Here is a 115,343-nt window from a genome sequence, read left to right as displayed (position 1 = left end):
ACAAAGGTGCCCAAGTCTTTTATTATGCAGATTCAAATAATGGTAACCTTTTAGCTCAGAACATACAGACAGCCATCAAAACATTTGTTGATCCGACCAATAATCGTCTTATAAAAGATAGCAATTCCTACTTTATATTAAAGCAAACCAATATACCAAGTGTCATTGTTGAATGTGGTTTCTTATCCAATTATGAAGAAGCAAAATTGCTATCCTCCGATGATTATCAGGATAAAATAGCATGGGCTGTATACATAGGTATTATGAAGTTTTATAAAGATCAAGAACAAGGCATATAATCACATATTATGAGACAACTAAGGAATGAAGGGACTGTTATGTAGAAGCCAAGGACGCGACAGCCCCTTTTTTATCTTATAAGGCAAGTTCCAGCATATGGATAATGATAATGGATAAGTTACTTAGCACCTGTTAGAACGGTATCTACAAAGGAGAAAAAGAAATGAAAAGAAAAATCTTGGGGGAAAGTATATTATATGTCATAATTCATGTGATGATACAAATGCTGATTCTTTTTTTAGGACCTGCTATTTATACCTATAGTAAAAGTCCTTTGGATTGGGACACCTGGATTAAGGGACATCAATTAATCTTAACCGTCATTGGATGGTTTGTCTTATGCTTTATTTTATGGTTAATCTATCGTCTTAATCGCCAAAAGTTTTGGTTAGAGACAAAGCTGAGTGAAACGGTGTCAGTTATAACCATTGGCATATGTATTATATGCGGCGTAGGCATGAATCTCTTCGTCAATGGTTTTCTATGGTTATTACCTCTAGGAGAGATGTTTCCAGAGTATGGACAAGTCATTGAGCGCATCATCAATCAGCCTTTTTTCATCACACTGTTGCTGGCAGGGATTATTACACCCATTATGGAGGAAATTTTCTATCGTGGTATCTTGTTAGGTAAGCTTCGACAAGGATTTGGCGTCGTTGTGGCCATTGGCATACAAGCACTTTTTTTTGGTATTGGTCATATGAATCTTGTACAGGGTATCTATGCATGTGTCATGGGTATACTATTTGGTTATGTGGTCATATGGACAGGGAGTTTATACGGTGCCATTATTTTGCATGTGGTCATTAATACCACCAGTATTTTATGGCGGCATGTGATACCTTTTCAACCGGAAGGTGGAGAATTGGAAATACTCATTCTCATTGGTGCAGCTTTGACCATTATAGGATTGTGGTTTATTAGCCAAACCGATAAGCGAGAAGAACAGAACATGTATACATTTAAGTCTTAAAAAGACGTACTTTAGAACAATTATTTGGATGGATGACCAAGGCGAAAAGTAGGTTATCCTTTTATTTTTATCAAAATATGGTATAATAACGTTGTGAATTTTTTCATGATGCATGATATACTATTGATTTTTTTTTGGTATGTTGTAAATTTTGTATGGGTGGAATTGGAGATATTGTATGGAAACCATAATTCGTAGAGTAGACAATAAGGATATCGAACATAATATAATTGAAGAGGCAGCTCATATTTTACAGCAAGGTGGCTTAGTGGCTTTTCCTACAGAGACGGTCTATGGTATAGGTGCTCACGCACTTGACGCACAAGCTGTTTCAGATATTTACAAAGCGAAAGGCAGGCCATCGGATAATCCACTTATTGTTCATGTTGCCCACATGGAAGATGTGGAGAAATATGCCATGCATATTCAGGATAAGGCTCGATTACTTATGGAGCATTTTTGGCCAGGACCATTAACCCTTGTGTTTAATAAGAAAGAGATTATACCCGCGTATATTACAGGTGGATTAAGTACAGTGGCCATTCGTATCCCATCGCATCCTATTGCAAGAAGCATCATTGAAGCATCAGGTCTACCAATAGCAGCCCCTAGCGCTAATATTTCTGGTCGACCTAGTCCAACAATGGGACAGCATGTGATTCATGATTTACAAGGGAAAGTGTCCATGATTATTGACGGCGGTTCCAGTGAAATTGGACTGGAGTCAACGGTAGTGGATGTAACAGAAAGCACCCCCACCATTCTTCGACCAGGCGGTATTACGAAGAAAATGCTTGAAAAAGTTGTTGGTGCTGTTGTAGAAGACCCAGCCATTAAATCCATGAATGAAAACATGGTTCCCAAAGCTCCCGGTATGAAATACCGCCATTATGCACCGAACGCAGAGCTTATTGTTTTTAAGGGAAATAAAGATCGTGTCATTGATCATATTAATAAATTAGTAGAACAAAAGGAAATGGAAGGTTCCCGTATTGGCATTATCGCAACCAAACAGACGAAAGACCGTTATCGAGGTGATCATGTTCTGGTTATTGGTGACAGACACAAACCGGATGATATTGCAGCCAATCTTTTTAAAGTCCTTCGTGAGTTTGATGAGCGGCAAGTGTCATGTATTTATAGTGAAGCTTTTTCAAATCAAGATATTGGTTATGCAACCATGAATCGCTTATTAAAAGCAGCAGGTAACAAAGTCATTCGCATATAAGATAGGTGATGAAATGAAACGTATTATATTTGTATGTACAGGCAATACATGTAGAAGCCCATTAGCTGAGGCCATGGCGTATCGGTATTTTCAAGATGGGGATATATCTGTTGAAGTATTATCCCGAGGTATAAGCGTTATGTCACCTTCTCCTGCCAATGGGCATACAAGGGATATTGTTGAACAAGATTATCCCGCTATTGCAAATCATGTAGCCACAGCATTTTGTGAACATGAAGTGGAAGAGGAAACCATGGTACTCACCATGACAGATAACCATAAACAATATCTTCATAAGCTATACCCTCATCTTGTTAGTCAGATAAAAACATATAGGGAGTATGTGGGAGAAGCAGGCGATATACATGATCCTTATGGAGGCAGTAAGACCATATATGATCGTTGCGCCAAGGAGATAAGGGGTCTAACCCTATTACTTATTGAAAAGATAAATAAAAATTCTTATAATATGGAGGAACTGTAATGATAGCAATCGGAAGTGATCATGGAGGATATGCTTTAAAACAAGAAGTCATAAAGTACTTAGAGACGAAAGGACTGCCTTACAAGGATTATGGATGTTATGATACATCATCCTGTGATTATCCAGATTATGCAAAAGCTGTCTGTGAAGCCGTTGTCAATGAAACGTGTGAAAAAGGTATCTTAATTTGTGGTACAGGAATTGGTATCTCTATGGCAGCCAATAAAGTACAGGGTATTCGCTGTGCCCTATGTCACGATTGTTTTTCTGCAAAAGCCACAAGAGAACATAACGATGCAAATGTTTTAGCCTTAGGCGGAAGAATCGTTGGTGGGGAATTGGCATTAATGATTGTTGATCTATTCCTTCATACACCGTTTTCCGATGAAGACAGACACAAAAGACGTATAGAAAAGATTGAATTATAATACGGAGGTTATGTCTATGCGACCATCATGGGACCAATATTTTATGGATATTGTTGAAATAATTAAAGGACGCTCTACTTGTTTAAGAAGGAAAGTTGGAGCCGTCATTGTTAAAGATAGAAGAATTCTAACATCCGGGTACAATGGTGCCCCATCCGGTTGTAAACACTGTGAAGAAGTAGGCTGCCTAAGGGAAGAACTCGGTATTCCATCTGGTCAGAGGCATGAGTTATGCCGTGCCTCACATGCCGAACAAAATGCCATTGTTCAAGCAGCCATGCACGGTGTGTCCATTGAGGGAGGGACCATCTATGTAACAGCTCAACCATGTGTTATCTGTTCTAAATTAATTATTAATGCAGGGATTAAAAGAGTTGTATTCAAAGGGGATTATCCAGATGAATTATCCATGCAGCTTCTTAAGGAAGCTCAGATAAACGTTGAGAAATTCAAATAATTCATGTACATAACGACCTATTTAGGGGAGATGAAAAAAAGATGTCTGATTTTTTAAATGATATTAACAGCAATTTATTATACATCGTTGCTTTTGTCATGGCCTTTGTAACAGCATGTATCATTACACCCTTAAGCAAAAAATTTGCTTTCAAAGTTGGGGCAGTTGACATGCCAAAGGCGAGAGGAATACATACGAAACCCATGCCTCTTGCTGGGGGAACGGCCATTGTAGCGGGTTTTGTTATCACCGTTGCTTTATTAGCACCTACCATCAAGAATCTTCAATTGCCCAACCTGGTGGGATTATTAGGGGGAGGTTTGGTTATTACCGTCGTGGGTCTATTAGACGATATCTATGACCTGCCTGCTAAAATAAAATTGTTTTTCCAGATATTATCGGCTTTGATTGTGGTAGCAACAGGAACCAGTATTCAGGCTTTTAGCTGGCCATGGGCACCAGGCGGTGTCATTCTACTGGGTTCTTTTAGTAATATTGTCACCATTGTATGGATTATTGGGGTAACCAATGCGGTTAACCTAATGGATGGACTGGATGGTTTGGCAACGGGTATTTCGTCTATTGCCGCCTTATGTCTTATGTTTATATCCATTTTAAATGGTGAACCTACTGCTGTTTTATTGACAGCTGCTCTTGCGGGTTCTTGCCTTGGTTTCCTACCACATAATTTTAATCCAGCCACTATTTTTATGGGGGATACAGGGTCTACATTTTTAGGTTTTACCTTATCGGTTATATCCATTCAGGGTCTTATTAAGAGCTATACAGCCATCACCATTATTGTGGCTGTTTTAATCCTTGGGTTACCTATCTTTGATACGTTCTTTGCTATTTTAAGACGAGTAGCCAATGGAAAGCCAGTTATGCAAGCGGATAGAGGCCATCTGCACCATCGGTTAATGGATAGAGGGTATAGCCATCGACGTGCTGTCCTTACCTTATACGGTGTCAGCGGCGGTTTTGGTATTGCAGGTATATTGATTGCCATGGATGATATCAAATTAGCACTGATCATCATTGCCATCATTGTGACCGTATGGTTTGCTGATTTTATTTCTAAGCATATTAAAGTGAACAATAAGCGACAATGAGTATCATAGACACATATCAATAAAGCTATTCTACAACATGAACGTTGCGGAATAGCTTTTTTATCTAATAAAATGTTTTTAATTGACCTTCAAGATAGGTTTGAGTGCTTCCACTGCATGAGGCTGGTCAGATGCATAGATAAGATAAGAGATATCGATCTCTGATGTTGTAATCATCTTAATATCAATATGGGCATTTGACAACAGGGTCATGGTTTTAGCTGCCACACCTGGTTGGAACTGCATGGCTTCATCATATAAGGAAATCTTAGTATTATTGGAATTCACATCAATACGAAGATTAGGAATGTGTGCTTTGTAAGATTTTAAAGTTTGTATGGCGTGAAAAAGGTCATCATCTTGCAAGGTAAATGAAATATTGATGTTACCTTTTAAGGGCGATGTCTGACTTATCATATCCACGTTAATATCTGCCTCAGCAAGAGACGTAAAGATAGCAGCAATATCTTTATCATTGATAGGTATATTGGCCAAAGTGATTAATGTTACATTTTCAGTAATGTGTAATTGACTAATAATTGGTTCCATAGCATCACTCCTCATTTTTATAGGTCTAATGAGACCTTCGACTGCTGTAGTAGGGCTAATTTCATTTCTTTGGTGAAAAACATGCTAAGTCAGTTTTCTAAGCAGTTTAATTTCAATATAGGTTATTATACCATAATCTTAGGTGAGGAACAAATTAAGTAAAAATGGTTTCTTAACGGTATTTTAGATAAAATAATAACCATTAATCTGAGCAAAGATAATGATATTGTAGACGAATAGAATTAGCTGGGTATATGTTTTGGTCAGATAAGCAAAGAGTTCTTTTTTCTTCTATTTAGATATCGTATAAGTTGCTATTTTTGTAAATAGGTCTTAAAAGTATTTTGCATACAGGCATAAATGTTGTATAATATAAAATGGATTAAAATAGTATGGAAAGAATATTATAACAGTATTATTGGGAAATTAAGTGTGACATAAATTTTCCCACCCGTGTTGTGGCTTCGTGTTTATCTGTAAGAAAAGTCATGATACTTAATACAGGAGCTGATATCATTGTACATGTTTAATGGACAGCTTGAAGAGGGAGGATGAAATGCGTGAAGATAAAAGTCATGAGCATATTTGGCACCAGACCTGAGGCCATTAAGATGGCGCCTGTAGTTAAGGCACTAGAAGCCTCTGATCAGATAGATAGCCTTGTTTGTGTAACAGCCCAACATCGTGAAATGTTAGATCAAGTATTGGAAGTGTTTGATTTAACACCGGATTATGACTTGAATATTATGAAGGAACGGCAGACACTGGCTCAGATTACCACAAGGGCATTAGAGGGTCTTAGTGATATTATTGGTAAGGAAAAACCGCATATTGTACTGGTACATGGGGATACCACCACCACATTTGTTGGTTCACTGGCGGCATTTTATCATCGTGTAAGTGTGGGACATGTGGAAGCAGGTTTACGTACTTATGATAAGTATCAACCGTATCCAGAAGAAATGAACCGTAAATTAACAGGGTGTATAACAGACTTGCATTTTGCACCAACAGACACATCAAGAGCACATTTGTTAAAGGAAGCTGTACCAGATGACGCTATTTTTGTCACAGGTAATACAGTAATTGATGCCCTAAAGACAACCATCCGTGATGATTATTGCTTCAAAGTAGATAAGCTTAATCATCTTGACTATACAGGTAAAAAAATTATTGCTATGACGGCTCACCGACGTGAGAACCTGGGGGAACCTTTGGAAAATATTTGTAAAGCTGTTTTAAGGATTGCCCAAGATCATCGTGACGTAGAAGTAGTGTATGCTGTTCATCTGAATCCAGCAGTAAAAGAAGTAGCCGATCGTATTCTTGGTAATCATCCACGTATACACTTATTGGAACCTTTAGAAATGCAGGATATGCACAACTTGTTAAATCGATCCTATCTGGTATTAACAGATTCAGGAGGGCTTCAAGAAGAGGTGCCTTCTATGGGAAAACCTGTTTTGGTATTAAGGAATGTAACAGAAAGACCAGAAGGGGTAGAAGCAGGTACGTTGAAGCTTGCCGGTACAGACGAAGCAACCATTTATGACATGGCTAGTGAGTTGATTGAAGATAAAGCAGCTTATGAAAAGATGGCAAATGCAGTCAATCCCTATGGGGATGGCCATGCTTCCCAGCGTATAGTAGATAATATCACCAAGCACTTTCAATAGTACGTAACATTGAGAAAAACCAGATATGGAACCACATACTCTAATATGGAAGAAGTTGGAAACAATTTGTAATATTTTAAAGGGTTATGTAGACATATGGCTGAAAGATGCGTATAATACTTTATAAAGAGGGGGAAACTCATGAAATTTGATTCAAATATAATGAAAAGCCTGTCTTTATTAAGTCAAATTGGTTTTCTAATGGCGATACCGATTATTGGATGTGTATTATTTGGAAATTTCCTTGACGGTCGATGTGATACAAGTCCGTTATTCTTAATTATATTCACCATATTGGGTGTGCTATCTGCTTTTCGTAATCTCTATGTGATTGCAATGAAAGGTACAAAAAATAGAAAGAAGGACTCTTAATATGCATTCAGAAAAATCCATATTTATCCCATTAACGATTAAGATGATTGGTATAATTGTCCTTTCATTTGGTATAGGTTTATTTTTTGTTCCAGATATAGCAGCATATGGTAAAGGATTAGCTCTTGGAGGAATATTTTCTATATTAAAGTTAAAACTAATGGAAGTTACTTTTACAAAAGCCCTTAACAAACCTCCAAAGGCAGCTCAGACCTATGCAAGTTTTCATTATTTTTTAAGGTATTTATTATCAATTTTAGTCTTAATGATCGGCGCATTAGAGCCGACGATTAACTTAGTAGGTGTTATTATTTCACTTGTGTCTATGAAAGTAGCAGCATACCTGCAAGGATACATAGAAAAACCTACACCAAAAGATGGTTCTGTGACCTTTGTCGAATGGGAAGATGATGAAGAAGCAGAATCGGATTTTTAACATACCTATGAGGAAAGGAGAGTTTACTCATGGACATTGGTATTCATCACGTCGCGACCATTAAGTTATTTGGTCTCGAAATATGGATTACTGAATCGATGGTGAATGTGTGGTTAATTGGAATTGTCCTTATTGCCGTAGCACTTGGCATAAGAAGAGTCCTAAAAAAGGCACAAAGCATACCATCAGGGGTGCAAAATGTCATTGAATGGATTGTGGAGATGCTGGATAATTTCACAGTCTCTACGATGGGTGAAAAGGGAAGAAAATTTTCTTCATTTTACGGATGCATGTTCGTCTTCATCTTATTTTCCAACCTGTTAGGCTTACTCATTGGTCCACAGTTTAACAATGGGACATTCAGTGTTGGCTTCTTAAGACCACCTACAGCAGATGCAGCTGTGACATTTGCATTAGCACTCATTACATTTTTTATGGTTCAAGGCTTTGGTATTAAAGCAAAAGGTGTTGGAAAGTGGGCAAAAGGATTTACAGAGCCTCTATGGCCTATGACACCACTTAATATTATTGGTGAACTAGCTAACCCCGTTTCACTGAGTTTCCGTTTATTCGGTAATATCTTAGGTGGAACCATTATTATGACATTGTATTATAATTTACCATGGTTTGCTCTACTCGGAGTACCAGCCGCTTTACATGGTTACTTTGATGTTTTTGCTGGTGTGCTTCAAGCCTTTATTTTTGTTATGCTGAGCATGACATTTGTATCAAGTGCTATTGAGTAGAAAAGATCACAAACGAATAAGCGAGGTGAGGTCATGAATGGCATACTTGACTTGCTCCTTGGCTGGATGGAACATGTAGATAAGCGAGCATTAATCTTAGGATTTTCAGCCGTTGGTGCTGGATTTGCTATGATAGCAGGTATCGGTCCTGGGATTGGACAAGGTTTTGCTGCTGGTAAGGCGGCAGAAGCTGTTGGTAACAATCCAGAAGGTGGACGACCTGCAACAATCGTCATGCTTCTTGGTTCAGCCGTGGCAGAAACATCGGGGATTTTTTCTCTTGTTATTGCCATCATCATGCTATTTGCTAATCCTTTGGTAACACGTGAAGGTGTTGGTATTGTATTAGCAGCTAGTGCTCTTGGAGCAGGATTATCAATGATAGCAGGTATAGGTCCTGGTATAGGACAAGGCTTTGCAGCAGGTAAAAGTGCAGAAGCAGTTGGTAAAAGACCGAAATTGCAAAGTCCAATCGTAAGAACCATGTTGCTTGGTCAAGCAGTGGCCCAGACAACAGGCATATATGCCCTTATTGTGGCGTTGATACTACTTTTTGTAGATGTATTTTCAAAATTCTTTTAACAACAAATAATTGATTTAGAGGAGGATATCATCATGGAACAAATCGATGGAAAAGCGTTAATCTTAGCATGTTCAGCAATTGGAGCAGGTTTAGCAATGATAGCTGGTATTGGACCTGGAATCGGTCAGGGATTCGCAGCAGGTAAAGGTGCAGAAGCAGTTGGTCGTCAACCAGGTGCTCAATCAGATATTTTAAGAACCATGTTACTTGGTGCAGCAGTAGCTGAGACAACAGGTATTTATGGCCTAATCGTAGCGATTATCTTATTATTTGCTAATCCACTTATCTCAAAATACATGAGTTTAATTGGCTAATATGTGAGAGGGCAACCAGTCCTTTCACTCCTTAGGAAACGTGATAAATAGCATGAACTATTTAGCCGTTCCTTTTATGAAAGGAGGAAAAGAGAACTTGAATATTATTGAGAGCTGGATTATTGGATTCGACTTACAAATGGCAATTCAGATTGTACTGCATATTGCAAGTATACTTATTTTGTTTTACTTTATAGCAAAATTACTGTTTAATCCAGTAAGAGACATATTACAAAAACGAAAAGATTCCATTGCTAAGGAATATCAATTTATAAAAACTGAAAAGCAAAAAGCCTTGGCTCTTGAAAAAGAATACAAAGATAAGTTAGCAAACATTGACAAAGAAGCAACAGCCATTCTTGAGGATGCTCGCCGAAGAGCTTTAGAGAAAGAACGTCAAATTATCAAAGAAGCTGATGATGAAGCTGCTAGACTTATGCAAAGAGCCAATACTGAAATAGAACGAGAAAAAGAAAAAGTAAAAGATGACATTAAAACTGAAATCATAGACGTTGCGAAGATTTTGGCAAGCAAATTTGTCGCTTCATCTATTGATCAGCAAACAAGTGATCGTTTATTAGATGAAACCATAGAGTCCATAGGTGAAGAAACATGGTTGAGTTAGTAGCCAAGCGTTATGGAACGGCTATATTTGAGCTTGCCATAGAATCAAACCAAGTAGATGCCATCTATGAACAGCTGCTATGGGTGAAGGAAGTGCTTACATCACAAGACGAATTTGTCAAACTTCTTAATCACCCAAAGGTGGGCATGGGTCATAAAATCAACATGATGGAAGATACTTTTGGGGAACATGTGTCCAAGGACATACTCGGTTTATTCGTTATTGCTATTCGTAAAGGTCGAGAACAGCATCTGTTAGACATTATCGACTACTGTCTTGAAGAGATTGACGATTACAAGGGTATAGCAAAGGCGTATGTCGAATCTGCATCCACATTATCGGAGGAACAGGTGGCAGCCATTAAGAATAAGCTGGAAGCATCCACAAAGAAACAAGTGATAATCCATGTAAGTGTTAATGAAGACCTCATTGGAGGTTTAGTAATACGTATTGGCGATAGAATTGTTGATAATAGCATTAAGGGAAAGATTACAGCTATTACAAAAGATCTATATGCTGTGCATTAAATGAGTTAAAACAGATGAAATACAGAAAGGCGGTGGAACCTAACCATGAATTTAAGACCTGAAGAAATAAGCTCGGTTATTAAAGAACAGATTAAGCGCTACAAAACAGATTTAGAGGTAAATGACGTTGGAACAGTTATCCAAGTTGCCGATGGTATCGCTCGTATTCATGGATTAGAAAGAGCTATGGCCGGCGAGCTTCTTGAATTCCCTGGCGACGTCTATGGTATGGTCCTTAACTTGGAACAAGACAACGTTGGTGCTGTTCTTATGGGTTCAGATAAAAATATCAGTGAAGGCGATATTGTAAAAGCAACAGGTCGTGTAGCAGAAGTACCTGTTGGAGACGCCATGATTGGGCGTGTTGTTAACGCATTAGGTCAGCCAATTGATGGAAAAGGCCCCATCAATACAGATACATACCGTAAGGTAGAAAGGGTTGCTCCTGGTGTTATCACAAGAAAAACAGTAGATACACCATTACAAACCGGTATAAAAGCCATTGACTCCATGGTACCCATCGGAAGAGGGCAGCGTGAGTTAATCATTGGTGATAGACAGACAGGTAAAACAGCCATTGCCATTGATACCATAATCAATCAAAAAGGTCAAGATGTGTTATGTATCTATGTGGCTATTGGACAAAAAGCATCCACAGTAGCAGGTATTGTTAAGACTTTAGAAGAAAATGGGGCACTGGATTATTCAACTGTTGTTGCCGCGACAGCTTCTGAGTTAGCGCCACTTCAATATATAGCGCCTTATGCAGGTGTGACCATTGGTGAAGAGTGGATGGAAAATGGTAAAGATGTTCTCATTATCTATGATGATCTATCCAAACACGCGGTAGCTTACCGTGCCATGTCATTACTACTTCGTCGACCACCAGGACGTGAAGCATATCCTGGAGACGTTTTCTATCTTCATTCAAGATTACTAGAACGTGCAGCTAAGTTAAACGAAGAATACGGTGGAGGCTCCATTACAGCTTTACCTATTATAGAAACCCAAGCAGGTGACATCTCTGCTTATGTACCAACAAATGTTATATCCATTACAGACGGTCAGATTTTCCTAGAAACGGAGTTATTTAACGCTGGTGTACGTCCAGCCATTAACCCAGGACTTTCTGTATCAAGGGTTGGTGGTGCTGCACAGATTAAAGCCATGAAAAAAATCGCTGGGCCAATTCGTGTTGAGCTTGCCCAATACCGTGAACTAGCTGCTTTTGCACAGTTTGGTTCGGATTTAGATAAAGATACAAAAGAAAGACTTGACCAAGGTGAGCGTATCATCGAAGTCTTGAAGCAACCTCAGTTCAAACCCATGAAAGTAGCCCATCAGGTAATTATCCTGTTTGCAGCTACCAAGAAATATCTCATGGACATTGCGCTATCGGATATTCAAGATTTTGAAGCAGCACTCATTGAATTCATTGATACCAAGTATCCAGAACTGGAGAAAGAAATCATTGGCAAAGACGGTTTAACAGATGCACTAAATGATAAACTGGCTAAAGCTATTGAGTCCTTCAAAAGTGGTTATAAAAGCCTAAGCGAGGTGTAGCGCTATGGCATCTATGAGAGATATCAAAATACGAAGAAACAGTATACAAAGTACGCAAAAGATTACCAAAGCCATGAAGCTTGTAGCAACAGCTAAGCTTCAAAAGGCCAAGGAAAAAGCTGCTGAAACAAGACCATTTTTTCATAAGATGCATGAAACCATTGGGTCTATCCTAGCACAGAGTCAGAATATCAGCCACCCTTTCTTAACAGAGCGTGACGTGAAGAATCGTGGTTATATTGTAATAACCTCTAACCGAGGTTTTGCAGGTGGTTTAAACTCCAATCTGGTAAAACTGGTTTCTAGAGAGGCGGACCCACAGCACGCCAAAGTGGTAGCCATCGGTAAACGAGGGGTAGACCAACTTAGAAGAAATGGTTTTGAAGTCATCAAAGACTACAATGAAGTGATCCAGCAGCCCATGTACCGGGATGCTGTGAATATTGGTGAACGTTTATTGGACATGTATAGAGAAGGGCTTATTGATGAGGTATATGTAGCTTATACAGCTTTCAAATCTGCCCTTACCCAAGAAGCCATGTTGTTAAAAGTGCTTCCAGTGGACATATCCACTTTTGAAGCAAACGAAGTGGTCACGTCAGATATCATGACCTATGAGCCTTCAGCAGAAGAAGTGCTTGAACAAGTTATTCCAAAATATATAAACAGTATGATTTTCGGGGCACTAAGAGAATCCGTAGCCAGTGAACATGGTGCAAGAATGACAGCAATGGATTCAGCAACCGAAAATGCATCCGAGATGATTGATAAATTATCCCTTGAATATAATAGGGCAAGACAGGCTTCTATTACCCAAGAGTTATCCGAAATCGTTGGTGGTGCAGAAGCGCTTAAGTAAAGGAGTGTAATACAATGGCAGATAGAGTCGGCAAAATCACTCAAATTATTGGTGCCGTTTTGGACGTTAAGTTCAGTGCAGATAATCTTCCAGCCCTTTATAACGCTATCGTTATTAAGAAAGCAGATGGGTCAGACCTTGTGGTAGAGGTTGCTCAGCATCTAGGCGACGACGTGGTAAAATGTATAGCCATGGGTGCAACAGATGGTCTATCGCGGGGTATGGAGGCTATCGATACAGGTAAACCCATTACGGTACCTGTTGGTGAGAAAACATTAGGACGGATCTTCAATGTAACAGGTGATCCTATTGATAGTAAAGAAGCTCCTGTAACGGAGGATTCTTGGCCTATTCACCGTGAAGCGCCAAAATTTGAGGAACAAGTAACAGAAACAGAAATCTTAGAAACAGGTATCAAAGTTATTGACTTACTATGCCCCTACCAAAAAGGTGGAAAAATTGGTCTCTTTGGTGGAGCAGGTGTAGGTAAGACGGTACTTATCCAAGAGCTGATACGTAACATCGCTAAGGAACATGGTGGCTACTCGGTATTCACAGGTGTTGGTGAACGTACAAGAGAAGGTAATGACCTCTATCATGAGATGGCAGATTCAGGTGTACTTGAAAAAACAACCATGGTATTTGGACAGATGAATGAACCACCAGGAGCAAGAATGCGTGTAGGTCTTACAGGGCTTACCATGGCAGAATATTTCCGTGATGAAGGTGGACGTGACGTCCTTCTATTCATTGATAACATCTTCCGTTTCACACAAGCAGGTTCAGAGGTATCCGCTTTACTTGGTCGTGTACCAAGTGCCGTTGGTTACCAGCCAACCCTTGCAACAGAGATGGGCTTACTTCAAGAGCGTATCACATCCACGAAGAATGGTTCTATTACATCCGTTCAAGCCGTGTATGTACCAGCCGATGACTTAACAGACCCGGCACCAGCGACAACCTTCGCTCACCTTGATGCGAAAACAGTATTATCCCGTGACATTGTTGAAAAAGGAATCTATCCAGCAGTGGACCCACTGGATTCCACATCAAGAATCTTATCGCCCATGATCGTAGGCGAAGAGCATTATGATGTTGCCAGACGTGTACAAGAGATTCTTCAACGTTACAAGGAATTACAAGATATCATAGCCATCCTTGGTATGGATGAGTTATCTGAGAATGATAAGGTTATTGTTGCACGAGCAAGAAAGATACAATACTTCTTATCACAGCCATTCTTCGTGGCAGAGAACTTCACAGGTAAAGTTGGTAAATATGTGCCACTGAAAGATACCATTCAAGGCTTTAAAGAGATTCTTGATGGTAAGCATGATGATATACCTGAGAATGTATTCCTCATGGTTGGAAGCATTGAAGATGTATTAAGTCAAGTATAGTAGGTGATGATGTGGCTAAGAAATTTATATTACAAGTTGTAACACCTGGACGTCAATTTTTCAATGAAGAGGTTGATCGGGTAGAATTCAAGACCAGCGAAGGCGACATTGGCATCTACCAAGACCATACACCTCTTACCACACCTCTTGCTGAAGGTGGTATGCTCACCATACGACAAGATGGTAAAGAGAAAAAAGCAGCTATCCACGGTGGATTCGTTGAAATTACACCAGATAAGGTAACTCTTCTAACAGATGCTGCTGAGTGGCCAGATGAAATTGACAAAAAAAGAGCAGAAGAAGCAAAAATAAGAGCTGAACGACGATTGAAGGTTGAGGAAGAGGATATTAATGAAATCCGAGCAAAATCGGCGTTGGCAAGATCACTGGTTCGTATTGATGTATCCGGTGCGAAGAGTGAAGAAGATGAACTATAATATAAGAGAGTAGGCGTTGTCCTACTCTTTTATTTTGCACTTTTTTATCTCTTTTTGAATGAACCTTATTAATGTATCATTTTCTTCTTTTGGCAAATCTTCCGATAACCTTGCCGCTGCAACGGGTAGTTTCCATTGATGAATATCTTCTATTTTTACACCTGATCGTTGGATGTAGGTTTTTATGTAATGGTTAAGAAGTATTTTTCCAAATACATGAACCATGTAGTTGGATATACGTGACATGTGTGGGAAAACAACATATTCCAGTAGAATGATTGTTCTAGCCACATCCCCTAATGGGTTGCCTTTTGTTGCAGTCATCCAGTCAATAACAACATGCTTATCGTTGTTACATAGGATATTGTCAGGGTGAAAGTCACCGTGGCATATTTTATTGCCTTCAGGTAATGCTTGGGTATAGGCTATTATCTTATCTATAGTATAGGTATCTAGTAAATCTATCTTTTGCATATCTGTGATGAGTTTGTTCTTATAGCTATCTATCTCCGAGTCCATAATGGTTTCTTGATGTATATGATGGTGTAATTCAGCTAGTTTTTTTGCATATTGGCGGTATCGCCATGGTTTGGAGTAGATATTTTTTAGCATGGTGACACCTTGTATTCTATCGTAGACAATACCAAGTCTAGCTTGATAAGTGATGAGATTATGGGCATTAGCTACAGGAAGGCCACTGTTGTAGAGCATTTTGGATATGTGGTATTCATTTTCTATGGCATGTTGGGGGTAGCCATGGTAAAACAGTTTTATTATTTTATGGGCGTCTAGTTCATACACTTGGGCGGTTCTGCCTTGGCCGATTAGGTTGGTTAGTGTCATGGGTGACCTCCTGATTAAGTTATCTGCTATCATTTTGTACAACGTTACATATTAAGTTAATATTAGCAGAAGGGTTATTGTAATGCAAATAATAATCTCAATAGGTATTTGTAAGAAATGCTAGTACACATAGTTTATGAAGTGGTTAGAAGGATTTCTAATGATTTTATATATATTATAAAATGCAAAAAAACACGTATAGTTATCTGAAAAAATTATAGAATATTGATTTGTGAAATAATAATATAAAAAAATATATAATTAGTAAGGCCTATTTTATTTTAATAGTAATAACGACTGATAAACATATAGTATATATTTAGGAAATAAATACTAATAAAATTAGAGTATAATATAATTGGAATAATAATACAAAATACTACAAAAAAGAGGAATATTATGTTTTAGACGACATATAGTATTTCTTAAGAACTAAGTTAAGTTAGTGATGTAATCCTTGTTACTGACTATATACAAAACTAGTTAGGGTATTTTGTAAAGCATCTTGTATTAAAGAATAGGAGGAATTTGATTTTGAAAGTAAAAAAAGCGATAATTTATACATTTTTTATGATTTTTGTATTGAAGATCAATACAGTAATTATATTAGGAGATACTATTGAAGCATATAAACCATTAAGCAATATAGTAGATATTTCATGTGGTTTTCATGGTATGGCATTAAAAGATAATGGAACGATATGGTCATGGGGAAAAAATACTTATGGACAGCTAGGTGATGAAACAACGATTGATAAAAATTCACCCATACAAGTAGAAAATGTGTCAGATATACAAGCAATGGTAGGTGGTCAATCGTATAGTATTATTTTAAAAAACGATGGTACTTTATGGTCATGGGGAGCAAATGGAGCAGAAGGGAATTTAGGGAATAATAGTTTAAATAGTAGTTTGATACCAGTACAAGTTAGTGGTTTAACAAGTGTGCAAGCTATTGATTCATATGAATTATATAGCTTAGCATTAAAAAATGATGGAACAGTATGGGCATGGGGGCATAATTATAGCTATGTTTTAGGTATTATAGAACCAAACAGTAAAGTGCCAGTACAAGTAAGTAATTTATCTGATGTAAAAGCAATTGCAGCTGGAAGTATAAGTGCTGTTTTAAAAAACGATGGAACAGTATGGACTTGGGGAGGTGGTTTATCTGATAGTAGATTCCCAACCAAAGTTAATGGTCTATCTGATGTAATAGCAATCGATAGTGGAGGAGTTGTAGTAGCCCTAAAAAGTGATGGAACAGTATGGGCATGGGGAAAAAACTATTATGGACAATTAGGAAATGGAACAAAATTTGATAGTAGTTCTCCTGTACAGGTAATGAATTTAACCGATATAGTAGCTATTTCTGCTGGGAATTCACATGTTATGGCATTAAAAGATGATGGAACAGTATGGACATGGGGGTATAATGATCATGGGCAATTAGGAGATGGTTCATTAGAAGAAAGACTAACTCCTGTGCAAATAAGTAATCTATCAGGTGTGAAAGCTATCGATGCTGGGCGTTCGGTAAGTATGGTATTGAAGGAAGATGGGACAGTTTGGGCATGGGGATGGAATATCTCTGGTCAAATTGGAGATGGGACAACAAAAGATAAATCAATACCTATTCAGGTAAAAGCGTTAACGTCTATTACATCACCATCGTACCCTATTAATGTACAAGTTACGGCGGGTGTTTCTAAAGTTAATCTTAGTTGGGATTCAGTGCCAGAAGCAGACAGCTATAACATAAAAAGAAGTACAACATCAGGTAGTAATTACACAACTATTGCTACTGATATTACTACAACAACTTATACAGATATTGGTTTAACCAATGGGACAACCTATTATTATGTTGTCATAGCTAAGAATGCAGCAGGCGAAAGTGAAAACTCAGGTGAGGTCTCAGCTACACCATCACAAATATCACCATCAAGTCCAACAGAATTATTTGTAGAAAATAGACATCAATCGGTAAAGCTGACTTGGTCAGAGGTCGAAGGGGCAACAGCTTATAAGGTTAAAAGAGGAACGGTATCAGGAGGTCCATATACAGTAATGGGTGATAATATAACAGATATTGTGTATATGGATACAGGTCTTACTAATGAGGTCGATTATTATTATGTGGTATCTGCGGTTAATGCGGAAGGTGAGAGTGCTGATTCTAATGAAGTTGTGGGGAGACCTTTGGGGGATACTAATGGGTTATTTAGACCAGGTGCTAAAGGAGTAGCACCCGTTACAAATTTATTAGGTGCAAATGGTACTGCTGAAATAGAGGTTGCTAGTATTGGGGCAATCGCATATAAAAGCATTGACTCCACGCTCAATCTGACCAGCGATAAGTATATTTTGTTTTACAATGTAACTACGGCACCCGCGACTAGTGTGAGGAATACTCCTTTAGTTAAACTACAAGATGATTCTAGTTTGTTCCAGTCAACCACAGAAAACTATAATGCTTCAACTGGTAGGAAAGTTTGGAAGTTTGAAACTACGCAAAATATAAAAGAGTTACTTTGGTGGGGACATACAACTGATGTTAACCCTAAAATTAAAGAGTTTATGTTAATACAAGTGGATGACGTAACATACAACCTTTCCGATGCTGAATTACTTGCAAAGTATCACTACATTGAAAATACAGTAACATGCGCACTAAGTTACGATTATGTGAGCAGAGGCAAGAATAAGTTTGATAAGGATAAAGTAAAAATCTTTGATTTGTTTATTTCTAGTAGTGGGATTGAAACCCCTTCTACTGATAACTTTAAAACAACTGACTTTATTCCAATTGCGGGAGGGAAAACATATACACTTAATACAGCTAATACAGGGACAACAGCTCAGCATGGTGTTTATGATGCTCAACTTAATTTAATACAATTAATCTCACAGAACACTAAGACATTTACAATAGACGCTAGTGGTTGCTTTATTAGAATTGGATATAGAATAGCACATGATGACGTTAACATCATTCAGTTAGAGGAAGGTTCAAATGCTACAGCATACGAACCATACACCAGCGATAAAACAGAGTTTAGTATATCTAGACCTATGATAAGCATAGGTGGTGTAAGTGATGAAGTTAAGGATGGCAGGTTGCATTATAGAAGCAGCGATACATATACATTACAAGCGGGTGATTATAAAGGTGCTAGTATTGGACACCTTGAGATTGATTATATAACGTATATTTTACCAACCGATTGTGCAAATTTAGGCCCATCTGGTGCTATTACAAAACAAGTTTTTATACCGACTAAAAGCGAAGGTATATATCAGTCTGAAATTCCCGCTAGTGAAATAGGAAAATATTTTACTTATGACTCGAATGGCGAACAGAGGATTTGTTTTATAATTGCTAAGGGAACGGGAGCAACCGCCAGAGCAGAAATTGAGGGATTATTGTCACTAAATTACCAACTAGCCAAAGAAGAAGTAATCGAAGATGGACAACAAGGATTCAAAGCCCCATACTCAATCAAAGCCTACCAAAATGGAGATTTAGTCCAGTATGCTACATCAATAAAACAAGTAAAATTAACCAACACCAACACAATCCTAATGGATGATAAATGCATTGAAATTGTAGAACTTGAGTCAAACGGTACGAAGCTATCTGGACAACTAGGTTCAGATGGTAAAACCATAACACTAGACAATAACCACACAGGTACTGTATATGCGAAGTGTAAACGAGACCCAAGCACCTATCTTAATGTGCAATTAGTAGCTGTACACACACCAAGTAATGTAGAAGCTATTGCAAAAGACCAAGCAGTCACACTAAGCTGGAATTACATAGAAGGTGTAGATAACTACACCATAATAAGAAGTACATCCCCAGAAGATAACTATATAACCATAGCATCTAACATTACATCATCCGTCTATAACGATACAGGATTAACTAACGGTACAACCTATTATTATAAAATCTTAGCCAATAAAGATGGAGAAAGTGGCAGTTCATCCGTTATATCCGCCACTCCTCAAGGGATACCATCAATACCTACAGGTTTAGCAGTCGAAAATGGTTACAAATCCGTTAAACTAACATGGGAGAAATCCAATGCAGCTTCGACTTACCGTATTAAACGCTCAACAACATCTGGTGGACCCTATACACAAATAGCAGATCAAGTCACCAATACGACTTATACCGATACCAACTTAATCAACGGAACGAATTATTATTATGTAATTTCAGCAGTTAACACTACAGGAGAAAGTGCTGATTCAAATGAAATAACAGGGCAACCAACCATTGTTAAGCCCAATACACCTATTAATATCGATGTATTAGTAGGGGATAAAGTTGTTACATTAACATGGCATGATATGATTAATGCTGAGTCTTATATTATCAAAAGATCAACAACAAAAGGTGGACCCTATACACTAGTAGCTGACCAAATTACAACGAATACCTATACAGACGCTAATCTATCAAATGCTACACCCTATTACTACATCATCATTGCCAAAAATTCGGTAGGAGAAAGTCAGCCTTCTAATGAAATTGAAGCAATAGCAGGTGTACAGAGACCAACGAATGTTATTATACAAAAAGTAGATACAGGTATTCGTTTGTCATGGAATCTGGTTAATGATGCAAGTAGTTATAAAGTCAAGCGGTCAGAGACATTAGAAGGACCCTATACAGTTATTCAAGATAATATAACAGGAACAGACTATACTGATACGACCATTCAAAATAATAAAATATATTATTATGTCCTATCAGCAGTTAATTATCTAGGTGAAAGCCCAGACACAAAACCTATCTCCGTATATGTTCAAGATGATAGTAAAGAACGTTATGTTCTGCTTATTACGCTAATTAACGGTATGCAAAGAGAATATGATATAAGCGCAGATACAGCTGTCGAATTCATGCAGTGGTACACCAATAGAGCTAACGGTATTGGCACACCATTTTTTACACTGTTTAACGAAGAAAAAGAAGAGGTGTATGGGAATAGTAAGGACTATATAGGGTTTAATACCATACTATATTATCAATTAAATGAATATAAAATCATAATTAATGAATAGAAGGGTAAGGTGGTATGCAGTGAATATACACAAGATGATTAAAAGAATATTGCTTATGTTAACGCTAATTTGTGTCTTAAAAGTGAATGTACAAGCTTCAAATTTACCTTATGTTACTAATGCTTATATAGATTCTTTAGTTAATAGTGTCAAGATAAATATTAAATATACATACAATAATCCAACAAGCTTTTTAATCAAAAGAGCAGAAACTAAAGATGGTAATTATGTAACCATTGCAGATAATGTAACAGAAACTACTTATACTGATACAGGGCTTGAGAATGCAAAAACCTACTACTATAAAATATATGGTATAAATGATAGTGGTATGGGGACAGAAGCTTATTTCGTGGAGGGAATACCATCAGCATCCAATTACATTTGGTTTGATATCCATGGAATTAAAGCCAATTTATATGGTATCGATATATATGATGAAGACGATAATAAGCTTCATTATACAAAACATTTTATACGTGATGATACAGGAGCAGCTTGGAATGTTCAGAATATGGATTATGCAGATCGATTATTAAATCATGGAATCTATATATTTAACGTAAATACTCCATGGAACAAGAATTATATACCTAAAACAAGAATGGGTATAAAGGTGCAACCTCATAAAGGGATTAAAAAAATTACAATTATTACAGAGACTAATGTGCCTATTCAAGCAGATGTATATGAAACAATTGAAGAAAATCTAACGGATGAAAATCCTTTTGCTACATTAAAATTCAAAAAAAGTGGACAATTGAAAGAAAATGAAATACTAAAATCTGGGCTCAATGCAGAAGGACAAGATGAAAAGATTACTATCACCTGGAATATTTCTGATTCCATGGATAAATATACTATTATGAGAGCTGAAAGTAAGGAAGGACCATATACAATTGTTGCTACCGATATAGTATTAAATAAATATATAGATGGTAGCGTAAATAATAAAAAACTTTATTACTACAGAGTAGAAGGAATTAAACAGGATGGTACGATTGTCAACTTAGGAACAGTTTATGCCAAAACAACAAAGCATCGCTTCTTAATCATGGATTTATTTGGAAGTTATGACACATATAACACTCTCATTAATGAGTTACAAATTTTGGACAAAAACAGTCAACCTATTTCCTATGGTTCAATCGAAAAAGGAAGTATTTGGTTCTATGGAAATTATAGAACTGACCCTTATAGTAGTTATGCAACAAATTATTCCTTATTTGATAAAGCTCAAGATGGTGTGGCAGATGTTGACCACTATACCAATGCATCATATCTAGGTTATTCATTAGGAGAGGATAAATGGATGAGACATGTATTAGAATTAGAAGATAATATAGGTGTTAACCAGATAAATTTTTGGGCGGGTAAATTAAACCAACCAAGTATGATGACATTTTATATTGCAGAATCATATGATTATAACGATAATATGATACTAAGAAGAAATGATAACCTAGCATATTTTGGTCAACATGCTATAGCTGATGTAGACCAAGTAACAAAATACGAATTCACCCAATCACCCCCAGACACACCCCAAAACATCAACGCTATCCCCAAAGACACCCGAGCAAAAATCGTCTGGGACAAAGTAAATAACGCAGATACCTACAACATAAAACGCTCCACATCACCCAACGGACCCTATACAACCATAGCCCAGAATATCCTAGAAACAGAATACGAAGACACAGGCATGACCAATGGTATAGCATACTACTATGTAGTAACAGCTGTCAACGATGGCGGTGAAAGCCCCAATTCAGCAGAAGTGGCTATCACACCTAATCCACAATTACCACAAGCACCTATGAACCTAATTATAACACCAAGGGATAATGCCATTGAGCTAACATGGCAGCCCATATACAATGCTGACAACTATAAAGTGATGCGTTCTGAAACAGAAGGAGGACCCTATGTATCCGTTTTAGATAGCACAACCAATACAACATTCACAGACACCAACGTTGTGTTTGGTAAAACCTACTATTATGTTGTACAAGCTAAGAATACAACAGGAACCAGCAATAACTCAGCAGAAGCACAAGGCGTACCTGGACAAGTATTACCCAGTACACCAACGAACATCATCACAAAAGTAAAAGATAAGTCCGTACACCTCACATGGGATGCGGCTAACGATGCTACAGGTTATAACCTTATGCAAAGTAAATCTGAAAGCGGGCCTTATATCCTTATCCATGAGCAACTTAGAGGGATATCCTGTAACGACAGTGACGTAGTCTATGGTGAGACTTATTATTATAAAATACTTGCCGTGAATGAAAGAGGAGAAAGTGAGCCAACACAACCGATTAGAGTCCATGTCATGGATACGACAGAACAAAAAGTATTGCTTTCCTTAACCATGAAACATGGTACAACAAAAGATTATATACTGACTCAAAGCCAGTTGGCTGATTTTATGAAATGGTATCAAGATAAGACACAAAACATAGGTTTGCCTTACTTTACAGTAATGGGTAAAAACAACTATGGAGCCTATAAAGCACATAAAAGCTATATTTTATTCGACGCCATACTGTCCATGGACATTAAAGAAATTCAAGATAAATAGTATACAAGGACTAAGTATTAGCAAGCCATACCGTTAATACTTAGTTCTTATGTCAACATTTTAAGAATGATAAAAGATGGTCTTGAAAATGGACAATAAGGAGGTCAGGAATTTGAAAAAGTTAAAGTACTTCGTCATTCTACTGCTTACTATAAAATGTTTTACGTTAGCAGCCTATGCATCAACCATACCCCCTACGAACATCTTAACAACTGCAAATGATAATCGTATTGTCATTTCATGGGATGCTGTTCATGATGCAATCGCTTATGAAATAGAAGTAGATGGTGTCATCATTGATAATCATCATTATACAATATTTGAACATGATTACCTCTTACCGTTAACAACACATGAGTATAGAGTAAGAGTGACAACATCTTCAGGTACTAGCGATTGGAGCCCTATCATCACACAAAAAACATCCAATCCTAAGTTGACAACATTAAACACCCTGAAAGTTAGTCAAGAGCTCATACAACCTCGATATGGATTCAAAACCATTACCGTAGATGACAAAATTTTTATCATCGGTGGCTATGGTCAAGGTTATGTTGACACAATAGAGACCTTTGACCACGAGGCTAACCATTGGGATATTATAACATCACTCCCTACAACCCGCTTACAACCAGCTGTTGTAGCCCATGAAAACAAAATCTATGTTATAGGGGGCTATAACCAAACAGATCAAGAACTAGGTACCATTGATGTCTATGATCTTACCCACGATACTTGGAGCAATATAACACCCATGCCCACAAAACGTAGTGGCGCAGCATCTATTGTACAGCATAACAAAATCTACGTTCTTGGCGGCTATAATCAAGAAGCTAAATCGTTAGATACGGTTGAAGTTTATGATATAGCAACCCAATCATGGACAACCATTGAAGCTATGCCAACAAAAAGAAGTCAATTAGCAGCTGTCCTGTATGACAATAAAATATATGCCATGGGCGGCTACAACGGATTTGTTTTAGGTGATATTGAAACTTATGATATAGCAACACATACGTGGACAAAAAAAGGTCAGATGCCGATAGGGCGATATGCCTTTGATGCCATGGGTATGAACAATCGCATCATGATTATAGGTGGTTACAACACCACACCATTTAACACCATTGAACACTATAATCCCATGGATAATCGATTTATTACGCAAAACAATCTTATGGAAGAACGTTATGCATTAGGTGCTGCTCTTATAAAGGACCAGCTCTATGTTATAGGTGGCTCAAACGAAGCACTGGCACTTAGCAGTGTTGAAAAAGCCTATATTAAAAGAGATCCAGCACCAACGAATTTTATCCTACAAGAATCCAGTGATACCCTTAACCTATCATGGGACAAAATGGATGAAATGACTTTATATGATGTAGAGATAAACGGCGAATCCATTCAGACTGGTTTTAAGAACACTTATACCTTGGATAAAATCAAAGAGAATAAAGTGTATCATATACGTGTAAGAGGCATAACAAATAATGGTGTAACTCAGTGGACGACCTTTAAAACCTATATAAAATATGCCAACCAACCATCAGCATATGCCTATATAGGAGAGCGGATAAAAGATGAGGATAACTATGAGACCATTGATCTTTATATCATGACAAAACATATAGAGGATATCTATACCGTTGAGATAGAAGCCCTCTATAACGAAGAGCATATTCATATAGCCAGTGAAGATATTAACAGGGTAATTTTCTCATCTCATAATAATACTTACCAATACCTAAACTTAGATGATAACGGACGTATCTATATCCTTGCATCCTTAACTGGTAACAAACAGCAGATAACAAACTTAACCCAGTTATATAAAATCAAGCTTCAGTTAAACACGTTAGAAAGTACGCAGATTGATATTAAAAAAATCAACATCGTAGATGCAACAGGACATATACTAGACATAGCAGACATCTATGACCTAGATATGCCTTCACTCTACTAGAATGAGAGGTATGTTACGTATGATAAAACACATTAAATATGGTAGTTGTATAATCGCTATGATAGTAACGTTTTATATGATACATAGTTTCTCATATGCTGATGTTGCAGTGCCGCCAGGGGTATATGAGAGTCAAGAAGAAGTAAAAGAAGAAACAACAACAAGTAAGAATAAGATTTTAAAATATGTAAAAACCATCGATGGTGATACGATAACTATTAAAGAAATGACAGGCGATCCAGAAATTGATAAAGTGGAAATCATCACCCAAACTTTGAAGGATCAGAATGTAAAAGTTAATTTTGGTGTAGACGAACCATTACAGGAGTATCCCTATTATAGAATCCTACCTAATGAAGATGGAAGTAGTACATATTCTGGTAAATTACTACTGATAGACCAAGAAATTAAGGAACAGGTAGATGGATTGGTATTTAAACAGAATGAAATATTATCCGAATACATTGAGAATACAGTAACCCGTCATTTTGATGCAAATGGAGTACAGATTGGGCAACCCGAATATTCATGGGATGGGGTAGGCAATCATCCCAGCTTTTATGCTTTAACGGAAGACCATGGGAAGCTATTATTTATCAAAGATCATGTAAAAGAAGATGATGAGATACGTACAGATAATCCAGATGGCAGCTACAAAACCGAGAAAACTTACTATGCAAGATATAAGGCAATCTATGAGACAAAACAAGAAAAGCCAGGAAATCATACGATTCATATTGCAGAATATGAAGGTGATTTAGTAGCGGAGCAATATATCTACACCTATAAAGCTAAATATGTGGTTACAAAAATCACAAAAGACATGCACTTGAATAATTTGGGTATATTGAATAAAGACGCTTATGTAGCAGACCCTGTCAACATCATCACGGGTAATCTCTACGCACACTACACAGATTTATCCATCTTAAGTATGGGTTCAACCTTGCAAGCAAGTCGATACTATAATTCATTAGATGACAGAGAAACCAGCTTAGGCAAATCATGGCGATTTCATTACGACAGTTACATAGAACAATTACCCAATAGCCAAAACATCAGGGTTATCTATCCCAGCGGACGGGGAAATCTATTTTTATACGATGATACCCAAGATAACTATAAAAGTATGCCAGGTGTTTATGATGATTTAAAGAAAGAAAATGATGGGACCTATGTACTTACGCTACGAAATAAGCAACAATATCTATTTGGTACAGATTCTAAACTCCATAAAATTATTGACCCAAATGGCAATGTAACAGACCTCATCTATGATAACAATAAAAGATTAATTAAAGTAGATGGTGGAGCAAATACGTACCTAGATATTCACTATAACCAGAATAACATTCAATCTATAAATGATTCTACAGGTAGAAGTGTTACGTACGATTATAATGATATGGGTATGCTAGAAAAAGTAACAGATTCAACAGGTGAATCTACCCAATATGCATATGAAGATAACCGTATCATCACCATCATTGACAAAAAAGGGCATGTTGTATTACGAAATGATTATGATGATATTGGAAGAGTTATCAAACAAATAGATGGCAATGGCGGTATCATAAACTATCATTATGACATGGTCAATAAAACAAACAGTTACCATAATACAGAGACTGGCGAAAAAGTTACGTACGAGTACAATAATAAATACCTAATTACCAAAAAAATATATGAAGATGGAACTTATGAAGCATATACTTACGATGATAATGGTAATAAAACATCGGTTAGAAATAGAAACGGCCATGTCTCAATATTTGAATACGATGACCGCAACAATTTAATTAAAACCATTTCACCTCAACCTTTTAATTATGAAACAAATATGTTCTATAACGATAAGGATAAACTTATTAAAATCCAATTACCTAATCAAGTGGCACAAACATTTACATACGACGATAAGGGTAACCTTTTAACAGTTAATGAACCAATTGATGATCAGCAAATGGCAACAACCACTTACACCTATGACCAACAAGGGAGAAAATTATCCGAAACCAATCCCATGGGTCAGGTGATTAGGTATACCTATAGTGATAACAGCCCACTACCTATCACTATCACAGATGCAGAGGGTCATACATCAACATATACCTACGATACCGCTAACAGAGTAAAAACCATAACAAAAAGTGATACAACCCTTACTTATGCTTATGATGACATGAATAACATTACTAAAATTACAGATCCTTATGGCAACGTCACAAGAATCAAATACGACAGTATGGGCAATGTCATCAAAACCATACGTCCCAATGAATACGACAGCACACAGGATGATGGCATAGGTGAAATACATCATTATAATGCAATGAATAACCGCATTCATACAACAGATGCTATGGGTCATATTATTGGTATTAATCACTATAATGCGGCAGGTAAAGTGATAAAAGCCATTAACCCTAATACCTACAATGAAACGACCCAGGATGGAGAAGGTCAACGCTTCATCTATGATTATAATCAGCGGTTAATGAAAACCATTAACCCATCAGGACAACAATCTAGGATGAAATACGATGCCGTGGGCAATATGCTCCGTGTTATCACACCCAATAACTATCAAGAAGCCTCCGATAATGGAGAAAGTCTTAGTTATACATATGATGCATTAAATCGACTGGTATCGGTGCAAGATAAAGATGGGCAAACTTTAACCCAAAATATCTTTGATGAGATAGGACAACTCATTAAAAGTATCGATCATGAAGGGTATGAAACCTTATATACATACAATAAAGCAGGATGGCTTTTAGAAAAACGCCAACCATTAAAAAAGGAAAATGGTATTACATATTACCGTTTAACCAAGTATGAGTATGACCTTTTAGGACGAATTACAAAAGAGTTTAAATCCAATGATTATGTGACACAAACCGGTGATGCTGACGTTTATAATATTATCTATTACACGTACAATAATAATAATCAAATCATCAGTGTTATAGATTCTACAGGGGCTAGCACACAATATGACTACAATCAATTATCACAGCTCATTAAAGAAGAATCCATGATTAATGATGATACATCTCGTATCAAACGCTATGCCTATGATAAATTAGGTAGGCTAGTGAAAGAAATACAAGTCATACAAGGGAAAGATATAGATGGCAGTGCTCAAGAGGTTGAAGAAGCAATTACCACATATGCATATGATAAGAATGGCAATCTCATTCAAGTCGTAAGCCCCCTTGGGTACAAGACCAATTTTACCTACAATGCCAATAATCAATTAATAAAAACAAAAGAAGAAGTTGATAAAGATTGGTTAAACGCTACCCATGTAAAAGCCAGCATCTATTCACCAAAAAATAAAATTTATGAAAACAATATCTATACCTATGACTTAAAAGTTGATACAGATAAGTCATTATCAGCTGTACATTTTAATATTTTATATGACGCTAGGATTTTTGAATTGGTAGATGTAGATCAACAAAATGAAAATATTACCGTTGATACAAGTACAACAGGACGTATAAGTATTGATAGTAACAATGCTTATGCTACCGGTAAAACAAATATTCTATCGTTACGGCTTAAGACTAAAAGTCAGGTAATGGGTCTGGGATATATTACATTTGATGAGGGCAGCTATTATGTAGAAGACGGTAATCAGAAAAAGTTCACAGAACTATCAGGTCAACGATTAAACATGTTAGGTCCTGATTATAATGTCAATCATCAGGTAGAAATAAACGATTTATCACTAGCCGCAAAACAATTTCAACAAGACGGCACATTACCACAATTCAAATACACATACGATACCAATAATGATGGCAATGTGGACACGACAGATTTACAATATATAAGTGATTGGCTTGATAACGATAAGAGTGCAACATTTGACCGAGTAGGCATGAGCCAAGTTAAGAATAAAATCATTTATAATGACTATGTAAAAGGCACTGAAAAAGTCATAAGAGAAAAGATATATAACTATGACAAAGCAGGTAACTTAATTAAAGAAACCGATAGTGAAGGCTCAATCATCTATGCTTATGATGTCCAAAATAATTTAACCAAGCTTACAGACAAAGAAGGCAATACATACGGCTATCAGTATGATGAAGAAGGTAACCTGGTTAAAGAAATCAAGCCAGAAAACTATAATACAACCACTAATGATGGACCAGCAACAACCTACCAATACGATTATCTTGGACGCTTAATACGTATTCAGGATGAAGAAAATAAAGTTCTTCAGAAAAACATATACGATAGAAAAGGTCGCCTAATCAAGCAAATAGATCCAGGAGGCTATGCATCTGGAGCTACAGATGAAAGTCGATACAAAACAGAATATGTCTATGATATTGGTGGTAGATTAATTCATATTATATCACCAGAAGCTCAAGAGCAAGGCAAAGCGAATGTTCAATATACCTATGATGCACAAGATAATATCTTATCGATAATAGATGCAAAAGGAAACACCACAAAGTACATTAGAGACTTATGGGGTAGAGCTGAGAGTATAACCGATGCAGCTGGTAACATCTCAACATACACTTATGATTATGCAGGGAACGTGACATCTTCCACAGACCCTAAAGGTAATACAACAAGATACCACTATAATAGCATGAACAAATTAGCATCAATTATAGACCCTATGGGGCAAGAAATACACTTTCTATATGATAGAGAAGGAAGGGTTGTCAAAGAAGTCGATAGATTGGGTCAAGTTATTAACTATCAATATAATAGCGACCACAACCTAATCCATAAAAGTATTCAAGGACTAAGTGAAGACCAACATTATCTATACAATCATATGGGTAGGTTATTTGCTACCATTAGTAATCAGGGTATAGAAGGTTATGGGTATACATCTAATGGACTCCTAGCAAATCAAAGCTATAACAACGAAAACTTATTAAGTTATACGTACAATAATAACAACCAAGTTGAAACAATCACAGATAAAGATAATAACATCATGAGATATCATTATGATGTGCAATCAAGGCTAAAGTCGATACATGATAAGAACAGCACATTAGCCACTTATAACTATAACCATAATCAATTAGATAATATTGCTTATCATAATCAAGTAAACGTTAAGTATAACTATAATAAAGACAATCAAATATCCCAATTATCTCATACAAAAGATGGTAAAAACCTAAACACTTATTTATATCAGTATGATTTAAATGGCAATATAACAGAGAAACAAGAAAATGGACAAAGAACAACCTATACATATGATCAGTTAAACCAATTAACGAATGTTATCTATCCTAATAATATGGAGGAAACATATCGTTACGATATAGCAGGCAACAGAACTCAGAAAGTATTCACAGAAGCTACTAACTCTGGAATACCTAATCAAACAACAACACAATATAAGTATAATGCACTAAATCAATTAACAAAGTCTACTCAAAATGATATAATAACCACATACAATTATGACGATAATGGCAATCTACTCCAAGCCGTTAACGAGAAAACAGGCACAATTTTCTATGCCTATGATGGTTATAACCGTCTAACAAATGTAACGAACCCAGATGGCAGTTATCAAAATAACTATTACACGGTAAGTAGACTTAGAACAGCTATTGAGGAAAATGGTGTATATACAGGTTTTACCTATACAAATGGACAAGTCATTAGTGAATATACTTCACATGGTGAGGTTAAAAGCTCTAATTTTATAGGGGACAGATTAATTGCTTCGAAAGACGCCAGTGGAGAACCCTACTATTATCAACACAATAGCCATGGTGATGTTACAAGTATTACTAATCAGTTAGGGAAGATGCTTAATAACTACACCTATGATGCTTATGGTAATATTACATCTAGGGAGCAGCTTGTAACGAATAGGTATACTTATGCTGGTGAACAGTTGGATAGTATTACAGGGCAGTATTATTTGAGGGCTAGGTATTATGATCCTAGGATTGGGAGGTTTACGCAGGAGGATAGTTTTAGAGGGGATGGACTGAACCTTTATGCATACGTAAAGAACAACCCTGTAAACTATATAGACCCAAGTGGTAATTGTGGACAGTCATCCAATGGTAGTACAGAATCCGAGTACATAGAAAACCAATTCTCACAATATGATATAGGCGATAATGTTATTATATTTGCTAATAATGGACAGCCATTTATAGTAGAGATAAAAGAATTAACTTTTGGTGGCGAAAAATATAAGGGCTACTGGTTTGATACTATTGAAGAGTGGGAAACTTTTGGTAATGCTAATAAAACATATATTTCCTTTAAAGATTGGACTTCTATTCTTATTGGCTTCACACCAGCAGATATAGTAAAAGACCTTGTTGATTTTGTCAAAGGTGAAGATTCAATAACTGGTGATAAAATTAATAGATGGTTATTAGCTGCAATGGTCATAACTCCAGAAGCAGTTGATATAGCTATTAAAAAAGGTGCTAAGAATGGTAGTGACGTACTTAATGTTTTTAAGAAAAATAAAAATATCGTTGGGCTAAAAAAAGCTAACCCTGATGCAGTTATAAATGCTTTATCTGATTTTAAAGGTAAGAAAATGCTCTTTGGCGACAAAACATTTCTACTTGATAAAAGTGGAATGAAGCATATCTTGGAACGGCATCATCCAAGCTTTTGGGATGGTTCAATTAAGAAGGCTCAAAGTTTTTTTGATAAAAATATGAGTGTAGATGATGTTTCTGATGCAATTCATGATATTATGAAGCAAAATAGAGATACTTTGATTAATAAAGGAACAAAAGGCATGTATCAAATTAAAGGCACTTATAATGGTACGGATTATGTCATTGGATTTAAAAACGGTAGAGTGGGACAATTTTATCCTGAATAACTAAGGAGGTAAAATCTATGTTTAATATTAGCTCTTATATAAAATATCCAAATAAACTAATAGAAGACTTATCTATAATAAATAATAATTACAATCGTTTTTTTATAGAATTAGATGATGAAAACACAATAAAAACCATCGTTAAAGATATTGAGAGTGAATATATTGAAGGAGTTATCTACTTAGAATATAATGGTACTATATTGATGGATTTTACTTATTGGGACATAATAGATCAACTTTGGGCATACCTCGTTAATTTAGTAAATGATACCTTAAATAATCAAGAAGCAGAAGTTTATTTTCCAGACCAACCGATAAAATTAAAGCTTAAAAACCTTAGTAATAATTTAGTATTATTCACTATAGAATCAACTACCACAACACAATTAACTCTTCCAAAGAATGAATTTTTTGAAATGCTATTAGAATCAGCTAACGAATTTTTTCTCAAAGTTCAAGGATATTTTGGATGCAAGGTTGATTATAGTTACGAGCTAGAATTAATCAATAAGCTTAAAAATAAGCTTGCTCAATAAGAGCTAAATAGTATATTAAATGAACTAATCATATGTAAAACTTATAAAGCAGTGGATTTGACAGGTGCAGTCATATCACTGCTTTGATTTTATTTTTATCTAAGTAATAGGCACTCTATATACATATTATCCATTTGAAACCAGTAGCCATCCAGTGAAGACCACTAGGGTCGTAAGCATCAGAAGTGGTTCTAAGGTCTTTTGGTGGGAAAAGCTTTTCAGGGTCTTCCTTATGGGGCAAAAAACCAAGAACCATCTTATGAGGCAAAGGATAGAGAGTTATTATACTAGATACTATGTATACAATGTACGTATATTTCTGCTTTATTAAAATGCTTGAAGAAAATAACGACTTCAAAGAATCCTACAGAGAAACTTCAAAGAACAACCCACTTCTTTTTTCTTTACTGCCCTTTGGGTGACTAACTATTGATGATATATAATAAACTATTATTATTGATTTTTAGACTTATTATGTTAAAATTATAAATAGGTCCACAATATACAAACTATAAAGTTTAGATGTAGGTTATAAACAATCCAAATACCATATGATTATCTAATAATAGCAATACTTAATAAAATTAATAAAATGAGGGTGAGAAGATGTATTTATATAATTTGAAGTTGTGGAATTTTAGAAAATATGGATCAAATGGGGATTTAGACTTAGATAAGCCAGATTTAGATATATGCTTTAATAAAGGACTAAATTTAGTTATTGGTGAAAATGATTCTGGTAAGACTGGAATTATAGACGCAATAAAAATAGTGCTTAAAACATCAAGCTATGATTGGATACGTATCGTTGATAATGATTTTTACAAGTCATCTGATGAGTTAAGAATAGAACTTAAGTTTAGAGGTCTTAGTGAAGAAGAAGCTAAAAATTTTGTTGAATTTCTTAGTCGTGAGGAATTTAGTGATGAATTTGAACCTATATTAAATGTAATATATAGGGTGTATAAAAAAGATGGTAAGATTTTACCATCTGATGTAAGAGCAGGTAGTGATAAAATTGGTAAAGTTTTACCTGCTGAAGCTAGAGAGTTTTTAAAAGTGACATATTTAAAGCCACTTAGAGATGTACAATCAGAATTAATACCAAAAAGAAATTCTCGATTGTCTCAAATTTTTCAAGGTCATGAAGCTTTTAAGGGTGTTGATGAGCATCTTTTGTTGAAAATATATGAAAGTTTTAATAAATCTATTAGATTATACTTTGAGGGTAAAGACAATAATGGGAAAACTTTAATACCTGACCAAAATGGTAAGATTTTAAAAAACAACATTGATAAGACAATCAAGGGGTTTTTTAATAAAGATAGTGAGTCAATTATTGATACAACAAAAGCTGAAATCAAAAAAATATTAGAAAGTCTAGAGTTATCATTAAATGGAATAAATAATCCTGGATTAGGTTCACTAAATAGATTGTTTATGGCTTCAGAATTGATACATTTAAATAAACAGGATTGGACAGGTCTTAGGCTTGGACTTATAGAAGAAATTGAGGCACACCTTCATCCTCAAGTTCAACTAAAAGTAATAAAAAATTTAATCAAACAGAAAAATACTCAGTTAATACTAACATCTCATAGTCCTAATCTCGCTTCAAAAGTACCACTAGAAAACCAAATAATATGTAGAAATAATTTTGCATATGCACTTTCTAGTAAATTTACAAATTTAGATAAACGAAATTATGTCTTTTTAGAAAAATTTCTAGATGTGACAAAATCAAATCTTCTATTTGCAAAAGGATTAATTTTAGTTGAAGGTTGGTCCGAAGAATTAATTATTCCTGTTATAGCTGACAAAATTGGTTATAATTTGGTTGATAATGAGGTATCCATAATTAATGTTGGGAATTTAGGGTTTTCAAATTATTATAAAATTTTTTCAAGAAAAGACAATAGAAAGATGGGAATTCACATATCTGTAATTACTGATTGTGATATGCCAGCTTATCAAGAGGATATTAATAATTCTAAAAAAGTTTACACCAAAATCAATAATGATATATACAAACTTAATTGTCAGGAAGCTGTTATACAGAAGCAAAATAATTATGAAGAACCCGCAAAACTTTTTATTGCAAAAGAATGGACTTTAGAATGGTGTCTGATGAAATCAATTGTTATTGGAGAAACTTTCAGAAGAATTACTAAAAACGTTCATAATAAAAGTAATTGGACAGACTTTGAAAATCAACTTGCAGAAAAGCTACTTAAAAAATCCCTCAAGAAATCAGAGATTGCATTTAGGTTGGCAACAGCAATAGAGAAAAATGATATAAGTATTAATTTAAATCAGCTTGAGAGTGACGATACAATGAAACACATAGTTGAGGCGATTATATATGCAAGCAAGTAATATAAAAGTAAATGAATCAGATATTAAATATTCAGAGCAAATACTTTTGGGGGAAGGTAAGTCATTTGATGAATCTAGATGTGCTTATATACGAGATTTTAATACTCTAGATTTAATGGCAGTACCAGGTAGTGGCAAAACAACATTACTATTAGCTAAATTATTAGTGTTAGAAAAACACTTACCTCTTAAAAATAATCAAGCTGTTTTAGTTATTTCTCATACGAATACAGCAGTTGAAGAGATAATAGATAAAATTAAATTGTATTGTCCTAAATTATTTTCTTATCCAAACTTTATAGGCACAATCCAAAGTTTTGTAAACAAATACTTAGCCCTACCATATTATGAAAGTATTTGTAAAAATAAAATTATAAGTATAGATGAGGAAAACTATTATCAGGCAATAAAAGATTATTACAAGCATCTATCAAATTATAGATTGAAAAAATGGTTAGAAAACCAACATGACCCAATAGATTTATTAAAAAAGATTAGACTAAATAATAATAGTAATTTGGTTTATTATATTAGTGGTACAGAAGATGGTTTTATACTAAAGAATAAGGAATCTTCAAGCTATAAAGGTCTTATAGACATGAAGATTTCATTACTTAAAAAGGGTATTTTACATTATGATGATGCATATTATTTAGCTTCTATGTATATTAGTAAATTCCCTATTATTACTAGTATTTTGCAAAGCAAATTTAAATACATTTTTGTAGATGAAATGCAGGATATGGATAATCATCAATATGAATTACTAGAAAATCTATTTATATGTAATCATAATGCTGATATTTGTTATCAGCGACTTGGAGACAATAATCAAGCTATATATAATAATATTGTTTATGGTAGAAGTGTTTGGCAAGAGAGAAAAAATATATACACGATTAATGGAAGTAATCGATTAAGTAGACTTAATGCAAAAATGGCTTCAAGATTTTCAATTGATAATATTCAAATAGTCGGACTTAATTCGAGATTTAAGGATTATAAACCTGTTTTGTTAGTATATGATAAGTCAAAACGGAAATGTTGTGTTATACAAGCTTTTTCAGAATACTTAAATAAAGTATTTGTAAATGAGTCAGTTATTAATAATATAAATTTTAAAGTTATATCTTGGAGGAAATTTCATAAGGATAAAGAGAAAACTACACTTAGTTCATATTGCCCAAATTTTGAACTCATGCAATATAATAAAGATGAATATATAGAAGGTAACTCTATTAGCTATTATGAAATTACACGAAATTTGATTGATTATTTAGTTACCATTTTAAATGAAGCTACAATCAAAATAAATGAACATATTATAAGTAGAACTAAATTATTAAACTATTTAAAAGAAGAAAATATTGCAGAGTACCAAAAATTAAGATTATATTTATTTAGGTGGTGTGAGTTATTATTCAATAACCAAAATAAAGAGTTTTGTAAAGCATTTAATCACTATTTGATAAGTTTTACAGCTTTGTTTCATATATCCATAACTAAATTAACATTAGAAGATAGTTACAAATTCAATTCGATGAACAATACAAATGCAGAGAATCCAGAGGAACGATGTGTAAATTGTGATGTTATGGGATATAGTCCAAAAATATGTAGTGCTCATTCTGTAAAGGGTGAAACACATGATGCAACACTTTTTCTAGAAACCTTTTACGACTCAAATTATGAATCAGATATACTTCATGAAGTATTGGCAGGTAAGAATGTCTCTGAGTTAATAGAAAAAAATATAGATGAAATCAAACAACTTGAAGACGAGATTTACTGTATTAAATCGAAAGGCAAAACACATGGTATAAAAAAAAGACAAAATAAAATTAAATCAACTCAGTTAAGAATAAATCGGATTAAGCAATATTCCAAATTGGTGTATGTGGCGGTGACACGTCCTAGAGGTGTTATTGGATATGGAATAAGTAAAGAAAAGTATGATGAATATTTAGATGGAAATTTAAATGATGATGAATGGACAGTTATTATGATTGAATAGAGTTATCTCAAAGTTAATGTTAGATAATATTTAACATATGCGTAAAGATTAAGCCCGTTCCCTCTAAAACTATTCATAATAGTAAACCTCTAATATAAACAAGACATAATACAAGATAGCCGTTATATATAAATAGGTGTAAATTACCATTGTATAGCATATCGGTAACTAAGCACAGTAAATTATACATACTGGTGATGGGACTATTTAGCTTTCTTGTGATTAAGGTAATAGTGCTCTCTATACTAAGGAATTCCCCTATATCCTATATAACTTTGGAGTTGAATTTTATCATATGGTTAATAAGGCGACAATAATTATTTCAAATATTTTTTTAGTATTTCATAAGTATTTAGAATTAATTATATCTACGAGATATTGCTAGTATTAATGCTATTAGATATACTTAGATAAAGGGTATTACTATGTTCCTTTATAATAGTTATAATGTACTGGGAATTGGAGGGAATTATGAAATTAGAAGAACAGTCAATAAGATGGGCTATAAAACATCTATATTAAAGAAAGTGATACTGATTTATTTCCTAGACCTAAAGAAATAGAAGTAATAAGCGATATGGAAGAAGATATCGTAAGTAAACTCATTAAAATTGACATTGGGAATTATAATTGGCAGTCTAACAGAAGATTCTTAATTCCAAAATCACAATATTCTTATAGAGTGTCAACTCAGTTAGATCCAATAGATAGTATAATGATATCTGCAATACTCTATCAATTCGGTAAAAAAATTGAAGAAAAAAGAGATGTAGAGAGTGAGAAAAGGGTTTTCAGTTATAGGTTTTCGCCAACTGTAGACGGAGGGCTATATAAAGACAATGATGCGTGGAAAAAATTTTGGAAGCATTCTTTATCTCAAGCTAAGAAACACAAATTTGTTATTTATATAGATATTGCAGATTTCTATAACCAGATATATCATCATATTGTTGAGAATCAACTTATTAGCTGTGGATTTCCTAATGAAGCTAAAAAATCAATTATTTCTTTACTCGAATCTTGTACACAAGGAGTATCAAGGGGTATTCCAATCGGTCCCCACTTTGCTCATATATTAGCGGAAATGACTTTAATTCCAATTGATAGCGGATTTAAAATGAGAAAATATGAATATTGCAGATATTCAGATGATATTTTAATTTTTTGTGACAGAGAAAATGATGCAACAAAAATAATATATGAAGTAGCAAATATGTTAGATAAACAACAACGTCTTATGATGCAAAAACAAAAGACTAGAGTTTTTACGCTAGATGAATTTGAAGATAAATATCTTCAAATGTTAAATGATAACCCAATTAGTAATGATGAAAGAGAGATTCTTGCAATCCTAAGCCAAAAAACAAGTGGTAATCCATATGCCAAAATTAATATTAAAGATCTCGATGAAGAGGAGCGTTCTAAATTTTCAGAAGAAGCTTTAAGAAATCTAGTTGAATTATATTTAGAAGAACAGCTTCCTAATTATTCTAGACTGAGATGGTTCTATAGAAGGCTTTCACAAGTTGGTACTGACAATGCAATTGAAGTAACAATAGAAAATTTTGAACGATTAATCCCAGCAATCAGTGATATATGTCATTATTTTATTTCAGCAGTTAGCTGTAGTGAAAAGACAATAATGCATAAAACAGGTAATCGTATTATAGAATTATTGAATAATGAAATCGTTAAAATAAATGAATTCTTTCAAATCTCATTATTAAGTTTATTTGTAACGAATAATAAATTAAACCATATCGATAAATTAATAGATATTTATAGAACTGTTCCTGAAAGCTTAAAAAGAAAAATAATTTTAGCAAGTTATATAGCTGGTGGAGAATCATGGATTAGAGACTTAAAAGAAGAAGAGAATAAAATGGAGTTATGGAATAAGAGAGCTTATTTTATTGCATGTAGCATATTGCCAAGAGATGAAAAGAAATATTATCTAAAAAGGATGAAATATAAGGTTCATACTGATGATATCATGACTCAATTAATTATAAGATGGTCACTACAACAATAGATAATTAATGATTAGTGTCCCAACTGGTATATCAATCAAATAAATTGTGTGGAAAAAAATAATTATGTGGTGTTAGTATATAAGTATGGACACGAAAAGTTTAACACGATAAAATGTTCATAAGAAAAGGAGTGTTAAACAATGTCCAAAACAGGTAACAGATATTCTGATGAATTCAAACAACAAATAGTCGATTTGTATAATGCTGGCAAATCAGTATCGGCATTAAGTAGTGAGTATGGCGTAGCAACAGTAACTATCTATAAGTGGATTAATAATCTTTCTCCAATTAAAGTTTCTGAGGATGAGACAATGTCCGCTAAAGATTATCAATCAATGAAAAAGCGTATTGCTGAACTTGAGATGGAGAATGAAATATTAAAAAAAGCTACCGCCATATTCGCAAAAAAACACTAAATGAACTTGTCAAATTCATTACTAAATATCGTAAAAAATATACTGTAAAGCTTATATGTAAAGTGTTGAATTTCCTAGAAGTACTTATTATAAAGCTCTACTTAGTGTACCTTCAAAAAGAATACTTGAGCGTCAACAACTTCAAGAAGATATTTTGAAAACATATTATAAAAGCAAAAAACGCTATGGTGCACCTAAAATTCACAAAATGCTTTTAAAGATGGAAAATCTGTTAGTTTAAAAAGAGTTCAAAGATATATGAGCTCTTTAGGAATACGTTCTATTGTTGTCAAGAAGTATAAACCACTGTCTTCAAAAGCACCTGTCATGGAACGTGAAAATCTTTTGAATCAAGTATTTGATGCGGATACAATTAATCAAAAATGGTGTACTGACATCACCTATATTCATACGATTAAAGATGGTTGGACTTATTTAGCTTCAGTAATGGATCTCTATAGCAAAAAAATAATGGGCTATGCGTATGGACAAAAAATGACCAGTGATTTAGCCATAAAGGCTGTAGAAAATGCTTGTTTAAATGTTGAGGATACATCGGGTATTATCATCCAAACAGACCTTGGCACTCAATATACAAGCCATCAGTTTATGGACTATATCGCCAGAAAAAATATGATACAATCATTTAGTGGCAAAGGCAATCCGTATGATAATGCTTGTATAGAATCTTTTCATTCCGTGATTAAAAAAGAAGAGGTACATCATCACCATTATTATGATTTCAATATTGCTAGTAAAGCAATATTTGAATATATTGAATCCTGGTACAACAGAGAAAGGATTCACAGTGCAGTTAATTATATGACACCTCAATCAGCTTACGATGCTGCTTAGGGTCAATTAGAAAAGTTAAACTTTTTGTGTCTACTGTATTGACTCAAGTCCAATACAATGGCTTTATTACCATTAAAGATGAACAAATTCCAATATAAATACTAGATTATACCGATGGTTCTAAAATAAACTTTAATAATAATGGGAGTGATTGATAGTACATCAAGAACTATTATAACTTAGATTTTGATTAAGCAAATATAATTGGTAGTTTTGGTACTACCATAGAGCGAAATAAAGGAATGGCAGTAGATATGTTAAAGTTTTATTTAACATCACTTGGATATAGCGAATATGTAGAAGGAGAAAATACTAAAGGTGGATAACAAGCATGCTAATGACCCATTGGTAGCCTATATTGAGTTCACCATTACAATTACACCTAAATTCTACAAAGATGATAGTGTACAAATCATTAGTGAAAATCAGTTGTTAATTTTTATACTGGGGTTTATGAGTTAAATATGATATGTATAATGACCTAAGGCAATCATAGGCAACGATTACTAAAAATAGTAGCATAATAAGAGATGCCATCAATAAATATGAGTTTAGTTATTAATAGGAGAGCATATTAAGTGGATAATGAAAATGATCATATAGAAGACGTAAAAGAATGGATGGAACATCAATATGACCTAGGGCATTATATGGGAGGGAATATACTTCCTGCATACAGAAAGCCTACAAAAAAGTTAGGAATATTTCTTCTTATATCAGGATTAAGTGTATCAACCATATACAGTATAATATTTATTAAAGCATTAAGTGAAATCAATGAAAGAGTAGGATTTATTGTATTTTCTATATTGGCTTATGGTGTATGTATCTTGCAAATCATAGGTGGGATACGAATACTATCCAAAGTGTATACCAAAGAACAAATAGGGAAAATTAAAAAGAGAACATATATCGGTACTATACTAACTGTTATTGCAGTTAGTATAGGTATATTGATTCTATCGCAGTTTAGAGTAACTGAAGGTATAGAAATTACTAGTGTTAATCAATTTAAAATTAGACAAGTTAACTTAAAGAATTATGTATATGTAAAAGATAAGGAACTCAAATGTAACCAAGATGATTACGGTATGTTATGGGAATATAAAGTAGTTCCAACTGACAGTATTAAGTATATAATAACATATCAATACTATACATTTAATCCCACAAAGGGGAAAATAATAAGTATCGAAGAAATCCAAAAAGAATAAATGTATACTTAATTCTTGTTAGTGTATATGCTACAGATATTTATTATAAATGGTCTAAAGCAATATAATTGGATAAAACTGTAAAAACCCCTTAGTTTATTAAAGCTAGGGGGATTTAATAGATATTTTCGGGAATTATAGTCATAGGTTATTCATCTATTACCTGTAACCATGACCAAGCTTAAAACCACTAGCATAAGCTATCTAAATGAATAGCTATAAAGTGAAAAGTACTAGGGTCAAAACTTACCAATAGCCATCAAGTGAATACCCCTAGGGTCATAAGCCTACGAAGCGGTTTTAAGGTCTTTCGGCTGGAAAAGCTTTTCAGGGTCTTTCTCTGAGGTAATAGAAACCAAGAGCCACCTATATGTCCACAACCCACTAAACCCTATTACCTATCTTTTCTAAATTCACGATATAAGGCAGTTCGTATCATATAATGACACGAACATGCTCCATTAAACAGGTTGCTAAGTAAATATACAATCTTAAGTAAATATCGCAAATCTGTCCACCCCCAATAGCTATAGAATTCAGATTTTCGTTGACTAAATAGCTTATATCATAGGGTTTATTAGAGGTCAATGGTTATTTTAAATATTTTTTTAGTGATTCTTATTCTTTTGTGTGTTGTATCATAGACATATTTCTGATAATATAACTGTATTGTCGGGAATTTGCTAGTTAGACAACAGAATCAATTAGTATCTACAGGAGGGAATATACGTGAAATATATTGAACTTGAATCTGAAAGACTAATTTTTAGGAAATTTAGACAAGAGGATTTTCCAATTATCTATGATTGGCTAGGTAATCTTGAAAATATGAAATATAGGTCTAGTGAGCCTAAGAACGAGAAAGAAGCATATGAATACTTAGATTGGGCAATTAAATGTGTAGAGCAGGAGGAATGTATAAATTTTAGATATGCAGTTGTATTAAAAGAAAATAATGCTCTCATTGGCTCGTGCGAGCTGGCGTTTACACATAAAGATCCTTCTGAGTTGGCGTGGGAATTACATCGGAATTATTGGAAAAAAGGATATGGAACAGAAATTGGAAAAACATTGTTACGACTTGGCTTTAAGACACTTAATTTACGCCGAATAATTGCAGATTGTAATACATTAAATAGAGGGTCATACAGAATTATGGAATTGATAGGTATGCGTAGAGAGGCGCACTATGTTAAATATTATCGTGGAAATAGTGCATTAAACCACGCGTGGTGCGACAAATATTTGTATGCAATCTTGCAAGAAGAATGGATCAAAATGAAAGAAAACTAATCCATAACTTCCAATTTATTAATTACAACTCACTATTTTGATGATATTGGCTAGTAAATTATCTGAAAAACAACATGTTATCTATATAATAAGAACTTAAGTGATTAAAGTGAACTATTTTTAGTTAATGGCTATTGGTAGGTTCCATTGATTCCATCACCTAAACCATTGGTTAACTAGTTATGTTAACTTTGTTCTGTAGTATAAAAGATATTATTCTATAGATATCTACTATATATAAAGGTTTACAGTTACGGATAGTTACAGGGGCGACGGGCTTAATCTTTATGCCTATGTAAAGAACAATCCAGTAAACCTAATTGATCCAACGGGTTATTGTAGTCAATCATCCAATGGTAGCACAGAAACAAAATATATAGAAAGCCAATTCTCTCAATATGATATAGGCGATAACGCTATTATATTTGCAAATAACGGACAACCCTTCTTAGTTGAAATAAAAGAATTGACGTTTAATGGTGAAAAATATAAAGGATTTTGGTTTGATACCATAGAAGAATGGAAAACTTTCGGTAATGCTAATAAAATATATGTATCACCTAAAGAATGGATTTCTACCATTATAAGGCTAAACCCAGTCGATGCATTAAAAGATACAATAGATTTAATTAAAGGTGAAGATAGCGTCACGGGAGAAAAAATTAACAGATGGCTATTAGCTGGAATGATAATTACTCCTGAAGCAATAGATATTGCTATAAATAAGGGTTCCAAGAATGCTGATGACATAGTAGATGCTATTAAAAAAGTTAATACACAAGGCGAACAAATGGTAACTGGAGTAAAATCCTACGAACAAGCAAGAAATCTAGCCTTGGATATAGCTGATTTAGGAGCAGACTCTAAGCCTTATTATGGAAGGCTCAAATCAAGTGTCGGAGATGGACAAATAGTTGGTAGACAATCTGCTGATGGTAAAATACGTTGGAGATTAGATTATGATCCTAATAAAGGCACTCATATAAATGTAGAAGATTTTAGTTCAGGAAAAGGAATCAATGCTAAGAAATATGTTATACCATTTGAAGGCGATGAATCTACTTATAAATCATTACTTAAACATTTGAATAGATAGGAGGAAACTTAATTGACTCTTTTAGATGAATGTCTTGAATCATTACAAGGTAATTACAAGGTATTATCTGATAATCAAGGAGAGCAACTTTTAGAAGAATTATTTGAAGTGTTTCCCCTGACAGACTGGGGACGGCTTGATTGGAATAGGCTAAAAATAGCGAGTAAATGTACCTATAATGAAAATTTCATTGATAGCATTAATAAATTCTTTGGGAATCACAAGTCAGATGTTACTATTGTATGGGATGAAGTAAACCATCCTGTAATCACATCCAAACTATCATCAATTTTAGATGTAATTGATGATGTGACTGCTGTAAGTTCTAATACTTGGATATTCTCCAAAGACAAAATGAAAGTAGTGGAATTTTACCATGATGGTGAGATTACTTTAGGAATAATCAATAATTAAATATGATTTTTCTAGTAGTGATGTTATTAACCAATAATAAACGTGTCATGACAGCGTTTGCTGTCAAAAGACACGTTTATTGTTTTATCAATTTTTTATTGATATTGAATAAACATAAGCAAAGAGCCTATGTTATAAGCTTCCACATCTTTAGCCAATAAGTAAAAACCACTAGGGTCAAGCCTGACGCAGCCTTCGTCTGCGGGGGAAATCGTCTAAAGTATTTCTAGAGGGGGAATCTATTTATTCTCAATTATATGTACATTTAGTAACATTAAAAAATTATTTATTTGTAAGAATTATTGAGTTAAGAATCTCTCTATATTCCAAATTTCTTGCTTCCAAATTCTTTTTTAAAGTACTTATTTTAATTGAAATGAAGCCATTATCACTTTCAAGAAATCTTATAAGGCTTTTGCATTTAACTTTGCGATTTAAGAAATCCATTTCATAAATATTATTCTCGCTTATTTGTACACTTTTCAATATTGTTATTGGCTCATCATAATTCTTCGGCTCCAAAAGATGTTCAATGTACTCAGTCAAATTGATTCCATCATATAAATAAGCCTTCTCTTCATAAGTTATCATTATATCATCCCTTGTTATTGGATTAACAAAATAACCTGAAACTTCATCCTCTTTAATTTTTTCTTTTAAGAAACGATTTGGTATTGCGATACTAAGTCGGGTAGATTTATCGATCTTTATAAGCTGATGAACTTCATCTTTATTCAATTTGATTAAGGCTGATACAAAAATAATAATTCCAGTAATTGATGTAATGGTTATAGCACTATCAAGTAACAATCTGTTGATATCTAGGCTATGACCAAAAGTATCCAAAGCAAACTGCAAAAAATCAACACCTATTAGTTTTAAAATAAATAAACAGGTTAAGCTTTTTACTACTTGCCAAAGTTTTTTTGTTCTTGGACCAGAATATTTTTTTAATGTTTTAATAAATAAGAAACTATTGTCGAATTCATTGGTTGCTATTCTTTCAAATAAATACGTTACTCCTCCACCTAAAACAAGTACTCCAATTATAGCTATAATATTACTTTGTATAATGGTTGATAAGATAAATAAACTAGTTAGCACACCAATAACTAATTGAATAATTATACCCCATTCTTTTTGTTGTTTCATACTAATCCCTCCAAAATTGTTTGTGTATATAATATCATTTATATAGTTATACAACAATATCATCAACTTATATAAGAACAATAAACTCTTATCATATATGATTGATATTAACATAGAACTAAAAATATATGTATTTGACAATTTTCTGTGTAGTATGCATATAAGTATATGATAATTGCTTGTATAGAAGGTAAGAGGACTTTTTGAACGACTCATTTGATATCATGAATAATCGTTTAGGGTGTAAGCAATCTTAGAATTTGAATTATAAAGCCCTAATGAATATTAATCATCAGACATAAGAAGATACCATTATGTTTTTACTTTATACATACATTTAAGATTCAAAAAGAAAAGGTTACTTTGCTCAATTGAAAAGCAAAATAACCTTTTCTATGCTATAAAATTTAGCTCGTCCCTTTCTTGCTGCCATTTACTCGCTCCTTGTATGCAGGTAAGTCATTCTAAACGTCCCCATGCCTGCAATAAGATGTGTCATCCTCTTTGTTTAGTTGGCTCTTGTTTATTGACCCCAAAGGAAGACCTAGAAATGCTTCTCCCCAGAAAAGACCTTAAAAAATTTCGTAAGCTTTGATCCTAATTTCTTACTTTCTGGTTATTGAAATTAAGAAGTAAATTAAAATAAAAAAACTGTTCCTTATATCAAATGTAGCTGACGGGACACGGTTTTATTATTTTTAAGTATTACTTAACCCATTCGGCTATTCGTTCACCTTCTTCTAAGTTTTCACGTTTATAGTGATATACTAAGCCAAATTTATATGTAAAATTCTCTGCTATAATATAATGTTTTTCAAAAGGTTGGTCAAATTCTTCTGCTAATTGTCTATCTAATTCAATGCAGATGACCGTGCCATCTAACCCCTTTGAAAATAGTCTTTCTTTTTCTAAATCCTTTTTTTCCTGTAAAGTAGCAAGTCTAAATGTTGGTGATTCAAAATACTTAGGTAAGGAGATATAACTTGGATTCTTTATATAAATTTCTAATTCATGATGATAACTAGAGTCAAAACTACCTATAATAGTTAGTTCCCCATACATTGATAAGCTAAGAATCTCAAATTCTTCTATATTTACTTGTTGCAATTCTTTATTTAAAGCATCGTAGATATTCATAATCTCCTCCTTTAAGGCGTTAGGGGTACAATAAAAGGGCTGGGATTAAGATTTAGGCTTGGTGCAGAATAAGTAGGATTAACTGGCATTGAAAGATATCTATTAGTATAGGTTATTGGTTTAATAACACCATCATTCTATCTTACCGTACTTGATGTTCAATCATCAAAAATTGATGTCATTAAATATTTACCATAATCTAATGATACCTAAACAACTTCTCCATTTAATGATTCTGTTTCCTTTAGAAATTCATTATGATTTTGAAAACGATTAATTTGGAATGAAATTAAATAACAATACAGCGAATTATACATACCGGTGATGGGATGACACTTGCACTTTATTCTCTTTTGTAATAGTAAATATGCGTCATTAACCTACTTTAAATATTCTATATTATGTATATTTGTATTCTTAACAGCTTTTATGACTGTTGCAATCTCCATATTATTATCTTCTAACTTAATTATTTCAGTAGTCACGCATCCTAACTCTTCTAGGTAACCAATAATCTGATTTATATCTGATGGAAAAACATGTATTTTTCTATTACCATAATCAATATAATCATCTTGATTGCTATCAACAGAAAGAACAATATTTCCTTCCATTTTTAATGAATTAATAATACTTTTTAATGCTTGCTTTTTGTCATCGATATGCATAAAGGTTAAAACACTATAAGCTGTATCATATCTTTCTGTACCGAGGTACTCTATAATATCACCTTCAACTAATTCTACATTCTTATAATCTACTAAATTTTCACTAGCCCTTTTGAGTGTTAAGGGTGATATATCCATACCTACTAGCTTTTTGCACCCTTGTGCTAATACTTTTCTTGCAATTCTACCTGTTCCAATTCCAACTTCTAGTATGACCTTATCCTTATCAATATCAAGTAGTTCAATAAACTTATCCCCTGTCCAACGTTCCATGTATTTTTGTAATTCTTTACTGTCATGACATGGATCATCGCCTTCAATAATGAGTGTATCATAATGCTCTTTTACACAAACATAATTATCTGACATAATTTTTTCTCCTTATTATTTAAGTCATGATGTAGAAGCCTTTTTGATCATCTTATCGACAGGTACCCCATTTTCCAATGCACTTTGTTCTTTAACAAATCCATATTCTTTAATTAATTCTCGCATATAGTTAATATGTTCAGCGTTACTTTTTATTAAATTGATGGCAATTTCTATTCTACTGTTTAATTGACCTAATGCATAAGACATTAACATATCACCAGCTAATTTATAGTATTTGGTATGAGAAATACCCAAAAAAGTTATTCGATTATAGGTATGAGATAGTGCTATTATTCCTAAACACCCTTTGGTTTCTTTATTGATAGCCATAAAAGCTTCTTGTTGCTTAATTTTAGCCTTCATATAATCACCAAATGCCATATCTTTCTCATTGCCTTCATACCACTGTACAAGGTCAGGAACGAGTTCTTTAACATAATTATGGTCTTCTGTCAAGATATCGGACAACTTAAATTTAATAAACTATGTTATACCTTATTATGCGAGATTTGACATCTCGTAATTATTGGGTGACTCTAAACCACATGCACTGTGGGTTCGTCTTGTATTGTAGAATCCATCAATGTATTCAAAGATTAAGTCATGTGCATGCTTAAGATTTTTAATCACAAATCTATTTAGCCATTCACGTTTAATCACTGAATGAAATGCTTCTATACATGCATTATCCCAAGGGTTTCCTTTACGAGAATAACTATGCATGAATTGGTCTGATGGTGTTGCCTCATAGAAAGCTTTTGAGACGAATTGGACACCACGATCACTATGAAAGACAACTGGATCAGTAAATCTCCTATTTCTCTTTGCTTTATTAGTAGCTGCTATTACTCCTTTAGTTGATAATGAATCTGATAAATGCCAGCCAATGATTTTACGTGAGTATAGGTCCATTACACTTGTTAGATAGCAAAATCCTGTAATGGTCCAAATATAAGTGATATCACTTACCCAGACAGCATTGGGACGTTCAGGATTGAAATTACGATCTAGAATATTATGAAGTTTACTACTAAAGTCTGGATTAATGGTAGTCCGTTTATACGGACTAATCCAAACAGCTTTAACACCTTCTTCTTTCATGTAATTACTAACGGTTCTTTCAGAAATCCTATGTCCTCGTTTTCTAAGTTGATCTGTGATTTTGGGTGCACCATATATTTGATTAGAATCGTTATGTATTTCAATAATTTCAGCTTTTATAGCTTCTTTTCGAAGTTCTTGATTAGAAGGTTTTCTATTTTTCCAATCATAGAAACCAGATTTAGAAACGCCCAAGAATTTGAGCACACCGCTAACAGAAAAGCTGCGTTTCTTTGTTGGCCGTTGTTTTTGATTTTCTACATCAACTGCTTGGAATATTGCTTTCGTTAGTCGTTCAGTATGCTCATGGCCTTTTTTAGAATATCAATTGCAGCTTGTGCATCACGTAGTTCTTTCTTTAGTTGGGCTATTTCTTTCGCTTCGTCAGAAGCATAGTTACCAGCTCCACGGTCGGAAACGGTACCTTCATTTTTCTTTGCATTTTGTATCCAATTGTTGATTGATGCCTGGCTTACTTGAAGTTCTTCGGCTACCTTTGCCATTGATTTGCCTGATGAATGATAATAATTAACTGCATCTTGTTTAAACTCGGTTGTATAGTGTCTACTATTTTTAGTTCCCATAAATATCTCTCCTTCTCAAAGTATTATAATATATTTTTGAGTTTAAGTATATTTATGTTGTCCTATATTTATTCTAACTCCATTATCATATTCATGTGAAAGCGTCATCCAAGTAGGAATATCTTTCATTGTCATTGGTCTTATCATAATTTTATTCATTCAAATACTCCTTATAAATGGTCTTATCAGATGGTAATAGTTTTCAAAATTTAACTTTGTAGATTTTCTACTAAAATTAATACTATCAAATTTTCTACCTTCATGCAATAAAAGAACAAGTTTCATAACAGTAACGATCAACTAGATGCAAGCACCTCAATATCATGATTAGATTATAGAAATGTGTTCTTTCTATATGATGATGAAATTATTATCCAACAATACTTACCTTATACAAAATGGTTATCAACATGTAGCACGTATCATATACACAATTAACCTATATATGGTAAAATAATATTTAGAATATATAGGTATAAAGGATAGACAAGTAAAGGTTAATAGATATGGTATAGACATGAATGAGATAGAACAAGAAATATTAGAGTATGAATACATTGATGAAGTTGTTGTGATGAAAGGCATGGTTGAAGAAGATCATGTTTTTCTACGTGCTTTTATGATTGCCACCATAGCTACTAAAATACAGTATGTCATGTTTGCTAGGAGGTTGTAGATGTTAAATAATAAGCAAAAGGTTAAAACCAATAAAGCTGTTGTGTGGATGATTAAGTTGATTAAGCCATACAAATATTGGCTATATATACATTTAGTCGCTTTAATCATACTCACAGTCATCAATCTGGTAAAAGTATATTTTATTAAAAATCTAGTGGATAATACATTAGATAGTCAATATGAAAATATGATAGACATTATTGTATACTTGGTTTTAGTATTAGTTATGGGTATTGTCATAAGCTATCTTTCTACCTATTCTTCTGGCCGTTTTAGCCATTTTGTAACATTAAACACAAAACAAAAGATTATTGAACATATAACCAATATGCATATGGAAGATTTTGATAAGCAATCAATAGGAGAATATGTTTCCGTATTAAGTAATGAAGTAGGTATAGTTTCAAGGTTTGTAGGACAAACATTACCGAGCATTCTATTTCAAGGTTGTATGTTGGTAACAGCTTCTATCTATATGATAGCAGTCAATTGGAAACTCTACCTTGCCAGTTCATTCCTGATTCCATTTACGCTAATTATTCTAAATAGACTAAGTCAAGAGGTTAAAAATTATTCTAAAAACCGCTTAGAATTTATCGGTCAAGGAAATACAGTCATACATGATACACTTAGGGGAATGGATACGGTAAAAGCATACAATCTACAGAATAAACGTCTTAGTACACTAAAATACCTACTGAATAATGCCTATAATATGGAGAAAAAACTTGAGAAAATTAGAGCAGTATCTTTACCGATACTCTTTTTACAAACGCGATTTACCCATATATTATGCCTTCTAGTTGGAGGTTACATGGTAGCTCAAAATACCATAAAGCCAGGTGATTTAATTGCGTTTATACAACTCATAGGATTTATTATTACACCAGTAGTATTCTTTCCACATTTATTAATCGATATAAAGCATGCAAGTGCTGCACTTAAGAAGATCGGAGATTTTTTAGATTATGATACAGAGCGAGTTGATGGGAATGACTATCCTTATATAAAGAATCCTGTTATTGCTTTTGATCATGTATGCTTTTCATATAATCAATCGACAGATGTGCTAGATAAAATAACCTTTCATATAAACAAAGGTGAGATAGTAGCTTTTGTGGGAGATAGTGGAAGTGGCAAGAGTACCATCATAAAACTTCTTTGTGGGTTTTATCATACATATAGAGGTACGATTAAGTTAAATGGTGAAGAAATGTCCAAATGGAATCTTAATAGTTGGCGTCATCAGATAGCACTTGTATCACAAGATATTTATCTCTTTCCTGGTACTATAGCAGAAAATATCGCTTATGGATGTGTTGGTGCAACCATGGAAGAAATCATGTTTGCGGCTAAACAGGCAAATGCACATGATTTTATTATTAAAAAACCTGAAGGATATGGAACTAAAGTTGGTGAAATGGGAATGAAAATATCTGGAGGGGAACGTCAACGTATTTCAATTGCTAGAGCAATATTGAAAAAGACACCTATATTGTTGCTAGACGAATCTACATCTGCACTGGATATGGAGTCAGAAGCTATGATTAATCGCAGCCTGTTTGAATCTAAACAATGTCCTACAATCATAACAGTAACGCATCGTTTAACAATGGTAAAACAAGCAAATCACATATATGTACTCAGTAAGGGTTGCATTGTAGATAAAGGCACACATGACACATTGATGGAAACCTGTGATAAGTATAAAAAACTTTATCTAAAGCAACAAGTAGATAAAAATATAAAGGGGGAATACGATGATTAAGAAGCTTCGCATAGATCAATTTATAAGAGTAATGAGATTAATAGAAGATAAGTTCTTTATATACGTATTATCTCTTTTTATCAGTACTTTCTCTTTGGCAATGTATGAAATTATAAATAGTCTAATCAATAAAGAACTTCTAAATGCAGCAGTTACTCAACACTATGATTTAGTGTATAAAATAATTATCTTTGCAGTCATAACATTTATTATATTAAACGTTGTATTTGACCCTGTTGCAAGATACATAAATCGCAAGATCATTAGAAAAACCATATTTCATATACGTGTCAACGTATTTAGGCATCTCATGGATTATCCCATGACCTATTTTAAGGCTAATCATAGTGGTGACCTATTATCTAAGGTTAATAATGATTTAAATCAATTAGAAGGTGCATATGGAGATAATATACATCGTGTTATATCAACCTTGATACAAGGAATTGGTGCTACCATTACCATGTTTTTACTTGATTGGAGGCTTGCGTGTATGACCATAGGTCTTGGGATTATATCAATGGTCGTCAATATGGCATACGCTAAACCTCTAGGAAGAATAAGCGATAAAATTCAGAAGTACACAGGTACTTCTACACAATATTTTACAGATATTCTATCAGGAATTAGTATTATTAAGATCTGTAATATACAGAAGATATTAACGAATAAGTACTATGAGGTTAATAAAGATATAACAGATGAGGAAATGAAAAAAACGGCTCTAAACGCTCAAAATAACAGTCTTAACTTCTTAATATCCTTTTTAAACATAATAGGCATATTATGTATTGGTGTTATCATGTTTAACTATGGTTTAACAGATATTGGAACAATAATGGCAATCATAACTTTACAAAATAGTTCTAATAATCTATTTCTACGACTTGGAGGATTTTTTTCCAGTTTACAGAGTTCTTTATCTGGAGCAGTACGCATTCTTGAATTATTGGATAATAAAAAAGAACCACAGATGAAATCAGGTATTGGAGAACCTTCCATATACCGTAATGACATCGTTGCCTTTAAAAATGTATCGTTTAGATATGGTGGTAAAAATGACACCATTAAAAATATCAATATACATGCTAGGAAGAATGAGACAGTAGCTCTTGTTGGACCAAGTGGAGGCGGGAAAAGTACTATTTTAGAACTTATGTTAGGTTTTTATACGGTAGAATATGGTGATATTATTATTAACGAAAAATCCATTAAATCCAAATCCATGACTGAACTGAGAAATGAAATAGCATATGTACCTCAGAATGTTCATTTATTTGGTACTACGGTTGAAGAAAATATTAGATACGGTAATCTTGCAGCCCATGACCAAGAAGTCATAAGAGCTGCTAAGGCGGCTAATGCCCATGATTTTATTATGGCATTACCAAAGGGGTATCAAACAATCATCGAACAAGGGGGAGAGGGGTTATCAGGAGGCCAAAAGCAACGTATAGCTATAGCTAGAGCATTCCTTAAGGATGCACCAATATTGCTCCTAGATGAACCCACATCATCATTAGATACGATGAGTGAGGGACTCATACAACAGGCATTAGAACGCCTTGCTACTGAACGTACAATAATAATGAATACCCATAGACTATCAACTATTCAAAAGGTGGACAGAATCTATGTCATAAACCAAGGAGAAGTAGTTGAGGCAGGTCATTACAATGAACTTATAAATCAATCGGGATTATTTAATAAACTAATATACACGATGTTATAAGATAGTGGTATAAATGAGCGGAATAAATTGTTTTAAATGTAGGTATAGTATGATTCATAAAAAATGATAAATGCAAACAGTATTGATATTGTGATTTGTTATTCGTCATAGACAAGAGATTTTATAGACTATTGTATATAATACATAGAGTTTAATTTGAGGTGATACATATTGAAGAAAATACTAATAACGGGGATTGTAGCAAGTGGCAAAACCACTTTTGCTAAGAAATTGTCTAAGATACTGGATATAAAGTACTATGAACTGGATAACATTACGTATAATAGTAAAGGTATCTCTAAAAGAAGCAAAAAAGAGCAAATGGATATGATAAGAGAAATTGACTTAAATGGACAGTGGATATTTGAAGGATTAGATAGAGAATCGTATAGAGAACTATATCATATGGCAGACAGTATCATTTTTTTAGATATGCCAATCAAATTAAGAAAAAGACGCATGATTACTCGTTTCATTAAACAACAACTAAAAATTGAGCCATGTCAGTACACATCAGATTTAAAATTGATAAAACGTATGTTTAAGGGCACTAGAGATTTTGAAAAGAAAAAACCTGAATATGAACGATTTCTAAGGCAATTTAATGATAAAGTAATCCATTTACAAAAATCAAAAGAGGTAAAGGCTTGGTTAAAAGAAAAGAAAATTTCACAAACAAATTCTATGTAATGCTATCCTAATGCTATAATTCTATGCTAATATATTATTACTATTAAAGAGGAGGGTACAATTATGCCAATTATCAAAGGACTTGAATGGACTTTCAACACCGTTTACAAAGAATATGACAAATGGCGTCCTACTTATGTGAAGGAGTTATATAAGGATATTTTTGCTTACAAAGACATAAACCCATCAAGCAAAGTCGTTGAAGTAGGGATTGGAACGGGACAAGCGACACTTCCTATACTTGAGACAGGCTGTTTCTTAACTGCCGTAGAATATGGTGATAAATTATCAATATACGCAAAGCAAAAGTTCGCCAGCCACAGGAAATTTGATGTTGTGAATGCTAAGTTCGAGGATTTTGAATGCGAAGATAATTCAGTTGATTTAATTTACTCTGCATCAGCTTTTCACTGGATTCCTGAGGAGATAGGTTATGCAAAGGCTTACAACCTACTAAAAAGTGGAGGCGTATTTGCACGATTTGCGAATCACCCTTATAAAGATAAAAGTAGACCAGGCATGCATGAAGCCTTACAAAAAGTATATGATGTTTATATGCCTAATTCATTAGATGGAGAGGAATACAGTGAAGATAACGCAAAAAATCGGGCTAATATTGCTAAGAAATATGGGTTTATCGATATCGATTATAAGATGTATTATAGGACAAGAACTTTTACTTCAGATGAATATATCCTACTTTTAGGAACCTACTCCGATCATATTTCAATCCAAGAAGACAAAAGAAAGAAATTTTTTGCTGAAATCAAAAATGCCATTGATGAATTGGGTGGCTTGATTACACTTTATGATAGCATTGATTTAGCGCTTGCAAGAAAACCTTAACATGCTATTTTACATAATTTTTTAATACAAAACTTAGTACCAATTGAGCTATTGGAGAAAATACAAATAAGATTTAATAAGATATAAGTGTAAGTGCAAACTAAAATTCTGGTTAGCATTTACACTTTTTTATATTGCTTTATAAATTTGCAATGATTGTTATCATGTCTAATATCGCTTTTGTTTTCTCAGGAGAACATTCTTTTAGTAACGCATTTATTTCAGGACTTAAATAATCATCAGATTGAGTATTTATACCTGTTAGCAAATAAGCAGGAGAAATACTTAGGATATTACTCATCTTTACAAGCATTTCAAGGTTAATTTTTGCTGAACCTGTCTCTATTCGACTGATATATTCTGGCGATACTTTGAGTATTTCTGAAACATTTTCTTGTGTTAAATCTGTTAATTTTCTACATTCTTTTATTCTCTTGCCAATTAATTTGTAATCAATCATTTTAATCACCCTATCTAATATATCAATAATAACCTATAAGTTTAATGAAGTTATAAGTTATCATTGAACTAATAGGTTATATTTGGTATAATAAATATTATTCACTCTATGTATTGATGTTATTCATCAGTAATATATCTTGAAAATGTATAAGGTTCATAACAACCCCTTTCTATTAATCCTGTCTTTTTTATTTTAAAGGTCAATGATAAGGAGAATGATTAAGATGGACTTTATATGTTAGCATGTAGCAAAGGTTACTTCGCTTTTAAGCAGGCAAGTAACCTTTCTACATGTAAAGATTTTGTTTAATTCTGTCAGCATATGTCGTATATTCCATTTATTAGTCCAAATTAATCAACCCAATTTACCAATCAAGTATTGAATACATAGTGCTAAAAGGTTATAATTACCTCATACCAATAACTGTCATTCAAACTTGAAATATTTTGAACATGAAACCTTTTCTAATAAGAATGTAGTGGTAAAACGCAGTAGTCAACATAAACGCACAAAACAAATTTCGGAGGGATGTATAATGACATTAAAAAGAATAGCATTCATACTTAGTCTTGTTCTAATCAGTACAACACTTATTGGATGTTCGAACACAGAATTAAAAGTAATGGAAGCCATGATGAAAACAAATGAAATAGTATCTTGTGAGAAAGATATTGAGCTATCAGCATTTTTAGATTATGATGGATTCTCAGAAGCGGATGCAGCTGAGCTAGAATCCGTAAAAGAAATCATTAACCAAGCAAAACTATCACTCAATTACAAGGCAGTGAAGAATGAAGAAAATACCATGAACAAAGTGGCTGTAGAAGGTAATGTGGAGCTGCAGGGTATGCCAATCGATTTTGGTCTATGGTTGGATATGGATATGACAGATGAAGAAGATCCTAAATTTGTGCAGATTATCAGGCAACCTGCTATGATGATGCAAGATTCTACAAAGCCTTATATGGCAATGGATTTATCCGATTCCTTAACGGGCATCAACACCCAAGAATATGGGAATATCATGAAGCAATCTGTTGAGCTTAATGAATTTGTTTTAACATTTATCAGAGAATATGTCAAAGATTTTGATTTAGGAGCGACACTCATATCTGAAAACGGTACGCAAGAAGTAGATGGGGAAACTCTTCCTAAATATCAATTAAAGATAGATGATAAAACAGCTAAAAAGTTGGTAAGACATCTGGTAGATGATATGCTTGTTAATGGTAAAGGCATTGATTTTATGGACCAATTAATGGCAACGCAACAAAAGAATATGGAAGCTATGTATGATAATGCTGACTTATCTTTAGAAGAAACGGAATTTCCAAAACCAACCCAAGAAGAAATAGATGAATTCAAAGAAATATTTAATGAGTTCATGGATAAACTTGAAGATGTAACGCTCTTTGGCAGCGATGGTATTCAAGTGGATTACGTCATCAATAATGATGGTTACATTGTCTATGAATCAGGCGTAGTGGATATCAAAATAAATATTGAAGATATGTTTACAGCTTTTGAAAACGAGATAGTAAATGAAGGTCTAGATCTTGGTGTCATTCAGTTAAAATTAAAGTATACCGTCAACACAAAAAATATAAACAAAGACATCACAATTGACATACCAAAGCTTTCACATGAAAATGCTTCTTCCCTTAACAGTGGTATGAATGCTTATCCATACTATGACTTTTTACCCGAAGACGTTATTGATGATTCAAAAGATATCACCATCTATGTGAATGACCAAAAAGTTGAATTTGATAACAAACCGTTACTTGTTAATGGCAGAACACTTGCACCTGTAAGAGAAGTCATTGAATCTATAGGCGGGAATGTTATATGGATAGCAGACAGCCAGACCATTATGATGTCAGTTAATGATTCCGTTGTTGAACTTAAAATAGATGAACAGATGACCTTTATTGATGGTGAGCTGGATACATTAGAAGAACCTGCTAAGTTAATTGATGGTCGAACATATATCCCAGTAAGATACATTGCAGAAACCATTGGTGGAGAAGTAACATGGGATAACGATACATCAACCATTCATATTAACTACTAATTTCTAATAATGACAGAGCATATGGCTCCAATACCAAAGAACGAATAAATCGTTAATGCTTAGTCGTATCGTCACATAAAATGTTTAATAACCATCCTAGCTTTATCATAGCTTGGGTGGTTGTTTTATGTTCACCCCATTGCCATCAATAAAGCTTCTAGAAGTTATATTTCAAAGGCATATTTAATACATTAAATAAACGTTAAATACGACAAAAAACTATAACATTTTCTACCCGAATAACCGATATAAATATGAAAGCCATTTTCATCTCAAATCATAAGAATAAACATAATTGATTCAATAATAAACACATCAGATGTGTTGATTGCATAGATGGGAAAATAATAATAGCAAATGCAATAGGGGGATAAAGGAATGAAGAATAAGAAGATTAAGTGTGGTTATAAAGCGTTAAGTCTTTGTTTGATAGGTATCATGTTATGCATGACATGTCACGTCACATCCTATCATGTTAAAGCAGCCACGGCGATCGGGTATGAGTGGAAGAGAAATGATACCATGGACGAGCTGCTTCAGACAATTTCCAATAAAGCTGGTGATGACGAAGCCTTGCTTACTTGGGATATGGACAAGTATGGTATCTATGAGTTGGAATATTTTCTAAAGGATGATACGAAAACAAGAGTTACATTTGAGCATGAAGTGGATAAGGTTACCGTAAGGTACAGCATCATTACTGAATCTACCAGTACCAATATCACAAGTACAGAAGCGGCTAAGTCCTATGCAGAGATGGACTATAGCTTAATGGTACCTACATTAAAGACCGTGGACCCAGCAACTGTTCTAGATGGTGGCGAGCTGAAATATGTGATCACAAGAGGGGCAAGTTCCAAGTACCCAGGTGTTGCCTTTATCATCAATAACATGCCTGTTCGTTTTCGCTGGGACATGCAGACCAAAAAAATGAATTTCTTAACAAAAGGCATTCCTAAGGGTTATATCATTGATTTTAGACTAACAGACCCTGATACGATCAATGAGAACATCCAGTTGTTAAGAGCCCTTGATAACTTTGAAATAACACCTAGCCATTGGGTAAACGATGGGGGTAATATGAACTTAGATACCATCATCCTGCCACCTGGAACACCCAATGATACCAAACCAGGAAGTAAGCCTGGATTAACCATTTCATTTGACCGTCCCAAGGTATTGGGTATTGGCAATATCTATGACTATGCAGGTGACGTGTTTAAAAATACCGGTGGTGATACCATAAAAGCCATTGTTACCTTGAAGGATATCAAGGATAATGGAAACAACACGGATATTATTTTTGATTTTGATGCTCCTATTGGGGGTAGTGGTACATTTACCACAACACCCACATCAACATCGGATAACAGTACGGCTCAGTATACATACAATGCAGGCAAGTATACCATTGAATTGGTAAAAGACCGAGCAGGACTTCAGAATGGCAGTACAGATTTCCTTCAATGGGATGATCTAGAAGCCAGTCGTGTATACATTGCCTCGATTAACCTAGAATCCAGTGTCCTGTACGAGTTCCATGACTATGAACCGGTCAACGAGTATGCCTATACCTATTTGGACTATGAAGTCAAAAGAGCCAGTATGGATGATGCCTATCTGGATATCGCACCCTATGCGGGCAGTAATGCAGATGACCTTGAATACACCATTTATCATAAAAAGGCCGATGCAGTTTTCACAGACGATAACATATGGCTGAAACACTACCATAATCAGCAAAATCTAGACAACAATATCTACATACCCGTACCTTTTAAAAATGGTAGTTCTCAGGAATTCTATAAAGTAGGCGTCCAATTTGCAGGAACCAAGTTGGATTCCCAGACCATACATTATCAACCAATCAATGACACCAATGTGCCGCCGCCAGTACCTAAGGTCAAAGCCATTAAGAACTTAGCGGTTGTACCACCGGATGATGTGACCTCTAATGAGCCAAACCAAGTCCAATTTGATCTAGAATGGTATGCACCATCAAAAACCTTATTGGACCAGATGTTAGCCAATGCAGGAGACGTCATCTACTATGAATTTCAAGTCAACGATATACCACAGGTGGATTCAACCAATCCTTATGAGATTATAAAAGTATTTAGAGTGTGGAAAGACGGTTCAGATATAAAGGTGGAAGAAGTTAATACAGGTAAAACCCCAGGTACACCTACCAATGCCATTGGAGCCTATAATGCATTCGGGTATAATGAACGAGACGGTCTTTTTGAAGTGCAGAACATTGTTATAAAAGACACGATAGGCTGGTCTAAACCTGTTGTCAAAGATTTAACCCAGCCAGACCCCAACAAATATACGGAAGCACTTGCGGCAACAGACCCGTATAACTATGAATATCCAGGGATTAACTTTATAAGAATGAAATCCGTCTACATTAAAGCTGGCGGTGGAGGAATAGGTGAGAGTGACAGGTCCATTGCCGATAGTCTATCCCTAAGTATGATTAAATACGATATACCCATCGTGGATAACCTGGCCTATATACCACGTATTACATCGGATACAACCCCCAAAGTTGGCATGAATGTGACGTTTAAGTTGGCAGATGTAAGCAATTATGAAAACTTTATGTTAGCGCCCATTGGTAAAGGTGTTAATAACATGGATTATCGGGTATATATCTCTCAAGATAAGCAGAAGATATTGAATCTGGATAACACCATGACAACGGATGATCCAGGTAATATCATGAATATCTTGGACCTCGTTGATCCAGCAAGATTAACGGCCAATGGTATTCATAAGATTAATATCGCAGGGGATGATTTGGAACTAACCAGTACGGAGATAGATCCCCTTAGAAATAATGATATACTCTACTATGATATTAATAAAGGGCCTGCGGAAGCAGGTGTTGGGGAAATGAAATTACTAAACCTTGATCCCAATACAAATTATTATGTACGTGTTGTGACAAGGTTAAATATACATGATGTAGGAGATACGTCTACCATCATTGAGACAAGGCGTTCAGAACCCTCTACCATGTTAAGTGCCACATCACCAGTGGTACCTTCCGAGCCAGGGGAAAATGAACTCATTCCTCTTGCACCAGAAGATATGGAAGTGAAACATTACGATGATAATAACTTAACAGGTGAAATCTCTTGGTCGTACCCAGATGAAATCACTTTTGAGAAAGATAAGTATGGCTTTGAATTGATGAGCATAGAAAATAAAGCACTACCAAGTAGTTTGGCAACCGTTCTGTCCATGAAAGATTTAATTGAATCAACAGAACTAACAGGTACCAACATGGAAGCTTGGCGCATTCTTGTTGGTGATTCAGGCTATGAACTTAAGTACTATAATAAAACAACGGACACTTGGGACACCAACACAAGCTTTACATTTACCGTAGCCGATAATAAAATAACCATGATTGATGGGAATAACATGCCCAACAAAGTGTATTATTACTATGCACGGACCATTAAGATAGAAGGTGACGTTTCAAAAGGAGCATCGGCTTGGGTAGGCGATACCTTAACCACAGCACCTATCAAACGCCCCATTAATCTTATAGTAGCCCATAATTCCTCCTATAGCTATGACGAAAAACTGGAAACCATCATTCGTTTTGATGCACCTGTTCCTAGCGATTTTCATACAACAGGGGACTACATCATGCAGGTTTTTGTCAAAGCAGACAAGGACGTGGATTACACCAATAATACCTATACCTATACGTATCTAGGACAGGAAGAAGGAGCTAATGATGGGTACACGAGGATGTATTATAAGATTAGTAATCTAAAACCTGGTACTACCTATAGCATCAAGGTAAGGGTAGAGGATCGGACCATGCCAATGGAGACATTACCTAATGGTACCCAAGTGTATCCGTTATCCAGCTTTTCAGAGCGGGTTACAACACGAACGGATTTTGATCAGGTAGATTATGATAAGGAACAGAAGTACTTACAATATATCCAGTACTATCTGGACAAAGCACAAGAGCTGAAAAATACACCCATATGGCTCATTGAAGAGAAGGATACACTGAAAGTGGTCAAATACCGTGGCGAAATGAACATTGGTGAACTTAAATATGTATCCGATGGCAAATACTATTTAGAAAGTGCTATAGAAGGGATTACCCAGATCTATATACCAGCCAAAATGATTCAAACCGCTAACGATAACAGCATCACCATCATGACAAAATTCCCAGAAGGTGAATTTGGTATACGACCTTATGCCGTATCACAAGAAGATACACAAGCCATCAAAGATATGATTACACGGATTAACCAATATAATAATGTAGAAAGAGATTATTACATCCGATTAGACGTTACTATTGGCAAATATAATGATAAAGTGGAAGGCTATAAGCCCCTTACACAACTCCTTGTTGTGGATATCCAGATTGTGGGTAGTTCAAAGTCAGAAACCGATTTTGACCTTCTGGCTCTAAGTAAATTTGATGCCATTGTGAATGGTAAAAAGGCATACCTCATTGAACAATTGGAAAAAGAATTAGAATCGGGTATTGATGAAAGTAAGTTGCTCAAAATTGTTCAAGATACCCTTAAGCTTGTACAAGAAGACCATAGGGTTTCTGTTAAGAGTTTAATGACCCAATATATACAAAAAGAATATACTTCATTAAAAGAAGTTGATAACAGTTTACATATTGCCTTTGGTACCCAATCACAGGTTGACGATATACAAGGTTATAAGAAAGATAATCATAAATGGAAGAGAGTAGATGGCTATTATTTCAATCAGCAATACACCATGGATACCTCAGAAACCGGTGCCTATTTGTTAGCCCCAAGGTCCAGTTTGTACAACCAATTGGATGATGATTATAACGGGATGGTAACGGATCTGGTGAACACCTATAAGCTGACAGAAATCTTTAATGGTGGGGAGCTAAGTGAACCTGATTCCAAGGTATATGGTTATCAGATTATTGCTGCCATTGCAAGGATATTAGGGTCACCTGACGGCCATGATACGGATACTTGGCTTATGGAACAGGGTATTAGGCTGCCAGCGCTTAACCCATATGCCTATATCACCAAAGAAGAAGCCTATTATCTGCTAGTGCAGGCTTACAGCATGAAAAACAGCATACCCCTGCAAACCATGGTCATAACGGATTATAACAGCATAGAAGATTATAGCAGCATCACCATTACTTTTAGAGACACCCTTTTAAGAGGTGTGAACTACGGTATTATTCCTATGGTGAATGGACAATTAAAACCACAGGATAATGTGGATATGGAAACCGTTCTTGAGATACTCACACGTATTGAGAACAAGATTGATTGGTAAGGAGGTAGCAACCTTGAAAAAAAGAATTTTAAGTCTCGTTATAGCCATCTTAATCCTATTACAAAGCAGCCCAGTTCTTGCCAATGTACAGATACCTGTTAAGCAGTTTGCAGTGGATAATGTGCATTATGTCATTGGACAGGATGTTGTCACAGGAAAACCCATTATACGACCAACCATGAACGTAAGCTGGGTTGATCCAGATAGTTGGGATACCACTGGTGATTATCATGCGCCTGATTATTATGAAGTAGGCGTCACCAACATTACCTTAGATAAAAACAATAAGCAAAAGATAAAGGTTGACGATAGTGAAAAGACCCTCAACATTCATGATGAATTAATCTTATCGACTGGTTCCCTATACGAATTAAGTATAAGACCCTATCACTTTCACACCACAACCATTGGTGGTGTGTCCACACAGGTATTAGCACCCAATACAGGAGCAGACCCAATCGCTTATGCCATTACAGACCTGAATGTGGAACTACAGCCAACAGATGACAGCGTAACCGTTGTCTGGGATGATATTGGTATTGATACCTTTGAATACCGGATTGTATATGCTGTGGGGGATTATTCAACCAAATCAAAACAAGAGCTGCTCAATAACAAAGAAGGGGAGATATCAGGCCTTAGCATTAGTTCAGGGAAAATTGCAAGGTTTTACGATTCTACCAAGAACCGTTTCCGTAATTCCTATGAGATCGATCAGAACATCTACCCTGGGCAGATCTATTCTATTTTGGTAGAGCCTGTAACGGATTTTTATAATTCAAAACCCATTGTAAAGAACATTAACTATCCTTATATTTGGACATGTTCCACCAACATTAATTTAAGAGCTTATGAAGATGGTGAATATGTGCGATTAGAATGGGACATACCAGCAAGCTTCAAAGTGGGGCAGGAACAAAGTGAATACGAACTGGTTGAAGCAAGACTTATGGAATATGTAGGGGACCAACCCCGAAACATCGCCATATTTAATAAAGATGCGGCTACCATGGAGTATTATAAGGTGCTTATGCCAGATAAGGCTGTAGAATACCAGTTAGAGCTGAGGTATGAAGCGGTATCCGATAGCAGTAAAATACCCATTGAGCCAAAATCCAATAAAGTGCTCTTTGTACCGGAAGTCCTTCGGGTAAAACCTACAAAACCCTATGTACCCTCTTTGTTATCCAAGAGTATACTCAACATTCTAAAAACCAAGCCCATTAGTGATATTAACGATGAGCTAAAGCGAAAATACCTTGTATACGGGGATAGCTATTCAGGAAATATAGCCGATATACTTGAATCAGGACAAACATTTAACATTGTGGAAAGCAGTAATAGCATTAACTTTGTCTGGGGAGCATTCCGTCGAAAAGACGTGGACCATACATCATCTACCTATCAACAGACCATAACCGATACGGAGGTATACTATGATGTGTATGTGACCAATGCATTGGAAGACTTAGCGGCTGCACCTCCTCTATTAGCTGACCAAAAATACGATGTGTCAACACCCAACAACCTGTTAAAAGATGCTTCTGATGAGATTGTAGGTTACAAATATCTTATTCATCAGTATTATGATGCAGATAAATCCCAATTGCAGTCCATTACACCGGACAGCCTTTATTACATTAAACTGGTTGCAAAAAAGAAATGGGGGAATGAAGAGGCTGTTTCAGAACCCACCATCGTTTCTGTCTATTTTGGATACGACGGTGACTCATTTGAACCGCCTTCCATTGTCAAACCACCATTAAAAGTGAAGGATCAAGACACCACTACCACGGAAGTGGCTGTGATTTGGAAGGAAAAATGGTGGGAAGCCATTACCACATTACCTGCTAAATACACAGGACTCTCCAGTTGGTTCCATCAATTATGGGTACGAAATAACAGCGGTGTTGCAGAATTCCATACGGCTTATGTAGATGGTGCAGAATACTTTAACATCTATGAAGATGAAACAGAGATTGCAAGGCTCATTACCTATGTTAGAGGTATTCATGCTAACTATGCTGATTTTGACCTAGTGAAACGTGAAATTGACCTTGGAGCCGATCAATTTGGTGTATCCGATGTAAAATATAAATTTGCCCAGATACCTTATAAAACCATTCAAGATAAGATTAATAGCGAGAAATTAACCAATCCTGATTATTCATTTGTGGATTATTATGACCAATTAATTAAGGATGATAAAAGTGGCGTGACAACCATACCATGGGCAGATATTGAGGTCACAAAAGATGTGGATGATATTTCCTATCTGTATTACAAGCAAGATGCTTTGTTACCCAATACATTATACTTATTTATGGTATACCCTTACCGTGAACTGCTGTCAGGAGATGTTATACTGGCTCATTACCCAACACCTATTGTGGTGGCAACCAAGTCAGAGGATTCCGTTATCACACCTGATCCCAATGTGCCAAGCATTTACGTTAATGGGTATACGGACACCACCATGACCGTTACGTGGAAATACAATACCAACTTTCAGTATGAAATTAAATATTCCAATACAGAAGATATTAACAGTGCAGAAGTGCTGGAATGGAGCTTACCCACAGACCCTAGTGATCCCAAGTACCCCACCAATGGTGCATTCTATGAAGTGACAGCGGACGACTTATTCCCCAATACCCAATATTACTTCTGGATAAGAAGCATCCAGCCAGCCACCAATGGTACGTCTCCTTGGAGTAATGCAGCCATCGGTACAACCAAAGATGTGGAACATCCATTGCCGCCTAGGGGTATTGGTGTAGCATCCAGTGATGCCATGAAACGGCATAATTACGAACACAGTGTGACAGAGGATTATATCGCCATAGAATGGCTGCTGCATCCAGATGATAAACCGGATACGTCAGGCAGTACGTCTACCATACAGAAGAGCTTCACTTACCTTATGGAGGTATCCGATAATGCATTCTTCATTGATCCGATTTACATTGAAATAGCAGGGGGTACAGGGGATGTAAAACCTGATAACGTAGAGATATTGGAAAAGATATTAGTAAAGATTAATCAATTATTACCCAATCGTTTCTACTATGTACGTATGAAAACACGGATAACCGTTAAGGGTCCTGAAGAAAGCCAATTAATCGTTAAGGATTCCCTCAGTTATTCAGAGCCTATTCGTATTTTAACCAAGTACTCCTCTTCAGAATATGATGGGCATACAGACCCTGCATTGGAGATTTTACCTGGCGACGATTATGAACTTATTTATGATAAAGAGAGAAAAGAGTTAACCTACCGCTTCCGTGGTACAGGTACGGGACAGGATAATACACCGGATAACAACGTGGACCAACGCTTGATCATGAATCTGATTAAGAAAAACACCTATGTGTATCAGATTGACGTATCCAGTTATAAAGGTTATCCTATCACAAAACGAAAAATCGTCATACCTTATTCCATTATGAAAGCTTTTGACACCCATCAAGTGAAATTGAGTGTCCTTGCTGGTGATATGACCCTTGATATACCTCATAACGCTTTGCGAACAGAGGTTAATCAACAAGTAAGCCATTACGGTGTAGCACCTGTTATTCACATTTACATTAATCAATTTGATAATTACAATGTACCAGCACTTATGCCAGAAAATGTGGTTGTCCCAGTAGGTATACCTCAGACTGTAGGCATGTCCATTGGCACAAAAACAGGCTATAAACCAATCAAGCAAACAGATGATTATATGGATATTCGGGTGAATGCAAAAAATCGATACGCACTCTATGGGAAACAGATTCTCACCTATCAAAAAGATGCAAAATATAACAAATGGCAGGATATAGACGGGAAATACAGCGTCTATTCAGGGGAAGTCACCTTCTCAACAGGATCATTAGGTGTATTTGGACTCTATGTCAGCAATCAGGGGATTACAGAAGCCACCACACCTGAGGTAAAAAGCCATTGGTCTGCTGAAGCACGGATGCAGGTATTAACCCATTACATGGTTGTAGGTATGGACAACTATGACCCAGATAAGCAGGTCACAGAACAGCAGCTATTGAATGTGATGTACGGTATAATAACCCAGCAGAAGACCATCGATGTGTCCAAGTATATGGATAAGAATACCTTGAGAAAGCTGACCTTATCGGGTATTTATCTACCAGATAGCAATGTTTCTGTTATGACGCGACAAGAAGGGATACACATGTTTGTAAAAGCCTACGAAATCATCAATGGCAGTGTCCTTGAATACGATCAGGAGAATGTTAACCCATTACATGACAAGGATATTGAAGCTGCTTATCATGAAAGTGTTGCCAAAGCTATAGCGTTAGGATTTGTGCAAAATCCAGAGGCAATTCGAGGTAAATCACCCATGACTTTTGGGGAGATGTATCAGATATGGTCTAAAATCATGAAATAAAGATAGGGTTTAATAAGCCTATTCCAATGAGCTTTTGGGTGTGTTTTAGAGAGGAAGGATACAATGAGAAAATATCGACAGATCATCAGCATTTTTATAGGGTGCTTATTACTGCCAATACAGGTGTTGGCAGCAAGCCCTGGTCGTGTTATTTACGATTTCAAGCAGCTGACCAATCATAGTGGGAAAATTGAATTATACTGGCATAAAGAAGGTGAGAAAAATATACAAATCATCAGCTATTATGTTAACCAAGATAATGTGATGGAAGTCACTTATAGAGTAGGCAATGATATACCCGAAGGGTTTCAGAAAATGACCATCTTTAACCCCAAGGTAATCTTTCCTATCCCCATTGTGTTAAAAGAGCAGCAAGTGGAGAAAATGAGCCTCACCGATCTGCCGGAGGACAAAGAGAAGCAATACGATATTATAAGCCTGTACGATCAAGGCATTGTTAACGGCTATGTGGATAAGACTTTCAAGCCAGGTCATTCTGTTAAAAGGGCCGAGTTTTTTGCCATGCTTGTAGCAGCAGCTGACTATGAATTGGATGATGATGTGGCTTCCACCTTTACAGATGTTGCCAATGATTACTGGGGTAAGAAGTACATTATGGCCCTTGTAAAAAAGGATATTGTAAAAGGCAGTGGTAACGGTTTATGTAAACCACTTGGGGATATAACAATTGGTGAGGTGTTAGCCATCATAGATCGTACATTTATCTTTCATGAGCAAACAAGCTCCTACCTGTTACCTGACAAGAATCATTGGAGTAATCCGTATTATATCAGCGCATCCAAGGCAGGTATCTTAAAGCAATCCGATGCTTTTGTTAATCCTTACACGCCCGACATGAAAGCAACAAGACAGCAGTGTGCCTCTCTCTTATCACGGGTTTTATTAAAAGGTTATACCATTCGCTAATACCATGTGAGTGATTAAATAGGGTTGACCACAATTTATATGAATAAAAAACCCCCTCCGTGTCTATACTTTAACTAAGATCGTCAGAAACTTTTCTGAAGATAAAATAAGGTTGGAACAGGGGGATTTTTTATGTGGAAAAAGCTGATATATATCCTATGTATCGTCGCTATCTTGGTCATGGTAAATAACGTTGAAAGAGTGACCATCAATGGCGAAAAACGCTTATTAACGGCTTTTAATGAGACGGATTTTGAGTTAAGTGAGACAGACCTTCACGTATGGGGTGAATATAGCAAAAGCTTCATGACCAATGATGACATGAAACAGCTGGGACAACAAGTTGCTTCCGAAATTGGTTTAGAACCCATGTATGAGGATGATTTTTATCAAGAAGAGTTAAAGAAAGTCTATACCATTGAGAAGAACACCACAGAAGCAGACACCATCATCAAAGTTGTTGAGTTAGTAGAAGAAGTGCCCAACAATGGCTTAAAAGTAGAAAACTACATTGTGGTGAATATTGTCTTACATGATAAATGTAACAGTATACTCTATTATCGGGATAAGATCAAAGACACCTTATCCAATTACAACGTGTATGCAACCGATAACTTGACCATCACCAGTCAACATCCAGGCAAATTGAATAGTGAAGCAGCAGAGGAGATTGTTGAAAGTATAGCCAAAACCATAGGGTGTACCATAAAAGATCAATTTCTAACAGAAGACATCTACAGTATCTACGGGTACTCTAAGTACATTGATGGTCATATTGTTTCAAAAGGTGAAAAAATAAACGTGGATTTGGCTTTAACCTATAATGATATAGAGGATGTCACCTATCTCTATGCGGCAATTCCTGTTATAACCATTGATTACTAATCATCCTGTTACTTTGAAGATTTTATAGCACGGATTGTAATTTATTCCGTGAAAGAAGAACAAGGTACCTTCAACATGCATATATTTATATTGACATATATTTTGGAGGATTTTTTGTGGAAAAATATAAGAACCCTTTTGAAATTTACAGGCCTTATAATATGTATGAGGATAATGAAGAAAATTTTGGGTACGGTAATTACGGATACAATGGCGGTTTTAACCAAAATCCCAACCAGAATCCGAACCAGAATCAAAACAGGTATCCAAAGCCAAGATATGATCAATATAATCAAAATCGATTGCATAATAAACCAATGAAAGTGCCCGTGCAGATGCCAAAAGAAGATCAACAGGGTATGCATGAGTGGGATAGGAAAAAACTCAAAGCGTTATATCCAGAAGTATGCAAGCGCATACAGTACTACGTTGAAGAAATCTGTGATACAATGGACCATAGTAGCAGCTATATGTACGACGAATATCCAGAGCGTGAAGTCATTGAAATGACCATTGATAAAATCTATGAAAAAGTAGAAAAAGATGACGATATCATGAATGAGTTTCGTGAGAATATGGATGATAGACCATATAATCACAGAGTAAATAACTCTCCTAAATATGGTAGAAAACCTTATCGATGGTTAAGACATCTTATTCAAGTATTATTATTAAATGAAATATGTGGTAGACGTAGAAAAAGAAGTAAAAGGAAATCAAGACGTCCATTATATCATAAGCCTCAGCCTTACTATTATCGATATCCTAATTTCTTTGAATAAAATCAGCCATGGATTTTCATATCTGTGGTTTTTTTGCATGAAATAGGGCATAATAAAATAAATTTAGTATATACGGTTTTAAAAAGTATATCTTATTGGGAGGCGTTTTTTACCATGAAGTGTAAAGACTCAGATGTTTTCGCTCTTGAGAGCAGCATAGAAAAAATACTCAATACAGGTGAATGGAAAGATATCAAAGAAATCGAGACAGAACTTAAAAAATCCGAAGAACAGAAATATATCAATTGGATTCAACGAAAAAATGAACACTATAAGGAAGAACATGCTGAAGATTTATTTTATCAGGAGTTAATGGATAGGATGTGCAAACTTTTTCCTATGAAATATAAGCATGATACCAAATCATCTGTTTATGGTAGAATTATGAGTCTTAGTGATGACAATTATTAGAGATGAAGCTAGGAACGGTACTACGCCGTTTTTGGCTTTTTTTGCTGAGTAGGAAATCCCTCCTGCCTAGATCATAAAATATATGAAAAGTATGCCTTAATAGTGGTTATGAAAGCGTCTATTAACAATCATGAATAATTTGTTAACAATTATTGAAGTTTTCTTTAAATGGTAGCATCGAACATTATTACATGTTATAATGGCACTGTGTTTAGGGGATTAATGAAAGAGTTAATGCCTTATAAAGGAGGGGCTAATAGATGCAACAAGACATTGAAAAGGTATTGGTGTGTATTACCATACAAAAAAATTCTAGAAGACTTATAAGAAAAGGTGCAGAAATTGCTAATAATATAGGTGGAGAACTTCATATACTACATGTTGAAAAAGGTATGAGTATTTTTGAACATGAGGAAGCCATAAAATTGTTAGAGGAACTTTTTGAGTATGGCAAACAATTAGGTGGGGAAGTACATTTCCTAAGTGGAAATGATGTACCCAGCAAGATTATTGAGTTTATTAAGAGTATGGGTATCACCCGATTGTTACTTGGTGAAACCATGAGAAGCAAGCTTCACCGGTTACTTAAAAAAGACATTGAAAGCAGTGTAATCAGTCAGACGAAAGAAGTCGAACTGTTAATACTTGATCGAAAAGAACCAGACAAAAAGAACCTTTTAAAAGAGAAAAAACTATTTTCTTCTTAATTTAATTTGATTTTATAAGCCAAATCGATTAAACTATAAAGGTCGAGCAACAAAAGAAAGTCTTAAAAGATAATTAAAGGAGTGCAATTTATGATGAAATTTAAAAAGTCCATGGCTGTAGTAGCAGTGCTTACAATGGTTGCTATGCTTTTAGCAGGATGTGGTCAAGACAAAAATACACAAGGAGAAAAACCAGCTACGGACACAACACCCAATGAAGAAGATGAAAAAATTGTTGCAACAATAGGTGACGATCAAATAACAGCAAGTGATTTAAACTTCTTTCTAAGACAGATGGAAATGCAATATGAATACATGTATGGTCCTGATGTATGGGACCAAGAAGTAGAAGGTAAAACCGTTGCAGAACTGACAAAAGAAAATGCTTTACAAGTGGCAGAGCAATATACTATTTTTAGAATCATTGGTAAAAAAGAAGGTCTTTCTATTCCACAGGAACAAAAAGACAAAATGGATGAAATCGTAACATCTACCCTTGCTCAATTTGGTGAAGACAGTGGTGTGACAGCAGATGCCATTAAGCGTGCTGCTGAGAGTGAATCCTATGGACAGCAAATATTTGATAAGGAATTAGCTGATTTTCCAATTGACCAAGAAGAATTGAATAACATATTAAACTCTAACCCAAATTACTTAAAATTCAGCAATTATGAAGTTGAAGATTTAGCGAAGAAGGTAAGAGCTCGACATATTTTGATTTCTACAATGGATGAGCAAAATCAACCATTAGTAGGTGAAGAAGCAGATAAGAAGAAGACACTAGCGGAAGAAGTATTAGGGAAAGTCAAAGCTGGAGAAGATTTTGCTACTTTAGCAAAAGAGTACAGTGAAGACCCAGGTTCAAAAGACAACGGTGGTGAATATACCTTTGCTAGAGGTGAAATGGTAAAAGAATTCGAAGACTCAGCATTTGGCATGGAACCAGGTGAGCACTCAGAACTGGTTAAAACTCAATATGGTTATCACATCATCAAGTTAGAAGAAGTAATTGAGGCAACGGATGAAGCCATACAGACGGTAAAAGATCAAAAACAAAAATTAGTTGATGATGCTACCATGCAGATTAAGCAGCAAGAATTCCAAAAGCGTTTTGATGAGTGGAAAAAAGATTATGAAGTGAAGCTGAATCAGGACGTATTTGATGCTATAGAAGTTAGACAATCCAGAAATGAAACAAATGATGAATCCGAAGACGGAACAGATAGTGAAGACAAACCAGCCGATGATACAGATGCTACAGATGGTGAAGATAAGCCAGCTGATGATACAGAATCTACAGATGGTGAAGATAAACCAGCAGATGAATCAGAGGAGTCTACAGACGAATCACCTGCAGACGAAAACAAAGATGATAATAAAGAATAAAAAAATTTAGAGCACCTTATAGGGTGCTCTTTTTTGATGAGAAGGTGCATAGATTAGGCTATGTACGGGAACATATGTGCGTCAATAGGAGAAATAAACCATAAAAAAGCATTTGACATGTGAAAGAGTTTTGTGTAATATAGTAAAAGGTTAAAGTATCCACTTACACACATGCATAAGAAGTTTGTCACATATTATAACCCTATCAGCATATACATAGTGTATGTGAAGTTATAAACATATCACAAGCATGAATAGTAAATCGGGATACATTAAAATTTAAAGAAGGAGGTAGGCAAGATGAGAAACAGATTTTTTAGAAGAGATATAAGCAATTTGATAGTGAACACTAGGATAACCCCTACCTCAGGTACAACAATCCAACATATTTAGATTGATGACATGAGCCGTGGGTTAATCATACCCATGGCTTTTTTAACGATACCCATGGGAACATATGTACCCATGGTTTTTTTGTGCCTGAATAAGGGGTTTATCTTTTTTGGAGAAGGAGGTCGTATGAATGAAACGTATAGTCGGTTATATGAAACAGTATTGGTACTATTATTTCTTTGGTGGTCTTGCCATGATGCTTGGTATTACCTTAGATTTATTTACACCAATCGTTACAGGAAGAATTATTGATGATGTGTTTGAAGGTGGACAGATAGAGCTATTTGAAGGCCTTGTATTAGCGTTAATAGGCATTACGGTTGGTAGAGCGATATTTGGTTATGCCAAGGAAATCCTGTTTGATGTGGTAGGCGCTAAGGTCATATGTAAGTTGCGATTAGATCTATTTGATCATATACAGAGTTTATCCTTTGGGTTCTTTGATCGGAAGAATACAGGTGAACTCATGTCAAGAATCAAAGACGATGCAGATAAAGTATGGGAAGGTGTCAGTTTTGCACTTATGCTTGTCATTGAATCGTGTATTTCATTTGTTATCGCCACGGTATTGATGTTTCGAATAAGCATGAGCTTATCACTGTTGGCAGTAATCACCATGCCACTCATGGGATTTTTAGCCCTTAAGCTAGAGAAAACCATTCGAGACACCTTTGAAAAGATCAGTGAGCAAAATGCAACCCTGAATACCACTGCTCAAGAAAATATAGCTGGGGTTAGGCTGGTAAAAGCTTTCGCCAGAGAAAAATATGAAACCAGTAAATTTCTCAAACATAATAAGGGCTACTATAAATTAAACATGCACCAAGCCAGTGTATGGGCAAGATTTTTTCCTAGTATCCAGACATTAACCAATCTCTTACCTGTATTAGTAATTGTCTTCGGCGGTGCATTGGTCATTGGTGAGGACCTGACCATTGGTACCCTTGTGAAGTTTACAGGGTATATGTACATGGTGGTATGGCCCATGCGTATGTTTGGTTGGTTAAGTAACTTAATGGCTGAGGCCAGGGCATCATCCAATAAGATTAATAAAGTATTCGATGAAGTGGCAGAGATTAAAAATCCATTGAATCCTGTTAAGCTAGATAATGCCAAAGGTGAAGTAACGTTCAAGGATGTGTCCCTAGAGCTTGAAGGCACAAAAGTCTTGGAAGACATTAGCTTCACCATTAAGCCTGGGAAAACACTTGCAGTCATGGGGGCTACAGGTTCAGGAAAGACATCCCTCATTAACTTATTAGTCAGGTTCTATGATGCCACTGAAGGCTGTATATACATGGATGGCCATCCAATAGACACTCTGGACTTAACAAGTTTAAGAAAACAGATTTCCTTGGTCATGCAGGATGTGTTCTTATTCTCAGATACCATAAAAGAAAACATCAGTTTTGGGTCAGAAGTACTTGCTAGCAACATGATTGTTCAATCTGCCGAAAGTGCACAGGCTCATGATTTTATCAATAACTTGGAGAATGACTATGATACAGTGATCGGTGAACGAGGAATTGGTCTATCCGGTGGACAGAAACAACGTATTAGTATCGCAAGAGCCTTGGCAAAAGAAGCCAGCATCATTGTTTTTGATGACTCCACGTCGGCACTGGATATGAAAACAGAACTGAGGATTCAAAAAGAAATTGAGAAGCGTCAAGCAACGTCAAAAATTATTATAGCCCATCGTATATCTGCTGTGAAGAATGCAGATGAGATCATTGTTCTAGAAGATGGTAAGATTGTAGAACGAGGTAATCATCAAGCTTTGTTAGCCCTAAAAGGCCGTTACTACAATACCTATAATGAGCAATATGAAGGGTTTGCCGTTTAATAAATACCTACACACTAGGAGGTGGTAATTATGGCAGTTAACAGTTTTAGAGAAGATGAACAGTCAAAAGAGGTTCTGAAAAAGGTCACCTTATTACGGCTCTTTGCCTATATGAAAGACTATAAAAAACAAATCGTTGCCATACTATTTATCATGGGAATTATCATAGGCGTTAATGTGGTTAACCCTATACTGATGCGTATAGCAGTAGATGATTATATAAAGGAAAATAATATAAATGGTTTGTTTGTAATTGGCGGTCTTGCAGTGGTCATTAACCTTGTGTCCAGATACTGCATGAAAAAAAGGATCATCATGATGTCCCGTGTTTCCAATAAGATTCTTATGGATATTCGCCAAGAACTCTATGAACACTTACAGAAATTATCCTTTAACTTCTTTGATAAGCGGCCAGCAGGTAAGATTCTGGCAAGGGTAATTGGGGATGTAAACTCCCTGAAAAACGTTTTAAATAACAGTGTTATTACATTAATACCTGATTTTGTCACCATCATTGTGGTGCTGATTATTATGTTTATTATGAATGTTCGATTAGCACTTGGGGCTATGGCATTCTTGCCGCTACTCGTAGCAGGTATGTACTACATCCAGACAAGAGCCCATAAGCGGTGGCAAATATTTCGTAAGAAGAATTCTAATTTGAATGCTTATACCCATGAAACTTTTTCAGGTGTACGTGTTGTACAGAGCTTTACAGCTGAGGGTTATACAAGTGATACCTTTAAGGGGTTATTGGATGAACATCAGCAGTCCTTTATCAGTGCCATTAAACTCAATAACTTTTTCTGGCCCATGGTAGAGGTTTCTTGGGGAATTGGTTCAGCCATTGTGTATTTCATTGGTGTTCGGCTCATCGGAAGTGAAGCGATCACATCCGGTACCCTTATCGCTTTTAGTGCATTCATCGGTATGTTCTGGCAGCCCATTATGAATCTTAGTAACTTCTACAACCAGCTGATTACCAACGTGGCAGGAGCCGAACGTATTTTTGAGATTCTGGATACAGAACCAGATATCAAAGATGTGAATGAGGCAAAAATAATGCCCACGATTCATGGTCAGGTCACCTTTGACCATGTGACATTTGGTTATGAGGATCATATTAAGGTCCTTGAAGATGTTTCTTTTGAGATTAAAAAAGGAGAAACCATTGCTTTAGTAGGTCCTACAGGAGCAGGTAAAACAACCATTGTGAACTTATTAAGCCGTTTTTATGATATTAACGAAGGAATCATTAAAATCGACGGGGTGGATATCAAGGAAGTGACCATTGAAAGTCTACGGAGCCAGATGGGTATTATGACACAGGATACATTTTTATTCACAGGCAGTATTAAGGACAATATTCGCTATGGTAAGTTAGATGCGACAGATGAAGAGATTATAGAAGCAGCAAAATCCGTACACGCACATGAGTTCATCATGAAATTGGATGACGGTTATGATACCAAGGTGAATGAGCGAGGAACCAAGCTATCCGTTGGTCAACGCCAGTTAATTGCTTTTGCTCGAACCTTACTATCTAAGCCCAAAATACTCATCTTGGATGAAGCAACATCCAGTATCGATACCCATACAGAAAGGTTAGTACAACAAGGTATTGAAGCCCTCTTGCAAGACAGAACATCCTTTGTTATTGCACACCGTTTGTCCACCATACAAAAGGCAGACCGTATATTTGTAGTGGACCACGCCAATATATTGGAAAGCGGTACACATGAGGATTTATTGCAAGCACAAGGTATCTATTATAATCTCTACATGGCTCAATTTGAGGCCATTAGTTAAAAATAAAACGGCCCTATACCATTGCTTTCATAGCATAGGTATGGGGCTTTTTATCATCTTATACAAAGAAAGTTCTAATTTATCACATGAAATAGGAGTGTTCTCCATTTGTGTTAAAAAAACTTTACTAACGGTAAATGGGCATTATGGAAACCGGTATGGTGTTCTTCAAAAGACTTTATTGTTATACCATATACAGCAGTTAACAAGAGAGAAAATTTAAAAGATATGTATATTCATTAACTTGGGCATATATACTAGTAATAAGAATAGTTGGATGGTAATTTTATGAAAATAAAAGAGAGATTGGGTTATAGTCCACTCCTTATTATGGATGCCGGTTATAGTGAACAGATGTACAGTGTGAATCGTACGTTATTACCTGTGGCAACAGATGAAAATTATATCATTCGCCGTATGTTTAATACTCAGATTGCCAATAAAATTCTAGAGAAGGCTCATGAGTTAGGATTTGCAATATTAAATGTTGTACCAGAGACCTATGATGTTTCCTTGGAAACCCGTGTTAACCGAGCCAATGCTAATTTTTTAACCTATAGCAAAAAATATTCCGGCGTGGTGAGTAATCGATTAGGTATATATCTGGCTGTACATTATGACCCAAAAGCTTGTGATTGGGATGACTATGATGATCTTATTCATATCACTTATGAGGGTAAAAATACAAACAGCAGGCATTTAGCCTACCTTGTACATCATGCCTTAATTGATGACCAATATAAAGGTACAATTAAGTTTACTAAAACATATCTATTAAAGCAAACTACCATGTGTGCCATACATATTGATGCCAGTTTTATGGACATTAAAGACGAACTCTATTGGATGTTTCAAGAAGATTTTATAGACGATATAGCTAACCGTATTGTGACGGGATGTCTGCGGTATTACGGTATCAAGGATATGGATGATTTGATAAAAGAGTCCAGTCATCACATGAACGAAATAGAAAGCTTACAAGAGCGCATACAAGCTTTGGAAAAACTTGTCGAAGATCTAAAAAATAAAAAATAAGAAGGGTTTAAACATGCCTAAAAAAGAAAGGGTAAAAGAATTAGATAAAGAACAAAGGATAAAAAAACACGGGGCAAAACTAAAAGGGAAAGCTCGGGAAAATCGTATAATGGAAAAACCCAAAAACAGACGCCCCTATAAATATCAATGGACAAAAAATATAGATGATGAAGAATATGATGGTTAAGCCATAGAGCTATAAGCACTAGTATGGTCATGTAAAAGGAATACATACTAGGTTTGTAGCTTATTTTTATGGCGTCTTCCATATCAAGATGTGGTCAAATAGGCAATAGGATGATATTGAATCTAGCATGAAATAAGTTGGAGCATACGGGTGAGTGGTTATGGGAATAAGCCTTAGGATATAAGTCAAATGCCATAGGACTTGCTTAGGATATTATCACTAATATTGTAGAAATATAATGGATATAATTGACATTTAATAGAGGCTCTGATAGTTTTATATATAAGGAAAACATATTTTGTAAAACTGGAGGATGCATCTTGAAGAAATTAGGCTTTAGGGTATTCATACTTGCCCTGCTCATGTTTATCTTAGTCGGTCATGCATATATAGAAACCCAAAGAACATCTTTATCAAAAGATGCGTCTCGTGATGATACAGACGCTTATCCTGTGCTGTCTATTTCTAGAAACGAGCGTTCCTATAATATTATGTACCCCTATACCCGATGCATTCCATTTATAACAGCTGATAGCTATACTTATTTTGAGTCCAATGAAGTGGTTGAGGTTATTTTGGAAGACCAGCCCAAGACCATGCTGTTTCAATATGAAATCTTGAACCCTCTTAATCAGGAGGTCTTGGATACAGCCTATATTCGTAACAAGAACATTATTCAATCAGGGGATCATATTAGAGCGCAGTTGGTCATACCTAATCTAGCTTCTAAAGCATATCCATATATGCTGCGATTAACCTATAAGCGGGATGGGGAGTCCCTCTATTATTATCAGCCTTTCTATATCGGTGATAGTCAAAGAATCGATTATCTATATGATACCGTTATGACCATTCACAATGCTGCCTTAGATAAGGATGAGAAAACCCTTAACGCTTTATTACCAAAAGTAGAACGGTCACTGGAGGGAACTTTTTCAGCGGTCAGCAATAGGAGCAACATGGATGCTGTTATGTGGCAATTTGGGAAAGATATTCTACCCATGAGCGAGCCCAAAATTACCATTAATACCATAGACCCTGAGCATCAACAATATGAAGTGGCATTAGATTATACAGTAGCCGTTAGGAAAAATTATGAATTTGAATACTGGGATTTTACTGAGACTTATCAATTGAGCGGTGACAAGCTTATTCAAGTGAATCATTTTACCCGTCATGGGATGATGAATGCCGACAAACACAAAAGCACATTGCAGTCCATCATGGCTCCAGAGAGTGCTCATATAGAAAGCTTACAATCCGATAATGGCAGTTACCATGCTTTTATAAGGGATAGAGAAGTGTGGCTCCTTGACGGCAGACGGGAAAGCTACAGCAAAATATTTGGCTTTGATATACTGAACAGTGATTATATCATTGATAATTATAATCAGCATAGGATAAAATTGTTAGATATAAACGATAGTGGCATATTAACCTATGTGGTATACGGTTATATGAATACAGGTCTCAACAGAGGGAAGAACGGTATAGCCCTCTACCAATATAATGCCATAACAGGTGATAATGAGGAAGCAGCCTTTATTCATATGCCTTATGGGTTGGATAAGATGGAAAAAGAGCTGAGACGGTACATAACGGTGACAGAGGACCTACGAATGCTTCAATTGTTAAGCGACGGTGCTTACTATCAAGTAAACTTAAAAGAAGGCCTTGTGAATCTAATAAGTGACCAGATGCCTTATGATACAAGAAAAATATATGTGACAGATAATCAATCCGCCTTATTTTGGGAAAAGGATACCCATCCACGTATCAATCGACAAGTAGACGGTCTTACCGTGGATAAATACATCATTCAACAACGTGTGGAATCCAGAGAAGAAGTAAGCAATCATATTCTTGGTACCTATAACAATCAGATTGTGGTGGGTTATTATCATATGAAGGATACCATGGAGAAACTTGATGGGACCATGACCTTTTTGTATCATGCACTTGTCTTCTTGGATGATAGGGGACAAGTTATCGATGAATTAAAAGCACCCATAGGCAGGTTCTACCACGATATTCAGTGGCAGGATAACAAGATTGCCTATAGCGTCGTTCGTAAGGAAAAAGACATCCGTTCATCTCCTACTGGGTCGAAGGTATTGCTTCAAGAAATAGTTCGACAGGACTACCTATTCGATGAAGTAAAAACGCCCCCTGGACCATCCCAGCAAATGAAAACGTATGTTTTAGACGAGCGTATGGTAAAAGATATAAGAAAAACACGCTACACTGAATTGATTTTTGATAATAAAAATACCAAAAAAGGCTATGAGCTCATAGGACAGGGTCATTATTCAGGCTCTTATGATACCCTAACAGATGCATTATTAGCCACAGATAAGCACAAACAGAGTACCATTCTAAAAAAAGAAGAAGGACAATATACCATCATGTATGCTGGTAAAAAACCGGAGTCCATTCACATAGCAGGTGTACCTGTTATACCTCAAAAGCCTGAACTGCCTAGAGGCTGTGAAGTAACTAGCTTGAGTATGCTTTTAAATTATTATTTAGATGACAAAGTGGATAAGCTTCAATTGGCAGACGAAGTAAAGAAAGACCCTGCACCTTATGAAGTAACAGATGGTATGATTTGTTTTGGCAATGCCCATTATGGGTTTGTCGGTGATATGGCTAATGCCAACAACAAAGGATATGGTGTCTACCACGAGCCCATTGCTCAATTAGCCAATCACTATATGCCTGGGAAGGTATTGGATATTACGGGAAGTGACTTTGAACACGTACTTCATTACGTAGGCAAAGGTTATCCTGTATGGGTCATATCCCCCAATATCTATCAGCAAGTGCCAGATGCTTCTATTCATCAATGGCAAACATCTCATGGAATCGTAGAGATGTCCTATACGCAACATGCAGTCCTTATAATCGGTTATGATAAGGGGTATGTCTATTTCAATGACCCATCCAAGAACATGGTCTTAAAAAGGCATTTAGAGGCCTTTAAAGCAGGGTGGGAATCCTTTGGGCATCAAGCGGTATTCATTTATTAATGGTACTTTAATTTTTATAACCACCGTATTGTGGTATCATAATGGTAATACAATACGAAATCAGGTGGAAAAATGAGGAGAAGGGTATCTAAAATTGGGTTGTTGGTGTTGCTTGTTGTAAGTATTGGAGGGTACAATCAGTGGAAATATGGGGATATGTTGTATCTGTTTCGTCCTGCTCTAAAAGTGGAAACCTTGGTTTGTTACAGTGATATGGACGGAGATGGACTGGATGATAAGACCGATATTGTTGAAGGTGCTCGGTTAGAAGTAAAAAATCATACCACCTATCGCAGTGAATACTATCAGGGCGGTTATCCCCCAGAAGATGAAGGCGTCTGTACAGATGTAATCTGGCGAGCTTTTAAACATGCAGGTTATCTGTTAAAAGATGACATGGATCAAGACATTGCCATGAATACCCATGACTATCCAAGAATTAATCAACCAGACCCGAATATTGACTTTCGAAGAGTAAAGAACCAACATCAATTTTTTAAAAAGTATATGGACAAGCTAACCACTCAACTTATACCTTATGATAAAGAAAACCTCAAAGAGTGGCAGGGTGGGGATATCATTATTTTGTCACGGCCAGACCATATTGCGGTGATTTCTAATAAACGAAGAAAAGACGGTGTGCCTTATGTGATTCACAATGCCTACGATTACCCACGAGAAGAGGATAAACTGTTATCTTGGCAAGAACGGGGGAAAATTATAGGGCATTTTCGATTTAAATATAAGACAGTTTCTTAGCATCATGGATGATCTATAAGAAAATAAAAATAAATAAGCGTAAGGGCTGTACCCATTAGGAAGTTGTACGCAATCAGCGTGCTAACCCAATGGGTACAGTCCTTTTTGATTATTTGTTTAAATAATAAGCAATGCATGAAGATTTACTGTAATGGACTATTGTACATTAAATATCAAATAATAAGAAAAAATGAAGATTATGAAACAATAATTGAATAATAAGAAAAAAGATGGTATAATTTGTTTAATAACACTATATCGCGTTGATGTGTTATTAAGTCAAATGAAGAAAGGGATGTTACAATGAAAAAGGTTTATGTTTTATTTTTAGCTATCATGCTAACGTGCACATCATTACCTGTATATGCGCATTCATATGACAACAACCGTAGCATAACTGTGTCCCAATCCTTACAAGTTAGACCTATGAATCCTTTATCAGAAAAGAGTCAGAACATCTATATTGGAGTACCCTATAATGAAAATTCCACAGATGGGTATACCATTAAGACCGATAGTAATGGACAAAAATATAAGTTCCGTATACGACATATTAAACGTACCCATACGGACCTAGAACTATATCAATCACAATATATCTTTAGCTTATACAATGGACAGACAAAATCCGTAACAGAAAATTACACATCAACAAGAAGCAGCTCTGTGACGTGGAGCGTTAATACGCAGGCATCAGCTAGTTTTAAAATTGCAAAGGTAGGCGTAAGTGCATCCGTCAGCACCACCCTTACCAACAATAATGCCCAGAGTTCTTCCTATTCCATAACCAAGGGTACCGTTTATTCTTTCCCTAATAATGCACCCCCAGAAGCTATGTATTGTAACCTATATGCAGGTTTTTGTCATGATGTATATGAAGTAGTATCCGATTACGTTCCCTATAAAACAGTGGAGAAAAAAACAAAAGTTACATCAATTAGTGTGACCACCCCGCCACCTGATCCCGACGAAGACCCTTTCAAAATGGGTGAGTTTGATATCAGGGTTAGATTAGCAGACGGCAGAGTGCTTACTTATTTTGTAACATGTCCTCCTCATCATAATGATCCTGATTATAATCAAGTACCCGAGGTAAGAGCTGTATTGAGTCAGTTCGATGATGGTTATTATTATGAATACAGCAGTGGTTATGATTATAGTAGCAGAGAAGTTTTTACTGGTACGTTAAGAAGACCCATTCCATATGAACAATTTGTTTATGTTTATTAAAGAGTAAGAGAAGATTCATAAAATGGGGCTGTCTCAAAAAAGCAAAATAACGTCAATATCGTAGGCAACTATAAGAGGTTAAGCGTAAAGCGTAGCCATGGACGGCGAAGCGCAGACCCTCTAAACACGGACGTTTAGGGGTCTGAAAAGCTTAACCTCTTATAGTTGCCAGAGACTTCTAGCCAACAAAATTGCTTTTTATGAGACAGCCCCGACTTTTATAGTTACTTTAAATTTTCAGGATTCAAACACTCGAGTTCAGGATGAACAAAATAGCCGTCTTTTCGAATGAGCACGTCATCGAAATAGATATCACCGCCACCATACTCAGGTGTTTGGATATACACAAGATCCCAGTGAACCGTTGAACGGTTGCCGTTATCTGCATCATCATAAGCATTACCAGGCGTTAAGTGGATACTGCCCATGATTTTTTCATCAAATAGAGTTTCTTTCATAGGGTGAATCACATAAGGATTTACACCAATAGCAAACTCACCAATGTACCTAGCGCCTTCATCTGTATCAAGTACAGCATTTATTTTTTCTGTGTTGTTGGCGGTTGCTTTTACAATCTTACCATTTTCAAATTCGAATACGATATTCTCATAAGTATAACCAAGATAAACAGCAGGCGTGTTATAGCTAAGTCTGCCATTAATGGAATCACGAACAGGTGCCGTATAGACTTCCCCATCTGGAATATTGACTTGGCCATCACATTTGATAGCAGGAATATCTTTAATGGAGAAGGATAAATCCGTACCTTCACCAATGATTCTTACTTTATCCGTACGGTTCATAAGGTTGACCAAAGCATCCATAGCTTTGGACATTTTTGCATAATCTAAGTTACATACATTAAAATAAAAGTCTTCAAAATCCTCTAAGCTGGTATTTGCCCGTTGTGCCATGGCATAACTGGGATAACGGGAAACCACCCAGCGTGTATGAGGTACACGAATTTTGTGATGAACGGGACCAAAGTGATATTCTTCATATAATTTTCTATTCTCAGTGGGTACATCACTTAACTCATTGTTGTTATCATCTGAACGCACACCTATGAAACAATCCATCTCTTTCATCAGTGTAGCATCTCTTTTTGCTATAATATCCACTTGCTCTTTGGTACAGTTAAGCAAAAGTTCCCGTTTGATGGACTCGTTTTCAAAATTAATAAAAGGTACACCACCAGCTGCGTATACTTCCTTAATCAGTTGCTTTGCAATAGGGTCTGTATTGTGACCAATTTGATTAATCAGTACCTTGTCCCCTTCTTTTACCTTAACAGCGTAATTCACTAAGTTTTTTGCCAGTTTAACGATTCTTGGATCCATATTCCTTCCTCCCTTAATTCGATATCATTATAGACCATGATATGATGAGTATAACACAATTTATTTAAAAAAATAAGAGGATTCATGACACCAAAATGATTTATTTTACTTATCCTGTATTTAGTGTTAAAATAATGTCCATGACTATGGTATAATACCATATAGAAAGTAAGTAGGAAGGAGAACTGTTATGAAATATACGGCAGTAAAAGAGCTATTTAGACATACCAGCCAGTATGTGAATCAAGAAATAACGGTGTCTGGTTGGATTAGAAGTGTTCGAGCATCCAAAGCATTTGGATTTATTGTACTCAATGATGGTACATTCTTTGAGAATATTCAAATCGTCATGGATAATACGTTAGACAATTTTATGGAAGTTTCCAAGTTGAATGTAGGGTCTGCTATTATTGTTAAGGGTAAGTTCATTGAAACACCTGATGCAAAGCAGCCTTTTGAAATACAAGCAGCAAGCGTGACCGTTGAAGGTGCCTCTTCACCGGATTACCCCTTACAAAAGAAACGTCATACCTTTGAGTATCTCCGCACCATTTCGCACTTAAGACCGCGTACCAATGCATTTACAGCTGTTTTTCGTGTCCGTTCATTAGTGGCTCAAGCCATACATGAATTTTTTATGAGTCGTGGATACGTCTATGTGCATACACCCATTCTTACAGGTAGTGACTGTGAGGGAGCAGGTGAAATGTTCCGTGTCAGTACCCTGGACCCTAATAACCTGCCTAAGACAGAAGAAGGCAGTATTGATTACAAGAAAGATTTCTTTGGAAAAGAGACCAATCTAACGGTGAGCGGCCAGTTGAACGTAGAAACCTATGCCATGGCATTTCGTAATGTGTATACCTTTGGGCCTACATTTCGAGCGGAAAATTCCAACACACCAAGGCATGCGGCAGAATTCTGGATGATTGAACCGGAGATGGCATTTGCAGATATTGTGGATGATATGGATGTGGCAGAGGCCATGATGAAGCATATTATTCGTTTTGTGAAAGACAATGCACCAGAAGAAATGGCGTTTTTCAATAAATTCGTTGATAAAGGTTTAATAGCTCGTTTGGATAATGTCTTAAATAACGAGTTTGCGCGTATTACCTATACAGAAGCCATTGACATTTTAGAAAAAAGCGATGAAAAGTTTGAGTTTCCTGTGAAATGGGGCATTGACCTTCAAACAGAACATGAGCGTTACCTTACAGAGAAAGTGTATAAGAAGCCTGTATTCGTGATTAATTATCCAAAAGATATTAAAGCCTTCTACATGAAGATGAATGATGACAATAAGACCGTAGCAGCCATGGACCTTCTCGCTCCTGGTGTTGGTGAAATCATTGGTGGCAGCCAGAGAGAAGATGACTATGATAAGCTCGTAGCTCGTATGGATGAAATGGGTCTAGAAAAAGAAGATTATAGCTGGTATCTTGATACACGTAAGTATGGCAGTGTGGCCCATGCTGGTTTTGGGCTTGGGTTTGAAAGGGCTATCATGTATGTGACAGGTATGAGCAATATTCGTGACGTCATACCTTTCCCAAGAACAGTCAATAACTGTGATATTTAAGGATTTGCTATAAGAAAAGAATACCCAGAAGGGTTTCACTGAAAACCATGGATTATGTAAAGGCTGTCTTAGGATGTATTGGCTTAACAAGACATCATAAGACAACCTCATCTACCATGGTTTTATTTTATGATTATATGGTTATAATCGTAATAAATTGACGATTATATACCCTGGACATTTATGAATAGATGATGGTAGTGGACTTAACTTAATCAAGAAATCTGTAGGGATTTGTGAACATATAATGAATTTCCTTATGGTAACTTGTTTTATGGCAAGGCAGGCTATATAATAGTATGGAATAGTTTTGAACAGTTAAAAATTGGGTGATAAAGGGTTAGGAGGAACAGGATAATATCCTGTCATATATCGATGAAAAAAATTAATTTCCAATATAAAAAAGCACTGATAATAGGGGCAAGTGTATTTGGTGTACTTGTAATATGCATTACCAGTTTATTTATCTATTTGCATCATGCCAGGTTTCAAGTGGTATTTAATCAACTGCCTATGAAAACCTACTTTAAAAACGATATCCATAGCATTATGCAGATAGAAGGTGATAGCGTAACCATTAAGATACCAAGTGATGTGGTCAGTACCATGTTTAGCGAACGGATAAAAGGACTGCAGCTTTCTGAAAAAGAACGAATTCAAGATGGTTATATCAACACAGCAGAAGGAAAAGCTTATATAAACATGATTATACGTGGTCTATATGTGCCCATTGCCATGGATGTTGCCTTTGAAACAACGGATAGAACCATCCATCTGGTTTTTAAGCATATTACCTTAAGGGATAAGGATTTGCTAGCTCTGCCTCATGCCTTAGAAAATAAGTTACTGGATAAGTTGACAGCTAAGGCGTCTTTACTTCAGGTGTCCTTAGATGATTTTCACATTCCCCCCATCATGGGCATTGAAGCAGTTAATCCCTTAACTGACCAAGTGGATGTTGTGCTTAAGGTCAATCAAGAAGCTTTTGCCAAAGAGATGCAAGACATGAGTAAGGCACGGAGCAATGAGCTCTATGGCATCTATCAACAACAAGAAGATACACCCAAAAGAGCCATCACCATCATGGATCAAACAGATCAATTAACATCAGCCCACATAGAGGAGATTCTAAAAGATTTGCTCTTAGGAGAGCAAGCCTTAATAAAACACCTATTAATTGTAACGGATGATACACATGTGGATAAGATTTTTGAAACTTATGGACGTTATCTTAAAAGATTTACAAAAGAAGATGTTATGCATGAAAAAAACAAATTAGTCCTTGGTAAGATTGAAACCTATTGTACAGCATTACTAGACGCATTAGAAGCCTTACCTCAAGAGACCTATATTGTGTTTGGCAACTACCCCTATGCCTATAAGGATAATAAACTGCTGCATATAGAAGATCTCATCATTAAGGCACAATTAGATATACCAGAAGAAGTGTATCAAAAAATGGACATACGCTTTGACTATGGTAAAAAGGCGTATAGAATCGTTTATGAAGTGGATGAAACCTATGCGTTAGTAGGAAAAGATGCATATGCATTTTTGGATGATACAGCTTATGGTGCATATACATTTGATACACCTAAGGCAAACCAAGTCACTTACGATACAACCATACAGGAGCAGATTGCAGCTTATTTTAATGGAGACGTCTTTATACGGTATATGAACACAGATGGACAGTATGCCTTTGTCATGGCATCATCAACGACCTATTATCAAGATTACGAACGCTTTGCATTGGAAAAAGGTGATGAGGGCTGGCGTATTATTGAAACAGGTATCAGTGATTTGTATGCTTTTAGTGTCAATCATCCAGGGTTCAATCTTAAGACCATAACAGATGACCCTGTACAGGGTAAAATCTATGCCCTCTCCAAAGACGACCAAGCAGTCATCATGGATCAATTGGTGCATCGTAAGATAATTGAGGATAAGGAAAGTGTAAAGCTTATATATTGTTCCTATGATGGAAAATACATTGCGTTGAAGTTGAGTAATGGTGAAGAATATGTATTCAACATTAAATATGCTTATTTAGATAAGGTGTATACCAAGGATGTTGCCATGACCAAATGGAAGGATATTTCACCCCTTATTTTATTACAAGATCATGATCAAGTGGATGAAGAAGAAACCTCCACCCAAGAACAAGAAGCATCCTAAGGTAAGATAATCCCATAGATTCATTAAAGTAACATGTGAAAGGGATTAGCCTATAAATACATCAAGACAAGAGAGGAGACATATACATGGATCAGTTAACATTACAATGGAATACCATTAAACTGAACATCGTAACGGCTTTAACAACATACGGCCTAAAAATAGTTATCAGTATCATTTTGCTGTTTGTGGGGTTAAAAGTCATCAAATACGCCATGAAAATGTTAGAAAAGTTTTTTACCAAATCAAAGGTGGATATTTCCTTAACCCGGTTTCTTATATCCGCTATACGCTTGGTATTAAAAGCATTGCTAATCGTCATGGTTATACAGAATTTGGGTGTTGAAACAGCGCCTTTATTAGCGATTATTGGTGCAACAGGTATTGGGCTAGGTATGGCTTTACAAGGAAGTCTGGGCAACCTTACAGGCGGTATTCTGATTTTATTGCTTAGACCATTTAAAGTAGGGGATTTTATTGAGGAACAAGCTCATGGGCATGAAGGTATTGTAGAAGACATTCAGGTATTCTATACCACCTTAAAAACAAGGGACAATAAGGTGATTACCATTCCTAACGGGGGCTTATCCAACGACAGTATCATCAATCACTCCACCATGCATATACGACGTGTTGATTTAATCTTTGGTGTGGCTTATGAAGTAGATACATATGAGGTGAAACGCGTGATACGTCAGGTTATTGACCAGCATCCAATGGTGATGAAAGATAAAGAGCCATACATTAATATCGTTGAGCATGGGGATAGTTCTGTGAATTTTGCAGTTCTTGTATGGTGCAAGACAGAAGATTACCTAACAGTCAAATTTGACCTCATCGAACAGATGAAGATCGCTTTTGACAATGAAAATATTTCCATTCCATATCCACACATGGATGTGAACATCATTAACCCAGAGAACTTACAATCCCAACCCAAAGACATGTAACCGGGTTGGTTGATCATCACAAGAAGTCATAACACACATCATAAAGAGAGAAGGAGTTGTTTGTATGAAGCATTATAAGGGGTACGTATTAGAGACTGTTGAAAAATTATTGAAGACAGAAAGTCCAAGCGGGTTCTGCCATCACATCATGGCTTTATTAAAAGAAGAGGCGGCCTCACTGGGTTATACCATGACGTTTACCAACAAAGGTTGCGGTATAATCACCATAAAGGGTAAAAGTAAAGAGGTACTTGGATTATCGGCACACGCAGATACCTTAGGTGCTATGGTACGATCCATAAAAGCCAGTGGTACCATTCGATTTACCAGCATTGGCGGCTATATGATGAACAGCATTGAAGGGGAATACTGCAAGATTTTTACACGGGATGATAAAGTCTATGAGGGTACTATACTAACGACCATGCCTTCCGTTCACGTGTATAACGATGCAGCAGAGCATAAGCGCAGTGAAGAAAATATGGAAATTAGAATTGATGAGATCGTGTCATCGAAAGAAGATGTAGAAAAATTAGGTATTGAAGTTGGAAACTTTATCGCTTTTGACCCAAGGGTTAGCATCACAGAGAATGGTTTTGTTAAGTCAAGACATCTGGATGATAAAGCAGGGGTTGCTATTTTATTTGGTTTGTTAAAGTACATCAAGGATTACCAGATTGTACCTGAGAAAACCCTTAACATATTCATCTCCACTTATGAGGAAGTGGGTCATGGATCATCTTACATACCAGAAGATGTCAGTGAGCTGATTGCCATTGATATGGGGGCTATGGGTGATGATTTGAGTTGTACGGAAAGAGATGTCTCCATATGTGTCAAAGATTCTTCAGGTCCTTATGATTACCATATGGTTAATCGCATGGTGGACTTAGCCAAAGAGCATAAGCTGAATTATGCCCTTGATGTTTATCCACGTTACGGGTCCGATGTATCAGCCGCATTAAGAGCAGGCAATAATGTAAAAGGAGCCCTTATCGGACCAGGGGTTCATGCATCTCACGGTATGGAGAGAACCCACATTCAAGGTATGATGAATACCCTTCAATTACTCCTAGAATATATTAAATAAGAAAAAAATAGGATAGGCGGATATTTTTTATAGAATATTCGTCTATTTTTATGAATATGCGTATACAGATGCTTTGTTTTATAGGATAATGATAAAAAGGTTTAAATGATTCAAGTTAGGAGGCGTTATATCATGATCTTCAATACATCACCCACAGACATAATCAAGATAAGACGTTCAGTTAGAACGTATACAAAGAAAGCTGTGGAACAAGAGAAAAAAGGTATCATGAGAGAAGTACTGGACAATCTAAGAGGACAATACTTTCGATTTGACTTGATTGATTTTCAACTGGAAGAAGGCATGAAGCTAGGTACTTATGGTATGATTAAAGGTGCATCAACCTTTATCATAGGTATACTCAATAAAGAATTAATGGACGATTATGATGCAGCTGTAGAATTTGGTTATGCCTTTGAAGGCATTATACTTAAGGCGACAGAGCTGGGACTTGGCACGTGCTGGTTAGGGGGTACATTTAACAGTAAAGATGCCATGAAGATGATTGCTCTAAAAGATAACGAACAAGTAGTCATGGTTTCACCCATAGGTTATGGTGGCAACATAAGAGGTTTCGAAAAGCTGACAAGAAAGTTATCCAAAGCAGATCAACGAAAACCATGGAAAGAACTGTTTTTTCATAAGGATTTTAATACACCGTTATCCATAAAAGAAGCTGGTCCATATGCGGATGTGCTGCATATGGTTCGACTAGCACCATCAGCATCCAATAAACAGCCTTGGCGTATCCTAAAATCCCATAAGACCTATGATTTTTATAATGTCAATATGCCCACACCATCAAACAAAAAGCAAAAATTTATGATGAGTTTTAATGATATGGGCATTGCTAAAGCTCACTTTGATTATGTGGCCAATGAAAAAGGATTAAAAGGGCAATGGCTTAAAAAAGATGATATCAAGGATGAATCATTCACCTATGTAGGCAGCTGGGAATGGCATAATGAGGTAGAAGATACACATTAAAGGCTTAATATACCTGTCAATGCTAATCCCTTGACAAGGCTAGACAGAACTTGTATACTATATGTATTATGATTTAGGAGGACTTTTGTTTTGAGAAGATACGTACTTATTTTAGGATAATTCATCAAATTGAATAATGGATTCAAGAAGTATATGGACTAACCTTGCAGATAAAATAGCCTATGGAATTTTATAACTGTGAAAAGGTCTATTCAGTGTACTTTTTTGAATAATACCTAAAATAAGGATAATCATATTATTTCAACTCAATAGTTGGCTTAGATAAAACGTAGAAGCTAAAATCAGGTATCTTATTTTAAGATGCCTTTTATTTTTGATCAGTGAATGTATTATTAATGACATTCATTTTTATAGGGAGCGTTAATGAGGTAATGGTTATGTGATGCATATCGATTACCTTTTATTCTTCTTATAGGAAAGTCCTTGAACTTAGCATATGAAACAGAAGCATTTTCATATGCGTTAAGGGTACTTTCCTAACGATACAACTTGCTTCACAAGACGCGACATAGTCGCTTTGTACTCTTAATTTGTGTTGAAAAGTATGCTTAGGCATGCTTTTTTTTGATGTTTTTTTATAAGACAGGGTTAGAGGACAGATGAAGGTAGTGAAAGTTAAAGGTTTTAATACAAGCTTACACATATGAAAGGAGGTGTATAGCCAGTGTATTAGAGGATATACATGAATGTTAACCCAATCAATAACAACATAGAAAATGGTGAAGAACCAACAAGAAAGGAAGATAAAAATGGCCAGATGTTATAAGTGTGATAAAAAAACAACTTTTGGTAAGAAAATAAGCGTGACCAGGTCACATGTAAGTGGTAGAAGTAATCGTAAGATGAAGCCTAACCTTAAGCGTATACGTATCATGGAGAATGGCGCAGCGAAGCGTGTCTATATGTGTACAAAGTGTATGCGATCTGGGGATATCATTCGTGCTTGAATGAAAAGGGCGATTACTTAATATGGAGATGCATACTGCATTGTAAGTAGATGGATAGAGGAGTGACTTACTCTTCTATCCTAAGTAATCAAGATTCTAATTAATAAAATATGAAGGAAGCAAAAGGAGAATATTACAATGGAACACATTACAATTAATCCAAGCAACGATTATTTAATCTATAATTATATGAAAAGATTTGAAGGGCAGATACCTTACATGCTGCCTACAACCTATGAACAATTTTCAGCGTGCCTATGGCATGAGACACTAGAGGGATGTCCCATCTATCAAGAGCAATCCATACAAGCTTATGTGAATGAAAAAGGCCACATGGTTGGTTTTATCCAATATGGTTTAGCTGGCATACACTATGACGAACAAGGAGAAAAACACATAGAGCCTGAATTAGGTAATATAAGACATCTGTATTTTAACCCAGAATGTCATGAGGCAGGGGTCTCGCTTTTAGAAGAGGCTTTCAATTATTTTAATGACAAGGGTATGACGAAGGTTTTTGCTTTTGACCATATTGCAGGTATGAGCTGTTATGCTCGACATGGGAAATTACATGAATCCATGGATCATGTAAAGAAATTGCTTATTGAATATGGTTTAATGGTACACCATGAGAACGTGTATTATGTTTGGGATATGTGCCAGTTAGAAGTGAGTAACGATCATCAAGTGAAACTTATGGTGGAGCAGGGCGATGAACGTACCAAGTTTTCTCTGGTATTACGCGATAAGGAAGATGAGGTCATAGGGTATGGTGAAGCGACAGATTTAGCTATATGGGGTTCACCAGAAAACAATGCCTACTTACGCTATATTACCATAGACGAAAAACACCGAGGAAAGGGGTATAGCAAGGTTTTTATGAACGCTATAGGGTCTTGGTATGCAGAGCAAGGTAAACAGTATTTACATTGCGATACCAGCCTATATAATAAGGTTGCCCAAGGTTTGTATGAAGGAATAGGTATGGAGCGTCAAGGTGTGACGTATGATTTTAATGGTGACCTTGACAAAGTGGAAGAAATGGGGGAATTCTTTAATAACAGGGCAGAGTCTTATGAACAGCACATGGCAAGAACAGTGGCAAAATTTCATGAGTATTACAACATGCTAGCCTCACCTATGCATAAGACCGATAACGTGGTAACACTGTTAGACCTTGGATGTGGCACAGGCCTTGAATTAAAGAGTATTTTTAACAGGTGTCCAGCAGCTAAGGTTACTGGCATTGATTTGTCCCATGACATGTTAGAGGTCCTCAGGCAGAACTATGCAGAGCACTTAGACCAAATAACATTAATTATGGATTCTTATAGTACCTATCCATATGAAGAGCAGACATATGATTATGTCATATCTTCCATGACCATGCATCATTTCTTGGAAAAAGAAAAAGGACATATTTACAAGAAAATATACCAAGGGCTATCGAATGGTGGTTTATACATTGAGGGTGATTATGTTGTTGACGAAGAAGAAGAAAGAAAATTGATAGAGCGCTATCATCAGTTGAAGGTGAACCGTCCAGCGTTATGCCATATTGATATCCCTTTTACACTAGAGCATCAAATTGCATTGCTTAATAAAGTGGGGTTTGACCAAGTGGATGTGGTATGGAGTCATAACCAAAATGTCATTATAAAAGCACATAAAAGATAATACCTATATGGACTTTTAGAGCAAATTAATTCAATTCTTTGGATTTATACTTGAATCCTATGTATTTATCTTATAAGATAATGTCATAAGTACATAGGAGGTCAGGTATTATGTATAAACATCATGAAGAAACCGTAAAAAAGATGTTGGAGCATTTAAAAACCAACGAGGACATTTTAGGTATATTGTTAACAGGTTCCATTGCTCATGGCTTTGAGACCCCAGAGTCTGATGTGGATATCATGATTATAACCACTGAAGCAGACTATAAGCAAAAGGTTGAACGAGGGGAAGTGACCTATTGGAATAATGATATATGTACATACGATGATGGTTATGTGGATGGGAAATACATCAGTGTGAGTTTTATGGAGAAAGTTGCTGAGATGGGAAGTGAACCGGCTCGATTTGCTTTTGATGGTGCGGTTATTCTCTATTCTAAAATTAAAAATCTGCAAGGATTAATACAAAAGATTACCCAATATCCTGTGGAGAAAAAGGAAAGTAATATCAAGAGGTTTTATGCACAATTTGAAGCTTGGCGATGGTACAGTTATGAAGCCTTCAAGCACGATAATGCATACCTCTTGAACCATGCGGTGTCCAATTTGATATTATTTGGGGGACGACTTATTCTTGCTTATAATGAAGTGCTATATCCCTACCATAAATGGTTTTTAAGAATTCTGAATGAGGTGAAAGAGAAGCCTGAGAACATCATGGCGCTTATTGATGAGCTGCTAACCCATAAGAATCAAGAAACCATTGATGGATTTTATGAATGCATACGAGATTTCACTGAATGGGATGAAAGTGGTTTTAATGCAAGTCAGTTTGTTATGGATAGTGAATTAAACTGGATGACAGGGCATACACCTGTATCGGATATCTAGTCAATAGATTGTAGAGGTTAGAATATTAACTGTACGTTCAATCGGTCGGGGTATATGAGAAGATAAAATAGAGTTGTATGGAAGAATCCATGTAACAGAAGGATAGCCTCAGGATAAACCTGAGGCTATTTATGTGTAAACCTTATGCTTTCTTTCTATACAAATTGTTCCACTTGGAATACGTTTTTATCACCTCTATACCGAGAGATCGTGTATTCAACAGGGGTTTCAAACTTATTAAACCCTTTTACATGGAATAACTGAATAGCAGTTGTTTTGTTAATACTAAGTAATTCGCAATCTTCCTTGGTAGGAACAACGGCTTCCATGTCTTTTAATACCTTATACACTTTTGTGTTAATGTTGCCAGATAGTATGCTGTATAGTGAGTGTTCGTGCATGTCGTAATCAAGTATTTGTTTACAAAATGAATAAGGTAAATAGGTTTGAGAGATTTTAATGGGTTCATCATTAACCGATAAAAGTCTCTTTAAGTAAATAACGTCTGCATTTGGTGATAGACCTAAAGCAGATGAAACTTCTGGGGTAGCGGGGACTACCTTGAATTCTAAAACCTTAGTACTAGGGGTATAGCCATGGTTTGACATTTCATCTTTAAAGCTTTTCACTTTTTTGGTAAAATCGTGTTTAATCTTTGTCTGAGCAACGAAAGTACCTCTACCCTTTACACGATAGAACTTGCCTTCGTTAACTAATTCTGTTAAGGCTTGTCTAATAGTAGTTCTGCTTATACCATAAATTTCACATAACTCAAACTCCGTGGGGATCATATCTCCTGGTTTTAACACGTCATCCTTCATCATTTCAATCAAAATATTTTTAAATTGGAAATATAAAGGAATAGGAGTTGATTTATTAACGGTATATTTTTTGAAGCTATCAATACTTGCCATAATTCATCACCCTACTTTATTATATTTTTAGTATAAGGTTTATCTGCTACAACACCTATTTTACAATAATTGGAGAAAAAAGCAAGGGATAATTTCATTAAAAACTATAATAGTGAAATTTTGCTATATTTAAAGTTAGTATACTAGCGATTTAGCCCTAAAAATATGTTATATCTAGGGTAAAAAAAATTTTTTTTGTAGATACTAAAAGAGATATTATAGAGTATGATGTTCTAAATATATACTTTTTGATATAGCGTGTCATATTTATGTGTTTTATATTAGAACTATTCCTTGATAAGAATACAAAGAAAATGTACACAAAAAATTCACATTTGCGGTGTTGTGGTTTTACTGGATTTCCTATATACTTATACTGTTGAGATAATATAGAAAAGATTTATACCTTAGCTTATGCTTGGTATGCTTTTTTATTATCTAAGAAATACTTTTCTTATACGATTCTTATATCGGATAGTATGAACAAAAACTTAAGTATATTATACCAATAAACGTTAAAAACGGTAAAATTATACAAATTTGAGAGGACATAGCATGTTTGGTTACGTACAGATAGATAAAATGGAACTAAAAGTTAGAGAATATATGACCTATAAGGGGTATTACTGTGGGCTTTGTATGGCTTTAAAAAAGAATTATGGTCAGTTGAGCAGACTTACCCTTAATTACGATATGACATATCTTATTCTCATATTGACCTCGTTATATGAACCAGAAAGTCATTGTAAACAAAGTCGGTGCATTGCACATCCACAAAATAAGCAACTCATCATCGAAAATGAAGTCAGCCAATATGCTGCCGCCATCAACGTATTATTAGCTTATAATAATCTAAAAGATAATTGGAAAGATGAGCATTCCATCAAAAGTCTACTGGCCATGGCACCTCTAAAGAGGGCCTATAAAAAAGCCAGTAAACGGTACCCTCATAAAAATAAGGTCATCATTGAATCCTTAGAAACCTTAGAGGCTTTAGAAAAAGAAAAGTGCAACGATGTGGAAAAAGTGGCGTCTGTTTTCGGCCGTCTTATGGGTGAATTACTGGTATATAAAGACGATAACTGGAAAACCTATCTTCATAATATTGGGTTATATATGGGCAAATACATCTATATATTAGACGCTTATGATGATCTGGAAAGGGATAAGAAAAATAAGAGCTATAATCCCTTTTTGTTATGTGAAACAGATGATGTGAAAGGTTATGCAGAGCATTTGCTTCAATTAAATGTATCCTTTTTAGATCATGAAATAGAAAAATTACCCTTGATTCATGAAAAAACCATTTTGGATAATATCATCTACTCGGGTATGAAAAATAAAATGAGAAGCATTTTAGATAAAGACAATTGCAAACAGTGCAAAGCTAAAACGCAGAATACTAGGAGGAAAATGACATGAGAGATCCTTATGAAGTATTAGGCATTGACCGTAATGCCAGTAAAGATGACATTAAAAAAGCCTATCGGGAGCTGGCTAAAAAATACCATCCTGATCGCTATTCAGATAATCCACTGAATGATTTGGCAGAAGAGAAATTCAGAGAAGTAAAAGAAGCTTATGACACATTAATGAATGGTGCCAATGACAGTTTTGGCGGTAGTTCCAGTTATAATTATAATGACAATAGCCGTTACTCATCATCATCTTCATCATCTGAGTTTACAAGCGTAAGGAGTTATATTCAAGTCAGACGTTTTCAAGATGCTATTCGGATGTTAAATGGTATGTCCACCAAGAGTGGAGAATGGTATTATCTCATGAGTGTTTGTCTAGTTGGAACAGGCTATACCAACCAAGGCTTTGAATACGCCAGAACAGCCGTTAACATGGAGCCTAATAATATGGAATATCGCAATCACCTGACAAGACTTCAGAATGTACAAAGCGGGTATCAATCAAGAGCGTATCAATATAATCGAGGTGGCGCAGGTGGTAATGACACATGTGGGTGCTGTACGCAATTAATCTGTGCCGATTGCCTATGTGAATGCTTAGGAGGCGATTTAATTTCATGCTGTTAAAAACAAAACAACTGGCTTATCTCGGCGTCTTATTAGCCATGAATCAGATTGTGCTATTGTTAAGTATGGTATTTCCAGCCAATACCTTAGTCATCTATGCATTAGCTGCATTAATGATAGGTGTTGTTATTGTAGAAACTAATCTAAAAGGTGGTATTAGTTTTTATATTGCATCGAGCTTGCTGGCTTTTATTTTAGCTGGAGACAAAATTCAGATTTTAACCTACATAGGATTTTTTGGCTTTTACAGTATTGCAAAATACGTCATTGAAAATTTTACACATAAAAAACATGTGTCCATGGCTATTGAATTACTGATAAAAGGTATCCTATTCAACATACTTTTGGTCATTTACTATGTTGCTATGCGTGCCATTGTTCCTATTCCAAATGTATGGTGGATTATTCCTCTAGCACAAATATTTTTCTTTGCATATGATTATTGTTTTGGTTATTTCATGGTTGTCTATATGCGCAAAATTAAACCTTATTTCAAATGGAATCGATAAGGAGTTAAGGAGTGATGATGGTGAAGAAAAGAATTGGTCTCTTGACCAGCGGTGGGGATTGCCCAGGTTTAAATGCAGCCATACGGGGCGTTGCCAAAGCATCTTATGGTATGTTTGATTGTACCATTATCGGTATAAAAGACGGCTTTAAAGGCTTAATCCATGGCCAATATCAGACCATGACACCAAAGGATTTTTCTGGTATTCTCATTCGCGGCGGCACCATTCTTGGTACGTCCCGCACACCCTTTAAAAAAATGCGAAAGATTGAAGAGGATGGTATTGATAAGGTACAGAAGATGCGTGAGACTTATAAGAAACTGAACCTTGATTGTTTAGTGGTTCTTGGAGGTAATGGTACCCATAAGAATGCCAATCTCTTAAGGGAAGAAGGTCTTCAAGTCATTGCTTTGCCTAAGACCATTGATAATGATATATGGGGAACGGACGAGAGCTTTGGTTTTCATAGTGCTGTGAATATAGCAACAGATGTGATAGACCGTATTCATACCACAGCAGATTCTCACGACCGGGTGATGCTTGTAGAATTAATGGGGCATAAGGCCGGTTGGTTAACCCTCCATGCAGGCATAGCAGGTGGTGCAGATGTGATTCTCATACCGGAGATACCCTATCATACAGACAAGGTCTTAGAAGCACTACGTATACGTCATCAAACCAAGAATTTTTCCATATTAGCCATAGCTGAGGGCGCTTTAAGTCAAAAAGAATTTCACATGAAGCGCAAGCAAGTTAAGCGAGAACGGGAGAAATTAAAATGTCCATCTGTGTCCTATTGTTTGGCTGACGAAATTAGAGATAAATTAGGATTAGAGACCAGAGTAACCGTACCAGGGCATCAACAGCGAGGTGGCTCACCTTCACCCTACGATCGGGTATTAGCAACCAAGTTAGGTGCCTATGCAGCTAAACTCATTAAGGAAGAAAATTACGGCAATGCAATATCCATTGTCAATAATGACATAAAAGCCACACCCCTTGGTGAGGTAGCAGGAAAGCTTAAATTAGTGGATGAGGAAAATGTTTTAATTCAGACAGGTAAATTAATCGGCGTCAGTTTTGGTGAATAAGTGTGCTTAGGCATGCTTTTTTTGTTGCATATGGAGTCTAGCATGGCTATACGCCTAAATCTTTTATGTAACCAAGTGACTTATCCTTTTCTAAATCAAGCTTTTCTGATAGAATAAGAATATATGTTCGAAAGGAGGCCATTGCCATGCGGTTTATACATACTGGTGATGTCCATATTGGTATGGAATTTAAGCAAGCTAGTTTTGGAAGTACTTTTGCTAAGAAGAGACGCTATGAGATAAAAGAGACTTTTTATAGAATACTACATCGAGCCATGGAAACAGAAGTGGACTTTCTTTTTATTAGTGGGGATTTATTTGAAGACGATTATGTCACCATGGGGGACTTAAAAGAGATAAGTGGACAACTCCAAAAGATTGCCCCTACCAAGGTGATGATCATAGCTGGTAACCATGACCCCATCATGAACAACCAATCAAAATACAGCATGATGGATATAGCCACCAATGTGTATATCATGGATACACATGTGGATAAAATATCTTTTGACGAATTAAATGTGGATATCTATGGACTGAGCTGGAACAAGAAAACCATAAAAGAGAGAATGTTACGGGATCTAGCCATTGAAGACCCAGAGCGTATGAATATTTTATTAGCCCACGGCGATGTCTATCAAAAATCGGAATATCTGCCCATAGATAAGGAACATATCCTTCAAAAAGGGTTTGACTACATTGCTTTGGGACACATTCATAAACATGATTTTATTGCCCATAATATGGCTTATCCAGGAAGTCCTGAGCCTTTGGATTTTAGCGAAACAGGCCAGCACGGGTTTATAGAAGGAACCATGGAAAAAGGGTTGTTGGATGTTCGCTTTGTTCCTTTTGCCAAGCGGGAATTCATGGCACTAACCATAGACATAGACCATCAAATGACCCTAGAAGACATGATCACAAAAGCATTGCATGCCTTGGCTGATTGCTCTGCTGATAACATGTATCGCTTGTATTTTAAGGGGTTACGGGATAAAGATCAATTATTAGATAAAACGTACATCAAAGAGCGTATAGAAGAGGTTATAACCTATGCAGAAATCTACGATGAAACACAACCCAATTATGACTTAACAAGATTGCGCCAAGACAATGAAGGAAATGTTATAGGCAAATTTATCGCTTATATGCAAGAACAAGATTTAAACGATGAGATTAATCGACAAGCATTGTATGAAGGTGTCCAAGCGTTATTGAGTGAGAAGGTGAAAGCGCGTGCATATTAAAAAAGCACATCTAATCAGTTTTGGAAAATATCAAAATCAAGTGTTAACATTAGACAAAGGTATTAACCTGCTCTATGGACCTAATGAAGCAGGTAAATCAACCTTTCATAAATTCATCGAAGGTATGTTTTATGGCTTCTACAAATCCCATACAAAGAATAAGCAGTATGAGGATGATTATGATCAGTATCTGCCTTGGGAGAACAGCAATCAGTATAAGGGCATTTTAGTCTATACCCATGGTGGTAGAGAATACCGCATGGAGCGAAATTTCATGAAACGTCACGATGGGATTGAGATGTTTGATAATCAAACAGGAGAAAATATAACGGAAACCTTTGATTATGATAAAGTCATAAAGCTGCATCAGCCTGCATGGAAACATCTTGGCATCAATAAATCAACCTTCAATAATACCATCAGTATTGGGCAATTAAGCAGTAAGACCGGTGAAGGTCTGGTAAAAGAGGTCAAAGACAGGCTCATTAATCTAGGTGAAAGCAAAGATGATGAAATATCCGTCAAAAATGCTATGAATCAATTAGATAGTAAGCTAGGAGAGATTGGAACAGCCAATCGAAAAAAAACAAGCCCCTATGGAAAACTCGTTGAGAAGCTTAAAGCATTAAAAGAAGAAAAAGACAAGGCAGCTAAGGTATGGCAGCAAGTCATGGCACAACAAGAAGCCCTCTTAGCCAGTAAAGAAGCATTAAAGACGTTGGAAGCCACCAAAGCCCAGAATGAGGAGAATCTAGACCTTATTAATCTTGAAAAATTGCAGAAACAGTATGCCCAAGCAAAGGCCATGCAAGAAGCCATTATACTGAAGAAAGAAGCTGTTGAAACCTATAAGACTTATGAGGGGGTAGATCTACAGGAAATTGATCAAGCCCTGAAAGCCGTGCATACATTACAGGTCAATCAATTAAGGCAAGAAGAATTAATAGCTGAGCGTTCCACTGTAATGGCAGCTCTAGAGAGGCTATATACTCAGTACGATCATTTAAAGTTTTTAGATAAACACCCTAGTGACTTATCTGAGTTAGAGGAAATTGTATCTACCTATCATATCTATGTATCAAGAAAAAAAGAATATGAAGGCCTTGAACAGGAACTAAAAGCCATTAAACCAGATACATTGGAGAAAGTTGATGGTCATCAGCTCATAGAAGATATCAAAGCTTATGAGCAGCTGGAAAATGAAAAACACTATAAGCAACATCCTCATCCTGCCTTAGCTCTAGAAGAAGAGCGTTATCACCAACAGGCTAGAAAAGTTTCGAAAAATAAAAAATGGATGTTCATGGGCGGTATAGGCTGTATTGTAGCATTAGGTACAGGGTTTATGATGACACAATGGGTTATAACAGCCTTAGGTGCACTCTTTGGCTTAGGCGTTTTGGTACTATTGCTTCTTAACAAAAAAGAAAATCAACACCTCAAGAGGTTAGAAACAACTTTAAACGGACTTAAACAAGAGGAAGCAGACCAACAAAAAATCATTCAAGACATTACCATGAAACAAGACATACTACTTAAGAAGAATGGCTGTACACACTTAGAAGATTTAAGACAATTAAAAGAGCAGCAAGCCTATCAAAACATGCGGTATGAAGAGCAAAAAAAACGGTATGACACCTTAATTACCAACAAGAACGCATTAGAGGAGAGCAACCTTGAACAACAACAGCATTTACAGCATTGGATAGCCTTATTTTTGAATTTGGAGGAAATAAGTAAAGACCATATCCTGCATGTGAAAGAGCGCTATGAAGATTATAAGCAACTGCAAAAAAGCATTCCTATAAAAGAAGAAGAACGGACGAGTATTGATAAGAAAATAGAGGAAATGAAGTGTGTGATGGATACTTTGGATGAAAAAATTAAGCATATTGGGTCTAAGTATGAAGCTGGGACGGAAGAAGATTTTGCAAGGGTAAAAGAAAAGAAGATGCTCTATAATCAACTCCAGCAAGACCTTACCTATAAAGAAGCCATGTACCATCAGTTAATAGGGACAACCTCTCTTGAAGAGTTAGGGGCAACCTTAGCTCAATCCCATGAGCAGCCTCCACAAATAAAAAAGACAAAAGAAGAGCTGGAGCAAGAGCAAAAAGAATTAGTGGATAAGATCCTTAAGGTTAATAAAGAAATCAGTGGCTATGAAAGTAAAATTGTTAACCTGGAAAAAGAAGTGAGGCCCCTAGTGGACATTGAAGAAGACATAGACCAAATGAAGCAACAGCGTGATAAGTACGATAATAAAATAAAAGCGCTAACCATGGCAAAGGAAGTCATCGAAAATATATCAAGAGATATTCAAAACAATTTTGCGCCAAAATTAAATGAAAAAGTGTCTAAAATAGTAGGTCAGATTACGGACCAGAAGTATTCAGACATTAAGATTAACCCGAATATGGATGTATTAACCTACGAACCCAATCAATTGCAATTAACGGCTATTGAGAAATTGAGCAAGGGAACAGTGGATCAGATGTACTTTGCTCTAAGGTTAAGCATCATTGATGTCATTAGAGAAGGTGAGACCCTACCCCTTATACTAGATGATTGTTTCACCCAGTATGATGACGACCGATTAGAAAAAGCCCTTCAATTACTGGCACAGTTGGACCGACAGATTATTGTCTTAACTTGTCATGAGCGTGAAGGAAAACTACTGGATAAGATGGATGTTAACTATAATAAAATTTTGTTGACATAGCTAGAATGATGATAAACAGTATCTTCTAATAGATGCTTGAAGCTACTTTCCTAACGTAACAAGTCTCTTTTTAATATCACATGTAACAAGCTTCCAAGAGAACTTTAACTATTTTGTAATGCTATATTAATAGCTTTCTACTATAATAAGGTCGTATAGTAGGAGGTGGTTCATAAGCAAAGCATCATAGGATTATATCTTAGTGACTATATACGTAGCATTCTACACATACTAAACATGTGAGATTAATAGACATTCTTTATAACGCGGCTTTTTGATGATACGTTATAAGGCGTAAGACAATATGGAAAGGGATGGAAAGATGACATCTATTATTAGAAAAATTATACTGGCTACATGCATGTTAGGCATAACCGCTGGGTTAATCGGTTGCACGGGTTTGAATTCATATGACAATGAAGATAAGGTGCCTGACGAAGATGGAACAAACATAGAAGATAACACAGATGAAGGAAATAATGATGATGAATCGACGGATGACAACAATACAATGAATGAACCTTATAGTGAAGAACTTGCTCAATATTTTCCAGCACAAGAAGGGATGGCGTTTAATTATTCCGGTACCGTAGAATATGGTCAACTTCTTACAGTGGATCAGGTCACTAAGGAAGACCATCAATTGGCATTAAGTTTTATGGGAGAAATTGAAGACGTAAGTGGTGGTGAGGGACTTAGTAAAGAAGAGCGTAGCTTAGAAGTGTCTTATGTGATTACCCATGATGCCGTTAAGGAAATAGTGAAGAATGAAACCATTCGATTCTCACAATCCAATATGAAAGAACATGTTGTGTTAAAGACGCCTATAGAAGAAGGCAATAAATGGACACAAAAGGTAACCATTGATAATAAAAGTTATGATGCTGAGACAACCATAACAGAAGTATCCAACGATGAAAAAGGGAAATCCATGGTGAAAACGGAAACAAAGATTGCAGACATGGCAGATTACCCTGATGAAACGTACAAAGAAATAAGAACCTATAAAGAAGGCAAAGGACTTTCTGAGTTTCATAAGGTTATCTTACTCAATGTAGAAGAAGGAGACATAACACCTTTTGAATTTGGTTATACGTTGTTTGAAGCAGAGTAGATGGATGATGATGATTTTATTATAGAAATTATTGAACCTATGAAATTGGGTTGTCTCAAAAGCATTATAATTTGGGACAGCCCATTTAGCAATAAATGATATACATATGCATGCAACAACTATTAGAACAACATATCTATAGACATTGACTCATTTTTTATGTTGTATTACTATGGGTGCATGATACTTATTTTATTTTGGAGTGTGAAGTTGATGGTTGATAGATCAAAAATAAATCATGACATTCAATTAATGGTTGATACATTGCTTAATATGAAACCAGACCCTATTCCATATTTTATCTTGTTAAAGGAATTCAAAAAAGTTGATCCATCTGAAAAAGCATATGTAAGTGCCTATGAAAAAGTTCTAGAACATAGCTTTGTCAGAGAAATTGAAAAGACACAAACGCAATCAGGTTATTGGGGAGAGTTTCACGGGTATACGGAAGAAATGATAAGACGATGTCTGAATATTGGGCTAGACCCTAAGCATCCTTGCTTGATTAAAGTGTGCAATTTTATTGAAACAATACTAAGAGGTGAAGAAATATGGCACCAACGTTGTGAGAAACACGACAACCCAAGATGGTGGCTGGAAATATTTATGCCTTTAGTATCTGCTTCGATATTATCTTTGGTTGATCCCAAGAACCCATTATTAAGAAAGCATGTTGAGTTATGGCGATATTTTACTCAATCATCATTTGCTGAAGGCACTTATAACTCAGATATAGAGATGGAAACACAATACAATTATTTCAAAATCAATACAAAAAGAAAACTACCTTTTTACAATTATTATACGATACTTTTGCTCACTTCACAGAAAGATATCCTTTCACCAACACTGGATAAGAAAATGTTGGATTATTGTATGCATAAAGAAGACGGGATGTATTATATTTATGAGGGAAGTCCAACAAAAAGCGTTTCAATACATGATACCAAGGATTTCTATAAATGGTTACGGTTATTAACAATATATAAACGTTTTAAGAGTTGGAATACATATGAAACGCCGTATTATCAATGGATTTGGAATCAACGCAATTCAGAGGGGCTTTGGGATATGATTAAGCGACCAAGAGGATTTTATTTTCCGCTGTCTAATTCATGGAGAACTCAAAAAAACCGAATAATTGATAGTTCAATATGTGCTTTAAGATTACTTACTAATTATCATGGGTTCTAATCAAGTAATAATAAAACACATTAGAATTAAAATATTTATTTAATTAAATGTTTAATCCTAAAATTAGAGAATATACTTTCTTAAATTAAATAAATATTAAATTTAATTAATAATATATAATATCTAATTAAGATTTTATATTTTTACATTTTTTTCATCTGTTTAATGCTATTATATGCATAGAGCTCTTACATAATTTTGAAAACTAGTTTTCATTTAACCAATTGATTAAATTGCATATGTGATCTTTGAAAAGTTGCTACTACATATTTTTTAGCTTCTGAATTAGATTTATACAATTGTATCAATGAATGATAAAAGAATTAGGAGGTCAAACAGTGAAAACTAAAAAAATAGCTGCAAGTCTTATTGCTTTGCTCATTATGCTTATGGCAACTTCAACTTGCTTTGCTGCTCATGGAGAGAATGTACTAAGACCAGGAGAATCTCTAACGCCAGGTCAATTCTTAATATCTCACAATGGTCAGTTTTACTTACGCATGCAAACAGATGGTAACCTTGTTATGTATAACCAATTTGGATTCGCACTTTGGAGTACTGGAACAGTCGGTGCAAGAGTAGACAAATTAATTATGCAAACAGATGGTAATCTTGTTATGTATGCTGCTAATGGACATGTTTATTGGCAAACACATACACAAGGTCACTATGGGGCATATTTAAAAGCTTCAAGTAATGCATGCATTGAAATTCGTTGGAACGGTACAGCAATAAGGTCCTATCCTTAATGAAGAAAACACAGACCAGATATACTAAAAGCTATTTAATTTTGATATTAGGCATATATCTGTACATGTTTTTCTAAAGATATATGTGTACAAAAGTATTAAATAGAATACATAAAACATTAGATTGTAAATAACGGATTTTAATTACATATTTCACTTTATAAGCAAAGAAGCAGAGGATTTAAGCAAAAGTTAGGCTAGGGCTGACCCTAGCCTTTTCATTGCTCTTTATTATTTTTAAAGGAGCTATTGCTGGCGATTTACAGAAAATGTTATTATTAAGCATAAGTAAAATATCGCCTTTTTGTAATGGGTTAGAGGGAACTTAATTATAACCAGGGATTCGGATATTTTACTTATTTTTATGCTAAATTATGCAATCTGTGGATAACATTCTTGCAGGAAAACTTGTATCATTGAGTCCTATTAAGAAAAGGGGAAACTCAAATAAATAGTATCTTGACAAATGAAATTTGTATTGGTAGTATATGTTAAATATGTAAGGTGATGTGACAATTTTCCTTTAGTGCAAAAATATTTATACTCATTGATTTGAGAAGATGTTCATAATGTCTTATGCTATGAAAACCCTCAGTTATAGCACGCTAGGTAGTTGGGAAGTTTATATATGCATAAAGTAATTTCCGTTGGATGAAAGGAGAATATTTTAATGACAGATTTTTCAAAAGTAAAGTCTTATTATACTCAGTTTAATGAATGGAGTAGGTTGGATGCTCCGAGTGGCAAATTAGAGTTTGAATTAACTAAAAAAATAATTATGAAGTACTTAAATGATGATGATAAGATATTGGATTTAGGTGGAGGACCAGGTCGTTATACCATAGAATTAGCAAAATTAGGGTATTTGATGAGTTTAGCAGATATATCCAAAGAATTATTAAATCAAGCTAGAGCTAAGATTGATAAACTGGCATTAACAAATGTTGAAGCAATAAACGAAGTTAATGCTATTGACTTAAGTATATATGATGATGATAGCTTTGATGTAGTTTTATTAATGGGACCATTATATCATTTGACCAAATATGATGAGAGAATACGTTGTTTGAAGGAAGTACATAGGATATTAAAACAAAATGGCTTAATAATTGCTAGTTATATTCCTTATCTTTCGGGTACTATTGGAATAATAGATAGATTTTTTTATGCACCAAGTCATGTAGGTAAAGAGAATCTAAAGCAAGTATTTGATTCAGGAGTCTTTATTAATAAAGATACGAAAGGATTTCAAGAGGGATATTATCCAAGAACAAGAGAGTTGGAAGAACTCACTCACTCCATTGGTTTCAAGAAAGAATGCATCCGTTCAATAAGAGGGTTTGGTTTCAATAGAGAAGAAGAAATACTAAAATTAAAAGATAATAATGAAGAAATGTACAATTCAATTATTAAGTTAATTGATAAAACAGCTGAAGAATCTGCTATTATTGAAACATGTGCACATGCTTTGTATGTTGGTAGAAAAACAGAATAAAAAAAACCTAGGTCTACACTTTTGTAAACCTAGGTTTTTCTATAGGACTCGAATCCACAACCCTCTGATCCGAAGTTACCATGTACGAAAAAACTTATATATAATACTATATCATATAAATAACACTTCCTAATGGGAACGAATGTTCTGGCTCTGTTTTTGCTAGATATAATTTAAGAGGATTAGTAATAGAGCCTTTAGTGAGAATATTTCTTGAATAATAAAGATTTATTTGATAGTATAATTATGTGTTCTAAATATTTGTGGGTATTGTAAGCACGTATTTTCCATTAAGAAGTGAGTAGGTGAATAATGAAAAGAGTAAAATATTATTCCAGTAGTGATATGTCTTATAACTGTCATTTGAAAAATAGTAAGGAGCTATTTAGAGAATATGAATTAGGAAAAGAGATTGTAAATATTAATGACATAATTGAACTTTATAATGCTATAAAATATTTTAATGATAAAGCTTATAACGAAAGTATTATTAAATATTATTTGAGAATTATAGCCAAATATTTTAAATCAATAACCTCTGCCAATTTTATAACATTTTATAATGATGTTGATATAGAGTATTCAAGTGATTTTTGGGAGTTAATTGAAAAATTTAAGATATACAAAAATATATCAGATGCTAAATTTCGAGAGTTTATAACTTCATCTAAAGTATGGCTATGCGAATTATTAAAATACAAAAAGGTTACAGAACACTTTGGAAAGATTATTAGAGATTATATGCTTAAGGATTTTTCATCTGCCGAACTATTATTAGATAAGTTTGAGATAAGACATATTAATGAAAAAGAGCCTTTATATTTTCCAAAAGAACTAAGCAATGCAGATAAAGAAACTATAATTTGTAATTATATAAACTCTGATAAACCAAACTTGAACTATTTGAGACTGATTGCTAATATTCAAAGTAATAAAGATAAAATTGAAATAACTAACAGAACTTTATTGAAATCAAAAAAGAAAGTTGAAGAACTAGAAAAGCAGTTGTTTAATGAAAATTCTGGTATGCTTATGGAAACAATTGTGCATTTTTCCAAAACACAGCATAGTGAAGTTATCACTAAGATGGAGGGGCAATCATTAACTTTAACATATAGTACAAGATGGCTTGAAGAAAATATGGATTATGCAACTCTATTAAATAATTTTATTTATTTGTTTGACTATGTAGATTTACAGATGAGATGTATATTTGTTAATAAATTTAATCAGATGGGCGTATTTGAGAGATTTATAATTACTTCTTCAAGAAATGCTTATAGAAAAGGAATAGCCTTTGAGCGAATGAATATTTTAACATTACTTCAATTGACCGGATATTACAATGAATTATTTAGCATTGGGATTAGACTTGAAGAAGTTATTGAATGGTTCTTTGAGATATATCTTTCTAATGAATTTAATGTTCAAAATTTTAAGGTTAGTATGCCTTCAACAAATTCTACTTTTCTTGAGAAATGCACTAATATTATGCCAGCTATGGAGTTTGTACTTAAGCAATTCTCTTTGTTTGTTCAAGAAGGAAAAATTGACTTTGAGTTACTTGAAATTAGTTCTGAACACCTTATATATAAAGCCATACCATCGATAGTAAGTAAGAAATATGTCTATGGTGTTGGCGATGAGTATAAGTATGTTACATTTTTACTCTTTTCCGACCAAAGTGGTTTAGGCTATAATGAAAAATCAAAAAAATCTTATGATAGCTATTATGAATTATTATGTAATGAAAAAGTCAATCTCAATGAATATGCCGATTATTGTATCACAGATGTCAAATGGCTTGTTGATAATAAATATTTATCAACTGATAATAATGGATATATAATTTTAAGTAATAAACCTCTCATTCTGATTTTAAAAGATTTATATAATAATGAAGTAGTTAGCTATTGGAGATATTCTCAATCAGAAAGGACTATTATTGATTGTCTAGCTGATAAAAATATGGTTGAATTTGAAGATTTATTGTTTTCAAGACCAGAACAAGACTATATCAACTATTATCTTAATAAATCCCAATTTAATAATGGGTTAGATTTAAGAAATAAATATAGCCATACTCAACCAAATATTGGTGATGATGAAAAAATACATAGACAAAATTATATGATATTTTTAAGGCTATTTATCCTATCAGTTATAAAAATAAACGATGATTTTTGTTTAGCATATGACAATAACCTAATAGATGATGTGGTTTGAGATTTTTGTACGGAATAATTAACGCTAGTGATTATTTATAATTAAACTATTCATTAAATATTTGTATTGCGCAAATAAGTTCCAGGTATAATACCTGGAACTTTTCTAAGCCTTATTTTATAGATACTAAACATTTTTAATTAAATAACCTATGCATACGAATCAGTCGTAAACATAGGCTTTCAATAACACACGTGGTAGGACTCGAACCCACAACCCTCCGGTCCGAAGCCGGATGCTCTATCCAATTGAGCCACACGTGCGCATCACTTCATCTATTATATCACTATAATTAAAATAGTCAATATTAAATTTCTTATATTTCAATCCTATGTATATTTTTTAAGCCGAATATCCGAACCAAATAATTTTAGAGGTTCATAGTTACCAAATATCCTTGATACAATCCTGTCAGAGTACTGTTTAGACCAATCTGTGGGGGACAGGTTGGTGGATATAAGGGTTGACTTCTTATTCAATAGCCTTGTATTCAGACAGTTGAATAACTCCACACCTGTGAAGCGTGTATTGAGTTCTGTACCCAAGTCATCAATGATGAGTAAATCACAATCAAAAATTGACTCAATCTGTTCATCAGGTACCTTAGAATCATCATTGTTAAACTTATAATCCTCAAACAACTTAAATAACTGAAAGGCTGTTAAGTAGATGACCGTATGGGAGGTATCCAGTAGAGCCTTAGCAATGCAATTGCATAAAAAGGTCTTGCCTAATCCTGCTTGACCATAGAGAATCATGTTGGTGAATGTATTATCAAAGTGGGCTACGAATTTTTTACATTTGTCATATACAATATGAGCATTCTCCAGCGGGGATAAGTTATACCTTGGGTCCGTTTCGTCAGAGTAATAATGTAACGAAAACGTATCAAAGTTTTCCTCTTGGATAGCTGTTTTGATGTTGGATTGCTCATAGGCAATATCAATCATGGCTTGTTTTAAGCAAGAGCACTTATCACGACCGATATATCCTGTATCTTTACACATGGGACAAGCGTATTCTGGTTGCATATAATTCTCAGAATAGCCATTTTCAACAAGGAGATGAAACTTCTTTTTGGATAAAATTAAGTTATTCTCTTGAAGTTCTTCCAGCTTGTCCGCAGATTCTTCAGGATGTTCAATGATATAGCAAGTCGTATCAATACTGTTTGAGGCTATTTCATCATCTAACACCTTAATCAATGGTATTTTATGATAGATTTCCTCTTTTCTCTTCTTAATTTCATGCTTCATATGAAGTTGTTTAGCTTCATACTGCTGCATAATAATCTTATATTGAGAGCGCTTGAGATTCACGGGTTAATCAGTCCTTTCAACAATAAAGCCGTCTATATATGAAACGAAATGTGTAGAACTAGTAGGTCGAGTTTGTTTCTTTGATTAATAATTCCATCGCTTTTTTCTCTAACTCATCAAAATTATATGTACGTTGGTCATAATTAACAAACTTAGATGTCTGATCCTTGGTAGTGGGTTGCTTGGTGTCTGATTTTTTATGATGTATGGCGTCAAGCTTCTCAATATCTTGTTTGCTTTGTACCTTGTTCTTCTGCCAATTTTTTAGTATGGCATCAATATATGTAAACTGAGGCTGGTGAATGGTTTCCATGGTACGGTGACATGCTTCTAAGATAATATCCACAGATAAGCCGTACTGATCCGTCCATTTTTTCATATATTCGATTTGCTTTGGTGTTGGTTGTCTGTCACCAATGCCCAGAGCCTTCATCACTTTAAAATAATGACTGTTAAAGGTTTCAATCCGGTAAGTGGCCTTAGCCACAGTGTTAATGCCTTCATCAGCCCAGCTAATGGCCACCTTTTCAATATAGCTCATGTTTCGATGGTTGTTGGAAACACAGTACTCTATGAGAAGTTCAATGACTTCAAAAGGTAAACCCAGCCAATCATTAAAACCAATGAGGGTATTGATGTCTTGTTGGGTTAACATTTTTCCTAAATATTTCTGTGTAATGTAGATAAGTTGTTTATACCCTTGTTGCCCTATGAAGCTATCCACTTCTAGCATGTTATATTGGGGTTTGGTGGATAGGTTAAGTTTAACATCTTTTTGTTTGGTAAGCGCAACTTCTTTATGAAGGGGTTTTGAAACCTCTTGTTGCTTATTTTCTTCCTTAAAATCGTCAAAGGCGATAGATGTAATCTCTCCCGTATCATCATAAGTTAAGGCAATGACGTTATGTAATGCCCAGTACTTTAAGGCTCTTTTTACATCTGTTTCCGTGAGATGTAAATCATCAGCAATAAAGGCTGTCGTAATGGTATGCATACCTTTGGACATACTTCTTAAAAGCAATAGATAGATTTTAACAAAATCCCCATTGGACTTGGAAAGATACGTATCAATAAATGTATTGGGTACTAATGTAAAAGGATATGTAGCTTGTGGATAAAGATTAATGGTATGCATAAAACAGATGTTCCCTTCAAAAAGATTTTATGTAAACTAAAATTGTAGATTTTACTTCAATATAACCAATTAATACCATAGGATGTCCTAAGTATACCATAGATCATAATAAATGTGGATATATTATTAAGTACGCATAACGACCTAAATAAACAGAAAATTCCCCTACGAAATACCTAATTCGATAGTTTTTTTAACATTTCGAGTATATTGTAACGTAATCATTAACAATAGGTTGTTGATAACATTGTGGATAATGTGGATAACGTTTTACATAATATATTAACATATCGAAATATCCTTTTGGAATATGTAAAAAATGGGTATTGGTTAAATTTTTGTTAAATATGACCAAGATGTTATGTAAACAAGATTGGCCAAGCCTAATCACAAAGTGCCTGTTGACAACATTGTGGATAATGTGGATAACTAACCATTAATAAGTTCCTCACCAATGATTCTCACATCTCCCGCACCCATAGTTATCAACAGATCATTTGGATAACAATTTTGCAATAAAAAGATTTCAATTTCATCAAATGATGAAAAATAATGCGCTTCTTTTCCGAGTTTAGTAAGTTCAGACAATAAATCTTTTGCATGAATATCCCCTGTATCTTTCTCTCGAGAGGCATATATATCGGTTAAAACAACATGGTCTGCTTTTGTAAGGGATGTCGCAAAATCTTTCAATAGGGCTTTGGTTCTAGTATACGTATGGGGTTGAAAAACCACCCATAATTTATCATGTGGATATTTACTAGCAGCTGTGAGTGTGGCTTCAATTTCTGTAGGATGATGAGCGTAGTCATCAATAACATGCACGCCACGTACATCCCCTTTGTATTCAAAACGACGCTGAGTACCTGTAAAATTATATAGACCTTGACAGATGGCTTCCATATCTAAACCAAGGATGAAACCCGTTGCAATGGCACTTAAGGAATTATACACATTATGAATACCGTTTACTTGAAGCTGAACTTCTCGTATTTCTTTACCTTTATGATAGAGCATATACGATGGATTACCCATAGCATCATACTGTATATGTTTAGCACTAAAATCAAAAGAAGGATCAAGGCCATAAGTCATTATGTGACAAGATAGATTGTCAGTAAGGGCTTCACAGTTCTCAATATCCCCATTAATGACCAGATAACCATCTTCTGGTATACGATCTGCAAAAGCATGGAAAGATTGTCTTATTTGGTGGATATCTTTAAAGTAATCCAGATGGTCAGCTTCAACATTGAGAATAATACCAATATAGGGATAGAATTTCAAAAAGCTATCACAGTATTCACAGGATTCTGCAACAAAATAATCAGATTCACCAACCCGAATATTGCCATCAATGACATCTAACATACCGCCTATGGTTATGGTGGGGTCGGTCTTAGCACTGAGCAATACATGAGACACCATGGACGTGGTTGTTGTTTTACCGTGTGTACCAGAGACACAGATGGGGTAAGTATAATTGCGCATCATCTGACCCAGTAAGGTGGCACGGTCCATAAGTGGAATATTTTTTTTCTTTGCTTCTATATATTCAACATTATCTTCTTTGACAGCAGCCGTATAGATGACCAGCTGTATATCATCGGTAATGTTAGATGAATGATGCCCGATGGCGATGTTCATACCAAGGCTTTTTAGCTTTTCGGTTATATCGGAATCAGTCCAATCGGAACCGGATATACGGAAATGTCGCATATGCAATATTTCCGCAAGACCACTCATGCTAATACCACCAATGCCAATGAAGTGAACGGTTAAAGGTTGGTTAAAATCAATTATATACATGATAGCACTCCTTATTATCTTAAATCCTAGGGTTTATTTTTGGGATGTGAAGGGTTCATATTACCATATGCACCAGAAGATGACAATATGCTAGACCCATCATAAGCAAATTATTTTTACTATTATTATAACCATTCAATGGATTTTTTTAAAGTATTATCCACAAATTAACGGATATAATTTCTAGATAGTAGACATGCACAGATGTATTCCTTGAAATCTGTGGCGAAGGGACAAGTCTTATGATATACTTATAGCATTAAGTTATAGGGATTAAGCGTTCATATGGAGCTAGGATAAGGAATATGTATAGTTTCATAATAGATGGAAGGAATATATAGGATGAAATAAAAGCAAAATGTTCCAGCATGAAAACATAATGAGCATATGGCCTATTTTGACTTATATATAATGTAGGAATAAATAAGATGATGTATAGAAAAATTACGATAGAGGAAGTAAGGAGATTGTTGTGGGTAAAAAAATTAGTAAAACGGATCGTATTGCGGTGATTACGAAAACTTTGGTAGAGAACCCAAAAAGTATCTTTACCTTGAACCATTTTGCAGAAAAGCTTGATTGTGCAAAATCAACACTAAGTGAAGATATGGATGTGATTGAAGATGTCTTTAGACGTTTTCATTTGGGTGAAATTCATTCTGTTCCAGGTGCGGCAGGGGGGATCTATTATAACCCCAAATTAACCGACAGCCAGATAGAGGCTATATGTGAGGAACTATGTCAACGTATCAAAGATAAGTCAAGAATAATACCAGGTGGTTATCTGTACATGAATGATATCTTCTACGACCCTAATGTATTGCAGAAAATTGCCAAGTCATTGGCAGCTCCATACTTAGGACAAAAAATTGACTACGTGGTAACCATTGAAACCAAAGGCATACCCTTAGCCATTATGACAGCTCAGGTTTTGAATATACCCATGATTGTGGTGAGGAAATCAGCTAGATTGACAGAAGGAACAACCATTCAGATGAATTATGTAGCCGGTTCATCCAGGCGAATCAACACCATGGCCATTGCAAAACGTTCCATACCAAAGGGAGCA

At 35.3% G+C, this 115,343-nt stretch carries 87 protein-coding genes, 1 tRNA gene and 2 pseudogenes (2 of these 90 cut by a window edge); 75 read left to right on the top strand and 15 right to left on the bottom strand.

The annotated features are described in order from the left end of the window. The 7 genes from cwlD to HZI73_RS00675 all read left to right on the top strand — a co-directional run. Positions 1 to 299: the final stretch of an N-acetylmuramoyl-L-alanine amidase CwlD gene (cwlD, locus tag HZI73_RS00705; RefSeq protein ID WP_246552309.1), read on the top strand. It extends 418 nt beyond the left edge of the window; 299 of the gene's 717 nt are visible here — the last part of the coding sequence; its start codon lies off the left edge, out of view; its stop codon occupies positions 297 to 299. 164 nt (positions 300 to 463) lie between these two features. Beyond that, complete coding sequence (locus tag HZI73_RS00700) at positions 464 to 1,273, top strand: CPBP family intramembrane glutamic endopeptidase (protein ID WP_212696375.1); 810 nt, start codon at positions 464 to 466, stop codon at positions 1,271 to 1,273. A gap of 178 nt (positions 1,274 to 1,451) precedes the next feature. Beyond that, positions 1,452 to 2,501, top strand: coding sequence for an L-threonylcarbamoyladenylate synthase (locus HZI73_RS00695; protein WP_212696374.1), 1,050 nt, complete (start codon positions 1,452 to 1,454; stop codon positions 2,499 to 2,501). Positions 2,502 to 2,514: 13 nt separating this feature from the next. Beyond that, positions 2,515 to 2,985 carry an arsenate reductase/protein-tyrosine-phosphatase family protein gene (locus HZI73_RS00690; RefSeq protein ID WP_212696373.1) on the top strand — a complete coding sequence of 157 codons (471 nt, stop codon included), beginning with the start codon at positions 2,515 to 2,517 and terminating at the stop codon, positions 2,983 to 2,985. Then, positions 2,985 to 3,413 (top strand): ribose 5-phosphate isomerase B, encoded by a 429-nt coding sequence (gene rpiB, locus HZI73_RS00685; RefSeq protein ID WP_212696372.1) that lies wholly within the window; start codon positions 2,985 to 2,987, stop codon positions 3,411 to 3,413. Before HZI73_RS00690 ends, rpiB begins: the two co-directional genes overlap by 1 nt. Positions 3,414 to 3,429: 16 nt before the next feature. After that, the gene (locus HZI73_RS00680) at positions 3,430 to 3,870 is read left to right on the top strand and encodes a deoxycytidylate deaminase (RefSeq protein WP_212696371.1); all 441 of its coding nucleotides are present in this window, start codon (positions 3,430 to 3,432) and stop codon (positions 3,868 to 3,870) included. Between the two features lie 41 nt (positions 3,871 to 3,911). Next, positions 3,912 to 4,982, top strand: coding sequence for a glycosyltransferase family 4 protein (locus HZI73_RS00675; protein ID WP_246552307.1), 1,071 nt, complete (start codon positions 3,912 to 3,914; stop codon positions 4,980 to 4,982). 78 nt (positions 4,983 to 5,060) lie between these two features. Here the strand turns inward: HZI73_RS00675 and HZI73_RS00670 are convergent, their stop codons facing one another. After that, positions 5,061 to 5,531: an ACT domain-containing protein gene (locus HZI73_RS00670; protein WP_212696370.1), complete on the bottom strand. Its 471-nt coding sequence runs from the start codon at positions 5,529 to 5,531 to the stop codon at positions 5,061 to 5,063. Between the two features lie 575 nt (positions 5,532 to 6,106). On the opposite strand from HZI73_RS00670, the gene wecB reads away from it, so the two are divergent. From wecB to atpC, 13 genes and pseudogenes are all read left to right on the top strand, one after another. Then, entirely contained in the window at positions 6,107 to 7,207 is a 1,101-nt protein-coding gene (wecB, locus tag HZI73_RS00665) for a non-hydrolyzing UDP-N-acetylglucosamine 2-epimerase (RefSeq protein WP_408648290.1), read from the top strand. Between the two features lie 141 nt (positions 7,208 to 7,348). After that, positions 7,349 to 7,579, top strand: a complete 231-nt coding sequence (locus HZI73_RS00660; protein WP_212696368.1) for an AtpZ/AtpI family protein — start codon at positions 7,349 to 7,351, stop codon at positions 7,577 to 7,579. A 1-nt stretch (position 7,580) separates the two neighbouring features. Then, positions 7,581 to 8,015 carry an ATP synthase subunit I gene (locus HZI73_RS00655; RefSeq protein WP_212696367.1) on the top strand — a complete coding sequence of 145 codons (435 nt, stop codon included), beginning with the start codon at positions 7,581 to 7,583 and terminating at the stop codon, positions 8,013 to 8,015. Positions 8,016 to 8,044: 29 nt separating this feature from the next. Beyond that, the gene (atpB, locus tag HZI73_RS00650; protein WP_212696366.1) at positions 8,045 to 8,761 is read left to right on the top strand and encodes a F0F1 ATP synthase subunit A; all 717 of its coding nucleotides are present in this window, start codon (positions 8,045 to 8,047) and stop codon (positions 8,759 to 8,761) included. 66 nt (positions 8,762 to 8,827) lie between these two features. After that, positions 8,828 to 9,082, top strand: a pseudogene (locus HZI73_RS26800) (ATP synthase Fo subunit C); the annotation flags it as partial. Then, positions 9,059 to 9,343 (top strand): ATP synthase F0 subunit C, encoded by a 285-nt coding sequence (gene atpE / locus HZI73_RS26795; protein WP_334300242.1) that lies wholly within the window; start codon positions 9,059 to 9,061, stop codon positions 9,341 to 9,343. The pseudogene HZI73_RS26800 and the gene atpE (HZI73_RS26795), both read left to right, overlap by 24 nt. A 33-nt stretch (positions 9,344 to 9,376) precedes the next feature. Beyond that, positions 9,377 to 9,658 (top strand): ATP synthase F0 subunit C, encoded by a 282-nt coding sequence (gene atpE / locus HZI73_RS00640; protein ID WP_113673125.1) that lies wholly within the window; start codon positions 9,377 to 9,379, stop codon positions 9,656 to 9,658. 40 nt (positions 9,659 to 9,698) lie between these two features. Continuing rightward, a complete protein-coding gene (gene atpF / locus HZI73_RS00635; RefSeq protein WP_212696364.1) occupies positions 9,699 to 10,283 on the top strand; it encodes a F0F1 ATP synthase subunit B in 585 nt (194 codons plus the stop codon). Then, positions 10,271 to 10,810: an ATP synthase F1 subunit delta gene (gene atpH / locus HZI73_RS00630; protein ID WP_212696363.1), complete on the top strand. Its 540-nt coding sequence runs from the start codon at positions 10,271 to 10,273 to the stop codon at positions 10,808 to 10,810. Before atpF ends, atpH begins: the two co-directional genes overlap by 13 nt. A gap of 45 nt (positions 10,811 to 10,855) precedes the next feature. Continuing rightward, positions 10,856 to 12,376 carry a F0F1 ATP synthase subunit alpha gene (gene atpA, locus HZI73_RS00625; protein ID WP_212696362.1) on the top strand — a complete coding sequence of 507 codons (1,521 nt, stop codon included), beginning with the start codon at positions 10,856 to 10,858 and terminating at the stop codon, positions 12,374 to 12,376. 4 nt (positions 12,377 to 12,380) lie between these two features. After that, the gene (atpG, locus tag HZI73_RS00620) at positions 12,381 to 13,235 is read left to right on the top strand and encodes an ATP synthase F1 subunit gamma (RefSeq protein ID WP_212696361.1); all 855 of its coding nucleotides are present in this window, start codon (positions 12,381 to 12,383) and stop codon (positions 13,233 to 13,235) included. 14 nt (positions 13,236 to 13,249) lie between these two features. Then, positions 13,250 to 14,635 carry a F0F1 ATP synthase subunit beta gene (gene atpD, locus HZI73_RS00615; RefSeq protein WP_212696360.1) on the top strand — a complete coding sequence of 462 codons (1,386 nt, stop codon included), beginning with the start codon at positions 13,250 to 13,252 and terminating at the stop codon, positions 14,633 to 14,635. 11 nt (positions 14,636 to 14,646) lie between these two features. After that, the gene (atpC, locus tag HZI73_RS00610; RefSeq protein ID WP_212696359.1) at positions 14,647 to 15,072 is read left to right on the top strand and encodes an ATP synthase F1 subunit epsilon; all 426 of its coding nucleotides are present in this window, start codon (positions 14,647 to 14,649) and stop codon (positions 15,070 to 15,072) included. Positions 15,073 to 15,093: 21 nt separating this feature from the next. Here atpC and HZI73_RS00605 read toward each other — a convergent pair whose 3' ends face one another. Next, entirely contained in the window at positions 15,094 to 15,915 is an 822-nt protein-coding gene (locus HZI73_RS00605; RefSeq protein WP_212696358.1) for a phosphotransferase family protein, read from the bottom strand. Between the two features lie 534 nt (positions 15,916 to 16,449). Between HZI73_RS00605 and HZI73_RS00600 the strand changes: the two genes are divergently transcribed. The 14 genes and pseudogenes from HZI73_RS00600 to HZI73_RS00535 all read left to right on the top strand — a co-directional run bounded on the left by HZI73_RS00600 (position 16,450) and on the right by HZI73_RS00535 (position 44,653). After that, a complete protein-coding gene (locus HZI73_RS00600; protein WP_212696357.1) occupies positions 16,450 to 20,994 on the top strand; it encodes an RCC1 domain-containing protein in 4,545 nt (1,514 codons plus the stop codon). 19 nt (positions 20,995 to 21,013) lie between these two features. Then, entirely contained in the window at positions 21,014 to 23,584 is a 2,571-nt protein-coding gene (locus HZI73_RS00595; protein ID WP_212696356.1) for a fibronectin type III domain-containing protein, read from the top strand. A 112-nt stretch (positions 23,585 to 23,696) separates the two neighbouring features. Further along, entirely contained in the window at positions 23,697 to 25,547 is a 1,851-nt protein-coding gene (locus HZI73_RS00590) for a Kelch repeat-containing protein (RefSeq protein WP_212696355.1), read from the top strand. A gap of 58 nt (positions 25,548 to 25,605) precedes the next feature. Beyond that, positions 25,606 to 32,403, top strand: coding sequence for an RHS repeat-associated core domain-containing protein (locus HZI73_RS00585; RefSeq protein WP_212696354.1), 6,798 nt, complete (start codon positions 25,606 to 25,608; stop codon positions 32,401 to 32,403). Between the two features lie 17 nt (positions 32,404 to 32,420). Beyond that, positions 32,421 to 32,942: a hypothetical protein gene (locus HZI73_RS00580; protein WP_212696353.1), complete on the top strand. Its 522-nt coding sequence runs from the start codon at positions 32,421 to 32,423 to the stop codon at positions 32,940 to 32,942. A gap of 606 nt (positions 32,943 to 33,548) precedes the next feature. Next, positions 33,549 to 35,318: an ATP-dependent nuclease gene (locus HZI73_RS00575; protein ID WP_212696352.1), complete on the top strand. Its 1,770-nt coding sequence runs from the start codon at positions 33,549 to 33,551 to the stop codon at positions 35,316 to 35,318. Then, on the top strand, positions 35,305 to 37,332 hold the full coding sequence (locus tag HZI73_RS00570) for a UvrD-helicase domain-containing protein (protein WP_212696351.1): 2,028 nt from the start codon (positions 35,305 to 35,307) through the stop codon (positions 37,330 to 37,332). Before HZI73_RS00575 ends, HZI73_RS00570 begins: the two co-directional genes overlap by 14 nt. 577 nt (positions 37,333 to 37,909) lie before the next feature. After that, positions 37,910 to 39,364, top strand: coding sequence for an RNA-directed DNA polymerase (locus HZI73_RS00565; protein ID WP_212696350.1), 1,455 nt, complete (start codon positions 37,910 to 37,912; stop codon positions 39,362 to 39,364). A gap of 141 nt (positions 39,365 to 39,505) precedes the next feature. Then, positions 39,506 to 40,636 (top strand): annotated as a pseudogene (locus tag HZI73_RS26840) (IS3 family transposase). Between the two features lie 318 nt (positions 40,637 to 40,954). Beyond that, on the top strand, positions 40,955 to 41,098 hold the full coding sequence (locus HZI73_RS00555) for a hypothetical protein (RefSeq protein WP_212696349.1): 144 nt from the start codon (positions 40,955 to 40,957) through the stop codon (positions 41,096 to 41,098). 116 nt (positions 41,099 to 41,214) lie between these two features. Next, positions 41,215 to 41,850 (top strand): hypothetical protein, encoded by a 636-nt coding sequence (locus HZI73_RS00550; protein WP_212696348.1) that lies wholly within the window; start codon positions 41,215 to 41,217, stop codon positions 41,848 to 41,850. Positions 41,851 to 42,579: 729 nt separating this feature from the next. Beyond that, on the top strand, positions 42,580 to 43,143 hold the full coding sequence (locus HZI73_RS00545) for a GNAT family N-acetyltransferase (protein WP_212696347.1): 564 nt from the start codon (positions 42,580 to 42,582) through the stop codon (positions 43,141 to 43,143). A 466-nt stretch (positions 43,144 to 43,609) separates the two neighbouring features. Continuing rightward, positions 43,610 to 44,239: a pre-toxin TG domain-containing protein gene (locus HZI73_RS00540; RefSeq protein WP_212696346.1), complete on the top strand. Its 630-nt coding sequence runs from the start codon at positions 43,610 to 43,612 to the stop codon at positions 44,237 to 44,239. Positions 44,240 to 44,251: 12 nt separating this feature from the next. Beyond that, positions 44,252 to 44,653, top strand: a complete 402-nt coding sequence (locus HZI73_RS00535; protein WP_212696345.1) for a CDI toxin immunity protein — start codon at positions 44,252 to 44,254, stop codon at positions 44,651 to 44,653. Positions 44,654 to 44,935: 282 nt separating this feature from the next. Here HZI73_RS00535 and HZI73_RS00530 read toward each other — a convergent pair whose 3' ends face one another. The 6 genes from HZI73_RS00530 to HZI73_RS00505 all read right to left on the bottom strand — a co-directional run bounded on the left by HZI73_RS00530 (position 44,936) and on the right by HZI73_RS00505 (position 49,667). Then, a complete protein-coding gene (locus tag HZI73_RS00530) occupies positions 44,936 to 45,805 on the bottom strand; it encodes a hypothetical protein (RefSeq protein WP_212696344.1) in 870 nt (289 codons plus the stop codon). Positions 45,806 to 46,510: 705 nt separating this feature from the next. Next, positions 46,511 to 46,942: a hypothetical protein gene (locus HZI73_RS00525; protein ID WP_212696343.1), complete on the bottom strand. Its 432-nt coding sequence runs from the start codon at positions 46,940 to 46,942 to the stop codon at positions 46,511 to 46,513. Positions 46,943 to 47,322: 380 nt separating this feature from the next. Continuing rightward, positions 47,323 to 47,979: a class I SAM-dependent methyltransferase gene (locus HZI73_RS00520; RefSeq protein WP_212696342.1), complete on the bottom strand. Its 657-nt coding sequence runs from the start codon at positions 47,977 to 47,979 to the stop codon at positions 47,323 to 47,325. A 24-nt stretch (positions 47,980 to 48,003) separates the two neighbouring features. After that, positions 48,004 to 48,438 (bottom strand): hypothetical protein, encoded by a 435-nt coding sequence (locus tag HZI73_RS00515; protein ID WP_212696341.1) that lies wholly within the window; start codon positions 48,436 to 48,438, stop codon positions 48,004 to 48,006. A 42-nt stretch (positions 48,439 to 48,480) separates the two neighbouring features. Then, entirely contained in the window at positions 48,481 to 49,362 is an 882-nt protein-coding gene (locus HZI73_RS00510; protein WP_281418898.1) for an IS3 family transposase, read from the bottom strand. An 8-nt stretch (positions 49,363 to 49,370) separates the two neighbouring features. Beyond that, complete coding sequence (locus HZI73_RS00505; RefSeq protein WP_212696339.1) at positions 49,371 to 49,667, bottom strand: transposase; 297 nt, start codon at positions 49,665 to 49,667, stop codon at positions 49,371 to 49,373. A gap of 517 nt (positions 49,668 to 50,184) precedes the next feature. On the opposite strand from HZI73_RS00505, the gene HZI73_RS00500 reads away from it, so the two are divergent. The 5 genes from HZI73_RS00500 to HZI73_RS00480 all read left to right on the top strand — a co-directional run bounded on the left by HZI73_RS00500 (position 50,185) and on the right by HZI73_RS00480 (position 55,381). After that, positions 50,185 to 50,343, top strand: a complete 159-nt coding sequence (locus HZI73_RS00500; protein ID WP_212696338.1) for a hypothetical protein — start codon at positions 50,185 to 50,187, stop codon at positions 50,341 to 50,343. Next, positions 50,344 to 52,113, top strand: coding sequence for an ABC transporter ATP-binding protein (locus HZI73_RS00495; RefSeq protein WP_212696337.1), 1,770 nt, complete (start codon positions 50,344 to 50,346; stop codon positions 52,111 to 52,113). Continuing rightward, the gene (locus HZI73_RS00490; RefSeq protein WP_212696336.1) at positions 52,106 to 53,845 is read left to right on the top strand and encodes an ABC transporter ATP-binding protein; all 1,740 of its coding nucleotides are present in this window, start codon (positions 52,106 to 52,108) and stop codon (positions 53,843 to 53,845) included. Before HZI73_RS00495 ends, HZI73_RS00490 begins: the two co-directional genes overlap by 8 nt. Positions 53,846 to 54,016: 171 nt before the next feature. After that, entirely contained in the window at positions 54,017 to 54,535 is a 519-nt protein-coding gene (locus tag HZI73_RS00485; protein WP_212696335.1) for an AAA family ATPase, read from the top strand. Positions 54,536 to 54,598: 63 nt separating this feature from the next. Further along, positions 54,599 to 55,381: a class I SAM-dependent methyltransferase gene (locus tag HZI73_RS00480; protein ID WP_212696334.1), complete on the top strand. Its 783-nt coding sequence runs from the start codon at positions 54,599 to 54,601 to the stop codon at positions 55,379 to 55,381. 139 nt (positions 55,382 to 55,520) lie between these two features. Here the strand turns inward: HZI73_RS00480 and HZI73_RS00475 are convergent, their stop codons facing one another. Further along, a complete protein-coding gene (locus tag HZI73_RS00475; RefSeq protein ID WP_212696333.1) occupies positions 55,521 to 55,841 on the bottom strand; it encodes a helix-turn-helix domain-containing protein in 321 nt (106 codons plus the stop codon). Between the two features lie 538 nt (positions 55,842 to 56,379). On the opposite strand from HZI73_RS00475, the gene HZI73_RS00470 reads away from it, so the two are divergent. The 16 genes from HZI73_RS00470 to HZI73_RS00395 all read left to right on the top strand — a co-directional run bounded on the left by HZI73_RS00470 (position 56,380) and on the right by HZI73_RS00395 (position 83,040). Further along, a complete protein-coding gene (locus HZI73_RS00470; protein ID WP_212696332.1) occupies positions 56,380 to 57,918 on the top strand; it encodes a stalk domain-containing protein in 1,539 nt (512 codons plus the stop codon). Between the two features lie 378 nt (positions 57,919 to 58,296). Then, on the top strand, positions 58,297 to 63,243 hold the full coding sequence (locus HZI73_RS00465; RefSeq protein ID WP_212696331.1) for a hypothetical protein: 4,947 nt from the start codon (positions 58,297 to 58,299) through the stop codon (positions 63,241 to 63,243). Positions 63,244 to 63,256: 13 nt separating this feature from the next. Further along, positions 63,257 to 67,654 carry a fibronectin type III domain-containing protein gene (locus HZI73_RS00460; RefSeq protein ID WP_212696330.1) on the top strand — a complete coding sequence of 1,466 codons (4,398 nt, stop codon included), beginning with the start codon at positions 63,257 to 63,259 and terminating at the stop codon, positions 67,652 to 67,654. A gap of 63 nt (positions 67,655 to 67,717) precedes the next feature. Further along, complete coding sequence (locus HZI73_RS00455) at positions 67,718 to 68,581, top strand: S-layer homology domain-containing protein (protein ID WP_212696329.1); 864 nt, start codon at positions 67,718 to 67,720, stop codon at positions 68,579 to 68,581. 132 nt (positions 68,582 to 68,713) lie between these two features. Next, on the top strand, positions 68,714 to 69,466 hold the full coding sequence (locus HZI73_RS00450) for a YwmB family TATA-box binding protein (RefSeq protein WP_212696328.1): 753 nt from the start codon (positions 68,714 to 68,716) through the stop codon (positions 69,464 to 69,466). 116 nt (positions 69,467 to 69,582) lie between these two features. Continuing rightward, the gene (locus HZI73_RS00445; protein WP_212696327.1) at positions 69,583 to 70,248 is read left to right on the top strand and encodes a hypothetical protein; all 666 of its coding nucleotides are present in this window, start codon (positions 69,583 to 69,585) and stop codon (positions 70,246 to 70,248) included. A gap of 114 nt (positions 70,249 to 70,362) precedes the next feature. Further along, entirely contained in the window at positions 70,363 to 70,659 is a 297-nt protein-coding gene (locus HZI73_RS00440; RefSeq protein WP_212696326.1) for a hypothetical protein, read from the top strand. Between the two features lie 260 nt (positions 70,660 to 70,919). Further along, positions 70,920 to 71,366 carry an adenine nucleotide alpha hydrolase family protein gene (locus HZI73_RS00435; protein WP_212696325.1) on the top strand — a complete coding sequence of 149 codons (447 nt, stop codon included), beginning with the start codon at positions 70,920 to 70,922 and terminating at the stop codon, positions 71,364 to 71,366. Positions 71,367 to 71,456: 90 nt separating this feature from the next. Further along, positions 71,457 to 72,752: a peptidylprolyl isomerase gene (locus tag HZI73_RS00430; protein ID WP_212696324.1), complete on the top strand. Its 1,296-nt coding sequence runs from the start codon at positions 71,457 to 71,459 to the stop codon at positions 72,750 to 72,752. Between the two features lie 523 nt (positions 72,753 to 73,275). Beyond that, positions 73,276 to 74,991, top strand: coding sequence for an ABC transporter ATP-binding protein (locus HZI73_RS00425; protein ID WP_212696323.1), 1,716 nt, complete (start codon positions 73,276 to 73,278; stop codon positions 74,989 to 74,991). A 30-nt stretch (positions 74,992 to 75,021) separates the two neighbouring features. Then, positions 75,022 to 76,800 carry an ABC transporter ATP-binding protein gene (locus HZI73_RS00420; RefSeq protein WP_212696322.1) on the top strand — a complete coding sequence of 593 codons (1,779 nt, stop codon included), beginning with the start codon at positions 75,022 to 75,024 and terminating at the stop codon, positions 76,798 to 76,800. A gap of 288 nt (positions 76,801 to 77,088) precedes the next feature. Continuing rightward, positions 77,089 to 77,835, top strand: a complete 747-nt coding sequence (locus tag HZI73_RS00415; protein ID WP_212696321.1) for an N-acetylmuramoyl-L-alanine amidase — start codon at positions 77,089 to 77,091, stop codon at positions 77,833 to 77,835. A 13-nt stretch (positions 77,836 to 77,848) separates the two neighbouring features. Continuing rightward, positions 77,849 to 78,022 carry a hypothetical protein gene (locus HZI73_RS00410; protein ID WP_212696320.1) on the top strand — a complete coding sequence of 58 codons (174 nt, stop codon included), beginning with the start codon at positions 77,849 to 77,851 and terminating at the stop codon, positions 78,020 to 78,022. Positions 78,023 to 78,342: 320 nt separating this feature from the next. Next, on the top strand, positions 78,343 to 81,051 hold the full coding sequence (locus HZI73_RS00405; RefSeq protein WP_212696319.1) for a C39 family peptidase: 2,709 nt from the start codon (positions 78,343 to 78,345) through the stop codon (positions 81,049 to 81,051). A gap of 72 nt (positions 81,052 to 81,123) precedes the next feature. Further along, positions 81,124 to 81,810: a DUF1287 domain-containing protein gene (locus tag HZI73_RS00400; protein ID WP_212696318.1), complete on the top strand. Its 687-nt coding sequence runs from the start codon at positions 81,124 to 81,126 to the stop codon at positions 81,808 to 81,810. A 303-nt stretch (positions 81,811 to 82,113) separates the two neighbouring features. After that, on the top strand, positions 82,114 to 83,040 hold the full coding sequence (locus HZI73_RS00395) for a hypothetical protein (RefSeq protein ID WP_212696317.1): 927 nt from the start codon (positions 82,114 to 82,116) through the stop codon (positions 83,038 to 83,040). Positions 83,041 to 83,264: 224 nt separating this feature from the next. Here the strand turns inward: HZI73_RS00395 and HZI73_RS00390 are convergent, their stop codons facing one another. Beyond that, complete coding sequence (locus HZI73_RS00390; protein WP_212696316.1) at positions 83,265 to 84,380, bottom strand: aminopeptidase; 1,116 nt, start codon at positions 84,378 to 84,380, stop codon at positions 83,265 to 83,267. A 190-nt stretch (positions 84,381 to 84,570) separates the two neighbouring features. Between HZI73_RS00390 and asnS the strand changes: the two genes are divergently transcribed. The 8 genes from asnS (at position 84,571) to HZI73_RS00350 (ending at position 94,705) form a co-directional block, all read left to right on the top strand. Next, on the top strand, positions 84,571 to 85,962 hold the full coding sequence (gene asnS / locus HZI73_RS00385; RefSeq protein ID WP_212696315.1) for an asparagine--tRNA ligase: 1,392 nt from the start codon (positions 84,571 to 84,573) through the stop codon (positions 85,960 to 85,962). A gap of 375 nt (positions 85,963 to 86,337) precedes the next feature. Beyond that, on the top strand, positions 86,338 to 88,140 hold the full coding sequence (locus tag HZI73_RS00380) for a hypothetical protein (RefSeq protein WP_212696314.1): 1,803 nt from the start codon (positions 86,338 to 86,340) through the stop codon (positions 88,138 to 88,140). 86 nt (positions 88,141 to 88,226) lie between these two features. Next, positions 88,227 to 89,090 carry a mechanosensitive ion channel family protein gene (locus tag HZI73_RS00375; RefSeq protein WP_212696313.1) on the top strand — a complete coding sequence of 288 codons (864 nt, stop codon included), beginning with the start codon at positions 88,227 to 88,229 and terminating at the stop codon, positions 89,088 to 89,090. 64 nt (positions 89,091 to 89,154) lie between these two features. Next, entirely contained in the window at positions 89,155 to 90,180 is a 1,026-nt protein-coding gene (locus tag HZI73_RS00370; RefSeq protein WP_212696312.1) for a M42 family metallopeptidase, read from the top strand. Between the two features lie 132 nt (positions 90,181 to 90,312). Beyond that, positions 90,313 to 91,167, top strand: a complete 855-nt coding sequence (locus HZI73_RS00365; protein WP_212696311.1) for a nitroreductase family protein — start codon at positions 90,313 to 90,315, stop codon at positions 91,165 to 91,167. A gap of 737 nt (positions 91,168 to 91,904) precedes the next feature. Continuing rightward, complete coding sequence (locus tag HZI73_RS00360; protein ID WP_246552302.1) at positions 91,905 to 92,135, top strand: large ribosomal subunit protein bL28; 231 nt, start codon at positions 91,905 to 91,907, stop codon at positions 92,133 to 92,135. Between the two features lie 138 nt (positions 92,136 to 92,273). Then, the gene (locus tag HZI73_RS00355; protein ID WP_212696310.1) at positions 92,274 to 93,812 is read left to right on the top strand and encodes a bifunctional GNAT family N-acetyltransferase/class I SAM-dependent methyltransferase; all 1,539 of its coding nucleotides are present in this window, start codon (positions 92,274 to 92,276) and stop codon (positions 93,810 to 93,812) included. 110 nt (positions 93,813 to 93,922) lie between these two features. Continuing rightward, on the top strand, positions 93,923 to 94,705 hold the full coding sequence (locus HZI73_RS00350; RefSeq protein ID WP_212696309.1) for a nucleotidyltransferase domain-containing protein: 783 nt from the start codon (positions 93,923 to 93,925) through the stop codon (positions 94,703 to 94,705). A gap of 155 nt (positions 94,706 to 94,860) precedes the next feature. Here the strand turns inward: HZI73_RS00350 and HZI73_RS00345 are convergent, their stop codons facing one another. Further along, a complete protein-coding gene (locus HZI73_RS00345; RefSeq protein ID WP_212696308.1) occupies positions 94,861 to 95,619 on the bottom strand; it encodes a GntR family transcriptional regulator in 759 nt (252 codons plus the stop codon). 555 nt (positions 95,620 to 96,174) lie between these two features. Here HZI73_RS00345 and HZI73_RS00340 point away from each other — a divergent pair. The 11 genes from HZI73_RS00340 to HZI73_RS00290 all read left to right on the top strand — a co-directional run bounded on the left by HZI73_RS00340 (position 96,175) and on the right by HZI73_RS00290 (position 110,011). Next, positions 96,175 to 97,041 (top strand): DUF5685 family protein, encoded by an 867-nt coding sequence (locus HZI73_RS00340; RefSeq protein ID WP_212696307.1) that lies wholly within the window; start codon positions 96,175 to 96,177, stop codon positions 97,039 to 97,041. Beyond that, positions 97,038 to 97,664: a J domain-containing protein gene (locus HZI73_RS26605; RefSeq protein WP_212696306.1), complete on the top strand. Its 627-nt coding sequence runs from the start codon at positions 97,038 to 97,040 to the stop codon at positions 97,662 to 97,664. Before HZI73_RS00340 ends, HZI73_RS26605 begins: the two co-directional genes overlap by 4 nt. Further along, on the top strand, positions 97,655 to 98,173 hold the full coding sequence (locus tag HZI73_RS00330; protein ID WP_212696305.1) for a hypothetical protein: 519 nt from the start codon (positions 97,655 to 97,657) through the stop codon (positions 98,171 to 98,173). Before HZI73_RS26605 ends, HZI73_RS00330 begins: the two co-directional genes overlap by 10 nt. 14 nt (positions 98,174 to 98,187) lie before the next feature. Next, positions 98,188 to 99,264 (top strand): 6-phosphofructokinase, encoded by a 1,077-nt coding sequence (locus HZI73_RS00325; protein WP_246552300.1) that lies wholly within the window; start codon positions 98,188 to 98,190, stop codon positions 99,262 to 99,264. Positions 99,265 to 99,410: 146 nt separating this feature from the next. Next, positions 99,411 to 100,511 carry a metallophosphoesterase family protein gene (locus tag HZI73_RS00320; RefSeq protein WP_212696304.1) on the top strand — a complete coding sequence of 367 codons (1,101 nt, stop codon included), beginning with the start codon at positions 99,411 to 99,413 and terminating at the stop codon, positions 100,509 to 100,511. Beyond that, positions 100,501 to 103,233, top strand: a complete 2,733-nt coding sequence (locus HZI73_RS00315) for an ATP-binding protein (RefSeq protein ID WP_212696303.1) — start codon at positions 100,501 to 100,503, stop codon at positions 103,231 to 103,233. The genes HZI73_RS00320 and HZI73_RS00315 overlap by 11 nt, the downstream gene beginning before the upstream one ends. 322 nt (positions 103,234 to 103,555) lie before the next feature. Further along, positions 103,556 to 104,347: a hypothetical protein gene (locus HZI73_RS00310; RefSeq protein WP_212696302.1), complete on the top strand. Its 792-nt coding sequence runs from the start codon at positions 103,556 to 103,558 to the stop codon at positions 104,345 to 104,347. A gap of 213 nt (positions 104,348 to 104,560) precedes the next feature. Beyond that, a complete protein-coding gene (locus HZI73_RS00305) occupies positions 104,561 to 105,541 on the top strand; it encodes a hypothetical protein (RefSeq protein ID WP_212696301.1) in 981 nt (326 codons plus the stop codon). Between the two features lie 338 nt (positions 105,542 to 105,879). Continuing rightward, entirely contained in the window at positions 105,880 to 106,290 is a 411-nt protein-coding gene (locus tag HZI73_RS00300; RefSeq protein ID WP_212696300.1) for a hypothetical protein, read from the top strand. 670 nt (positions 106,291 to 106,960) lie between these two features. Then, positions 106,961 to 107,785: a class I SAM-dependent methyltransferase gene (locus HZI73_RS00295; protein ID WP_212696299.1), complete on the top strand. Its 825-nt coding sequence runs from the start codon at positions 106,961 to 106,963 to the stop codon at positions 107,783 to 107,785. A 312-nt stretch (positions 107,786 to 108,097) separates the two neighbouring features. Next, a complete protein-coding gene (locus HZI73_RS00290; protein ID WP_212696298.1) occupies positions 108,098 to 110,011 on the top strand; it encodes a hypothetical protein in 1,914 nt (637 codons plus the stop codon). Between the two features lie 189 nt (positions 110,012 to 110,200). Here the strand turns inward: HZI73_RS00290 and HZI73_RS00285 are convergent. The 4 genes from HZI73_RS00285 to murC form a co-directional block, all read right to left on the bottom strand. Beyond that, positions 110,201 to 110,274: transfer RNA gene (locus tag HZI73_RS00285), tRNA-Arg, on the bottom strand. A gap of 66 nt (positions 110,275 to 110,340) precedes the next feature. After that, positions 110,341 to 111,330: an ATP-binding protein gene (locus HZI73_RS00280; protein WP_212696297.1), complete on the bottom strand. Its 990-nt coding sequence runs from the start codon at positions 111,328 to 111,330 to the stop codon at positions 110,341 to 110,343. Between the two features lie 58 nt (positions 111,331 to 111,388). After that, the gene (locus HZI73_RS00275; protein ID WP_212696296.1) at positions 111,389 to 112,465 is read right to left on the bottom strand and encodes a DnaD domain-containing protein; all 1,077 of its coding nucleotides are present in this window, start codon (positions 112,463 to 112,465) and stop codon (positions 111,389 to 111,391) included. A 429-nt stretch (positions 112,466 to 112,894) separates the two neighbouring features. Next, positions 112,895 to 114,274, bottom strand: coding sequence for a UDP-N-acetylmuramate--L-alanine ligase (gene murC, locus HZI73_RS00270; protein WP_212696295.1), 1,380 nt, complete (start codon positions 114,272 to 114,274; stop codon positions 112,895 to 112,897). A gap of 472 nt (positions 114,275 to 114,746) precedes the next feature. Between murC and purR the strand changes: the two genes are divergently transcribed. Next, positions 114,747 to 115,343, top strand: partial view of a pur operon repressor gene (gene purR / locus HZI73_RS00265; RefSeq protein ID WP_212696294.1) — the 5' portion only. 228 nt of this gene lie beyond the right edge of the window; 597 of the gene's 825 nt are visible here — the first part of the coding sequence; the start codon lies at positions 114,747 to 114,749; its stop codon lies off the right edge, out of view.

The organism is Vallitalea pronyensis (assembly GCF_018141445.1).
In the GTDB taxonomy this organism is placed as follows: domain Bacteria; phylum Bacillota; class Clostridia; order Lachnospirales; family Vallitaleaceae; genus Vallitalea; species Vallitalea pronyensis.
The sequence above is the reverse complement of the archived record's forward strand: the minus strand, read 5'-3'. Positions and strand labels throughout refer to the sequence as shown.

Excerpts from the sequence above, each read along its gene's own strand:
- HZI73_RS00700 (WP_212696375.1), top strand. The coding sequence starts at position 464 with ATGAAAAGAAAAATCTTGGGGGAAAGTATATTATATGTCATAATTCAT.
- HZI73_RS00695 (WP_212696374.1), top strand. The coding sequence starts at position 1,452 with ATGGAAACCATAATTCGTAGAGTAGACAATAAGGATATCGAACATAAT.
- HZI73_RS00690 (WP_212696373.1), top strand. The coding sequence starts at position 2,515 with ATGAAACGTATTATATTTGTATGTACAGGCAATACATGTAGAAGCCCA.
- rpiB (WP_212696372.1), top strand. The coding sequence starts at position 2,985 with ATGATAGCAATCGGAAGTGATCATGGAGGATATGCTTTAAAACAAGAA.
- HZI73_RS00680 (WP_212696371.1), top strand. The coding sequence starts at position 3,430 with ATGCGACCATCATGGGACCAATATTTTATGGATATTGTTGAAATAATT.
- HZI73_RS00675 (WP_246552307.1), top strand. The coding sequence starts at position 3,912 with ATGTCTGATTTTTTAAATGATATTAACAGCAATTTATTATACATCGTT.
- HZI73_RS00670 (WP_212696370.1), bottom strand. The coding sequence starts at position 5,531 with ATGGAACCAATTATTAGTCAATTACACATTACTGAAAATGTAACATTA.
- wecB (WP_408648290.1), top strand. The coding sequence starts at position 6,107 with ATGAGCATATTTGGCACCAGACCTGAGGCCATTAAGATGGCGCCTGTA.
- HZI73_RS00660 (WP_212696368.1), top strand. The coding sequence starts at position 7,349 with ATGAAATTTGATTCAAATATAATGAAAAGCCTGTCTTTATTAAGTCAA.
- HZI73_RS00655 (WP_212696367.1), top strand. The coding sequence starts at position 7,581 with ATGCATTCAGAAAAATCCATATTTATCCCATTAACGATTAAGATGATT.
- atpB (WP_212696366.1), top strand. The coding sequence starts at position 8,045 with ATGGACATTGGTATTCATCACGTCGCGACCATTAAGTTATTTGGTCTC.
- atpE (WP_334300242.1), top strand. The coding sequence starts at position 9,059 with ATGCTATTTGCTAATCCTTTGGTAACACGTGAAGGTGTTGGTATTGTA.
- atpE (WP_113673125.1), top strand. The coding sequence starts at position 9,377 with ATGGAACAAATCGATGGAAAAGCGTTAATCTTAGCATGTTCAGCAATT.
- atpH (WP_212696363.1), top strand. The coding sequence starts at position 10,271 with ATGGTTGAGTTAGTAGCCAAGCGTTATGGAACGGCTATATTTGAGCTT.
- atpA (WP_212696362.1), top strand. The coding sequence starts at position 10,856 with ATGAATTTAAGACCTGAAGAAATAAGCTCGGTTATTAAAGAACAGATT.
- atpG (WP_212696361.1), top strand. The coding sequence starts at position 12,381 with ATGGCATCTATGAGAGATATCAAAATACGAAGAAACAGTATACAAAGT.
- atpD (WP_212696360.1), top strand. The coding sequence starts at position 13,250 with ATGGCAGATAGAGTCGGCAAAATCACTCAAATTATTGGTGCCGTTTTG.
- HZI73_RS00605 (WP_212696358.1), bottom strand. The coding sequence starts at position 15,915 with ATGACACTAACCAACCTAATCGGCCAAGGCAGAACCGCCCAAGTGTAT.
- HZI73_RS00585 (WP_212696354.1), top strand. The coding sequence starts at position 25,606 with ATGATAGTAACGTTTTATATGATACATAGTTTCTCATATGCTGATGTT.
- HZI73_RS00580 (WP_212696353.1), top strand. The coding sequence starts at position 32,421 with ATGTTTAATATTAGCTCTTATATAAAATATCCAAATAAACTAATAGAA.
- HZI73_RS00575 (WP_212696352.1), top strand. The coding sequence starts at position 33,549 with ATGTATTTATATAATTTGAAGTTGTGGAATTTTAGAAAATATGGATCA.
- HZI73_RS00570 (WP_212696351.1), top strand. The coding sequence starts at position 35,305 with ATGCAAGCAAGTAATATAAAAGTAAATGAATCAGATATTAAATATTCA.
- HZI73_RS00565 (WP_212696350.1), top strand. The coding sequence starts at position 37,910 with ATGGAAGAAGATATCGTAAGTAAACTCATTAAAATTGACATTGGGAAT.
- HZI73_RS00530 (WP_212696344.1), bottom strand. The coding sequence starts at position 45,805 with ATGAAACAACAAAAAGAATGGGGTATAATTATTCAATTAGTTATTGGT.
- HZI73_RS00525 (WP_212696343.1), bottom strand. The coding sequence starts at position 46,942 with ATGAATATCTACGATGCTTTAAATAAAGAATTGCAACAAGTAAATATA.
- HZI73_RS00520 (WP_212696342.1), bottom strand. The coding sequence starts at position 47,979 with ATGTCAGATAATTATGTTTGTGTAAAAGAGCATTATGATACACTCATT.
- HZI73_RS00505 (WP_212696339.1), bottom strand. The coding sequence starts at position 49,667 with ATGGGAACTAAAAATAGTAGACACTATACAACCGAGTTTAAACAAGAT.
- HZI73_RS00500 (WP_212696338.1), top strand. The coding sequence starts at position 50,185 with ATGAATGAGATAGAACAAGAAATATTAGAGTATGAATACATTGATGAA.
- HZI73_RS00495 (WP_212696337.1), top strand. The coding sequence starts at position 50,344 with ATGTTAAATAATAAGCAAAAGGTTAAAACCAATAAAGCTGTTGTGTGG.
- HZI73_RS00490 (WP_212696336.1), top strand. The coding sequence starts at position 52,106 with ATGATTAAGAAGCTTCGCATAGATCAATTTATAAGAGTAATGAGATTA.
- HZI73_RS00480 (WP_212696334.1), top strand. The coding sequence starts at position 54,599 with ATGCCAATTATCAAAGGACTTGAATGGACTTTCAACACCGTTTACAAA.
- HZI73_RS00475 (WP_212696333.1), bottom strand. The coding sequence starts at position 55,841 with ATGATTGATTACAAATTAATTGGCAAGAGAATAAAAGAATGTAGAAAA.
- HZI73_RS00470 (WP_212696332.1), top strand. The coding sequence starts at position 56,380 with ATGACATTAAAAAGAATAGCATTCATACTTAGTCTTGTTCTAATCAGT.
- HZI73_RS00465 (WP_212696331.1), top strand. The coding sequence starts at position 58,297 with ATGAAGAATAAGAAGATTAAGTGTGGTTATAAAGCGTTAAGTCTTTGT.
- HZI73_RS00455 (WP_212696329.1), top strand. The coding sequence starts at position 67,718 with ATGAGAAAATATCGACAGATCATCAGCATTTTTATAGGGTGCTTATTA.
- HZI73_RS00450 (WP_212696328.1), top strand. The coding sequence starts at position 68,714 with ATGTGGAAAAAGCTGATATATATCCTATGTATCGTCGCTATCTTGGTC.
- HZI73_RS00440 (WP_212696326.1), top strand. The coding sequence starts at position 70,363 with ATGAAGTGTAAAGACTCAGATGTTTTCGCTCTTGAGAGCAGCATAGAA.
- HZI73_RS00435 (WP_212696325.1), top strand. The coding sequence starts at position 70,920 with ATGCAACAAGACATTGAAAAGGTATTGGTGTGTATTACCATACAAAAA.
- HZI73_RS00430 (WP_212696324.1), top strand. The coding sequence starts at position 71,457 with ATGATGAAATTTAAAAAGTCCATGGCTGTAGTAGCAGTGCTTACAATG.
- HZI73_RS00425 (WP_212696323.1), top strand. The coding sequence starts at position 73,276 with ATGAAACGTATAGTCGGTTATATGAAACAGTATTGGTACTATTATTTC.
- HZI73_RS00420 (WP_212696322.1), top strand. The coding sequence starts at position 75,022 with ATGGCAGTTAACAGTTTTAGAGAAGATGAACAGTCAAAAGAGGTTCTG.
- HZI73_RS00415 (WP_212696321.1), top strand. The coding sequence starts at position 77,089 with ATGAAAATAAAAGAGAGATTGGGTTATAGTCCACTCCTTATTATGGAT.
- HZI73_RS00410 (WP_212696320.1), top strand. The coding sequence starts at position 77,849 with ATGCCTAAAAAAGAAAGGGTAAAAGAATTAGATAAAGAACAAAGGATA.
- HZI73_RS00400 (WP_212696318.1), top strand. The coding sequence starts at position 81,124 with ATGAGGAGAAGGGTATCTAAAATTGGGTTGTTGGTGTTGCTTGTTGTA.
- HZI73_RS00395 (WP_212696317.1), top strand. The coding sequence starts at position 82,114 with ATGAAAAAGGTTTATGTTTTATTTTTAGCTATCATGCTAACGTGCACA.
- HZI73_RS00390 (WP_212696316.1), bottom strand. The coding sequence starts at position 84,380 with ATGGATCCAAGAATCGTTAAACTGGCAAAAAACTTAGTGAATTACGCT.
- asnS (WP_212696315.1), top strand. The coding sequence starts at position 84,571 with ATGAAATATACGGCAGTAAAAGAGCTATTTAGACATACCAGCCAGTAT.
- HZI73_RS00380 (WP_212696314.1), top strand. The coding sequence starts at position 86,338 with ATGAAAAAAATTAATTTCCAATATAAAAAAGCACTGATAATAGGGGCA.
- HZI73_RS00375 (WP_212696313.1), top strand. The coding sequence starts at position 88,227 with ATGGATCAGTTAACATTACAATGGAATACCATTAAACTGAACATCGTA.
- HZI73_RS00370 (WP_212696312.1), top strand. The coding sequence starts at position 89,155 with ATGAAGCATTATAAGGGGTACGTATTAGAGACTGTTGAAAAATTATTG.
- HZI73_RS00365 (WP_212696311.1), top strand. The coding sequence starts at position 90,313 with ATGATCTTCAATACATCACCCACAGACATAATCAAGATAAGACGTTCA.
- HZI73_RS00360 (WP_246552302.1), top strand. The coding sequence starts at position 91,905 with ATGGTGAAGAACCAACAAGAAAGGAAGATAAAAATGGCCAGATGTTAT.
- HZI73_RS00355 (WP_212696310.1), top strand. The coding sequence starts at position 92,274 with ATGGAACACATTACAATTAATCCAAGCAACGATTATTTAATCTATAAT.
- HZI73_RS00350 (WP_212696309.1), top strand. The coding sequence starts at position 93,923 with ATGTATAAACATCATGAAGAAACCGTAAAAAAGATGTTGGAGCATTTA.
- HZI73_RS00345 (WP_212696308.1), bottom strand. The coding sequence starts at position 95,619 with ATGGCAAGTATTGATAGCTTCAAAAAATATACCGTTAATAAATCAACT.
- HZI73_RS00340 (WP_212696307.1), top strand. The coding sequence starts at position 96,175 with ATGTTTGGTTACGTACAGATAGATAAAATGGAACTAAAAGTTAGAGAA.
- HZI73_RS26605 (WP_212696306.1), top strand. The coding sequence starts at position 97,038 with ATGAGAGATCCTTATGAAGTATTAGGCATTGACCGTAATGCCAGTAAA.
- HZI73_RS00330 (WP_212696305.1), top strand. The coding sequence starts at position 97,655 with ATGCTGTTAAAAACAAAACAACTGGCTTATCTCGGCGTCTTATTAGCC.
- HZI73_RS00325 (WP_246552300.1), top strand. The coding sequence starts at position 98,188 with ATGATGGTGAAGAAAAGAATTGGTCTCTTGACCAGCGGTGGGGATTGC.
- HZI73_RS00320 (WP_212696304.1), top strand. The coding sequence starts at position 99,411 with ATGCGGTTTATACATACTGGTGATGTCCATATTGGTATGGAATTTAAG.
- HZI73_RS00310 (WP_212696302.1), top strand. The coding sequence starts at position 103,556 with ATGACATCTATTATTAGAAAAATTATACTGGCTACATGCATGTTAGGC.
- HZI73_RS00305 (WP_212696301.1), top strand. The coding sequence starts at position 104,561 with ATGGTTGATAGATCAAAAATAAATCATGACATTCAATTAATGGTTGAT.
- HZI73_RS00295 (WP_212696299.1), top strand. The coding sequence starts at position 106,961 with ATGACAGATTTTTCAAAAGTAAAGTCTTATTATACTCAGTTTAATGAA.
- HZI73_RS00290 (WP_212696298.1), top strand. The coding sequence starts at position 108,098 with ATGAAAAGAGTAAAATATTATTCCAGTAGTGATATGTCTTATAACTGT.
- HZI73_RS00275 (WP_212696296.1), bottom strand. The coding sequence starts at position 112,465 with ATGCATACCATTAATCTTTATCCACAAGCTACATATCCTTTTACATTA.
- murC (WP_212696295.1), bottom strand. The coding sequence starts at position 114,274 with ATGTATATAATTGATTTTAACCAACCTTTAACCGTTCACTTCATTGGC.